This is a genomic window from Gynuella sp. (genome assembly GCF_050297175.1).
Classification (GTDB): Bacteria; Pseudomonadota; Gammaproteobacteria; order Pseudomonadales; family Natronospirillaceae; genus Gynuella.
In genome coordinates, this window is record NZ_JBNKSF010000043.1 from 1 (window position 1) to 115,343 (window position 115,343).

A 115,343-nucleotide genomic window follows, 5' to 3' on the forward strand; every position below is an offset into this window, starting at 1 on the left:
TATGTACTCCGCCATCAATATTTATCATAGAGATGGATTTGATGTTTGGGATAAGCCACTCGCCAAAGAAAAGATCCTGAAACTCCCACAAATCCAATCACAGTCAAACTTAAAATGGGAAGAAGGTTAACGAAGAAATCATCTTTTGAACCATGCCATCGCTTCCCCCATCCCTGTAGCCCTTGGCACAGAAGTCGCGAAGGGTTAAAAACGCAGGACGCGTTTTTAAGTCCGGATGAGACAGGACGTCGAACCCGGACGACCCTTGATCAGCGACATCTGTGCCAAGGGTGTTCGCGCAAGCGAACAGGCGAAGCCCAACTGGGTTGGGGTGCCCTTTTTATTTCACTTTTTGGGCACACAAAAAGGGAAGGCCCGCCCGGCCTGAGGGCACATAGAACGAAGGGAAACAACATGACCAACTGGCAATACACCAAAACAGAGTTTTACCATTACCCCGAAAAAACAACCCTCCCTGGTGGTGTATATCAGCCCAGCCTGATACACAACGCTTTCCATGCGTTGCTATCTGTCCGGCTACGGCATCCATGCCTTCGCGCGCAGCGGAGCAAAACAATGTTTTGCCCATCTCCGCATCGCCCATGGCCGGTCATTCAACGGCATAAAGCTTCTCAAGCTTTGTCGGCAACCTGCTTCAACTGACGACCGTTCACATACATAAACATGAAACCAACCTCTTACACAGCCCCGAAACCGTTAGCCAGACAACGTTATCTGTCAAATCAGAGAACTCTCCTCGCTACCAATGCAAATCATAACAACCGAAATCCCCCCCATCACTGCAGCAATCCACAAACAGCAGCATCTCCTATCCATAACCCTTTCAGGTAGCAAAGCAACCTTTTATGACTTCCCCACGTCACATAGTTTATGTCTGCCATCCAGGACCATCACAGGCAACGGGCTTTATTCAGTCTTTATGCTTGAATGACGGTTATGATGTTTATTGAATGGTTGAGGTGTACTACTATTCGTCCGGCTTTACTTATAACCGTATCCGGGCAGGAGCAGTCATCCGGCCTGGCTGGTGGTGCAAATTCATACAACAAGGAGTTAATTATATGACCTGGGATCTGACCGGTATCGAAAGTCTGATATCCAAGCATGAAGGCTGGAGTGTCCAGAACGAAGACAGCTGTTTGCGAGTCGCTAATGAAGATGGGCTTGATGCATATATTGCTGTCAGCGGTGCACAGATTATTGTTGAATCCATCTTGTTTGCCAAAAAACAGGTAAAAAATACTGCCGCCCTGAATGAGGAAATCCTCAAAACCCACCAGATTTTTCCGTTGACGACAATCGGTATCTCCACCATCGACGGTGAAGAGTACTACACTTGTTTCGGGTCACTATCGTCACAATCTAAAGAGGAAAGTATTGTGATCGAAGTTGAAACCCTGTTCGACAATATCACTGGCTTTCTCAATGCCTATGATGACTATTTAACTGAATAAAGGGAGATTAAACATGAGTGTTTGGAAAAAGTTAGTCACTGCTGTTAAAGGTGGCGTGAACGAAGCTGCGGAGGCAGTGGTTGATAGTCAGGCGCTGCGTATTCTGGATCAGGAGATTCGTGAAGCCAAAGAGGAACTGCGTCGTTCTGATACTTCGCTGGCACAGATTATGGCCAAACGAAAACTGGCAGAACAAAAAGTCAGCAGCCTGTCAAAGTCCTCCAGTGAATACGAAGCCCATGCCAAAGCGGCTAACGAAAAGGGTGATCGCCAGCTGGCACTGGATTGCGCTCAAAAAGTGATGGAACTCCGTGCTCAGATAGACACAGAACAACAGTTTGTTGATCAATTCACCCGCTCTGAACAGGATCTGCGTAAGAACATTACTCAGGCTAAAAACAATATCCGCCGGATGGAACAACAGGTTGATATTGTCAAAGCCACTGAGTCCGTTCAAAAAGCCCAGACTGCGGTATCCAGCCGACACATGGGTGCCAACAGCAAGATGAAAACGGCAGCAGAATCCCTGACCCGGATCCAACAGCGTCAGAACGAACGTCAGGCACAACTGGAAGCGGCAGAAGAGCTGGCAGAAGCTGAGTCCGGTGATGAACTGGACAAGCGTTTGAAAGATGCGGGTATTGCCGGCTCAACAGGTTCAGCTGACGACGAACTGGCCAGAATTCTCGGGAATTAATCCCGAATGCTGGTAATTTCAACACTCAAAAAGTTGTTGATGCGGCACTTCATGGAGCTGCGCTGGCACAGTATTTTACTGGCCATCGTGGCTTACATGTTATTGAGCTGGGCAATTCTGTGGGTTTGTGGCGAAGTAGCCTTGACCCGCAGTCATGACTTTATCTACTGGCTCATTGTCACTGCCTCAACCGTTGGTTACGGTGACCTGTCCCCGGAAACCGTTGCAGGGAAGTACGCTGTCGCCTTTCTGGTGATCCCTATGGGGCTGGGGCTGTTCGGCCTTACCATCGGTCGCGTGGCGGCCTTCGTATCCTACCAATGGCGTAAGGGAATCAAAGGTATGAAAGCATTGAACTACGACAATCACATTCTGGTCATTGGCTGGAATGAGAACCGAACGCTGCAGTTGATCCGCTTACTGCAACAGGAAATGGAACAACAAACAGAGCGTCAACATATTGCTCTGTGTGTCAGGGTGGAAGTTGAGAACCCAATGCCAGACAGCATTGGCTTCACTCGAGTAAACAGCTTCAGCAATGATGCGGATATGGAACGCACCTCGCTGGAAAAAGCCAGCACAATCATCATCGATACCCGTGATGATGATGTCACCATGACCACCGCCCTGTACTGTAGCAGCAAAAACCCTCAAGCCCATATTATCGCTTATTTCAATGACGACACACTCGGAGCACTGTTAAAACAGCACTGCCCTAATGTTGAATGCATGCCCTCGGTGGCCGTAGAGATGATCGCCAAGTCTGCTGTCGACCCGGGCTCCAGTGCCCTGCACTATCAACTACTGGCCGTCGATGAGGGCATGACCCAATACTCCATGAAATATCATGGCCAACAGCCAGTCACTATCCGTGACCTGTTCAATACCTTCAAAGAACGGTATGAGGCAACCCTGATCGGTCTCGCCAGAGCCGGCACCAAGACCCTGCAGCTGAACCCGGCACTGAATGATCATATTCAGCCAGGGGATACGCTGTACTACATTGCTGAAGGGCGTATCAATCATATTGATTGGGAGAATTTCCGTGTTTAGTAAATGGTTTGGCAAAAAGGATGATTCTGCGACCGAAGTGAAAGCCCCGGAGATCATGGGATTGCGCATCGGTGGTGCATTTGAACTGGATGATCTCAAGCTTCGTTTGATCGAACCGGATCTGATTGTCGAAGGTGTGGCCCGAACGCAGCTGATACAGGCTGTCGGCATGGTCAAGCTTGATGAGAGCAGTACGGTGCTGCGTTACTACACCGATGATGATGGTTTTCTGCAGGTACTGCTGACCGGCGGCATGACAGAGCAACACATCTCCGATGTCAAACTCTGGTACTTTTATCAGACCGAAGGTGTCAACTCGGATCATCAGTGGAATGAACTACTCAACAGCGGCATCAGCACTCCGGAAACTGAGTTGGAAGGATATCATTTCAGCCGCGTATGGGGGGGTGTTGGCGGCGACTCGCCACCAGTAGCCATGACGGAAACAACCTGGCAGCAAGATGGCAGCGAAAGTGAAACCGATCAATTTATGATGCTTTACGAACGCGAAATCAAAGATGGCCATTTCGAGTACCTGATCAAATCAGGCGAAGAAAAAATCATTCACAATCAGGCCGACCGATGCCTGGTCATCAGTACCGGTCTTGATATCCACCACGCGGATATTTCCATCATCGGCTGAGACCCGGTTGTACAGACGTCAGCCGTTCATATACGGTTTACAGGAAAAACAACGTCATGTTGTTTTTGGACCAACAATTTATAAGAGGGAATACATACACATGAACACCATCGCACACTCATTGACAGGACTGGCAAACTTTGCGCTGTATTTTGCGATTGCCCTGGCTTTACTGCTGATTTTTAAGGTGATTTACACGGCTATCACGCCGCATGATGAATGGAAACTGGTCAAAGAAGAAAAGAATACCGCTGCGGCCACCGGCCTGGCTGGTGCCATTATTGGCTTTGCCCTGGCTCTGGGCAGTGCAGCGTCGAACTCGGTTTCACTGATTGATTTTGTCATCTGGGGAGTCGTGGCTCTCATCGCCCAGCTGATCGCCTTTGCCATAGTACGCTTTATTTTCATGCCGAAAATTGTTGAGCGGATCAACCATAACGAAGTGTCTGCCGGAATCATGCTGGCGGGTATGTCGGTTGCTGTCGGCCTATTGAATGCGGCCTGTATGACTTACTGAAAGGAAGCTGATCATGAAAAGAACCCGTGCCATTAATCTGGACCGGATGCGTAAAACCCGCTCCGGCCATGCCGTAAAACCTCTGGCTCTGGCCATCGCAACGACAACCCTGGTGGCCTGTAGCAGTAAAGAAGAAGCGGTTATCTACCGCGATGTCAACCAGTGTATCGAACAGAACCCAAGCAAAGAAGCTGCGTGTCAGGCTGCCTATCAGGAGGCCCTGAAAAAAGCTCAGGATACCGGGCCGAAATACAATTCCCGCAGCGACTGCGAGGTGGATTTTGGCGTCAATAACTGCTCCCCTTATAACAACAGTGGTCACAGCTGGTTCATGCCGGCCATGGCTGGTTTCATGCTGGCGAACCTGATTGATCGTAATAACTATCGCTCAGCACCGCTGTATACCTCCTACTCTTATGGCTCTCCAGCCTATGGCCATTGGACCACCGTGGATGGCAATGTCTATGGTAGCAGCCGTTCCTATGGCTCTGTCCGGGTCGACAACGATGCGTTCAAATCCAAGCCGAAAGTGACTCGCACCATTTCCCGTGGCGGCTTTGGTTCAACTGTTTCGGCCAAATCCAGTTGGGGAGGTTCATCAAGAAGCAGCTCCCGCAGTAGTTGGGGAGGATAGTCCAAATTGTTGCGTCACATGATCAAGGAACGGGAAAACTGGCGCACCAAAGCCGATGAATTCGGCTTTAAATTCCATACCATGTACGGCGAAGCCTATTGGGATGAGAGTGCCTACTACCAGCTTTCCCTACGCCAGATAGAAGAGGATCTGGAAGACCCAACCCGGGAACTGCACCAGATGTGCCTGGCAGCCGTGGAAAAAGTCGTTGCCGACGAATACTGGCTGCAGAAGTTTCGCATCCCTCAACCATTCTGGGATTGGATTCTGAACTCCTGGCGACAGCAGGAAAAGAGTCTTTATTCCCGTTTGGATCTGGCTTATGGCGGGATTGGCCCAGCCAAACTGTATGAAAACAATGCCGACACCCCCACCAGCCTGTACGAATCTGGATTCTGGCAATGGTTATGGCTCGAAGACAAAGTCAACAGCGGTGAAATTCCACGCCAGGCAGACCAGTTCAATTCCTTACAGGAGAAACTGGTCGATCGTTTCCGGTTAATGAAACTTGAGCATCCAGGCGAAACCCTGCATTTTGCCTGCTGCAAGGACACCGAAGAGGACCGCGGTACGGTTCAATACCTGGAAGACTGCGCCAATGAAGCCGGTATAGAGACCCGCTTTGTTTACATCGAGGATGTCGGCGAGGGCGAAGGCCAGGTCTACAGTGATCTTCAGGATCAGGTCATTACCTGGATGTTTAAACTCTATCCGTGGGAATTCATGCTGCGGGAAGAATACGGCTCGATACTGCCCCATGCCGGAGTTTCCTGGATGGAACCACCCTGGAAAGCAATTCTCTCCAATAAAGCACTGATGCCACTGTTATGGAAGATGTTTCCAGGTCACCCCAATCTGTTGCCGGCCTTTTTTGAAGAGGATCTGGCCAACAGCGGCATGACCAGCTATGTGAAGAAACCGATCTTCGCACGGGAAGGTTCCAACGTCAGCATTCATATTGACGGTGAGGTCATGGATTCATCGGAGGGGCCTTATGGCGATGAGGGCTTTATCTACCAGGAATACTGGCCACTGCCCGAATTTGGCCACAACTTTACCTTGATCGGATCATGGCTGGTGGACGATCAACCGGCTGGGATCTCCATTCGTGAAGACGCCCAGCGCATCACCCAGGATCTGTCGCGTTACATTCCGCATATCATTCTGGGCTGATCACAATTCCGGCTTTGGAGCCATCTGCAAACCTGACGATGACTCCAGGTCCGGAATTACCTGTCCTTTCAGCTTTAACAATTGCTGCGCCAGCTCCGGCTTGCGCAGATACTCCTCGGCAATCTCTGCAAACAGCTCCAACAGTCGGTTACGGGTTTTCGCGTTACGAACAATTTTGTACTGTCGCTTGATCATCCTGACTGCCAGCTCAATTTCCTGTTGGTCGCGCAGATAAGTACCCAGTTCCAGCGCCTGTTCGCCACTAAATTCAAATTCCGGTTGTTGCTGCCAAACCTGGCGCAAAATTCTGGTCAGCATAGCGGGCTGGTTGGACTCGGCCAGCTGTGCCAGCAAACCACCACCACCGCGATTCAAACGTTCATACTCACCGGTAAACGCCAGAACCTTAAAATAACGTTCCAGCATGGACAACTGTCCGCGCGAATCCCGGCATGACTTTTCCATCACCTCCAGTGCACTGTTGTACTGGCCATTGTGTAGATGAATATGAATGTTGGGATCCACCTGATTAGCCATTCTCCGCAACCGCAGATCCTGTTTGGTGGCACCAAGATTCAACTCAAACCGATACTGATGAACCAGATAGCCCAGCAGCGAAAACATGACCAACATAAAATAGAAACCACTGACCGCACCCGCAGTTTGACCGATCGTAGGACCAAGCAGATCCATCAGCAGTTGGCTGACCGACGCCGAACACAATGACATCAAGACCATATAGAAATATACCAACCCATAGGCCCAGCCGATGCGGATGATCATGCCCGCCAGGTTCAGGGGATTCAACGCCATGGCCAGGTCACCTTCCATAGCCAGCATGATCATACTGACCGGCAGGCTGGCGATAAAAAACAACACCAGTAGTACCGCCAGTAATGGATGCAGAAAATGCCCGACCAGCATGACCAGTATCACCATCGCGATGATGGCCAGAAACTGCTTGAACACCAGTCCGAAACGTTCACCACTGAAGATTTCCGCCACTGGTGGTGCCACCATTTTGCCGTGTGCCACGGTATCAATAACCCGGTAGCCATATTGCAGCTGCAGCAGAAACAGTAGCAACCCAATGATCAAACCGATCCAGCTTTCCGGCAGCAACGCACTGATCAGCGACACACTCAACATAATCAAAGCCTGCCCTTGAAAGGGGTAGCGGAAAAAATCAGACAGCCGGTTCCAGAACGGAATCACATCGGTTTTATTGGGTTGGTAAGTCAGCTCCTGCTGGCACCCGTAACACAGCGGATAACCCTCTTCAGTCGTCGGCGCACGCACGCATTGATCGCAAAAATCTTTCCGGCAATGTTCACAATACCAGCGTGCCGGCGACACAGGGTGATGGTAACAAAACGACATGGGTTCGCTGTTCCAAAGTCAATCAGTCAATGTGCATTTATAGAAGTTCCATCTTCAAAGCGCAATTGCGGTCCTTATTAACAGGCTAACCAAAATTTGCCGATCACTGCTTGCGAGCAGCAGTCAGCGATAGATATCCACTTGAGGTGGCTGTCCGGCATGACCATAACCACGATACATACCACCGGTATTAAACGGGAGAGCAATATTGCCCAGATAGTCCACCGCAATCAGACCACCATCACCGCCCAGTTCCGCCAGACGGGTGACTGCATTATTGCAGGCCTCTGCCAGGGTCATGCCGGCATATTCCATGCGGGCAGAAATATCATAAGCCGTTACAGCCCGCATAAACATTTCCCCGGTACCCGTACAGGATACCGCCACCGTGCGGTTATTGGCATAACAACCGGCACCGATCAGCGGGGTATCGCCAACCCGCCCTACCTGCTTGTTGGTCAAACCGCCAGTTGAAGTCGCTGCCGCCAGGTCACCTTGTGCGTCCAGCGCTACTGCACCCACAGTGCCATACTTATTGTCCGGATCAATTGGATCCCCTGAAGCTGCCGCTGCACCATCATGGTCCAGCATCATACCGCCTCGCTGCCGGGCACGGTGCAGCTGCTGCAACCGATCTTCGGTGGAAAAGAAATCCGGCGCCACCATCTCCAGACCATGCGCCAGGGCAAACGCCTCAGCCCCGTCACCAGTGAATAACACATGCTCGCTATGCTCCATCACCGCCCGCGCCAATAACACTGGATTTCTGACCCGGTTGACACAACTGATCGCACCAGCCTGCAGGGTTTGACCATCCATGACACTGGCGTCCAGTTCATGGGTCTGCTCATGGGTAAATACTGCCCCATGACCGGCATTAAACAACGGACACTCTTCCAGCAAGCGCACCGCTTCGGTGACTGCATCCAGGGCACTGCCACCAGTGGCCAGGATCTGCTGCCCGGCAGCGACGATCTCTGTCAGGGCCTGCCGAAATGAGTGTTCTTTACTCGGCGTCATGGCACTGCGGGCAATCGCCCCGGCACCACCATGAATCACAATTACGGGCATAGACATACAAGTTTCCTGAATCAAACAACGGTCAGACGGTACAGGTTAAACCATCAAAAATCCCCGGCAATCTCCATGATCAGATTTTTTTGTAGGCCACACATTGCAGAGGCTACAAAATGTGTGTTAACAGCCTGTGTGAAACTCCGTATAATTCGCGCCCTTTTATTTTCGTTCCTGACCAGGAGAGGTAACTATCGTGGATTTTCCCACCCGTTTCGATGTCATTGTCATCGGTGGCGGCCATGCCGGAACTGAGGCCGCTCTGGCAGCAGCCCGTATGGGAGTCAAAACCCTGCTGCTGACCCACAATACCGAAACCATTGGGGTGATGAGCTGTAATCCGGCCATTGGCGGTATTGGCAAAAGTCATCTGGTCAAGGAAATCGATGCCCTTGGCGGTGCCATGGCATGCGCCACAGATAAAGCAGGGATACAGTTTCGTACTCTCAACAGCCGCAAAGGCCCAGCCGTTCGTGCTACCCGTGCCCAGGCTGACCGCGCACTGTATCGTGCCGCCATTCGTGAAATCGTTGAACATCAGCCGGGTTTAAGTATTTTTCAGCAGGCTGCTGACGACCTGATCATCCAGGGCGACAAGGTTACCGGGGTGGTGACTCAGACCGGCATCCGGATTTATGCCACAACCGTGGTATTGACCGCCGGTACATTCCTCGGCGGCAAAATTCATGTCGGCATGGAAAACTACTCCGGCGGGCGGGCGGGCGATCCACCGGCCATTGCCTTATCCCATCGCCTGCGTGAGTTACCGTTTCGGGTCGACCGTTTGAAAACCGGTACCCCGGCGCGCATTGACGGCCGCACCGTGGACTATTCCGTGATGCAGGCCCAGCCCGGCGATACACCATTACCGGTCATGTCCTTTATGGGCTCGGTGGCAGAGCACCCACAGCAGGTGAACTGCTATATCACCCATACCAGCGAACAGACCCACGACATCATCCGCGCCAACCTTGATCGCTCACCGATGTACGCCGGCGTCATTGAGGGCATCGGTCCGCGTTACTGCCCGTCCATCGAAGACAAAATCGTGCGCTTTGCCGACAAAACCAGTCATCAGGTCTTTGTTGAGCCAGAAGGTCTGAGTACCTTTGAGCTGTATCCCAACGGCATCTCCACCAGCCTGCCGTTTGACGTCCAGGTAGCTTTCATCCGCACCCTGAAAGGCTTTGAAAACTGTCATATCACCCGTCCGGGTTATGCCATTGAGTACGATTTCTTCAACCCACAGGATTTGCGTCACAGCCTCGAAACCAAGTTTATTCAAAACCTGTTCTTCGCCGGCCAGATTAATGGCACCACCGGTTATGAAGAGGCCGGTGCACAAGGACTGTTGGCGGGTGTCAACGCAGCGTTGCGGGTACAGGAAAAAGACCCCTGGTCACCACGCCGCGACGAAGCCTATCTTGGGGTGCTGGTCGACGACCTGATCACCATGGGCACCAAAGAACCCTATCGCATGTTTACCAGCCGGGCGGAATATCGCCTGCTGTTGCGCGAGGATAATGCCGATGCCCGCCTGACAGAAAAAGGCCGCGAACTCGGGCTGGTCGACGACGTCCGTTGGGCCGCTTTCTGCGCCAAAATGGAAGCCATCGAACGGGAAAAATCCCGTCTTACCTCTACCTGGGTACAGCCAGGCACAGAAGCCGGCGATCTGGCTGCCAAAGTACTCGATCAACCATTGACGCATGAATACAGCCTGATGGACCTGCTCAAGCGCCCCAATGCCAACTATGCCATGATCGCAGGCCTGAAAGGTGAAGCCCCCGGGCTGCCCGAACAAGTGACCGAACAAGTGGAAATCGCCGCCAAATATGATGGCTATATCAAGCGTCAGGAACAGGAAATCGCGGCACTGCGGCGCCAGGAAAATACTCGCCTGCCGGATAACTTCGATTACGACACCATCAGCGGTCTGTCCAATGAAGTACGCCAGAAACTGAAAGAGGTACGTCCGGAAACCATTGCCCAGGCCGGTCGCATTCAGGGAGTTACCCCGGCAGCGGTCAGTCTGTTGTTGATTCAATTGAAAAAAATGGCTGCTGCCAGGAAAACAGCGTGAGCACTCACTATCAGGAAAAGCTTTTAACCGCTGCCCACCAACTGGGCATTGACATCCGTGACAACCAGATAGAACAACTACTGCACTATCACCGGCTGCTGGCGAAGTGGAACAAGGCCTACAACCTCACGGCCGTGCGTGACGCCGATGACATGATCGACCGCCACCTGATCGACAGCCTGGCGATTCTGCCATTTATTCAATACGACGATATTCTCGATGTTGGCAGCGGTGGAGGTCTACCGGGACTGGTCATTGCCATTATGAATCCCGACATTCATGTCACCGTGCTCGACAGCAATGGCAAAAAGACCCGCTTTTGCACTCAGGTGAAACTGGAATTACAGTTGTCGAATGTTACGGTCGTGCACACCCGACTGGAAAACTATTGCCCCACACAGCCCCATACCTGTATAACCAGCAGGGCTTTTGCCAGCCTGCGGGATATGGTGGAATTATCGGCAGACTGCGGCGAGTCCGGTACTGTCTACCTGGCTATGAAAGGGCAATATCCGGAAGCGGAGCTGGCAGAGCTGCCGGCCACGGTTGAATTGCTCAACGTGAAAGAACTGCTCGTGCCGGGAGCGGATGGCGAACGGCATCTGGTAACACTGGCCAGGATTTAGCTGACCGGCACGCCATGATTTCGTTTGAACACCTGTGCCAGCTTCCCGGTCACGGTTATCTCACCTGTCGGAGACAATCCGATCAGGCGGACGCCATCATATAATATCCGGCGTCTCTATTTCGTCAGTCCATAAAAGGGAAGTTACGCCCGGACCGGGAATCGTTCAGGCGTTACAATGACACTCGCAATGACCGGCGCACACACAACCGTCTAACCAGCAGGAAGCGTCGGTAAACGGGCACAACAGAATAAAACACAGAACCAACAAAGGGTTGCATCTTGGCTAAAGTATTTGCAATTACCAATCAGAAGGGCGGGGTCGGGAAAACCACGACTGCGATCAATTTATCTGCGTCTTTAGCGGCAACCAAACGTAAGGTATTGGTTGTTGATCTTGATCCTCAGGGCAATGCCACCATGGGTTCCGGCATCGATAAAAACGAACTGGAACGTTCGGTTTATGAGGTCATCACCAATCGATGCCACACTAACGAAGCCGTTCAACAGAGTGAATCCTGTCATTATGATCTGCTGCCAGCCAACGGAGACCTGACTGCAGCGGAAGTGGAACTGATGAACATTAAAATGAAGGAACACCGGTTACGCTATGCCCTGGCGGAAGTCAAAAACAACTACGATTACATCTTTATTGACTGTCCACCGTCGCTGAACATGCTGACGGTCAATGCCCTGTCGGCTTCCGATGGCGTCATCATTCCAATGCAGTGCGAATATTATGCACTGGAAGGACTTGCAGCACTGCTGAACACCGTGGACAACGTCAGTAAGATTCTGAATCCGAAGTTGATTGTCGAAGGGGTACTGCGGACCATGTATGATCCTCGCAACAGCCTGACCAAGGATGTGAGCCAGGAATTGATCACTCACTTTGGCGATACCGTGTACCACACGGTGATTCCGCGTAACGTGCGATTGGCGGAAGCGCCCAGTTTTGGTGTGCCGGTACTGACTCACGACAAACAGAGTGCTGGTGCCATGGCCTATCTGGCGCTGGCCGGAGAGATCATTAACAGGCACAATAACGGCCCTTCGGCGGTGCCAACCGCCTAGCAGACTATTGATTTTTGTTGCTGAGGCAGTGAAGACAAAGAATTTTTCAGGAACCCCCATGTCAGTCAAAAAGAATCGCGGTTTGGGTAAAGGTCTGGGTGCTTTGATTTCCCAAACCCAGAAACCGGAACCGGTAGATACCGAAGAAGCCCTTAAAAACGGCGACCTGAAACATGTGCCCGTCGAATTGATCCAACGGGGTCAATATCAACCGCGCCGGGATATGCAGCCGGAGGCGCTGGAAGAACTGGCAGCCTCCATTAGAGCCCAGGGAGTCATGCAACCGATCGTCGTTCGTCCGATTGGTCCAGAGCGTTACGAAATCATTGCCGGTGAACGCCGCTGGCGTGCAACCCAGATGGCCGGTCTGGCAGAGATACCCGCTGTCATTCGCGATGTCAGCGATGAAGACGCCATTGCCATGGCATTGATTGAGAACATCCAGCGTGAAAACCTCAATCCCATCGAAGAAGCCCTGGCACTGCAACGACTACAAAAGGAATTCGAACTGACTCAGCAGGAAGTCGCTGATGCCGTCGGCAAAAATCGCGTCACCGTAGCGAATCTGCTGCGTTTGATCAGCCTGTCTGCTGAAGTCAAAAAAATGGTTGAACATGGTGACCTGGAAATGGGCCATGCCCGTGCTCTGCTGTCGCTGACCGAAGCCAAGCAAATCGATGCCGCCCGGCAGGTGGTACAGAAGGGTTTGACCGTACGCCAGACCGAAGCGCTGGTGCGTCAGCTACAGGAAGGCAAAAAAACCAAAGTCGCTCCGAATACGCGGCTCGATGCCAATATTCGCAACCTCGAAGATACACTCGGCAAACGTCTTGGTGCGCCGGTGGATATTCAGCATGGTAACAATGGCAAAGGAAAACTGGTCATCAAATATAGCTCCCTTGATGAGCTGGATGGAATCCTCGGCCACATCAAATGAGACATCGTATCCGTGCGGCCGGCATCGCCATCCAGAATGACTGTGTGTTGCTGGTCAAACACATCCAGCATGGCGAAACCTGGTGGGTACCACCAGGCGGCGGCTATGAAAGCCAGGATCAATGCACTCAAAACACCGTTAAACGTGAATTTTTTGAAGAAGCCGGGCTCACTGACGTAACCGTCGGCCCTCTTATGTTTGTTCGGGAATTTATCGAGGACCGTGCCGATGTATTTCACCTGGAACTGTTTTATTCAGTCACTGGCTGGCGCGGCGATATACATCTGAATAATCTGGCCGGTCTCGGCGGGGACGAACTGCTGATTCAGGAAACCACCTGGGTACCACGCGACCAACTCGACGACATGGTGCTCTATCCGACCGAAATACGTTCCGATATCTGGCAACAACCTTCCCCAACTCTTGCCCGTCACCTGGGAACTTTTCACGAACTCGATGGCTACGAACGATAAAAGTCTGCAAAACACCTCTCTCATACGGTGCACACATCGTGAATCAGTGAAGACCGTGAATACCTTGGGTATGGGTGGCAATTTGAAGGCTTCATGTCTCTAGGGTATCGATCATGGCCGACTGCGTTTCCCGGCCCAAATTGTAGACTTTTATAACCACTGGCCTGTTATACTTAGCCACTTACTAACGGGACATGTTCCCTTCATCTGATATTGGATCGAAATATGAGTAGTGACCCGTCAACCAACCTCCTTAGCCTCGACTGCGAAGAAAGATATGATTATTTCTTAACAAAAGTAGCAGAAGAGCGGGACGTCTGGATTCTGGTGAATCAAGAAGAACTGTTTCTAAAAAACTACACTGAAGACAATTTGGAATACGTACTGGTCTGGCCGGATGAAGGTCTTGCACAGGCTTATTCGAAAGACCTGGATGGTTTTTCACCAAGAAGCATTCCCCTACCCCAGTTCTTTAATAAATGGATTCCCGGATTAACCCAAGACGGTATTGATATTGGTGTATTTCCTGGTCTCGATGATGACCTCTGGGTGTCTTCTCCGGCAGAGCTGGAAACCGAATTGAAAGCAGAACTCGCCAATCAGTTCTGATCATATCAACCTGAAATGCCGCATCATGCATGTCCAGGGTATTAACCCACATGCATTTAAAACTGGGAAAGAACAAAAAATCCCTCGTTTCAGCCCCACCATCAATAGACCTCCACAGGCCCGAATGCCGCATTCGGGCTGAAGCAAGCTGTACTCACTTCAGACATATCATGAGTCTACCGGGTTAATAGATACGCTTTTTGAATGATCACGCGAATCGGTTTGGAGAGTACGCTCAACCATCGTGTTCCCGTAGTTAAAACAGAATATTTCCGCCTTTAATAACCCGGCGATTAATTATATTGGGTTAATCGTGTGATGCAGGAACCCCTAGAGGCGTCGAACCACAACATTGGCGTGGTCAATACTGGCCCGGAGAAATCAAAATGTTCATGCGACATCCTCAGATTTCTCAGGGCGATCATCACAGAAATCAGGATGATCGATTTGATTACCAAGATAACAGTAAGCGCTATGACACTGAATCACGAACTGCAATAAATGCATCGACTGCGCGTTGCAAATCCTCACGGCTGTGGGCAGCGGATATCTGTGTACGGATACGTGCCTGCCCCTGAGGCACAACCGGGTACGAAAAGGCAATCACGTAAATGCCCCGTGCCAGCATGGCATCGGCAAAACGCGCAGCTTTGCCAGCATCGTACAACATCACTGGAATAATTGGATGTTCGCCCGGTAACAGATCAAACCCGGCCGCACTCATCTGTTCGCGAAAAAACGTCATATTATCGTGCAGAGTCTGACGCAGTTCACGACCCTGCTTGGCCAGTTCCAGCGCTTTAATTGCACCGGCCACCACAGGTGGTGCCACCGTATTGGAAAACAGATAAGGCCGAGATCGCTGGCGCAGTAATTCCACGATCTCTGGACGGCCACTGGTGAAACCACCACTGGCACCACCCAATGCTTTACCCAGCGTACCGGTGATGATATCCACCCGACCCATGACGTTACGATATTCGTGAGTTCCCCGCCCGTGGGTGCCAATAAACCCGGTCGCGTGGCACTCATCGATATGTACCAGTGCATTATACTGATCCGCCAGTTCACAGATTTTATCCACCTGGGCAATGGTGCCATCCATCGAAAACACCCCATCACTGCTGATCAGTTTAAAGCGCGCACCGTCTTTATCCGCTTGCTGCAACTGTGCTTCCAGGTCAGCCATGTCATTGTTTTGATAACGATAGCGTTTGGCCTTACACAAACGAATACCGTCAATAATACTCGCGTGATTCAGTTGATCAGAAATCACGGCATCGGCATTCGTCAGCAGGGTTTCAAACAGTCCACCATTGGCATCAAAACAGGAAGGATACAAAATCGTGTCTTCGGTTCCGAGATACGCCGTCAGCTTTTTTTCCAGCAGCTTATGAATACTCTGTGTACCACAGATAAACCGGACGGATGCCATGCCATAGCCCCACTCTTTCAGACCGGACATAGCTGCCTCCGAGACTTGCGGATGCTGCGCCAGCCCCAGGTAGTTATTGGCACACAGATTAACCACTTCACCTCCAGGCACACTAATATGGCTGCCTTGAGCCGTGGTGATTTCACGCTCGTGTTTGTACAATCCGGCATCACGGATGGATTGCAACTCAGCGACCAGATGTTGTTGAAAGTTCTGATACATATCGGAAACCTCTGTTATTAACCTGCATTGCGTTCTAATCGATGATAAACACTACTGGCATCACATGGTTAATCAAGCCAGTTCAAAATGACTTTTCCAGCTTTACCGCTCTTCATTTCCGCAAAGCCCTGTTCAAATTCGGTGTAGTGCAGACGATGGGTAATGATTGGAGTCAGGTCCAAACCTGATTCCACCATGACAGACATCTTGTACCAGCTTTCATACATCTCCCGACCATAAATACCTTTAATGGTCAGCATATTGAAGATGACGGTATTCCAGTCGATAGCAACCTCTTCCGGCGGAATCCCCAGCATGGCAATTTTCCCACCATGACACATGACCTTGAGCAGATCTTTAAACGCCGATGGATTTCCGGACATTTCCAGCCCCACATCAAAGCCTTCCTTCATTCCCAATTGCGCCTGAACCTCGCTGATAGATTCAGTTCGGACATCAATACCGCGAGTGGCACCCATGTTTTCCGCCAGCTTGAGACGATCAGGATTTATGTCGGTAATCACAACATGACGGGCACCGGCATGACGACAGACGGCCACGGCCATGATGCCAATCGGCCCGGCACCGGTGATCAGCACATCTTCACCTAACAGCGGAAAACTCAAAGCCGTATGCACGGCGTTTCCAAACGGATCGAAGATGGCCGCAACATCACGATCAATATCTGGTCGATGCTCCCAAACATTGGCCATGGGTAACACCACATACTCGGCAAATGCGCCTGGCCGGTTCACACCGATACCACTGGTATCAGCACACAAATGCCGGCGCCCGGCCATGCAGTTACGGCAACGGCCACACACTACATGTCCTTCCCCCGATACCAACTGGCCAGGACGAAAGTCATTCACGTTAGAGCCGACTTCGACAATCTCGCCGACAAATTCATGACCGACAATCATAGGCACCGGAATCGTTTTTTGGGCCCAGGCATCCCAGTTCCAGATATGCATATCAGTACCGCAGATAGCTGTGCGGTCGACCTTGATCAAGACATCATTGATGCCTGGCTTCGGCTCCGGCACATTCTCCAGCCATAAACCTTCAGCCGCTTCTTTTTTGACGAGTGCTTTCATGTTCTTCCCCTGGTTGACGACAGGAAACAAAACGCCAATCTAACACGTTGATCCACATGGAGGTATATCACTATTGACGGGCTCTGAAAGTGCGCCTGTCATGAATACGTAACACCCTTTTTGTCATAACCTGTGAAAAGATGTCCGTCACAATATTCTGTCACCAGATTCCAATAGCGGGTTATTGCCTACTCGCGATATAACACGTCTTTGCCATGCCGTAGCTCCAGGCCCTGACGTTCGGTTTTTTTTAGACTTTTTACCACCAGCGAATAAGAATGATCAATCATCCGCTCAATTTCACCATCGGGTAACGAACCGTCGACCAACACCGTATTCCAATGTTTTTTATTCATGTGATAACCCGGCAGAACGGCGCTAAACACATCACGCAACTGCACCGCCTGCAAGGGATCACATTTGAGATTGACACTCAACATTCCGTCACCGCGCACAGCAGACAAAGCAAACATTTTATTGTGTACCTTAAATACTGATGCTTCCGGACCAAATGGATAATCCTCAACACTTTCCGGCTTACTGAGCAGGTATTGTTTTAATTCATTTTCAGTCATGTCAGATCCAAAAAAAATACAGGCATATCAAGAATTGTATCAATCATTACCAGCTTAATCGTAAATAACGATACCAAACTCAATGACTCATTGTTATGGTAACCAGATGGAGGCTGCCATGAAAACAACAACTCAATGCCTTATGATGATACTTCTCACTATCAGTGCCTGGAGCTTCGCCGAAGAGACTTCCCCTACCGCACAGGAACTGGTTGCGCGCATAGATAAACTCTATCGCCTCGATTCCAGTCACGCCACCATGACCATGGATATCCAAACGCCAGAATGGCAACGCAGCATGACCATGGAAGTCTGGTCGCGCGATATGGACTACACCCTGGTGCGGATTTTGACGCCCAAAAAAGATGCCGGCATCGCCACCCTGAAACGACAAAATGAAATGTGGAACTACTTTCCCAAGATCCGCAAAGTCATCAAGGTACCACCGTCCATGATGATGGGCTCGTGGATGGGTTCGGATTTCACCAACGACGATCTGGTGCGCGAAGTCTCACTGGCGGAAGAGTACGATGTTGTGCTCGACCGCACAGAGTCGCAGTATCTTCTGACGCTCACCCCTAAAGAACAGACCGTCACCGTCTGGGGCCGTATTGACATTCTGATCGACAAAACCAGCTTGTTGCCAGTACAGGAAAATTACTTTGACGAGGACGGCACCGCCATGCGGGAAATGTATTTTTCTGATGTGCGGGAATTTGATGGCAGGCAGTTACCGGCCGTGATGGAACTGAAACCGTTAAACAAAGAAGGACACCTGACCCGTGTCACTTATGATTCCCTGAGCTTCAACACCGAAGTCGATGAATCGCTGTTTACCTTACGCAATCTGAAAACGCTGAAATAATCCGGAGCCACCATGTCATTGCCATTGACTGTCAAGCTGGCGATGCGCAATTTAAGACGTAACCGCCGCAGAACCATTCTGACCGGCCTGAGTATGTTCGGAGGCTACATTCTGCTGGTATTGTCACTGTCATTGCAGGATGGTTCCTACGACTCAGTGCTGCGTACCTACACCCGCGATCACAGCGGTCACATCCAACTGACACAAGCGCAATATCTGGATCAACCCACGCTGTACAGAACCGTACATGATTATCAGACTTGGATCGAACGCATTGAACAACTTCCATTTGTTCGACAGGTCACGCCGCGTATTCAGGCCGCCGCCCTGGCCTACGGAACGGACAAAGCCGCACCCGCCATTGTGTATGGCATTGACCCGCTGCGGGAACAACAAACCTCATACCTCGGTCAAAAGATCAGCCAGGGACATTTTTTCAGCAGTGACATCAATGCCGATGGTTACTCTCAGGCTATGATCGGTTACAGCCTGGCCAGACAACTGCAACTGGCGGTTAATGATGAGTTGGTGCTGATATCCCAGGGGGCAGATGGCTCCATGGCCAACGATGTGTATATTGTCAGTGCTATCATCGGTGACCACGATGCTCCCGAGCGTCTGAATATTTATCTGCCACTGCACGCCGCTCAACAATTTTTTGTGCTGCCCGATCAAGTACACCGACTGGTGATTCTGACCCACGACTATCGACAGGCCGAACCACAAAGCCGGACACTGAATACGCAACTGGCCACCGGGCTACAATCGCAGCAGTTGCGGTTCAGCCCTTGGCAGGACATCGAACACGAGTTTTACCGCACCATGCAGGCTGATAAACAGGGCAATGTGATCTCCATGTATATTGTGGTCTTTCTGGTCTGTCTGGGGGTGTTGAATACCATCCTCATGAACATACTTGAACGCACCGGCGAATTTGGCGTGCTCAAGGCCATTGGCACCTCACCGTGGCGTATTTATCTGCAAATCCTGCTCGAAACCCTGTTACTGGCACTGCTCAGCTGTATTGCCGGACTGATCATTGCACTACCGCTGAACTATTACTTTACTCATGTCGGTATCGCACTGGCAGAACCCATGGAAGTCTCCGGCCTGGTGTTTGAAAAAATGACCGGCATCATGACCCTCGGCATCTTTGCCGACCCGGTTATCATCATCTGTCTGGCCTCTGTCGCGGTGGCCATGATCCCAGCCATCCGTGCCGCCCGGCTGGTTCCGCTAGATGCCATGAGGAGGCTCTGATATGCAGCTGATCTGGAAATTGTCACTGCGCAATATTCTGCGTAATCCCAAGCGTTCACTGCTGACAGCACTGCTGATCTCCTGCTCCCTGGCCGCACTGATCTTCACCGATGGCTACATCATTGGCCTGTCTCAGGACATGATTAAATCCGCGACCCGGTTGTTTCCCGGTGACGGCCAGATCCATCACCCCGAGTATTTGTCTGGATATGAAGCCGACTACCGCTTGACCGACCCCAGCCTGATCCAACGATTGCGCCAGCAGCCACAGGTGGAAGCCGCAACCCAACGGGCCATCTCAGCCGCCATGATAGCCTCCACCGCCAACGTACAGTCGGTACAAATGCTCGGCATAGATGCAACCACAGAAGCACAGGTGAGCAAGATTACCCAATCCATCATCAAAGGCGCTTATTTGACCGGCACCAACCCTCAGGAAATTCTGCTTGGCTATCGACTGGCCAACAAAATGGAAGTTTCTCTTGGAGATAAGATCGTGCTATCGGTTCCACAGGTGGATGGCGGCGACATCAGCCAGAACTTATTCCGGGTATCTGGCATCTTCCGCTTTAACAGCAAACTCATGGACGAAAACATGGTATTCATCAACTTGGCCGATGCTCAGCGCATGCTCAACCAAGGCACAGACGTTCAGGAGATCGCCTTTAACTTCTACGACCCCGCGCTTGCCAGCCGGGATAACCTGCCGTTATGGCAGGCATTTTCAGGGGATCAAATCCAAGCACTGGGATGGCCACACATACTGCCCCAACTCAGCAGCATGCTCGGCATGATGGACTACTCCCTCGCCCTCATGGGCACAATTCTGTTCATCATTGCCGCACTGGGTGTCATCAATGCCATGTTCATGTCCATCTATGAACGCATGTGGGAATTCGGCGTCATCAAAGCCATCGGCACCACACCGCAAAGCATTTTTCTGCTGATTCTGACCGAAGGCCTGTTACTGGCGTTACTCAGCGTGATCATCGGCCTGATGCTCGGACTGGGTATCAACAGCTGGTTCGGTATGGTCGGCATCGACTACAGCCAGATGGAATTTTCCGGGGTGGCCCTGGTGGAACCCACCAAAACCATTATTCGGCCGCTGCAATACACCCAACTGCCTGTTTGGGTAATTGCATTGACACTGCTGGCCTGCATTTACCCAGCCTTATTTGCGGCCAGAATCATGCCGACCCAGGCACTGCACAAATCCCTTTAAAGGACACCCACTTTAACTTTTAACGGACACCCACTTATGACCCTGAAAAGTTTAAAGGACACCCATGTATGACTCAGAAGATCATCGAAACCATTGCCCTGAGCCGGCATTTCGGTAATGGCGACACCCTGGTCAAAGCCCTCGATCAAACCAATTTGACCATACACTCCGGCGAGTTCAGTGCCATTGTCGGTCCTTCCGGATCCGGCAAGTCTACGCTGCTGCATCTCATTGGCGGGCTCGACCAGCCCAGCAGCGGCGAAGTCCGCCTGAGTGGCAAGGCGATTTCAGACATGTCTGGTTCAACTCTGAGCCATTTTCGTCGTGACCATATCGGTTTTATCTTCCAGGCCTACAACCTGATTCCTGTGTTAAGTGCCGAAGAGAACGTCGAATACATCATGATGCTACAAGGCGTCAGCGACACAGAGCGGCGCGAACGCACCCACGCAATACTGAAACGGGTCGGACTGTCCGGTAAGGAAAAACGCCGGCCGGCACAACTCTCGGGCGGCCAGCAACAGCGTGTGGCCGTGGCCCGGGCCATGGTCAGCCAACCGGACATCATTCTGGCCGACGAACCCACCGCCAACCTCGATTCGCAGACTGGCATCGAACTGTTGGAGCTGATGAAAGAACTCAACGAACAGCACGGTATGACCTTCGTCTTCTCCACCCACGACGCCAAAATCATGGACCGCGCCAGCCGTTTGATCCACTTGCAGGACGGCCGTATTACAACCGACAGCGAGGTCCGTTAATGCGCCTGTTATGGCTGTTCATACTGCTGCCACTGTGGTGTCAGGCGGAAAGCGCTTTTGAGCTGTATAACGAAAGTACACTGTCACGCAATCCGGATATCAATGGCCTGCCAGACAGCGCCGAACCGCCGGATCTGCTACTGACAGACTCTCTGTACTTCCGCTATCTGTACCAACGCGATGTAACGGCTAACGGCCAGTTGCAACTGCACTACCAGGGCGGATTGAATGCCATGCTTTGGCATCAACACGGCGATACCGATTTTGATACTTCACTGTTGGACAGCAAACAACGCTATCGCATCCGTGACCTCGACCACACCCCGCAACAGAACCTGCTGGGCATCGATCATCTCGACTACCGGCAGAATCTCGACCGGTTGCAATGGTATCAACGCTTTCCCCACGCCGATCTCTACCTCGGTCGCCAGCCGATCACCCTTGGCACTGCACGTTTTGCCAGCGGCACCGATGTGATTTATCCGACCGAACTGGCAGCACTGCCTTCCGATTATCGCACCGGTGTCGATGCTATCCGGCTGGAAATTCCGGTGGGCGAACTATCCGTACTCGACAGTGGTTTTGTCGGCAGTCGGAACAGCGACGACAATGTTGCCTTTGGTCGTTATAAAACCAATGTACAGGCCATCGACTGGACGCTGACGGCCATCGCCTGGCACGATGCACACATTTATTCCCTGGGCACCGAAGGCGCGCTTTCATCGTTTGGACTCTGGCAGGAACTGGCATGGCTGCAACCGTCCTCCGGTCGTACCCTGCTGCGCTGGAGTCTCGGATTTGACCAGAGCATCGGTGACTTTCTGGTACAGCTGGAGTACCACTACAACCAGCCTGGTAGCCAGAATGCCGGACACTACCTCACCAATACGAGTAGCGACCCTTTCTATCAGCGCGGCGCAATCAACCTCTACGGAGAACACTACCTCTTTGCCTCTCTGAGCTGGCTCAACGGCGTGCGCAGTTCATTCGAATCCAGTCTCAGCGCCAACTTGGATGACGGCAGCCTGATGCTGACTCCTTACCTGACCCGCAGCCTGAGCGAAAACAGCGAACTGACCCTACAGGTCAATCTCCCACTGGGCGACCAGCCACTGTTTACTCAGAGGCAATTTAGCATGGGCAGCGAGTTCGGCAGTTATCCCACCAGCATCACGTTACAATTGAAGGGCTATTTTTAATGACTAAGGTACTGACTACTCCACCTGTATAGGCAAACTCAGCAGACTGCGACAGAGGCTTAAAATAACACTGAGGCCCAGTGATGCATCTTCATTCAGATCATGCAGACCCGCATGATCATGGGCAGCCAGCTGACTTTGCACAAACGACAACATGGCACTCACCTGCACCGATGCCTCATTCTGACTACAGGCAATACCGAACGCATGAGGATCGGGCAATGCCAGATGACGGCCGGTGGTATCTTTAACGGCCAGAAAATTACCTTGATATAACGCGCGCGTTTGCGCTTCGGAAAGGGAAATAACAGACATAAACAGAGTTCCTTGAGATGGACCGATCTAATCCTGCTGCCAATTGGTTCGAAGCAATTGGGGGCAGGCCGAAGCGGGTTCGAACCACCGCTCTCAAGGAAAACGGCCCAACCGAAGCTGGCCCGCCCGGCCTGCCAAAACAGGCAGACGTGCGAATGCACCGGCATAAACAGTCGTTTATGTCGCCTTGAGAAAACGGGGGTTCGAAGCCCGACGCCGGATGAGCCGGCGCGCCCGTACAGTAACCGAAAGCCTGAAAGGGGTAAAGCCGGCGGCTAATACTTCGAGGTGGGTGTCCATTCAGAACGGCACATGATATTGAGTGGGTGTCCTGGTAATTTCTGGTAATTTCATTAACGTTACAGGAGAGTTATACAGACGATGGAAACCGTTACCTGTTACCGGCCATTGGGCCAAAAAGAACTGGAGCTGGTCAAACAAAGTGATTTTAAGAAATGGCCACCCAGACTACCGGAGCAGCCCATTTTCTATCCGGTCACCAGTGAAGCGTATGCCATTGAGCTGACACAATGGAACGTTACCGATTTCGGTAAAGGCTATGTCGCACGTTTTGAGGTCAACAAAATTTTTATGGATCGCTTTCCTATCAAAACCGTCGGTGCCAGACGCCATACTGAATGGTGGGTTCCTGCGGAAGAATTGGAAGCACTGAACGATCATATTGTCGGGACCATAGACATCATTGGCGAGTACCCCCAGTGACGGACTCACGACCCACACAGAGCAAGAACAAGCAAATCAGCATTCCTACGGCTATCGTCTGACAACAATAGCCGTCAGGCTGGAGTCGACCAATTGCAGTGGGTCAACAATCCCGATGCCCGGAATATGAAGAAGGAGCACTACGACATTATTCCGGATACCAATGACGCTCTCTGCAATGAAAAACATGGCAGACTGAATGAAATGGTGTATAAATCGTATAACAGAACGCTACAGGAAAGCATACGGCAGAACACTTCCGGGCAACCCTGACAGCGCTGAAAACTATACTGAAACCAATAGTGTGAGATCACAATAAGCCATGAAAAACACCACAGACATAATTGACATAAACACCGCCCTCCCCGATCAGGCCGAACTCCTCAGCGATATTGCCATTGAGGCCAAAGGTCACTGGGGCTATTCCAGAGAAAAACTGAACAGCTGGCGAAATACGCTAAAAGTGGAACCAGAATATATCCGTACCAATATCGTCAAAACCCTCTCACTGAATGAAAAAGTAATCGGCTTTTTCGCCATCAAACACAGCGAAGAGACCATACTGGACCACCTCTGGCTGCTACCGGAAGCCATTGGTAAAGGTATTGGTAAAATCGCATTTTATGAAGCGCTGAAGATATTCCGTGAGCTGCAGGAGAAAGCATTTACCATCATTTCGGATCCCGATGCCAAAGGCTTCTACCTGCATATGGGAGCACGACAAATCGGCGAAGTGGAAAGCACTGCACAACAACGCATGTTACCGAAATTGATATTCGAGCTGAGCGACACCAATCCGGCGTAAATTGAAATAGCACCGCCCCCTACTTACCTATATCCGCATGAAATCAGAACACAACAATGACGACCAACATTCATTTAATAGACACCCACATTTAAATTTAATAGACACTCATATAAAAGAAAAATACCTTTCTCTCATCTACTGAGTCATCAAAGCCAGTTAGTACATGGTAATTATGGAAAAGTGGCGTACTTTATTGTGTAAAGCAGTTTTTCTGAGTTGAAAAATACAGAGCACGAAAGAAAGGGCGCAACGAAGCGCTTGAAAGATCAACCATTCAATACACCGATATTCGTTTGATTGACTAACCTACCAATAAGTTAGGCGGCATTCGATTCAGTTTGAAACAGTCTCTAACATTCTCAAACGATGACCTCTGGCCAGCAAAACATTTGAACTGTTTTTCGAATTTTCGGGTTAAGCGATGCCATTGCGCACTCGAAAGATTGAGTCGTTCGAGTATCGGTGGTTGCTGGGCAGAAATAAGCCCCAATTTGTCTTCCCGCATAGCCCGTCCGGTCCAATCAACCAGCTCCAGATAATCCGTTAACGAAAAAGGCAATCCTTCCGGCTTATCTTGTGTGTAATGACCAACAAGTGGCGATAATTCATGAGGTTGTGGGCTATTGTTCTGAATGGATTTAATACGTTTTTGAATCGAAGTGTGATCTGAGGTTTCAGGTGTGGAGGCAATTTTCGCGCGGATGGGGTTGAGATCGACATAGGCCATGCAGGTAATCAGAGCCTTTTCATCCAATAACGCCTGGGATTTAAACCGGCCTTCCCAGAAACGGCCGGTACACTGATCCTCCTGATTGGCACGTCGGGCAATGCCCTCGTTCAGTACCGCCATAAAACGACTAATGGAGGTCAGAGTTTCACGCCATTGTTCCGCTAATATCATCAGTGTTTTTTCTTCAGCGGGAGAAAAATGGTCGCCATCAAGGTAGCGATGACTGAGCGGATTACCTTTATAGAGGCGGTGCCAACGGGTAATCACCTCCTCCACTGACCACTGCTCGCTTTGCCCGGGATTCACATGGAGCACCACATGTACATGATTGGTCATGACCGCATATGCACAGATATCCATGGCGAATATTTCACCCAGCCATAACAGCCGGTCTTCAACCCACTGGCGACGATGTTCGTAGCTGATTTGAGTGAGGGGATCGATACCGCAGAGAAAAGCCCGACGAACACAGCGGGAGATACAATGATAATATGAGGTGGCATCGAGTGATATTTGCGACTTCCTTGATCGGGCCATGATTACATCCTGATAAATATACAGTACCAGATAATGCCCTCTGTTTGCCCTAAAATCAAGAGGTGGGATGGGTGTCTACTAAAAGCGCAACAGGTTCCCCATAAAATATGCGCTACTTCATCAAAAAATAACAAGGACACCCACTTTAAAATAATTTTATTCATATGGATGTCCCGTAAAAACGTGGGTGTCCTTTTAAAATTCTTTTAAAATTTAAAAACATGAGTGTCCGCTTAAAAACATCAATTTTCCCAGTCTCTGTTTGATTTTTTATTCACTATGCAATCCGAAAAAATTGGAATAATATTTTCAATAAAGACCTCTTATTTGGCCTGTGATAAAACTCTTATTTTTACTCATCAGAAGGAAATGCAATGAGATTAGTAACAGCTCTCCTGATCAGTTCGCTGATTATTCTTGTATCCGGGTGTGTCTCGCGCATTACCTCCCCAGATTCTGGTCCCATCGCTAAACTAAACGTTGAAGTGGTTAATTTTGTACCGGGTAGTTTGGTAAATGTAGAAAGTGTCTATCTTACTCTCAATAATGCAGATGAAAGTTGGGGAGGTCAGCAAATCCTTAAACGGAAAAATCCTGCATTTGAAACCGATATTCCAGCAAACGAGCAGGTCTCATATGTCATTAATCTTTTGCAGGGTGGCGGTGGTTTTTCCAGTACTTGCGGTATTCGTTTTGATTTGACGGCACAGGAAAATGAAACCATTACGACAAAGTATGAACTTATCCGTGCCAACAGTCCGGTTGTCATAGGTTGTAAAGCAGATTTGTATATCAATGACAAACTGTTGGGTACATATCAGGGCGGCTCAAAAGTCACTCGATATGTCGTCGAAACAACTTACTGATCTCTTTCAGAATCATCCCGGTTGCGGCAGGTATTGCATCATCTGTCGCAACCGGGACATAGGAAAAATGCTTCCGTTCACTCTGTCTAACAAAACAAACGAATACCCGCCGTCACATGATTCCGAAACAAGGTATGTCTTCATTTCAAACCACTCCTGATCAACATTATCTTTAAGCCGATAACAATTCAGGCATGCACGCTTAACAAGCCAACAAAAATTCGAAAATCCGTTTTCTATTTGTAGCGGTATTGTCTAATACATGAACATCAATACACCTGCGAGCAGACGCCAACGAATTCGCTATTTACCCGGACTATTTTGCTGAATTTTCGTGTCACGCTATTTTAAAATGGATTAGTGGCTATCGTAGCCACAGAACAACAACAAAAAGATGCGAATATAGCCGATGGAAAATTTTAATACTGCATTACAAAAACAATAAGCAGGAGTCTATAAATGCGACATTCAAACCCCAAGAATACGAATAAATATGTTGCCGCACTCGCCGCTGCACTTGTGCTGGGCATAGGCGTAGCACACGCCAAAAGCATTCAGTCTTATAATGATGGTGGCTATATTGTCCATGCGGGTGAATCACCGGCCATGCTGGTGACCGAAGGCTTTCAGCAATCGAATGGACAATGGAAAAAAGTGGCAGGACTTGCCAGTGCGGACTGTGTTTCTTTCGAGTCAGTTTATTCAGCCGGCTACTATCTGCGTCATTATAACTTTGAACTGATATTGACAAAAAACGACAACTCTCAGGTCTTCAGGGAGGACGCAACCTTTTGTGAGCGTCCTGGTCTGGGCGAGGCGAATCATACGTCGTTTGAAGCCTATAACTATCCTGGGTATTACATTAAGCATTCAGGAATCCGTCTTGGGTTGGTCGAGCTGGATTCTTCCAGCAGTACGCAGGCGAGAAGTGATGCCACCTTTTCTTTGATTGACGATGTTGTCGATGGTCAAACTTACTATATTCAAAACCGTAATAGCGGCAAATGTCTGCGCACCCTGGATAGCTCAACCGCTGATGCCGCAAGCATTGTTCAATACAGCTGTGGCAGTAATGATGTTGAGCAATGGACGTTAAAATCAGTTGGTAACCATCAATACAATATTATCCAGGTTAGCAGTGGCAAATTTGCCGATATCAGTGGTGCCTCAACCAGCTCTGGCGGCAATAATATTATCTGGAGGGAAACTGGCAGCGACAATCAAAAATGGGAAATGGTTGATCAGGGTGATGGCTTTTTTCATATTGTTAACGTTCACAGCGGTTTGCTGTTGGATATCAGTTCAGGTTCAACCGCTGACAATGCGAACAGCATCCAATGGCCCGACAATCAGGGTGCCAATCAGGACTGGCGTTTTATTCATTCCAGTATTGATCATTTTTCCACTAATCCAATCTTATCGAAAGTGGGTGTGGATCTGGCCGATCCGGATGTGATCTATGCAAATGATCGATTCTACCTGTATCCCACGACGGTACCGACACGCGATTGGTTATCGACCAATATGCATGTTTATTCATCCGATGATTTTATTGATTGGCAGGACGATGGTGAAATTGTATCCAACCAAAATTTCACCTGGGAAGACACTAAGTTCTGGGCCCCAGCCATTGAAAAACGCAACGGAAAATTTTATTTCTATTTCTCACTCAACCACAATGTTGCAGTTGCCGTGGCGGACAGCCCGACAGGTCCATTCACAGATCCACTCGGAGGTCCGTTGGTCGAAGGTCATATTGATCCGGATGTGTTTATTGATGATGATGGCCAGGGTTATCTCTATTATGGTCAGGGCTATCCGCGGGTACAGTTGTTAAATGATGATATGATTTCAACCCGCGGCCAAGAGATTGCGCTTGAAGCACCCAACATGCGCGAAGGCATTTACATGTTCAAGCGAAACGGGGTGTATTATTTGTCCTGGTCTGTAGATGATGCTCGATCAGATAATTATCATGTTGAATATTCCATAGGCCAAAGTCCTCTGGGTCCGTTTGAATATCAGGGTGTGCTGTTGGAAAAAGCAGGCGAGTTGGTTGGTACCGGCCACCACTCAATTATTCAAATGCCTGACAGCGACGATTGGTACATTGTTTACCATCGTCACTTTGTGCCCGATGGTGGCGGCCAATATCGTGAGATTGCAACGCAAAAACTCACGTTTAACAACGATGGCACGATCCAACAGGTTGTACCGCAGCATACCTTCAGAAAACCGGTTCAATAACCGCAGAAACTGAAGCAGATGAATATTCTGCTTCAGTTTTAATAGTCAATCGTTCTGACATCTGAGCATAAGTGGCTCCATATCAGAACACTCTTTGTCGATACGTCATGAGTGTTCTGAGTCCTGCTAAATAAAATCATCATCATGATAAATAAGGCGATTGCCAGCTTTAACACTTTCTGCATCGCTCGTTTTATCTGGCACAGGATCGCTATTCGTGAGTGGTGATTCCTGCGTATCGGGCTCCATCATCGGCTCCGGCTCATGATGATTGGTTTCCTCATGCAGGTCCTCAGGGGTATGGTCAGAAGGTTCATCGTTTATATCCGAATCTGTATGCTGTGAAAGACAGTCTATCAATGGCTGAATTTGCGCCAGTCGTTTCCACATGGTTTCGTAGCAATCATTGATATATTGCCTGATCATTTCGACGGCCTGTTCTCTAGCCAGAATAGAGGATTTTTTTCTACCGGCATCCCATATGTGGGAGGCAGTGTCCGGATGTGGAATATTCATAAATATGGTTGATAGAGTGACGCGAATTGAATCAGCCATGTCAATCAATTCAATTATTCTGCGTTTTAATTTTTGTAAGGTTTGGTCGTATTGAGATACTCGAAACTCATTCCAGGCATCTTGAAAGGCCTCTTCTGTGATCTTCCATTGTGTTAACAGAGTCAGGCTTTTTTCATCGACAAAAGGGACAATGACTTTCAGGGCTCTCTCATATTCAAAGCCTTTTTCATGATCATAGTATGCATCTGACATTGACGTGACCTCCACCATGCCGACAAATGCAGATTCAATGCCATGGGCACTTACATCAGACCATACCGATAAGGAGTTCCCCAAAACATCTAACCAACCTGGAACAATACAACCGGACATTTTTGCTCAATGGTTGTTTTCGGCCAAAACACCGCAACACAACGTCAGGTTTATATTTCACCTGTCTGCTATATCGATAATCAAACACGTATCCATGGCCGCATTACCAACACAGATCACAGCGATAAACATTACGCTACTGTATGTTTCATCATGCTAAGTTCCAGACAGAAAACATTTATTGGCAAGTAATTTGCGACAACCATTTCTGGCAACATTACAGATAATGGGAGTGAACATGTCTATTACTTACAAGAGTCTGATAGATCGCAATGAAGCAGCCTCCTTTGAAGTCGTACAACGGCAGGCCGACCTGATCATTACCAGTGTGATACTTGGGTTTTCCGGAACCCGTTACTACCTTAATCAACCGTGCTCATTCGAAGTGGAGCTGGAGCCGCTGCCCGAGGACAAGCAAAAGGATCAGACACGGGATAAGAATGGCCTGACGGCTATGGACAGATGGGAAATTGCAAACGCTTTGGAACAGCAGAATTTCATTACCACTGTTGCCTGCCTCGCGGATGTGCTGGATCGTTATCAGGGGGGGATGGGTGATTGGTTGGTTGACCGGCAATCCCAAAAGGGCGGCAAAGGCGAATTAATCACCGGACGTGAAGGCGGTGCAGGCATCGAATCTGCCGATCGAGATAAAGTACCCAAGTCCTGGAAAACCCGACAACTGATTAAAAAACTGACCGATGACCCACACAATCAATGGGCCATACAAAACAAAATTTATATCGGCCGGGGTGCCTATACCGGTATTTACGATGACGATGTTGAATATTTCGGCGATATTTCTTACGAGAACGGCACCTCCACCAGACCCACGCTTCGGGTATTTAGGGAAGACAAAGCATGGTTGCCCACACGATCCCCCAATGATGAATATAAAAATGTTCCCTGGGGAGTGATCGGCGTTCCAACCGATCCAAAATATTATAAAAAAGACGCTAAAGTTTCGAATTACGACAGCATTAAAGATGAAGGGATGGGGCCGCTGCCCGGTAATCCTGAAGTCAACAAGAGCAAAAAAATAGGCTATATTCATGGCCTCTGCAGCGCTGTGCATGTCTGTGCGTTTCATGGGCCATGGACGACACCTTATGAAGTGGCCACTGGTAACCTGACCACCAAGATTGCCTCCTGTTTTCCGTGTACCACTTTTTTATATGCGTCCGGCTATCCGCCTTCCTCAGCACATCTTGGTCGCGGGGAGTCCTGGGTACCTCCCATCAAAGACGATCAGGTTGCAGTGGAAAAAGACAGTTACCCTATCGACATTGAACCGGAGAAATCATTGATCGCCAAGGGTAATCCTTATTACGAGGAAGATTGCGACAGTTTCAAAACCCGCTGGGACGATGATATCGCCGATTATTTACGGCTCGGGATAGAAATTATTACCATGGGTGAACAACGAGAAGCTCAGCGGCTAGAGAAAGTATTGGTAGGTGGCCTCGAGAACAAGCTTGAAGCGTTGGTGGTCATGAGCTCGGAATACAAAGAAACACTGGGAGCATTACAGACTTTTGTGGCAGCAAAGCACACCAATGATGAGTTATCCAGCCGCTTTCTCGATGCTCTAACCATTCATGATTCCGAATGGAAGCGAGTTAAACGGACCTTTGAACCTTTATATAATCGCAAGCGCACAAAAGAGTTGCTACTGTCTGGTAATGTTCAACTCAAACCGTAATCATGGTTTGATAAACCCGACGGACATACTGCCGGGTTTATGCCTATAACAACCCGTTTGTGAGTGTAGTCTGAGCACTGTCGACTTTCAAAAAAAGGGCGCCGAAGCGCCCAAACAAGCACAGAGTCTAAACTTAGAAAAATCCAAGTGGGCTGGTGCTATAACTGACCAACAGGTTTTTGGTCTGCTGATAATGTTCCAGCGCTTTTTTATGGGTCTCACGACCAATACCGGATTTTTTATAACCGCCAAACGCTGCATGCGCAGGATAAGCATGGTAGCAGTTCATCCATACCCGGCCGGCCTGGATGGAACGTCCCATCCGGTAGGCACGGTTCATATCCCGGGTCCAGACACCGGCACCCAGGCCATACTCAGTATCATTGGCAATCGCCAGGGCTTCAGCCTCATCTTTAAAAGTGGTCACGCTGATGACCGGTCCAAAAATCTCTTCCTGGAAAATTTTCATATTGTTTTTGCCTAACAACATAGTCGGCTGAATGTAGAAACCTTTCGACAGGTCATCGCTGACTTTGGCAACGTCTCCGCCCATCAGCACCTGAGCACCCTCTTCACGACCGATGCTGATATAGTTCATGATGCGGTCGAATTGTTCCTGGGAAGCCTGGGCACCCACCTGGGTTTCGGTATCAAGGGGATTGCCGCGGCGAATTCTCTGGGCCCGTTCCATCACCAAACCGATCAGGTCATCGTAGATATCTTCCTGAATCAGCGCCCGCGATGGACAGGTACAAACTTCACCCTGGTTGAAAAACGCCAGTACCATGCCTTCTACGCACTTGCTCAGATATTCATCTTCATGACGCATGACATCGGAGAAATATAGATTGGGCGACTTGCCTCCCAGCTCCACGGTGCTCGGTATCAGCAGATCAGCAGCGCATTTCAGGATGTGACTACCCACTTGAGTGGAACCGGTAAACGCAATCTTGGCAATACGGTCGCTGGTGGCCAGTGCCTGACCGGCTTCTTCACCGAGTCCATTGACAATGTTGATCACCCCCGGTGGCAGCAGATCACCAATCACTTCCATCAAGAACAATATCGAAGCCGGAGTCTGTTCAGCCGGTTTCATAACCACGCAGTTACCCGCAGCCAATGCAGGCCCTAACTTCCAGGCAGCCATCAGAATCGGGAAATTCCATGGAATGATCTGGCCAACCACTCCTAAAGGCTCATGAACGTGATAGGCCACGGTGGTTTCATCAATTTCTGCCATGGAGCCTTCCTGAGCCCTCAGGCAGCCTGCAAAATAGCGGAAATGATCGACGGTTAATGGGATGTCTGCAGCCAGCGTTTCCCGGACGGCCTTGCCGTTGTCCCAGGTTTCGGCCACCGCCAGCATTTCCAGATTTTGCTCTATGCGGTCAGCGATTCTAAGCAGTACGTTAGCACGCTCGGCAGGCGATGCCTTACCCCATGCAGGCGCAGCAGCATGGGCAGCATCGAGGGCTTTTTCAATATCAGCCGCATCAGAACGCGGTACCTGACAGAACACCTCGCCGTTGACCGGACTGATGTTGTCCATGTAAGCACCGTTAACAGGTGGTACCCACTCTCCACCAATGTAGTTTTCATAACGGCTCTTGTACTGCACGAGAGAATCTGGCTGGCCTGGATTGGCATAAATCATGGTCGTTCTCCTGAATTTTTGTTGTTTTACGGAACTCCGGCAAATAGCTTGTTTATATCGAACAATGTCCGTATTAAACGACTTCCCGCTAGCCAGAGATCCCTTAGAACTCTGTTTATTTAAATCACTTAATACTTAGATTTTTTTATTATGAATTGCATGAAAGAGCTTTATATTTCTGCAATAGGCTTACACTAGCGGGAGGCTATTTTAAAAACTTGTCTGATAGTCTTAATGACTTTGCTGATAATCCAGACTATAAAAACAACAAAATCTGCGATTGTCGTTGGCAGCACGCAGCGTGGCTCAGTCGAACCCCATGCGCAAATAACAACAATAAAATAATATTTTCGAGGTATATCTATGGAGGCTCAGTCAGGATTAGCGGCCCGGGCTGTTCAAAACCGTTATCACCGGCCTATGAAATCATTAGTAGAGAACCGTACCGTTTATGAAAGTCACGAGGCGGAGTTGTCTATATACGACACCTACGAACCGGCCCGACAAGTCCTTCTGGATGCGGATGAAATTCTCTACTGTGGCATGATTACCGGCAAGAAAACCCTACACGGAAAAAATCACTATCAGGCAAACTTTCTGCCTCATGAATCATTTGTCATGGCACCCGGTGAAACCATTGCCATCGACTTTCCCGAAGCCCGCATCAACCAGCCGACCAGTTGCCTGACCCTGGGCATCAGCCGAGACAAGTTACGTCAGGTCTGTGACCGCCTTAATAAGAGTAACCCAATCCCACAGGAACTGGGCGAGTGGCACTATGATAGCCATCAGGTGCTGCATACTTTTCATACGGAAGCCACTCAGCACTTGCTGATTCGCATGGTCGACAGTTTCCTAAAACATGATAATGACCGCGATCTGGTACTCAATCTGGGAGTGACCGAACTGCTCACCCGAATGATGCGACAACAGGGACGCGACTTCCTGCTGTCCTGCGCCAAGCATGACCCCACGTACTCCAGCATCACTGCCGTCGCCCGTTATATTGATGATCATCTGGCAGAAGCGATTGAAGTGGAACAATTGTGCAAACTGGCCTGTATGAGTCGCAGCAAACTGTATCAACAATTTAAAAACATGCTTGGCTGTGGCCCGATGGAATATGTCCATCAGCGCCGGTTGGAGCACGCCCGTGACATGATCATGACCGGGAAATCGATTACCGAAGCCTGCTTCAGCGTCGGCTATGTGAGTGCCAGTCACTTTTCCCGCCGATTTCAACAGCAATATGGTGTATCACCCCGACACTTCAGTAAAAATGGAGAGAACATCACACAGACAGACGAATAAAGCCTGTGTCAAAATAGTCCCAGCCCAAAAACAAGAGTTAACCGAGTGTCTCGCGCCGAACGCCTACTGGAACTGATACAGATATTACGCCGCCATCGCCGACCAGTCACTGCTGCTACGCTGGCCCAGAAACTCAACATTAGTGTACGAACAGTTTATCGTGATATCGCTTCGTTGCAGGCTCAGGGAGCCGATATCGAGGGAGAGGCAGGGATAGGCTTTATCCTGAAACCGGGTCTGACCCTACCACCACTGAACCTTGGTTCCAATGAAATCGAAGCATTGATGCTTGGTGCCCACTGGGTGGTCAACAATGCCGACCCGGAGTTACAAGGCGCTGCCCGTAACGTGATTGCCAAGGTCAGTGCAGTACTGCCTGCAGAGCTTCGACAGGAGCTGGAATCATCCTCGCTGTTAACCGGCCCGAGCCGGGTGACTGATCAGCATCATCGTTATCTGGCAGACATCCGCGCCGCTATCCGTATTGAACAGAAAGTACAACTGCAATACCGCGACATCCACGACCAGTCATCAGAACGTATTATCTGGCCATTTGCCATTGGTTTTTTTGAGCAGAGCCGGGTGATTATCGGCTGGTGCGAGCTGCGTCAGGATATCCGCCATTTTCGTACTGATCGAATCTCTTCTCTGATCCGACTGAACAGTCGTTATCCAAAATCCCGCATGTCACTCTTTAAAGAATGGCGGCACACCTATCAGGTACCTGAACGCTTATTTGACCAATAAGCACATTCCCTGCAGTCTGCTGACAACAACTGACACAAGGTCTCTTCAGAATAATCCATACCGAAAGGTTACATTATTGAGGAACACAATGTCAGAACCCAATTTTTTTCTTTTTTATGTGCGAGATCTCAACACCAGCTGTGAATTTTATGAGCAGATCTTTGAACGCCCGCTACAACGTTCATCCGATCATTTTGCCATGCTTAAATTCAGCAACATCAACTTTGGCTTATGGACGGCCCAGCAGGTGGATCCAACACTGGATGCACCTGGTGGCAGTGCTGAAATGGTGATCACGTTAACATCCATAGCAGAGGTGGATCAGCTCTATCAACAGTGGGTGGAAAAAGGTATCACAATTGCTCAACAGCCTGCCAAATTAAGTTTTGGGTATAGTTTTGTCGTCACAGATCCAGACGGTCACTTCCTTCGAATAATGGCTTGATATTGCTGTTAAAATTCCGCTGTCATATAACACGCGGAATTTCCTGGCATTTTAGGACACCTCTTAAGAATAGAAATAGTGTTGATACAGGCGAGGAAGCAACCCCCGCAAAACCGTAACTTACTGTTGTCAACACGGTTGGAGAGAGATGGAGAAAAGTGGAGCTGATAACGCCCTATTCGAACAGAATCCATGTCTCTGAGTTTCCTAAAAAATAATCAGCCATATTCGATACACCATTATTAGCCTTTCTGTGATTAACGGCTTATTCCTGTTTTCCAAAATGCATTTTTGAGCCCATCATTTATTCCGGAACAATACTGAGTAATCGCCATAGCCGGATATTTTAGTGATATCTATCACACCCCTAACGTGACTTTGAGTCAGCATTTATTTTCTATATCTTTGAAAAACCGGTTTTCAAATACACATCACAGAAATACGAGCATTGCGTATATATATTGATATTGATTTTCTTACTAACAAATAACGAAGACAATCAGAAAAACAAGTATAGACAGCGACATATGGCCTATATTCGTTGTCTGATCAAAGCGTTTCAAAAGGCAATTTCGATACATTTTTTATTTAATATTAAAAGTTAATGTGATTACTCGGCAGGATTCGGACATTGTTTATTAAAAACCCCATACATCTGATCTTGCTTTGTTTTTTTTATTTAGCAGTTAACGAATCCGTTTATTGCCAGCAAATATTACAAGGAAAACGAAACAAAAAAATGAAAGGACTTTTAACCCAAATACTCTGGCCAGAAGAACGATGATGACAATTTTTGCAGGACGTCTTCCTGCCAGCGTTACTCCAGCTCATGCACTCTCTGGCATAACAACCAACAGTCGTATAGAACGGGCTGCTTTATTATTCAGCAAAAATGAATCCAAAATTATCAACAAGGGATCCAAATCACCCTCTGCCAACACCAACTGCCAGAGTATCGCAGTTAACAGTGAAGATCTTTTGACGCTTGCTCAGAGGAATATTACCGGCAGTGATGCAGCATTTTTTGCACCAACTGATGAAACCGGTTCCAGCATCAAAGACAGCAAAGCGCTGACCACCGGTCTCCATATTTTTCTGGCACACAGCTGTTCAGCCGTAACCGAAGCGACTGACGTAATAGAGAACCATATATCAATACCCTCGAGTCTGTCGGATGACCACTCACGGTCGCCTGGGCTTTGTACTTTTAAGATAACGGGCCTGAAGGCTTTATTTTTTAACCAACTAGCGGGAATTCAATCATGACTAACCGAAGACGTGATCTTGCTGTCGCCTTTATGATGATGGTGGGAGTAGGTTGTTCGCAGGGCAGCGGAAGCAGTTCTGATGATAATAACTCATCATCCGGTGGAACCGATAACCCTTCACCAGCGGTAAACCACGCTCCGGAAGCAGCGATCTCTGCCTCTTCCAATAACAGTCTCGTCAACTTTTCAGCAGCAGGCTCAACGGATGTCGACGGTGATCAATTGACATATAACTGGGATTTTGGTGATGGCTCGTTTGGGTCCGGCATCAATGTTTCACATAGTTATAGCAGCAGTGGTCAATATGCTGCGAAACTGACCGTAAGCGACGGTAATCTGAGCCATTCGACAACCATGATGATTGTGATTACCGAAAACAATTCGGGTGGCGGGGATAACGGTTCCGCAGGCGGATCCGATAATGGTTCCGGTGATGGATCAGACAATGGTTCTGATAACGGATCTGACAATGGTTCCAATAACGGGTCAGACAATGGTTCCGATAACGGGTCAGACAATGGTTCTGATAACGGATCAGACAATGGTTCCGATAACGGATCTGACAATGGTTCCGATAACGGATCTGACAATGGTTCTGATAACGGATCAGACAATGGTTCCGATAACGGATCTGACAATGGTTCTGATAACGGGTCAGACAATGGCTCTGATAATGGATCAGACAATGGTTCCGATAACGGATCAGACAATGGTTCCGATAACGGATCAGACAATGGTTCCGATAACGGATCTGACAATGGTTCTGATAACGGGTCAGACAATGGTTCCGATAACGGATCTGACAATGGCTCCGATAACGGATCTGACAATGGTTCGGGCACAGATGACTCTAATCCACCCACAGAAGACAACGCAGCAGTAGATATTGTCGACCCCGGTACTTATGAAGGCACCATTCCTCTTGATCAGGTGGCTAAAGGAACTGCTGGCACGTCCTTGCAGACTGACGGCAACCCGTTCTCAGATGCGTATTTTTATCTGAACCCAGACATCAAAGTCATGATGGATTCCTCCCTCGCCATTGTGGAAAACAGCGGCGATACAGCGTTGGCCAATAAGATCAAATATGTTCAACGTCAACCAAGCGCTGTGTGGATGGATTCCACTTTGGCGATTACCGGCAATCCCGATGCTGGTAGACGTTCTCTGGAAGAACATTTAAATGCCGCACGCGTTCAGCAGCAGTTTTTTGCCGAGCAGAATGGTGGTGTTAAAGCGCCGATGACTGTAGTGATCATCATTTATAACCTGCCGGATCGAGACTGTGCAGCCTTCGCTTCTGCCGGCCAGCTAACCCAGGTTGGTAAACCCGCTGATTATCCTTACGGCGCCAACGGCATGGGCTTCGACCAATACCGCGATGAGTATATCGCTAAAATCACCGAAATTTTCAAGAAGCCTGAGTACTCGGACCTGCGAATTGTGGCCATGCTGGAACCAGACTCATTTCCAAATATGATTACCAACACCAATGAAGGTGCAAATGGTGAGCCTGCCAACTCAAGCTTGAATCCAGAAAGAGCCTCATTACCAAACGGCGGCTATTGTGACCGCATTCTCAGCGACAGCTCTCACGGTGAGATGGTTCAGGGTGAAGGCACCAATGACAAGCCTGAACTGGGTTTATATGCGGCCGGCCTGCGTCTGGCTATCCGCGAACTTGCTAAAATTCCAAACGTCTATACCTATATGGATATTGGTCACGCCGGCTGGCTGGGCTGGGACAACAACGAAAGTTCAACCACCAATATGAAACGCGGAGTGAAGTATTTCAAACAACTCATCGATGGTGCTGATGGTGCACTCGATGGCAAAGGTCTGGAAATGGTCCGTGGTTTTACCTCAAATACATCAGGCTACACCCCTCTGGAAGAACCATTAATCTCCAGCGCTTTTGAAGATAGACAAGCCTTACAGGATTTCTATCAGTGGAATCCTTCGGTTGACGAGATCTCTTATATCGATCGTCTCAGAGGTTACTTCACCAGCACCGGCGATGCGATTGGCAACGCGGCATTTGATCCAAACAAACTGGGCTTCATCATCGATACCGCCCGCAACGGCTGGGGAGCACCGGGTCGTCCAACGCCAGGATCTGGCCCTAAAGGCACTGATTCCAGCCAACGAGTTGAAGGACGTGCCCATCGCGGCCACTGGTGTAACGTTAACCATGCCGGTATCGGTGAAGCACCTAAAGCTGATCCGGATAGCTCCCGTCCTTATCTGGATGCATTTTTCTGGATGAAACCTGGCGGCGAGTCTGACGGTATTTCATTTGACTATACCAAGATGTCTGCCTCAGAAGTGGCTGCCCTGGATGATATCGATCGTGCCGTTTATGAATCTGCGAGCGATCCGGTATACGCCGGCAAATCAATGGATACCATGTGTGTCCCCGGTCAACTGCGTGAGAACACCCCGGTTGATGTCGTGCCTGCCCTGGCTCCACATGCCGGTGCCTGGTTCCACAAACAGTTCATCATGTTGATCAATAACGCGTATCCCCCACTGGGAGAAAGCGACTACGATTAAGAGCGTGTCAGAAGGTGATGCCCCGGTAATACTTTGTTACCGGGTTAACATCACAACCGTTCCGTGCGTGCTTGTCTGCCGGAACACCATATTGAGCGGCTCTGCCGCTCCTTTTTTTTTGGAAGACTGCCCCACCCCATCGACACCGGGCAACAGTTGTTATGCTAGAATGCCGGCTCAATTATCCAGACAGGAAAACGAATGAGCACCTTACCTAATTGCCCTCAGTGCAACTCAGAATACACTTATGAAGATGGCAATATGTTCGTCTGCCCAGAGTGCGCACACGAATGGTCAAAAGAAGATACTGGCAGCACAGCCGATGATGAAAAAGTCGTTCGTGATGCTAACGGCAATGAACTGCATGATGGCGACACCATTACGGTCATCAAGGATCTGAAAGTCAAAGGCTCTTCTCTGGTGGTCAAAGTGGGCACTAAAGTCAAAAACATCCGCTTGGTGGATGGCGATCATGATATCGACTGCAGGATTGATGGTATTGGTGCCATGAAACTTAAGTCTGAATTTGTCAAAAAGGCCTGATGCCCTGACAACTTGAATGATCCCAGCACATGTCAAAGCCCGAACTCTTTCGGGCCTCATTAATTTGGCCTGTGTAACGTTAAAAACATCTATAGACCATTTACCCAAAGCCATTTATCAGGCATCTTGACACTTGCAAAACTCAATCAAAATAAAGACAACAATTCAAATTTGAGAGCAACTGGTCATGAAAAAACACACCCTTTTATCTCAATACGCCCCACGAGCCGGGTTAACAATAGCTCTGTTGACCGCGTCATCTGCATATGCACAGATGTCCTGTGACACAGTCACCACAGACACTCTGGGTATTACAGGTGTACGGGTACTCGCCAGCGAAGAGGTTGCCGCTGATGCTGGTAGTCCGATTGCCCACTGTCGTCTTGAAGCACTGACCGAAGAACGCACCGGTTTGGATGGTCATGATTACGCCATTCATTTCGAAATACGCCTGCCGGATAACTGGAATGGTCGCTTTGTGCATCAGTTTAACGGTGCCACCGATGGCTCAGTGGTGCCAGCGTTTGGTTCGCTATTGGGCGGCAACTCGCAACGTACAGCCCTGGGTGAAGGTTATGCCGTGCTGTCGTCGGATGCCGGTCACGATGGTGACTCATATCCAGATGCCCAGCTGGCAGCCGGTTCACGCTTTGGACTTGACCCTGAAGCACGACTGAATTATGGCTATAAAGCCGTTGAAACCCTGACTCCGATCGGCAAACAGATTCTGACCAATTATTACGGCGCAGCACCGGTCAGATCTTACGGTATCGGCTGTTCCAACGGTGGCCGTCATGGCATGGTGGCCGCCTCGCGCTTTGGCGACCAGTATGACGGTATACTGGTTGGAGCACCTGGACTTAATCTGCCCAAAGCGGCGATCCAACATGCACTCGATGTGCAAACCCTGCATGCGCTGAACGGTGATTTGCGTACATCATTCTCGCCTGCTGACCTGGCTGCTGTCGGTGCGGCCATTAATCAGAGTTGCGATGCGCTGGATGGACTGGAAGATGGCATGGTCTCCGACATTGCTGCCTGCCAGGACAATTTTGACATCCAATCTGCGGTTTGCCAGGACAACGATAATGACCAATGCATCTCCGCCGCACAGGCTCAGGCGCTGAAAACCATCTTCGCCGGCCCGAGAAACTCATGGGGCAGGCAACTGTACAGTGAATGGGCCTGGGATCCTGGTATCAGTGGCAACAACTGGCAGTTTTGGAAAGTCCAGAGCCCCATTCCACCATGGGACAATCTGCCACTGATTGCTGTCATGGGTGCCGGCTCTCTGGCTCAGATTTTCACCACACCACCGACCAAAGTCGACGGGGATCCCGAATCTCTGCTGAATTTCCTGCTGAACTACGATTTTGATCGCGACGGCTGGAAAATCTATGCACATAACCGGACATATCGGAAATCTGCCATGTCGTTCATGGCACCTCCTGATGTCAGACATCCGAAGCTCAGAAAACTAAAAAGATCCGGAGGCAAGATCATCCTGTTTCATGGCGTATCCGATCCGGTGTTCTCATATCTGGATACCGAAAACTGGTATCGCAGACTGGATCGCCGTTATCACGGTCATGCAGACAGTTTTGCCAAACTGTACCCTGTTCCCGGTATGAACCATTGTGCCGGTGGACCCACTACAGATGACTTCAACCTGTTCGAGCAACTGGTGAACTGGGTCGAAAACGATCAGGAGCCTCAGGCAGTTACCGCCAGCGTCAGAGCCGACAACCCGGAAATACCTGCCAACTGGTCTTCGACGCGGACACGGAAGTTATGCCCTTATCCGGAAACTGCCACGTATATTGGTGGAAACCCGGAAAGCGCCGACAGCTTCGTTTGCCAGTAACGGCTTCATTGGGTCGATGTCACCGCTGACATCGACCTGTTTCTCCTCACTTCAGCGTAGAAGTAATCATAGCAACACTCCTGGCCACCACTCTGCACTAATCGCCCCATCCAACATCCATCCCGACTCAGACCAATGACCCTCTTGTCGTCCTGACCCAGTCATGAAACAGTCATCATGGTAATAAAAACAAAATAGCGGGCACCCGGATGATTAAAACTCATTTTCGAAACTGCAATCTCTGCGAGGCCATGTGCGGCATTCGTATCGACACCGAAAACGACACCGTATTATCGGTCAAAGGAGACACCGATGATCCATTCAGTAAAGGTTTTATCTGCCCTAAGGCGGTCGCCTTACAGGACATTCAGAATGACCCAGATCGTCTGCGAAAACCGATGCGGCGCAGTAAAGATGGCTGGCAGGAGATCAGTTGGCAGGAAGCTCTGGATTTTACTGCTCAACGGCTGACGGATATTAAAAAACGCTTTGGTCGACACAGCACCGGCATCTATCTCGGTAATCCCAATGTACACAACCATGGCAACATACTTCATATGCGGAGCCTGCTACAGGCACTGGGAAGTCGTAAACGGTTTTCGGCCACCTCTCTGGATCAGTTACCCCATATGCTGGCCAACCTGCAAATGTTTGGACACCAGAATCTGTTTCCAGTGGTGGACATTAATAACACCGATCTGTTTATCTGTATCGGTGCTAATCCAGTGGCCTCCAATGGCAGTCTGATGACGGCGGCAGGCATCGATAAGCGGTTGAAAAATATCCGCACCCGTGGCGGACAAATAATTGTCATCGATCCCCGTAAAACCGAAACGAGCCGGGTGGCCGATGAACACTTGTTTATCCGGCCAGGCACCGATGTGTTATTACTGCTGGCCATGCTGCATACCGTGTTCGAAGAACAGCTGACCGACAGTGGCCACCTTGGTGCAATCCTGAAGGGGGTCGAGACTCTGCGTCATCATTGTCAGGATTACCCGCCCGAGACAGTGGCTGAGGCAACGGGTATTCCAGCGCAACGCATAAGACTCCTGAGCCGACAGCTGGCCGGTACCAAACGCGCTGCGCTCTATGGTCGCATGGGCATCAGCACCCAGGCTTACGGAGCCTTGTGCAGCTGGCTGATCTACTGTCTGAATACTCTGACCGGTCACCTCGACAGCTATGGCGGTTTAATGTTCACTTTGCCAGCCATCGATATCATCAGTATGGGTGGACACGGCAGCTTTGGCCGCTACCACAGTAGTGTGCGTCAGCTGCCGGAGTTCGGGGGCGAACTGCCCAGTGCCACTCTGGCCGAAGAAATACTCACCGACAGCAAGGAAAAAATCCGGGCCATGGTCGTGGTGGCCGGAAATCCGGTGCTATCCACGCCGCATGGATCACAACTGGATCAGGCGCTGGAGCAACTCGATTTTATGGTCAGCATAGACAGTTATATCACCGAGACTTCCCGCCATGCTGATATCATTCTGCCACCCACCGGACCCCTCGAACGCAGTCACATGGATATTATTTTCCCCATCCTAGCCGTGCGTAACGTCGCCAAATATTCACCGCCAGTCTTTACACCTGAACCGGACAGCCTTCATGACTGGGAAATATTTCTGCAATTAGCAGCGCGCATGAACAGCCACGGGATGTTGACCCGCTTGCGGCATCGAAAAAACCAACGAATGGGGGCTGACGGTCTGGCTGACCGGCTATTACAACTAGGACCTTATGGTCGCACCCTTCCGGGGAGCAAGATCTGGGGACCATGGCTGGAACCCTGGCTGAGTCGCCTTCCATCTCGCAACCCTCTGCGCCGGTTATGGTTTAACGGTGCCATGAATACGCAATATCGTGACTCATTCAAAGGGCTTAGCCTGAAGTATTTGAAACAACATCCTCATGGTGTGGATCTTGGACCACTGCAACCTATTCTGCGACAACGACTGTGTACCCGCGACGGTTATATTCAATTGGCTCCGCAGCTTTATCTTGATGACCTGACGCGCGTTAAGGCGCTGCTGCAAACCGAACCGGAGTCGGGTCTCAACCTGATTGGTCGCCGCCATATTCGCAGCAACAATTCCTGGCTCCACAACAGCCACCGGCTGGTCAAAGGAAAACCTCGCTGTACGCTGATGATTCACCCCCAGGATGCCCGCCATCATCACATCGAAAACAATACTCTGGTGGAAGTGGTTTCAACTGCTGGTACGGTTCGTATTCCGGCTGAAATCACGGAAAACATCATGCCCGGAGTAGTCAGCATTCCACATGGGTGGGGCCATCATCGATCCGGCGTGGGTTGGCAAACCGCCTCCGCGCATGCCGGGGTCAGTCTGAACGATCTCACCGACAGTCAGCAGGTAGACCTTTTGTCCGGTAATGCAGTACTGAACGGTGTCACTGTAAAAGTTCGTGCTGTCCCCGCGGCCACCATCAAACGATCAGAACCGGTGGACACCACTTGCCCGGATTGATGGATATCATTTTATTCAGCGATGGCATTGCTATGCTAAGGCCCATCAACGCAACATTTTGATGGCCTGCTGAGAGCCAATGTTTGTTCATGCCAGGCCCAAGCGATAAATTCAGTGAATCTAAACCAAGGGCGAATCATCACGGCCTGAACCAAAGCCGGTTTCAGGCCAAAGGGTTCAGCTCAGTAATTTGAATATCAACGGTTCCTGGCAGATAGGTATTTGCAGTTTTCTGTTATCGTCCCCCTATCTGAGCGGGAATCATTGACAGTATCCTTTATATGATTGTTTACTCCCCTGAATCCACACTGCCAGCATTTTAAGGTACAGAAGATGTCCACCTCGATTAGTGAAGAGTATCAGCGCGAAATGTCGCGCCTTGTCATCAAGACCGGTCAGATGTTGCTGCAACATGGTGCGGAAAGTCAGATGGTTGGTAGCCTGTGCTGTCGTTTGGGAGAAGCTCTCGGTCTCGATAGTGTGGAGGTATCTCTTTCGGCCAGTTCAATGGTTGTTACCACTCTGGCAAATGACTATTGCATTACGACTGCACGCCGTTGCCCGGACAGAGGCATCAATATGCATATTGTCAGTGAAGTACAAAAGGTGGTTATCGATACCGAAAACAGTACGATCGATGCAGCTGAGGTCAGAAAGCGACTTCATTCCATCGAGCCTTACAAACACAACCGCTGGCTGGTCGTACTCATGATCGGCCTGTCCTGTGCGTCATTCTGCCGCCTTGCCGGCGGCGACTGGTTATTGTTCGGCTGGACCTTTCTGGCTTCCGGTGTGGGCATGTTTGTACGCCAGGAAATCGCTCAACGTCATTTCAATCCACTCATGAACTTTGGTGTGACGTCATTTGTTACCACACTCATTGCCGCTCAGGCAGAAATCTACGAAATTGGCAATCATCCGTTTCTGGCCATGGCGAGTTCGGTGTTGATGCTGGTGCCGGGTTTTCCATTGATTAACTCGGTATCGGATATGGTCAAAGGTTATGTCAACATGGGCATCGCACGTTGGGTATTTGCCAGCCTTCTGAGTCTGGCAACTTGTATCGGTATTATTGCTGCCACAACATTACTGGGAGTCTGGGGATGGGTTTGATGAATATCCTGATTGCACTGGCAAACGATATGTTTTTTGCTTCGATTCCAGCCGTTGGCTTTGCTATGGTGTTTAATGTGCCTCCCAAGTATCTGGCATATTGCGCCCTCGGGGGGGCACTTGGACACGGGCTGCGCATGCTGTTGCTAACCCAGGGTGGCATGCAGGTTGAGTGGGCGACCTTTACGGCTGCATCCAGCGTCGGCCTGATCGGGGTTTACTGGTCGCAGCGATTGAATGTATCACCCAAGGTATTTACCGTGGCAGCAATGATTCCAATGGTGCCGGGCGTTTACGTATACAAAGCCATGATTGCCATTGTAGAAATCAACCATCGCGGTTTTTCTCTGGAAATCTGGAAAATTTTTGCCGAGAACTTTATCAAAGGCATATCTATCATCGCCGCGCTGGCCATCGGTCTGGCTATGCCAAGCCTGCTGTTTTACCGGCGCAAACCGTTGATTTGAGTTCGAGTACAACGATGTGAAGGACAGACCAGGGATAGGCCTGTCTTGAGAAGTGCTTTGAAGAAAATGACTGACGCCGGTAGTGATTCATCAGAAACATTGGCCATACCCCATAACTCCCACCATCATTGTTTTCAGCGCTTCGCATCGGACAAAAATTTTTGCACCGCAAACTCCTGACTCTGACATTTCAGTAAACATCATAACTATAACAACAAAGTCATTCGCTCTGAGGGCAAGATGCAAACTTGCTGACATTGTTTTTTAGACATCGCTCACATAATGTCATTTTACTGACCCACGACGTGACTTAGCCAACCATCGACAAGGTCTTCAAGTCCCATTGTGATAAGCGCAGTGATAGTAACGACGCAGCATTTCAGACAATGATGTCTAAACTGTAAGTTATTCACCCGTTACAAATCCCTATTGGGTCGTATGTCATCGGACAATCATCAGAGACTGGTGTTTCTGTTATGAGCGCGTTCAGACTATATCGGGCAACCTTATCCACCCTTTTTTGAGCTTTTAAAGGATTTAATACCAAGAATCATGAACAGAATTATTGAGGCAAGTGTTCATTTTATCGATGTCGTGGCAAGCAGAGGAATTCCCGCCACTATTACTCTGATCCTGGCACTCGCGCTATTCCGCTGGGTTCTGCACCGGCAGATCAAGCACCAGGAAAAATTGTCTGATGAGTTAAAACTGCGTTGGACCAACATCGTCAAAAACACCTCCTATCTTGTACTGGTTATCAGTCTGGTACTGATCTGGGCACCTCAGATTCAAACCTTTGCACTGTCACTGACGGCATTTGCCGTGGCCATCGTCATTGCCACCAAAGAACTGATTTTATGTTTCAGTGGCACGATTCTGCGCATGAGCAGCCGACCATTTTCCATCGGCGATATTATTGAGTCAGGGGATTATCTTGGATATGTCGTGGACCAGAATTTTCTAACCACCACATTGAAGGAACTGGAACCGGATTTTTATTCAGCAACCGGTAAAACGCTGATCATTCCCAACAGTCTGTTTTTAAGCGCCGGAATTACCAATCATTCGTTTATCCGGCCATATATGATTCATAGCTTTAATGTTTATCTGGAGCCAAACGCCCGGCAGGTAAATATTTACCACAACCTCCTGAGCACAATTCTGGAAGAATACTGGAGTTCTTTTCAGCAGGAGAACCCCAAATTTCTGGCTCAGATTCGTGGTAAACGTCTGATTCAGCAGGATGCTCTGCCAAAAGTCAGGTTTACCACCAACGACGGTGCCAAGCATAAATTTGTGGTCACGTTTCCGTGTCGGGCTGAAGCCCGTCTGGAGCAGGAACAGGCGATATTAAAACGCCTGTTTGCCACTGAAATACAATGAGAGTGATTATTCACCCACCGCACTAAGATGACTGGAAGACTCTGCCTTTTTTTCCTCTGAAGAGTCTTCCTCCTGTGCCAGCGGTTCGAACAGGACGCTGGTCTTTCCTTTCATCGCAGCGGCCAGAAGTTCAGCATGGCGTGCGAGCAGAATACCGATATCCTCAGATTGTCGTTCACTCAATCCGTCGATTTCACGCCCCACAAAATGACTGATGCCTTCGGCAAGTTCCAACATCTTGTCATAGGCATCTGCTTCTTTCTTACTGGTAAATGTTCTGCTTTCATCACGATCAGACATAAATAAAGTCACCACTGCCATAAATCTTCACTCCTGGTTAAACCGTTCAGACCGAACAACTGTATATTTATACAGATATCCGGTCAAGCATCAATTGGAACGATATCAGGAACCTTTACGACTGCAGATTACCAACGACCATGGCAGCAGCATGACTAAAAGCGAGGCACAACAACCCGAGCACCGTTGGAGTTGGTAACGGTGCCGTCCTGCTCGGTCATTTTAATCCAGTAATAATAGGTTCTACCCCGCTCAGCAGTCGTATCCGTGAAGTTTCGGGTGCTGGCAGATACGATACCGATCCGGGTTCTGCCGGACGGGTTCGAATCGGTATCACGATAGACCTCAAGACCGCGGATATTGGCATTATGAATGTTCCAGCTCAAACTGACAGCACCGTTGTAGACACTGCTGAACAGTTCCACCGATGGTGCCTGAACCGATACCGGATTTAACGCCAGCATTGGGGGTTGCACCATGTCATAACCGAGAAAGAATCCTGGGTGCGGAGGTTGATTATAACCCACGTTCTGCCAGGCCACTGCTGCACGATACTGAGGATCATGCATCAGTGTTCGTAGCCGATAAGGCGACTCATGAGTACTGGTAAACAACAACAAGGCATCGCCACTGTTCGCCCGCCAGATGACTTCTTCACGCCAGTCCCCAAGAATGTCTGCAGAGAGTACCGGTGTGGCTTTGGTAGAATTGTTGGAAGACACTGACCAGTTTCCGGCGGCCAGCAACGTCGACATAGACGAGTTGTAGTAATTCCATTTGCTGATCGTGGTGCCATCCAGCAACTCCCGTCCCAGATCACCATCCCAATAGACACCAAAGTTCATGGCAGAAGGGCGCGAGTTGGTAATCAGGTTGCCACTGGAAGAACGCAGACCACCACGACTGGCCCAGGCTTCGTAACCGGGATAACGGGGGTCGATGTCCATGGCCACTCCACGACCGACATCAGCACGTTCACCCGAGACTCCCCAGATGATTTCACCGGTGGCGGCGTTATGCATTTCTGAACCGTGATTGCCATACATCGAGGGCGTTTCATGCACCATGTAAACTTCCAGCCCCGGATAATCCGGCCGCAAATCAGAAACATGCAGGGCATCACCATGGCCCAGCCGGGTGGAATACATCAGACTGCCATTATCATCCAGCGTGGCTGCACCATAAATAATTTCCTGACGACCATCATTATCGACATCCGCAACGCTAAGACTGTGAGCGCCTTGTCCAGCCAGCCCTCCCATACCTTGGTTTGAATCGGCCACCCAGCGCTGTCGCAACTGACCATTGCGCCAGTCCCACGCTGCCACCACAGCACGGGTATAGTAGCCTCTTGCCATGATCAAACTGGGCTTCTCGCCATCCAGCCAGGCTAGGCCGGCAAGGAACCGATCCACCCGGTTACCGTAACTGTCACCCCATGAGGAAACATTGCCCCGCGCCGGCACATAGTTGGTTTTGGCAAGCATACGCCCGGTAGATCCGTCAAAAATGGTGAGGTACTCGGGACCGCTAAGCACATAACCATTGGAGTTCCGATAATCAGCATAGCGATTACCAATCACTGCCCCGGTCCCATCAACACTGCCATCGCTGGTTCGCATGGCAACCTCGGCTTTTCCATCACTATCCAGATCATAAGCAATAAACTGGGTATAGTGTGCTCCAGCGCGAATATTTCGACCAAGATCGATCCGCCAGAGTCGGGTACCATCCAGTTCATAGGCATCAATATAAACGTTACCGGTATAGCCTTTCTGGGAATTGTCTTTGCTGTTGGAAGGGTCCCATTTGAGGATGATCTCGTACTGGCCATCGCCATCGAGATCCGCAACGGATGCATCGTTGGGTGTATAAGTGTAGTAACGACCATCTGGGGTGGTACCACCGCTGGGACGCTGCAATGGAATGCGAAGGGCGATATCGTTCCATGGTGTGGTAGCCGGTGATGGCTGTTGCTCCATACCATTGACCACAGCCGTTATGGTGTAACGATTCCAGACGTTACCACTATAATCAACATAATTGGTTTTATTCGTTATCGGCGAACTGTTGATCCGAACGCCATCACGATAAATGTTATAACCGGTGTTGTCGATTTCATCACCAAGCCATCGCCAACTCAAAAAGACAGAACCGTTCTGTGCAACCGCCACGACACCACGGTCCAGTTTTTCCACATCATATGCCGCCAGTGCATGCGATCCAACCGCTAGCATACCCGCGCAGGTAATGCCGCGAATGACATTGTTAATATTTATATGAAGCATGATTAAAAATTCCTAATGTTGTTATTGTACGAATACAACCAACGCTGAAACACAGAACCATACATGGCAATAGGACAAAGGCGATTCAGCAGAGCTGTCACCAGGATACTATTAACCGCAGTGCCATTCCCACCCGCAATATCCAGAACAGTAAAGGTTTTATAAGAGAAAGGGGCTATCCGTCTTAAAACCAAAAATAAGATAACCTGAAACATCTGTAACAGAGCGACGATGACAGCGACAAACTCGGTTTTTTGGGATTGGTCACCACTGGTATAAAAGATAGACAGGGAGCACGACTGTTATCAGCGACAACAATACAGCGCGCGAGGCAAGACTACGTTCTACAGTTAATTTACCGGCCAGCAAAGCCATACCAAAAGCCCATATACCCAAGACAATGGCAGACACAATCAGTGTCATAATAATACGCTGCTCATAAACCAAAGGAGATATGGCCGCCAACATCTCAGCTTCACCAGAAGGGCTACGGGTAGATCTAAAAAAAAACGTCCATCTGGACATCCGATCATATAATGGTGTGTCACCAAGGGAATAATGCCGTACCCCATATTCAGCCACCAAATAACACAACAACCCCGCCGCCGAGCTAAAAAAACTGACGATAAGAGCACGCATACTAAGATCCCGGTACGAAAGAGTGAGAAGGGCGGGGAGTATACAAGAACATCAGACGGAGATCATGCCACCGGTCGTCACGACAGCCGTTCTCAATTAACGGCTAAGACCAATATCTTCCGCACTCCAGGATAACAACTCTTTCCAAACCTCATCGGGATTCCATTGCTCAAAAATAGGTGACCGTGCGACCTGCTCAGTACTGTGTTCAACTTTGGTTAAATAGTGAAACATAAATGCCGACACCCGATAATTCATCATACAGTGGACAAACACTTTTTCGTGCCGTATGAGCTGTAATACCTGGCAAAACATCCGGACCTGATCTTTTCGGGGTTGATCAAATGCCACGGGAATATGGATATAATTCATTCCCAATCGGGTGACCAGAGCTCCTTCATCTGCAAGCGCCTGAGGATGATCCGGCATGGCCAGATTGACTACATGACGAAAACCCTCGGCAGCAATCGCCGTGAATTCATCGGCAGTGGGTTGACCACTGGTGGCAAATTCTGGCGTTAACTGAATGAAATTTTTAATTGAGTCCAGCATAAAGCTCCTGTCACTGGTGCTGTTTTTAAAAAAAAGAAACGGATAAAACAGAGTGATCAGGAGAAATCGTACAATGAAAACGAACAGATTTCTAAGCCGTATTTCTAGCCCAAAAAAGTCGCTTTTTTATATTGTTAGAAAAGGAAATCAGCGGTAGATTCTACCAGTTTTGAAAAGTGGTTTTACCACCACTTTTCTCACGGCAAAGTTTATTCAGGCTGCCATTGGGCTAATATTTTTCGCTCTTCTTCTGTCATATGAGTTCGGTTATTAAATGGCATATCTTTACTAACTGTTGCCCTGGCAACAATTCTATCCCAATGTCGTTCAATGTCTTTTTTATCATTAAACATCATTCCCAACGGAGCCACAGGAAACAGTTCATCGGTTGGTTTGCGGCTATGACATGCAGTACAACGATCATTTATAATCTGCTGAACCTGACTAAAGCTGACATTTTCCGTACCAGTGGATGCCGTCGCCGGCTTATAAGACACCAGGAATGCAAGTACCACAAATGCCAGCGCAGCTGTCACCAGAATCACCGGTTTACTCCGTCCCTGATGTTTTAAATTAAAATAGTGTCTGGTCCAGATGGTAATTACCACGATGGCCATCAATACCAACCAGTTGTATTCGTGTTGATACGTCATCGGATAATGATTGCTGATCATCATGAAGATGAGTGGCAGGGTAAAATAATTATTGTGTACAGAACGCTGTTTGCCGATCAGGCCTGGTTGCGGATCAACCGCTTCACCTGCAGCCACCTGAGCAACCATTTTCTTTTGACCGGGGATAATTCTGATCATGACATTGACGGCCATAATCATACCGATCATAGCACCCATCTGAATGTATGCCGCACGACCTGAAAAGAAGTGCGTAAACAACCATGCGTAGACCGTACCGATCACCAGTAGTACTGACAAAAACAACAAACCGTTGCGAACCAGCGGTGTACAACACAAAACTTCGTATATGGCCCAGCCGCTAAAGATCAATAACAGGGATAACCCAACCGCTGTACCACCGGTTAACTCCATCACCTGAGGATCAACCATATAAGCACTGGCCTGAAAGTAATATAACCAGATCAACAACAGGGATCCGGTGATAAATGTGGTGTAAGCCTCCCATTTAAACCAGTGCAGATTTTCAGGCATTTTCTCCGGACCGACCTGGTATTTGGCGATTTCATAAAAACCGCCACCATGGATAGACCACAGGTCACCTTTAATACCCTTTTGTTTCTTCCACTCTGGTGGCTCTTCCAAACTGTTATCGAGCCAGACAAAATAAAATGAGGATCCAATCCAGGCAATACCGGCAATGACATGAAACCAGCGTAAAAATAAAGCGATCCAATCAGAAAATTCAGCCATAGTTTATTGATATCCTATTTCTCAAATACCGGAGCCCCGGCAACCCAGGTACTGTCTACACAACCTTCCCCGGCCAGAAACGTTAACGCAAACCAGATGTCAGCCGCGTGACCTTTACCGTTTTGCAATCGGGTTCTCAGCAACTCATTACTGTCCAGATCAAAACAGACAAAGTCAGCATAGGTGTCCGGGTTCAGGTTACCAATCTGGTGCTCAAGTCGATAACTGGAAGCCGGCCCCTGGGTCATCAGATACAGACCACGCATTGCCTGCAAAGAATAATGATTCAACGCGCAGACCTTATACCCATCGGCCTGAGTGGTTAGCATACTGATACTGGTACCACCACCGATATCAGATGCCAGCGCAGTACTCACGCGATAACTGATCGCGGCAGACATATCGTACAAACCCGATCCAAGAAACAGGTTGGAACTTGGACAGAACGCAATCACAGACCCGCTTTTTGCCAGGGTTTTCCATTCCCGTTTTTTCAGGTGAATACCATGGCCGTACACGGCCCGTTCACGCACTAAACCAAAGCGCTCGTAGACGCCCAGATAATCTTTATCTTTTGGATAAAGGCTTTTAATCCAGGCAATCTCATCGGTATTTTCCGATACGTGACTCTGGATAAAAGTATCGGGGAATTCTGCAGCCAACTGCCCTAGCAGCGTCATCTGCTCTTCTGTGCTGGTGGGTGCAAACCGAGGTGTAATGGCATACAGATTACGTCCCTGCTTATGCCACTTTTCGATCAGGTCACGGCTATCCTGATACGCAGACTTAGCATCATCCTTTAAGTAATCCGGACAATTTCGATCCATACAGACTTTGCCTGCCACTATTTGCATATTATGCTCACTGGCAGCGTCAAACAATGCATCTGCAGACTGTGGATGAACCGTACAATATGCCAGTGCAGTTGTAGTTCCATGCTGAAACAACTGTTGTAGATAAATATCTGCTATTTTCCGTGCATATTCATAACTGGCAAACTTCTGCTCGGTTGGAAAAGTAAAGTTCTCCAGCCACTGCAACAACTGCTCACCAAACGAGGCTATGATTTCCGTCTGTGGAAAATGATTATGGGAATCAATGAGTCCGGGGACCAACAGGCAATGACGCTTATCTATCACCTGAGCTTCAGGAAACTGTCGACTCAACACTTCTTCCGGACCAACAGCTTTGATTTTTTGTCCGTCGACCACGAGTGCTCCTGTCGCAAAATACTCGAACTCCTGCTCAGGATTACCAGTTGATCTGGGAAAGTGTAATACACGTGCTTTAATCAGTTGCAACTCAACTACCTCGATACGTACTGTAGCCATACGGACTGATCAATAACGGCACATGATAATGACGTTCTTCATCAATGCAAAAGTGGATATCCACGTGGGGAAAGAAACTCCGGCCATACTTTGTGGTCAGATAGTCTGCAACATCAAACCGAAGACAATAATCCCCGGGTGGCAAAGCATCCAGATGCCAGTCAGAAAATCTGCCATCCTCATTGGTAGCGCCTTTGGCCAAAACAGTATTTCCTTCTGACCGTAACAATGTTAATTCGACACCGGCTGCCGGTATACCGGCAGTCGTATCCAGAATATGAGTCGAAAGACTGCTCACTTGTACCTCATAATAATTTTTCAATTCTTAACAGAGTAATTTTAAGCTGCTCATCGGCAGCATTCTTCAATTCAACATCCCGGTTGTTATGAATCCGTTTTAACAGCAGATCCAGCATCTGTTCGGCCGTTTTATTACTGGCAAACACAATAAATATAAAACCAAACTTATCCAGATACTTTTTATTGTAAGTCGCCAGTTGTTTCAAAACGTGATCAGCAGCGCCATGGGTAGAGGACTGCTCGTTGGTCGCCAGTGACAATGTATCGGCATATTTTTCCCGCAGTGACTGTACATCCCCAATCATGGGATGAGCGGTAAATGCTTCCATCCAGTCATCTTCGTTCATTTGCTGCCAGTAACTGACAGCCCGGTTTTTTATATCATCCGCATCCTGATAGGGTACACCTTCCACCATCAGATCAACCCAGCGCTGAGCGGCACAGCACTGGGTGAATAGTTTGCTTAATGCTTCGTTACCGAGTGAATTAATCTCACTGATTGTCATGACCTGTCATCCAGATTTTATCTTCCTTCCACTGCTTGGAATGGGTTGTCTTGGCAGATCTGGAAACCGCAGTTTCGGATCTGGCGTATTCAGATTCCATTGGAATCTCTCCATTCAACAGTTGCAGTAATTGAGCCACAATGGAGATCGCAACCTCATAGGGCTTCTTACCTGGAATCTGTTGCACGCCAACAGGGCAAATCATGCGTTTGATGTCCTGTTGTGAATAGCCACGGTGCTCAAGTCGCTGACGAAAACGTCGGGCCTTGGTCTGCGAACCGATAACCCCCAGGTATTCGACGTTGCCTTGTTTCAATGCCTGTTCAACCAATTGGTAATCCAGTTGATGATTATGTGTCAGTACCAGGACCCAATGACGAGTCGCAGTGAGAATCAATTCGTTCACGGGATCATCCGTCAGTACCAGTTCCGCCCGGGTACTGGTGTTCTGATACAGTTGATCAGTGCGACCGTCCAGCCAGCGAATGGCAAGCGGCAATGGCTCCAATAGTGGCATTAATGCCTGAGCAACATGACCGGCACCAAACACTGACAATAGCGGCACATCCACCCGCAAGGGTTCAAACAAAACCCGCACTGCCCCACCACAACATTGTCCCAGATCGGCAGCGAGATTGTACTCGACAATCTGCTGCTCCGATGTTTTTGCCAGCAGCATCTGCCGTGCCTGTTCAACCACCTGCCATTCCAAATGACCTCCACCGATGGTATCAAACGCTTCGCAATCGGTGATTACCATCTTGGTACCACCATCCCGAGGGCTGGAACCAACCACCTGCAGGATAGTCACCAATACCGCAGGCATGCCTTTACGCTCAGTTTCAGTCAAGGCAGTTATCCAATTACCTTTATTCATTCACCACCGCCTGCTTCATCGCCTGAATGGCCATAAACACCCGCTCAGTAGTGGCCGGGGTATCGAGATGCGGACTATGTTGATATTGGCTAAGACTACTGATGGCATCACGAATAGCAGACCAAACACACATGGGTAGCATAAACGGCGGTTCGCCAACGGCCTTTGAATGATATATGGTGGCTTCATTATTCGGTCGCTGAAACAAATCGATATTAAAAATTTCCGGAGTGTCACTGATAGCCGGTATTTTGTAGTTCATCGGCGAATTGCTGAGTAAGGCACCCTGGTCATTCCACACCAGTTCCTCGGTGGTCAGCCAGCCCATCCCCTGAATAAAACCACCACTGATCTGGCCCCGATCAATATCGGGATTCAGAGACTCTCCAACGTCATGAAGGATATCCACACGATGTACTTTGTATTCACCGGTCAAGGTATCCACCCAGACCTCAGCACACGCAGCACCCTGGGAAAAATAGAAAAACGGCCGGCCCTGACCTTTTTCATGGTCATAACCTATTTTCGGAGTCTGATAGAAACCATTGGCAGATAAATTCACTCTGGCGAAATAAGCTTCCTGAATCAGCGCATCAAATGCGAGACTGAAACCAGGCCCTGAGACTTGATTATCGGCAAACACAATATGATCTGCCGACACCTGATACTTTTCTGCCAGATGTTGCTGCAACCGCTCTTTAATCTGCACTGCCGCGTGTTTAGCTGCCATACCGTTCAGATCTGTACCACTGGAGGCGGCCGTTGGAGAGGTATTTGGAACTTTGTCCGTGCGCGTCGGGGTAACCAGTATCCGGTCAATATCGACACCAAATTCACGCGCAACGATAGTACCGATTTTAGTATGAAGGCCCTGGCCCATTTCAGTACCACCATGATTGACCTGAATACTGCCGTCGGTATAGATGTGAATCAGTGCGCCGGCCTGGTTCAAATGTTTGGCGGTGAACGAAATACCAAACTTAACAGGTGTTAACGCCAGGCCTTTTTTAATGATCGGACTGCTCTGGTTGAAGGCTCGGAATTCAGCTTTGCGGTTACGATACTCACAATTCTGTGCCAGTCGGTCTATAATTTCCGCCAACCAGAAACCTTCGATCTGCATGCCATAATGCGTTTTCAGATTGTCCTGACGGCCTTCGGCGCCATATAGATTTAACAGTCTGATATCCAGTGGATCTTTGCCCAGGCGACAGGCAATACTATCCAATGCATGTTCGATGGCCAGCATTCCCTGAGGTCCACCAAAACCGCGAAACGCCGTGTGACTGACGGTATCGGTTTTCAACCGGTGACCGATGACATGCGCCGCTCCAAGGTAATATGCATTATCTGCATGAAACATAGCTCGATCGACGATGGCATCGGACAAGTCAGGGGTATAGCCGCATAAGCCGTTAATTTCGAATTGACTGGCCAGGATTCGGCCGTCAGCATCAAAGCCGATTTTATAATGGTTCACAAACGCATGACGTTTGCCGGTTAACTGCATGTCATCACTGCGGGCCAACCGTATCTTAATGGCTCTTTTTAGAAAATAGGCTGCCAGCGCCGCGAGACAGGCATAAGGTGCCGCCTGAGATTCTTTACCACCAAAACCACCACCCATTCGCCGCGTTTCTACGGTGATACGATGCAGCGGCAAATTCAACACCTCAGAAACCACTTTCTGAACTTCGGACGGATGTTGCGTGGAACTGTGTACCAACAGACAATCGTTTTCCATCGGTTCGACCAGGGCAGCCTGGCTTTCCAGATAGAAGTGCTCCTGACCACCGATCGTCAGTGTTCCTTCCAGAGTGTGCGAAACCTGAGCATATTGAGCACTGACATTACCATGGCTCTGCTCATGCTTAGGACGCACAAAATAGTCTTGCGCATGGGCCTGTTCCGCCGTCAGAACCGGTTTGCGGGCTTGCACCTCACAACGCACCAAAGCCGCCGCTCGGCGCGCCTGCTCATGAGTTTCCGCAACCACCACGGCAACCGGCTGTAACGGATATTCAATGACGGTTTCAGCCAGCAAAATATCACCCGGAAAAATAGCGCCTATGTCCTTATGGCCCGGAATGTCCGCACTGGTAAACACCCGAACGACTCCTGGTGCAGTACTCACGCCGGCTAAATCCAATTGAGTCAACGTCCCTACAGTGGCCGGACCTTTTACCACATAAGCATGCAAACAATCTGCACGGGTTCGCACATCATCGATGTAGGCGGCCTGCCCGCTGACATGCTGACGTGCACTTTCATGACGGTGGGGGGTTGTAACCGTTTGGGCGGTTCCCGGGGCTTTTAAATCGATCAGTTTACGCATGATTGATCACCCTCGTGACCACCGCCGTCGTGGTTTCCAGCCAGAACCGTTCAGTCAGCGCCGGCAGTAGCGCCAACCGATAATCCGCACTGGCACGAACATCAGACATGGGACTCACATTCGCCGACAATGCCTGCTTGATCTGCTCAAGCGTGTCCCGCTGTTGCCATTCGTATCCTGCCAGCTGCTGCGACAAATCCATCAATACCGGTGTCGCAGCCACGCCACCAAGGCCGCAACGGGCAGTGACAATCCTGCCATCATCCAGCTCGACCAGCCAACTGACGCAAACCGTTGAAATATCATCATCAAAACGTTTGGAGATTTTATAAGTACGGAACAACTGACCGGGTCGGCGTCGCGGAATCACAACATGATCAATCCACTGTCCGGCTTCAAGTCGGGTCTGACGATAACCCGTAAAAAAATCATTAACTGAGTAACCGAATGTTCGATCACCATTACTGACCACAACCGATGCTCCAAGGGCCATCAACCAAGGTGCACAGTCGCCAATCGGGCTGGCAGTTCCGAGGTTACCGCCAATGGTTCCCTGATGACGGATCGGTGTCGAACCCAGACGCTCAAACAACTCTGCCAGCTCGGGCCATTCCGGTAACATCAAATTGTGCAGCTGACTCAAGCGAACGGCCGCTCCGACTGTCAGTGCATGTTCATCCTGATGCCACTGGCCCAACTCTTTAACCTCGGTCAAATCAATCAGTGCCGGAACTGGCAGCAATCGCTGGGTGATTTCCACCCCCAAATCCGTTGCTCCGGCAACAAAACGCGCCTCCGGATAGGCCTGGCTTATTGCCCTCAACTGATCACGACTTTCAGGCTGCCAATAGCCATCCACCTGGGACTTGCGCTGATTCGAGGCAGGAGTCTCAAACACCTGAGCTTCTATATCATGCCCAGGCGCATCACAAGCATGCATGGCTGCCTGGATAATCGGCTCATAACCCGTACAGCGGCAAAGATTACCAGCCAGTGCCTGCTCAACATCTGCTCTGGTAATCGGATCGGAATGTGCCTCCCGGCGCTGCTGGTACAGTGCAAACAACGACATAACAAACCCTGGGGTACAAAAACCGCACTGACTGCCGTGATGCTCGACCATCGCCTGCTGAACCGGGTGCAGAGTGCCGTCGGCTGCCTGTAGCCCCTCGACAGTGATCAAATGTCGTCCCTGAAGTTGTGCAGCCAGGGAAATACAACTGTTAATCGTGCGAAATCCACTCTCAGATGCCAGTACGACGGTGCATGCACCACAATCGCCCGAACCACACCCTTCCTTGGCTCCGGTTTGCCCAAGTTTGGTGCGCAAAAGTTCCAGAATGGTGGTATCCGGTTTAACACCATCAATCTCCACCAATTTATTATTGAGGGTAAAACTTAGCATGTTCTCTCTCTCAGAAACCCGGATAACGCCTCAACTGCCCGCTACAGACGGTGATAATTATAGTGTTATATCCGGTCAATAATTCTTATCAAGCTTATTTATGTGTCGGAACAAAGCATGCAAAATCATTTCCTTTTTTGACCAATTGGTCAAATTTTTTATGTATCAGACTGCAGCAACCCAGAAGTCACTGACTTATTGGTCAGCAACTTGCTGAGAAATTGAAATGATCCGTTCACTTAAAGGACTCTTATTATGTTAGACAACTATCCACGCGACCTGATTGGCTATGGCGCCACTCCACCCAATGCCAACTGGCCCGGTGGTGCCAGAATCGCCATACAGTTTGTGATCAACTACGAAGAAGGCGGGGAAAACTGTCAATTGCATGGAGACGAATATTCCGAACGCTTCCTCAGTGAAATCGTTGGCGCGGAAGCCTACAAAACCCGGCACTTAAGCATGGAAAGCATTTACGAATATGGCAGCCGAGCCGGCTTCTGGCGCTTGCACAGGCTGTTTACCGAGAAACAGATTCCAGTGACTGTCTTCGCTGTCAGTATGGCCATGCAACGAAACCCTCAGGCCGTCGAGGCCATGCTCAAAGCCGACTGGGAAATCGCCAGCCACGGCTATCGCTGGATCCACTATCAACATTTCAGTGAAGCCGATGAAATCGAACACATGGAAAAAGCCATTGACATTCATCAGCAACTGACCGGCAAAAAACCCGCTGGCTGGTACACCGGCCGAACCAGTCCCTATACCCTGAAAATTGCGGCAGAACGCAACGAATTTTTATACTGTGCAGACTCATATGCCGACGATTTACCGTATTGGGATAGGAACTACCGCAATCCTCTGCTGATGGTGCCGTATACTTTGGATACCAACGATATGCGTTTCGCCACACCTCAGGGCTTCAACAGTGGTGAACAGTTCTTCAACTACCTCAAGGATGCTTTTGATGTACTGTATGAAGAAGGCAAAACTACACCCAGAATGCTGAGCATTGGGCTGCACAACCGCATTGTCGGTCGCCCGGCACGGTTCGCCGCACTGAAGCAATTTGTGGAATATGTTCAAGGTTACAGCCAGGTCTGGTTTGCCACGCGGGAGCAGATTGCCCGCCACTGGGTGGATGAATTCGGCAGGCCGGAAGAGTAATCAGTCCAGCGGGTTTGTACCTCCACTGGTATCAGAATAGGTAAATGAGACATCGGCCTTTTTCAGGCTAGGCCGATGTTGCCTGTCTCTAAGCTAACCATTAGCATAGTTACGTCACCTGTTCGGGAACCACCTGCCCTCATGCTGGAAACCATCCGCAAGTTCATCCGCTATCTATTAAAAAAACGCACAGAATTTAAAGATCTGAATAAGAAGGATGCGCTGCTGGCTAAGGCCGTGCTCGACATCCACCGTAAGCGGACTCACTCGTCGTTTGTACAGATACCATTATTTTCAATCCAGCAAATCCACGTCATCGATCGGGAAAACGCCATTGCAGAAACCCAAAAGCGTATCCAGATCTTACAGGCAGCCAGACACGAACTGATGCAGGACAAAATCTTCACCCGGGAGCGACTGGCGAGTTACTTACCATCCGTCTCCGGCATCAAAGTCGTCAAGCAGCCAGACAACCAATACATTGCCTATGAAGGTAATGGCCGGTTGGTAGCTTTGCAGAGTGTTTTTTCAGCAACGGATCAGATCTATGTGGAAGTCGAGGAATATCACTTTAAGAATCCTCAAAAAATATTGCGCAGAATGAACCGGGTCAGGCGATTAAATGGGTTAACATGACCGGCCAATACCAGTTAGGGAAATATCCGTATATAACCTACAGGTTGAGTATCAACACGGCTCTTTTAAATATCATCTAACACCTAAAAGTTAACAAGGCTTTCGTATCCAGTTCTGCAAACTGAACACCATGAAAGCCTTCAGAGAATAAAACCTATATTAAAAGATGTTCAGAGCGAGGCGCAGCTCACAGGCAATGGTCATTCCTCTGTCAAGCGCTGGAACGAAGCGGTGGGCATCTTGAGGACTTCTCGAAGAGTGGGACGCCGTTTGCTGAACTTAACGTAGAGTTGCGAAGTGAATTCGGCGGCCCATTACAATATGCGTTTTATTTGAGACACGACACTAGCGTCAGAACTTCCGGCGATCCATTTTAAACGTTACCGTTGCTCGACCTGTATCAAGGTTAAAACCGTCAACAGTACCGGAACACACTGCACGATCCCGATAAGAACCACCTTCATTTTCAGCAATAATGGGCTGAGGCAGAAATGCACCCGTCCGGGCATCTTTCAATACCACAAATCTGAAATGGCAGTCTGGAGCGGAGTAGCTGTCTGTGAACGTGTATTCCAGGTCAACAATTGTGGCCACCGTAGGAAATAGACTATAGGTCTGAAAAAGGTCTCTCTGACCAGCATCAATCGTCAATGCAGGATCAGGGGCATAAGTGGATACTTCAACTTCCTTACTGGTCAGTTCGATATCGTATCTTGAGGTATTGTGAACAGTGACATTGACTTCAGCCAATACATTGGTCGCCAGCAGTAACGCTCCCAATCCTATTAACGTTTTTTTGAACATACATACTCCTTAAGTATTTTTAGAAAAATAGTTACCAGGTTGGTAACCATCGAAAAATCCGAGCTTTCCCTCGCTGTCTTGCTGCAAACCCAACGACAGGCCTTTCAAATCATCGACAGAAATTGTATGACCAATCAGATCGGTTGAGAGCCCCAGTTGTGACCCCAGCTGACCAAGATCTTTTTCCAGCATTGGCAGAATCTCTGTTTTCAACTTACTGACCGCATTTGAATAACGCTCACGCTGCTCAGGAGTGTCTGCAGAATCAGCAAGTTGCTGAAATTGAGTAATACCTTCTTTTGCTCCCTGGACATCCCCTACACGCATGTTGTAGCCAAAGAAAATATCCATCATGCCGTTTGAAATATTCATTTGAGATCTCTCCTGTGCTTGAGACATCACATCAAAGGCAGTTTTTATGCCGTCAGTGTTTTACAGGTTTTCAATCAGTCGATTCGTATATATTCGTGTTAAAAAACAAAGAGATAAGAGGCAATGATGATAGGTGAGATATGGGGGGACATGAACTCATACATTTTGATGAGAGCGGCAAATATGTGCCCCCTAAAGCAGATACTTACCGCTGATACACTAACCCGACCGGCTATTCAACAGCCATGGGTTGTGAGATGAGGGTTATCTCTTTTTTACCTTGTATTTTTTTGATTTCCTGGCGAACACGCTTAACAGATGAGCTGCTGGTCAACACATGATACTCCAGGTCGAAACTTTGCATTGCTCCACCAGCCAACGTTTTCACCCGTCCCTGTTCACGTTCGATCTGCCGTGGATATGCATAACTGGTACCGGGTTCAATACCGGTTACATAGCCCTGTTTCACCGTATCCGTGTTTTTCCATAAGGTTAGCACTGGTAATTGTCGGGTATCGTATTTTACCGCTACCCCCTGATCACCTTTACGGTTGTGCAACAGTACTGTGGTCATCCCCTGATCATCAGCATACGGCACCAGATTGAAAACCATTTCATCAAAATTTTTGGTGGGTCCCAGATAGGTTTGCCAATCCTGCAGACCATTGACGGCATAGTCATTGAAAGGTGAAATTTCTTTTACCGCAACTTCCACTTTGGCGCCCTGCTCCAAAATCGGAGCTCCGAAATTGCTGTGATAAATGATCTGATAATCACGATCATAGTCACTGAGGTTGGTTAGCTCGTCATGTACTTTGACAGTTGTTTCACCAGGTACAACGGTTAAGGTTGTCCAGGTTTCCAGATTGCTGAATTTAAATGTGTTTTCCTTAATCAGCCCTTTGACGTGGATGGCATAAGGTGCCGTTTCATCAATGCTCACCATGACTTTAGAGGCTGGGGTATTACCTGCCCGGCCATGCAGGCTCATTAACCGGCCATTCTCTTCTCCGGGATGACCGGTCCACTCGAACCCACAACGTACCATCATTTCATTAAAACCGTCGAGCCAACCAAGGCCGCCTCGCATATCCAGATTCATGTAAGCCGGATGAACAATCTCATCAACCGGGGAATTCCAGCCCAGACGAACATCGCCGCTGACAATTTCATAAATATCCATCCCCCGGGTTGGAATCAACGTCACTTTCAGATTGTCGGTCTGCACAGTAACGAGCGTACTGCCCTCTTGTTTGCCACCATGGAGAGTCTTTTTGCTGACCATAAATTCCGGCGCTCCGGACATCCCCAGACTACGGTTTTCGACACTCCAGTCAGAGATCTCGATGTTGTTTTCGGTATCGGTTAACACAATGTTTTTCGCCGCAGTGGCAGTCACAGGTAATGCTGCTGTGACCATCATTGTCAGCAATGCGGTGGTCATATTCATATATTTGTCTCAGGTTATTGGTTTTGTTGGTGAAACGTTTCAGCAAAAATTTTATATAGAGTCAGCCGCTAAAAAACAAGAACCGAATCAAATAATTAGAAGGAGGGAATACGTTTGCCATCATGCAATGATCTGTGCAGGTGCTATACGCAGTTCAGCAGAACATCCAGAGAAAATAACGGAAAAAAGGATACAAATTGGTCAAAGTTCAGAGACAACCACTCTGAAACCTGGCTTTGCCGGCCTTTTTGGCCACAAACAAAAGTCGGTCTGCCTGTTCAAAATAGTCCCAAAAATTCTGTTCAGGTAACGGGCACCCTTGATATAAACCAATGCTGATAGAGCACTGGCCCAATTTTTCGCCGGGTAAGGTGATGGTCTTCACTATGTCGATCATACACCGTGCCATCTGACGTGATTGATCAAGAGAGGATCGTGGCAATACCACTACAAATTCATCGCCTCCATACCGGGCCAGGACATCGTCCGGCCCCAGGCATTCCCGTAATACATCCACAACTTGGTGCAACACCATATCTCCACCTTTATGGGTCAACTCGGTGTTGATATCTTTAAAATTATCGACATCCAGAACCAGCACGGCCAGCGGTGTCTGGCCATCGTTGTGAAAAAACAACGTTTGCTGGCTATCGAGATAACGGCGGTTGGGGATATTCAGAAAACTATCATAAATCAGCATATGTGCGAGTCGGGCACGCTCTTCTTCAAGCAGCTGCTGCAACCGGCGTTCTTCAGTGATATCACGATCAACACCAATGTAGAATCCGGGCTGGTCATTGTCTGATCGGTATACCATGGTACCCAGATTGGATATCCACCGATAGCACTGACCTTTCACCTGAAAACGATAGGTCGCTTCAAATACATCGCACTTTCCGGTCATAACATCCTGCCACTGCCGCCGTATTACTTCACGATCTTCCGGGTGGATATATTCCAGCCAACCGTAGAGGTCATGCTCAGATTCAGCACCGGCCTGATCCGGAAGCAGCGATGCAGTAATACGTTTACTGTCCGGACGATGATCAACCACGAACACATTTACCCTGGCCATTGCTTCCGCAACTTTCGGATTATCGAATAGAACTTCAGCGATTCTGGCCTTAATGATCTCCATTTCTTCGGCCTTATCTGTCATCTTATTCATGGGCAAAATTAGTACAACGCGATCTTATAAGCATAGATAACAATATCTCTGACCGCTATACCCAACTGACAAATTTCGTAAACATGGAAACTTTTTTTATTTTGTCAAACAAACTAATGATTTGTCACATGACAGATTTATATGACGCTTAAATTGACGAACAAGCGTGAAGACTGGAAAACTACAACGTACCACTGATAACTTTGGCTTTACCCTGTTTTTTGGCTTCGAAAAGCAGCTTGTCGGCCTCACCAAAATAATCCCAGAAACCGACATCCAGATCAGGATTTCCTTCGCATAACCCAATACTGATGGAGAGTTTATAGTCATCTATCGACAATGGAGCACTGGCTACAGCATCCAACATGTTAGCGGCAATGTCATGCACCCTTCCGGAATTTGAACCTGGAACGACCACAACAAATTCATCACCACCATAGCGAGCCAGAATATCGCTTGAACCCAGACACTTTTGCACTCGCTCAACCACCATCTGCAGCACTTCATCCCCACCTTTATGGGTCAGAATGGTATTCAGCTGTTTGAAGTCATCGATATCAAACACCATCACTGCATTGTGGGTTTCACCATCGTTGATAAAAAAACGGAACTGCTCCGAATCCAGATAACGACGATTGGGAATATTCAGAAAATCATCCAACACAATCTGCTGTGCCAGTTTGGCTCTTTCCTCTTCCAGCAACTGCTGCAACAGGCGCTCTTCGGTGACATCACGGTCTGCACCGATATAAAGACTGGGGCGGCCATCATAGTAGCGATACACCATGGTGCCAATATGAGAAATCCAGCGATACTCACCATTCACCTGGAAACGAAAGACTTCGTCAAAAACATCCTCATTACCATAAACCACTTTCTGCCACTTGTACCTGACCCGGTCCAGATCCTCTGGATGAACCAGCTCAAGCCATTTCTGCGCATCTTTTCTGGACCGCTCCCATTGTTGAGGAACCAACGACGGAGACACATGAACAATCTCCTCGCCATGATCAACCACAAATACATGCACGCGAGACATTGCAGCAGCAATTCCAGGATCATCGAACAATACTTGCAATGCTTTGGCTTTACTTTCCGCAAGATCTTTTACACTTTTTTCCTCATTCATGAGTACTCTAACCCATCTCACATGCATTAATGGAAACTGAGAATGCCATTCGCCCGTTTATCATGATATACACAATATAGCTGTTCAGAAGAACTCTACAGCCAGAATGGCAGCCTGTTCGAACCTTACATTCATACAAAAGTACCACCCCATTAACCAAAGAATCATTTATGTCCGGTTAACAGCATGATGCAGAAATCATCACAAGCTCAGGAAAATCCAAGGGTTTCACACAATATTGCCAGATTTTTCGGAGCGATAATCACAGAAATTTATTTGCTTGCCGGGTTAATGGCCACCACGTTCCTAATTTTTTAAAACGCTGCCGATGGTCAACAAAATTTATGATGACCACCTCAACGATCCGATCAATATCATCCAGATCTACGATTGCTGCTGAAATTTCGCGAGCTGTTCTGGTGTTGCTTCCTGTTGATATTTGTCCTTCCATTCATTGTAAGGCATGCCGTAAACAATTTCCCGGGCCTCATCATAATTCATTGATACCCCTTCCTGTTCGGCTGCAGCAACATACCATTTGGCCAGACAGTTACGACAAAATCCTGCCAGGTTCATCAGTTCGATATTCTGTACATCTTTACGACTGTCCAAATGTTCCAACAACCGTCGAAATACAGCAGCTTCTATCTCTTTATTCTGTGTCACTGACATAACTTAATCCAATAAATGCTCAAGACCATACAGCAGTTGTTCACGACTGCCGACTTTTTTGCACGCCAGGCATACACCCGGCATAAACGACTCCCGGTGCTGGGAGTTATGCTCAATTTTCAATGTTTCGCTGAGACCACCAAAAAACACGGTTTGCTGAGCGACCACTCCAGGCAGGCGAACAGCATGAACAGGCACCTCATGCAGGCTGGCACCCCGAGCACCCGTGAGCAGCTCTTTATGACTGGTCGGAGTTGTTGCACTCACCCGGGCCTGGGCGATCAGCTCCGCGGTACGAATAGCAGTACCGGATGGACTTTCCTCTTTTTGCGGACTGTGGGCTTCAATCACTTCCACATCTGGCAAATACTTTGCCGCCAGTGCCGAAAACTTCATCATCAATACCGCGCCTAACGAAAAATTCGGAGCGATCAGACCACCCAGTTTTTGTTCCGCCGCCAGTGCCTGCAATTCTTCCACCTGATGCTGTTGAAAGCCGGAAGTGCCTATGACCGGCGAGACACCCGCAGCAATAATGGTCTTGGCATTTTCAAACCCGATAGAGGCGATAGTGAAATCGACGACCACATCGGGTTTAATTTCAGCAATTCTCGCGGCCAGATCATCCTCCCGGTCCGTTCCACCCACAAACTCCAGGTCGGCATCCTGGCTGACCGCCTTGACCACTTCTGACCCCATGCGACCCTGGGCGCCATTCACCATCACTCTGATCATGTTCTGTTACTCCTCAGTCGCCAAAGCCTGCTGCTGTAATTCATTCAGGGTCTGAATCCCCTGGCGGGCGAGTCCCAACATGCCATTCAAATGTGCTTCCGTGAATGGTTCTGCTTCTGCGGTTCCCTGGATTTCCACAAAACCACCCGCAGATGTCATGATGACATTCATGTCGGTATCGGCAGCTGAATCCTCGGGATAATCCAGATCCAACACCGGCGTGCCCTGATAAACCCCAACGGAGACCGCTGCTACCAAGTGCAACAATGGATCAGCCTTGATCATCTTTTCACGCTGCATGTACCGCAAAGCATCTACCAGCGCCACGCAGCCACCGGTAATGGCCGCAGTACGAGTACCTCCATCGGCCTGAATGACATCACAATCGATAGTGATGGAATTTTCGCCAAGCTTTTGCAGATCCACCGCCGCTCTTAACGCGCGGCCAATCAAACGACCAATTTCAATGGTTCTGCCCTGCTGTTTGCCACGCGCAGCTTCACGGTCATTACGGCTGCCGGTGGCTCTGGGCAACATACCGTATTCCGCAGTCACCCAACCCCGACCTTCACCTTTGAGGAACCTTGGCACACCCTCAGACACCGATGCCGTGCAAATCACTTTGGTATTGCCAAACTCAACCAATACCGACCCTTCAGCATGCATGGTGTAATGACGGGTAATGTTGACTGTTCTGAGTTGATCCGGTTGACGACCACTAGGGCGCATTGACTTCTCCTATCGGAATGTATGAGGGGCGGGAATTGTAGCTTAGTGACGCTATGGGTGTTAAGGAATAACCGGTATACTGCCGCGCTGATCCGTCTTTGGGAAAGCATTATGATACTGAGTATGACGGGCTTTGCCCGCAAAGAAACATCCGATACATGGGGGACTCTGTCACTCGAAATCAAAGCCGTGAATCATCGCTACCTGGAAACCTGGTTCCGCCTTCCCGACAGCCTGCGCATGGCGGAAATCCCATTGCGCGAGCGTATCAAGAAAAAACTCAGCCGTGGCAAAGTGGAAGTACAGGTTCGTTTCAGCCCCCAGACCCAAACCAGCAACCAGCTCAACGTCAACACCCAGCTCGTCCATGATCTGAACCAGGCCATCGAGCAGATCAAAACCATCATTCCCCAGTCGTCCAACGTCAATCCACTAAACATTCTGCAATGGCCCGGCGTTGTCGCAGAACAGGCCCTGGACCCCGAACAACTTCAGGCCGAACTGTTCAAACTGCTCGACAACGCCCTTGACGACCTGCTCGCACACCGGGCCCGCGAAGGAACCGAACTGGCCCAGGCCATCGAAGAACGCCTGCAACTGATCAGCGCCATTGTTTCCGAAGTAAGAGCTCGCTTACCGGAAATCATTGAAGAACAAAGGGCCAACCTGAAAACCAAAGTGGGCGAACTGATCGAACAAGTAGATCCACAGCGACTGGAACAGGAAATCGTAATGCTGGCCCAAAAGATCGACGTAGCCGAAGAACTCGACCGCCTCGATGCCCACGTCCAGGAAACCCGCCACGTCCTCACCCAAAAAGGCTCCGTCGGCCGCCGCCTCGACTTCCTCATGCAGGAATTCAACCGCGAAGCCAACACCCTGTCATCCAAATCCATCCTGGCCGAAACCACCAAAAAAGCCGTGGATCTGAAGGTGTATATTGAACAGATGCGGGAGCAGATTCAGAATATTGAATAATTTTCTCTTGTTTTCCAAAGCTTTCCAATACTTATCAACGCCCTGATTTATCAGGGCTTTTTATTTCCAACCTGTTCTTGTACGTTTCAATCTGTTTCATCCAAGCGGTGAGTTAACTGGTGAGTAATGCCTCGCTATACTTGCATCAAATGGTGAGTATTTGGAGGTCATGTGGCATCTATGACAGCAAAGCAGGTGGCCGCACTTGCAAAATCAGGTGAACCAATTAGAAAGTCCGACGGAAAAGGACTCTACTTTGTCGTTCCAGATTCAGGAGCGCCCTATTGGGCCCTTCGATATAGTGGCAACGGCAAACGTAAACAAATGACTCTGGGGCAGTACCCTGGTATGTCGTTGGCCGATGCAAGATCAGAAGCCGAAGTGTTTAAACGTGACTTAAGGCAAGGCGTAGATCCCCTCATTGCAAAACAGCGTCAAAAGTGGACTGGTATCATATCGGTCGATGATTTATTTGAGGATTGGTATAAAAACGATTTAGAGCCAAGGCTAAAGCATCCCAACATTCCAGCGCGAATATATCGGAAGGAGATTAAGCCAGTCATCGGCGAGTTTAAAATCCAGGAAGTAACGGCTCTGGATGTTCGAGAGATAATTCAAAGAGTTAGGGATAGTGGCCGTTTGACCATTGCCAATGACACTCTGGGTTACATGAAGCAACTTTTCAAGCACGCATTAAAGCTTGAGCTAACCGCTAATAATCCCGCTGCACCTTTCACAATAAACGATGCTGGAGGGCTCGAAAAAACTCGTAAGCGAGCATTAGAGCTAAATGAAATAGAGAAAATATTTAAAGTATTTCGTAGTCATCTCAACAGTTTTGGTAGAGAGAACTATTTGTTGTGCTGCCTCTTCTTGGTACTAGGTAATAGGAAGAGTGAACTGTGTGAGGCTCCCTGGGCAGAGTTCGACCTAGAGGAATCTGTCTGGCATATCCCAGAATGGCGGGTAAAGACAGGCATCGCTATATCTATTCCCCTGCCAAGCCAGGCAATAACATGGCTCACCGAGCTAAAAGTAAGATCGATGGGTTCTGAATACGTTTTTCCAGCCCGACGCCGAAGCAGTCTATTACATATGGGGCCTGACACCCTGAATAGCGCAATCTCAAAGTTGTTTGGACGAGAAGCTGGGAGGAAGGTCCAGCCACCCAACGTAATGGGTGATATCGAGCATTTTACAGTACATGACTTACGGCGAACATTCAGGAGTCTCGCTGCATCAGTAGGAACACCAAACCACGTCGCTCGGCTATGCATCAATCACCGGCAGGGAGGTGTAGACGGTATATATGATCGGTATGAGTACTTTGAAGAACGGAAAGTTGCACACCAGAAAGTCGCCGATATGTTAGCTAAGTACTTAGAGTGATGACTAAAAGCCCATGGACAAAACCAACTACATGTTGATAGACTTGACATAGACGGAGGATATATGTATAGAGCGATAGATATAGCAAATTGGTTTATAAATCAATTTGATAAAGAGTCTGGCGATGTCGTGACTCACTTGAAAATCCAAAAGCTGCTTTACTATGCAGAGGCGTGGACTCAACTGTTATTAGATAAAAACCTTTTTAAAGAAGACATTGAGGCGTGGGCTCATGGGCCAGTGGTTCGTGAAGTGTTCAATGAGTTTAGAGATTGTGGATGGGAACCTTTAACAATGACAGACGCATTAATCGAGATTGATGCGGAAGTTGAAGATGTTCTTTTGCAAGTGATGAGTGCATATGGTGAGGCATCGGCTAAAACACTTGAGAATATGACTCACAAAGACAGACCTTGGATAGATGCTCGTGGCAGTCTGGCTCCAGAGGCCCGCTGTAATAACGTCATCCCAAAGCCTAGCATCAAAGCTTACTTTTCTGAAAAATACGGTGACCAGCTAAATGGGTAAAAAGCTACCGAAGGAAACGGTAAAGAAAGAACAAGCAGGTGAAGCGATTGTCAGAGCCAAGCCTAAAGAGATAGAAATCCTAGGGCTCGTATCTAAAGAAATAGATACAAACTCAAGCGCATTAAGATTGAAACCCTATATAGCCTTAAAGTATTTCAATAGCGACTGGCAATGCTTCTCTGATTGGGAAAATCAGGAATTAAAACAATTTTCAAAATTTATAACGACACTAAGTAATTTCACTTGGGAACAAGTGTATAAATCTGGTAACAAAATCCCAAAACACGGCTTGGCTTATACAAAGTATGAGCTTAAAGATGTGAAGTCAGAGGCTTTGAAAGCAAGACTAGAATCAGTAAAAAATCAAATATCAGAGGATATAAATTTCTTTGAACTGAGAGTTGACCAAAATAAATTGCGCGTTCATGGTTTCCAGTCACACTCAGCATTTTTTCTAATTGCTCTTGATAGAAACCATGAGGCATTTCCCATGTAGCTCCTGCTAGCCAGCAGAGTAATCGTGCAACGTTCCCATATATCTTCTAGTTAACCGTGCAACAGCCCCACATACGCTCCCAGGCCAACAAAACAGTCCGTATACATGTGATTTGGCCTTAATTTTGTTCAGTAAACGCCAAAAACTGGGCTTTGTGCAGCCCCTATCGTGCAACGATCCAATAGGTTTAAACGATAATCGTGCAGCCAACCAATATACCCAAGGCTTAAACGTGCAATGTTCCCACATATGCCCTTGCAGTGGCGTTACATGTCACATTTTACATTCGTGACATGTAACGAAACTTAAATATCTTTTTAAATTCATTTATATACGTTCAACCAGTAACACCAACCTAGGTCAAAATCTGGAAATTTCCTTCTGACTCTACAGACAAGACATTTGTCCAAATTGGGCAGTTTGGCGTGCCAATCTCGGCAATTGTCAGCGGGATAATGACTCCGTTCACTAAGCACGGAGTTATTTTTATGAAGTTAAATGGTATTGAACTACTCAACCTAGCTGTAGCACATGAGCTAAGAGAAGTTTGGGTCGTCAGGTTAGATCCGCCCGATCAGCCCGGCAATCGGGGGCCAGATGGTGAACTGCTCTGGCCGGAGGTTTTGCTGTGCAAAAGTTCTGACGATGCTACTCATTTGGCTGAGTACTTAAGCAAAGCAGCCTTTGATGATTTTTCTGATTTTATGGCCGCAGAAGAAGATGGGGAAATCCATTCAGAACCTCAGGACGCAGATCAGTACATAGTTGCGCTCTGTAAAAGCATTCAAAGGTACAGATACGCTTGGCTGGTAGAGCCGAGCATCAATAGCATCTCACAAATCACCTTGCTCAAGGAGGCTTTTCAACATGATTAAAAAGTCATTGAGTTTGCTGGCCTTTACATTAATTGCATACTCAAACATTACACTTGCTCAAGAAAGCGCCACTGTGGGCCAAAAATCCTCACAGGAAAAGCGCACCCAAAAAGAAACCACGTTGAACGATGAGACAAGCATGGAGTTACAACGCCAAAAGGGAGAGGAAGCAAGAAAAGGTGAGGAAAAAAGAGACACGACTTCCACGTCAGTTCGAAATGCAAGCGAAGCTTCATCTAGGCAGCAATATCAAAATGCTAACCGTCTTTCAGTAAAAACAGCACCACTTTCTATTCTCTTAGAGCTATTTGCCTATGTCGAAAAAGGCAAATCTATAAGAGGGAAAACAGCAAACCTCATCAGAAATTGTTCGCTCATTACGAACCCACAAGCGCCACAATTTCCAGAGCTAGAACCCAAACCCCTAGTTACAAGCGTGCAGGCCTGCATGGCCTGGAACAAAGAAAAAACACTGGGACAATGCCAAGTTGAGTTGCAGCAGGCAGCTTTCAACTGGGCGACCACTGGCATGCCTTCATCTATAAGAGTTCCTTCTGAGCGCCTGAAAAGAGAGGGCGTCTGCTGGGTGACATACGGGCTTGTAGCAGAAGCAACGCTAGATGAAATATCAAGCGGGATCTCAGTCAACGGAAGTGGCAAGTCAGCGATAAAAATGGCGCTTGCCAAGGCAATGAGTAAACAGCTCATACGTAATGACTTACCAGAAAAGGCCTTGAAAATAATAGATAGACAATTTGGAAGGAACTGCGTAGTGCCATCTACACGAGGGTATCAGTATGAAGGAAAATACGAATGGTCTTGTGGCTCTTTTTCTGCTGATCCAAAAAATCTGTCAGCTTCAATCGGCGAGTTCACTGTCTTTGGCCGAGGAAACTCACTCTTTGGAGAGTCATGGGAGCTGGAGACATCATTAAATCACGACACTCTCTTTTCATTATCGACTACCAGAACTAACTCAAAAGAAGCATCAACGTCTAATGCTTATTATGCAAGCACCGACAACCGCTCATCCAAGTCCCGTAATCTTTCAATGAGAACTTCCGAGCGCTTACAAACTGAGGAAGCATCCAATCTCAGCAACTCCACGGAGGCAAGCTTCACAGTGTCTCAGCCAGGCATAAAAGGGGGTAATTAAAAATGAAATCTGTACTGTATGGCATCATCATTGCCTGCCCAATAACAGCCATCGTGATTTACTTTGCCTTAACTGGTAGGCAGGAAGTTCTTATTCAACAAAAAACACATGAAGTTCAACAACAAATTCGCTCGGAAGAGTTTCATCGTGACTTCTCTAAGGCTTGGTCTGAGTTTGATTTACCCAACCAGCATGATAAGGCCCTCCTCTCGTCGGAAAACGCTGAAAGGAACGAGCGAATAAAGCAGCTCAAAAAACTTCGCTCTCAGTTGGAAGCGGCTAACGGTGAGTCAATGGATGACCTCGAAGGAGACTTAGCGGAGATGAGAAAAGCGTTAAAAGAAGCTGATAAAAATTAAATTAAAAGCCACATTCTCACCTTCTACCTATATGTTGTAGTAGTAAACGGAATGTGGCCTTCCAATTTTATCTATGCCTCATTCTTTTCAGTAAATGAATGGTATGCGGCACAGTATGCATCCCGATCTAATATTGCGTCTCTTATAAACGCAGGATATAGCTTCAGTGCAGCACAGTAAGACTCCCAGTATATGCCTTCTGTTCCTCTTGGATTCTCTGGCACACCACTCTTTACTATATCGAGAGCTTGTTCTGCGGTGAAAGTTATTCTATGACCTTCTAACTCTTCAACATTGGCAACGATCACGCGGCCATTTTCTACTAATTTTATAAATGGCTGTAAGGTTAAGCATATTGGCTCAAACTGGTCCCAACGCAACATTTCAATTCGCCCATCACTATTCTTAATAAAGCGACTGACATCCGTTTCAAACATGCAGCGCTCTGCTGATGAATAAGGCGCTGGAGGCTTATAGCCTAAAACTTGCTCCCTCCATTTTATGTAGTCGTTTTTACAATCACTGTAACTGAATTGCTGGCTGCGCCTTATTTTTAAGCACACATCTATATCACCAAATTTTTCACCACCTCTAGCCAAACTGCCGACTAATGCAGCCTCTTCTATTTCATAGTAGGAAGAGTAAAGCTCATTCCAATCATTTAGCCTTTCTAAAACACCTTGCAGTTTTTTGTAAGCAACTGCTTTGCTTACCTTAGATCTATAGTTCTTTGACACGGCAATCCTCATATTATGGTCATTAGAAGCACCTTTACTCGAACATACACCAAAGCCGGATAAGTTTTAAGCCACCATAAATGACAAAAAAGGCAGGTTAATCTGCCTTTTTAAAGTGGGATAGGAATGATTATTATTTTGTCTTATCCGGTTTTAGCGCTACAAGTTCCTCTAATGGACTAGGCCCTGTCAGGCTAAAATTAATCACCGCCGGATTATTGTAACGAACATCAGAGAGGTCCAGATGTAATCCCTCTTGACTCTCTCCTGTTACATTCTCTAGGCAATGTCGAGATTCCAAGTCAAGAGCAGTCATATATTTCTGTTCATTACTTTGAGGACCGAGCGCCATGGTAATGAGACAGTCTTTTCCATGCTCAATCTTGTAAGTCACATCAACAGTGTCACCACTTGCAGGGAACTTAAAAACCATAAGTGAAGCGTCGCTAATTCCATGCTTTGTCGCACACCCTGCCAAAGAGAGCATAGATGCGGTTGCCACTGCTAAGATTGCTTTTTTCATTTCAGTTTCCTCAATTGCTTAAAAATAATAATTAACGAGAAATAGACTTGTTTTTGTCTCGATCTATTTTGGGCTCGTTGCTTAGTTGATTTTGGTTTTCTATCGCAGAGTGACGCACTTTCTCTCTCGCTTGAGCTTGAGCTATAGCTTTATAATGTTCTGGTTGAGGTTGATATTGGCTATAGTCTTTTCGAGCAGACTGGGATAGCTTGTTATAGGTACTAACTATCAGCTTATCAGCCTCCTTCTGTTGGCCGCTTTGCTCCAACCGTTTGGCATTGCTTATCGCATCTGACATCAGTCCATGCCGCTGTTCTGTTTTGACCTCTAGTTGAAGGCGGGATAACTCAACACCTAGGGCCTTTGTCATTTTCCCAATATCTTTTTTTAGCTCCTGGGCAGCTTGTTGCTGCTTGGCGTTATCTGGCTCAAAAAAGATTTTCTGGATAGCCTTTGCAGCCATCCACACCATGGCACCTGCTGCTTCAGTGAAAATATCGTTCTCAAGATAACCTCTTTGATAGTTAGAAAGCGTTTTAGAGAGCCAGTTATCTTGGGTTGGTTTATCGAGCCCCATGCTTTCAACTTGCTTTATTAGCAACTGGACAGAATCAACAATTTTCATCTGCTGCTCAGATAGCTGTCGATACTGCTCATTCATGTGAGCATGATCAAAAACGCTAGTTTGAATCTGCTCATCTTTAATAGGATGACTATTCATACTTTGCACAATTGACTTAGCCGCCGATTCAAGCTGCCCAACCAACTTGTTAGGGTCAGAGACATCAGCTTTGCTAAGTTCTTGATAGAGCGCCGCAACTTTCGCTTTTTCGTTCAATTCCATTCCAATTACCTCTTAATGACGATGTTTTACATGTAGATTTCCATTAACCCACTCTGCGCTAATGAAATTATTGGGCTCGGTAATGTGTTCAAAGTGGCTAGCTGACGCCTCTATATCTGAATGAAAGCGCTCGATCTCAGCCTGATAAGTCCGCATTTCAGCCACAAGGTTGGATAGTTGAGAGTACAGATCAGGCTTGGGCTCTCTTCTGAAGATTTTTCTGAAAATATTGGTAATCATTGGATGCCTCTTCATGGTTCTAACGCCTCATTTTTTCAGATGACGAGAAAATAGACGGCACGCCAAAGTGCCCAATTTGGACAAAACCTATCAATATACATGCACTAGAAATGGGGCTATTCTCTACGCTTAGATAATCAATCGAGTGAATAGGGCTGCTTTTGCTATAGGAAACATTTGTAGTCGTGCCTTGCCGCCACCAAGGGTTGAAATATATATAAATCAAACGGTTAACAAACCCTCTTCTATCAAAAAACAAAGGAGAACAAGGATGTCTGAACTAGTTCAGGAAGCTTTAGAGCTTAGTGACTTTGAAAAATGGCTGAATGATCGAACCTTTTGGCTTCAAACTGCCGCCAAAAAGCTTATCGATAACAAGCGCTTCCCCAATAACGACGAGATTGTTGAGCTAGTTCGCCTCTGCAAGCTCGAAGCTGCCAAGCAAAATGCCCCAGAATTTCAGAAGGTGGCTCCGGGATCATTTTCAGCAGGGGCTATACAGAGGCTTGTTCGAATCGAAGAGTTGTCTGAAGTCTTCGGTGTTAACGCGATTAAACCTGGAGCTTCTCTACCTTTTGGGAAAGGCAACTTGACTGTTATATACGGCCAAAATGGATCGGGGAAAAGTGGCTTTGCTCGCCTAATAAAACAGCTATGTGGATCCCGTTCAAAAGACGAAATACGCCCAAACGTATTCAATAATGAAGAGCACGTCTGTCAAGCTCAATGCCAAATCACAATTGATGGCAACTCTCGAGACATCCATTGGCAGCTTGGTGCTGAACCTCACTCAATGCTCAAGTACGCTCAAGTATTTGATTCAAAGACCGCAAGCCAATACATGGGGCGTACCGAGTCAACCTACGAGCCGAGCAGCATGAAGTTCATATCAATGCTCATTCAGATTTCAGACATAATTTCTGGAGAATTGAACCGTGAAAAGTCTAGTCTTATTAGCGCTCTCCCACAGTTTCCTGGAGAGTTATCAGAAACTGTTGAGAAAGCCTGGTTCTCCTCGCTAAAAGCATCAGTTTCATCCGAAAAAATCGAGGCGTATTGTCAATATGGAAAGGATCTCGATGATGAAAGAGTAAAAGCAGAAAATCTTCTCGCTGAAAAAAACATCTCGGAAAGATTAGTGGCTATTGGAAAAGAAATAGTAGCCAATGAGAGCATTAAACAAGCCATGAAAACTCTTAAAGAAGGCCTCTCCGATGAAAAAGCGGAAGAGTTGCATAAGGCGAAGAATTTAGCCGATTCCGCAAGAAAGACAGCTAATGAAATTGCCCAGCAAGCATTTGCAAATGCCCCTCTACAAGGGGTAGGTGAGACGGCTTGGAAACTAATGTGGGAGCAAGCCCGTAATTACTCTGCCAGTCACGCATATCACGATCGTGAGTTTCCCGTTACCACAGAAGGTTCACGCTGTGTGCTTTGCCAACAAGAGTTAACAGATGAAAGTGTAGCTAGGCTAAAAAGCTTCGAAGCCTTTGTAACAGCAGGGCTTGAAACATCCGCAAAAACTGCAGAAATTAAAAGTACAGAATTAATTGCGAAGGTTGTCCACTTGCCCTCAATCGAAGACTGGATTGCGAGACTGACTCAATTACAATTCGACGAGGAGACTATTCGAACTTGGTATGATTCATTAAATACGAGAAGAGCGCAATTGTTGGCATGCACATCAGTGAAAGACATTGCCGGATTCGATTGGTCTCAAATTGATGAAGCAATAGCTAAACAAGTCGGGAAATTATCTGCTGAAAAAACCAGCCTCACACAGCTCCAGCAAGATGGCCAACGCCAGCAATTAGAAAAACGAGTAAAGCAACTCAAAGCAATCCAATGGCTATCACAAAATAAACCAGCCATTCTTGCTGAACGAGAGCGGCTCGTTACAGTCGCACTACTTGATAAAGCGATTAAATTAACAGCCACCAACGCACTGACAGCGAAACGCACAGAGCTTGGTCGAACTGAGCTTGATGCTGGATACCAAGCTCGCTTTGATAAGGAACTGAAAGCGCTTGGTGGTAGACGATTGCCTGTAATACCCAAAAGCAAGCCTCAAGGAAAAGGAGTAATCACATTTGGACTTGATCTTGTTGACGCAAAGCCTGGTTACACTCCTGAGGCCATACTCAGCGAAGGTGAAACTCGTATCGTTGCATTGGCAGCTTTCCTAGCTGACACAACTGGTTCAAATCAGCTAGCTCCATTTATCTTTGATGATCCCATTTCATCACTCGACCAAGATTTTGAAGAGAGAGTTGTGGCTCGCCTTATTGAATTATCGAATACACGGCAGGTGATCATTTTCACTCACCGACTTTCGTTAATCGCTCTAGTTGAAGCTGCGATTAAAAAGCATAGTGAAAATCCAGCAAACCAAAAAATAGAACATATTGTGCATTCACTACGGAGGTTAGATAAAGTTGCAGGAATACTAGCGCAGCAAAGCTTGAGAGATGGTCGACCAGATAAGGCTATAAATGTAGTGCGAGATCAAGTTATCCCTCAGCTTAGAAAACTCCAGATTCAAGCGGACGCAGATACGTATGACTTACACGCTAAAAGTGCGTGCAGCGATTTTCGCATTATTCTAGAACGAACTATTGAATTCATCCTACTGAATGATGTTGTTATTCGTTTTAGAAGAGATGTTATGACCAAAGGAAAACTAAGGGGTGTGGCTAAGGTAAACCCTGATGATTGTGATTTTCTGGATGACTTAATGACAAAATATTCAGTCTATGAACACTCACAAGCTGATGAACTCCCCCAGATTCCTGTTGAGCTTCAAGAATTCGAACAAGATGTGCTTGAACTCATTGAATGGATGGGGGCGTTTAAAAAACGGGCCGCCTAAAAGAATGTGATAAAGCGGCAGTCAATGATGCTGCCGCAACTAATCTTACGATAAATGACCTTCATTTGATGAACATGGTGATTAAAGCATTTTAATTTCTATGTTCGCCTAATTCTATTTGCTCTCGGGTGAAGACGGTTGGACAGCGAGATAGATCAGGTTGTCCATCCCCATTTACTGTATCTGACCGGCTGCATATGTAGGCATCAAACCGACCTGCCGCTTGCATCATTTTTTCTTTGGCCTTCATTGACTCGCTTGCCTTTTCTAGGTAATCACAGGCAGGATAAGACCAAGTTGCGAGTCCTGAATGGCCTGCCGCATATGTAGAGCAGGTTTCCCGCTCCGTGACTTTCTCTGTGTAACTTGCAATACCACTTCCTTTTTTCTGGAGTTGAGTCTGAATAGTTGAGTTGTGCTGGTACGGACCGGGATAGCTCCAATAAGGCACCTGATAGTTGTTGAATGCAGGAGAGTACACCGACATAAACCCACGAAGACCCTCGCTTTCGACAGCAATATAATCAGCAACACGTTTCCAGTTACCGTCTGTCCATTTCAAACAATGGTAACCTCCATCCGCTTGACGAGGTTTAGCTCCCAGCGCGATAGCGAGCTCATCAATTTCGATGTCACTATCCTGGCTGCTATTATCTGTACCAAACGCTGCACACATACCCCCCACGTGCATTACGGATATGACGCTGGAGCGGCCTATGGCGTACGGTTTGATATCAAACGCATCAAAGTATCCAGTTCGTTGATAATTATAGAAGTTGGCAGCAATCATATTCATTGCTCCAGATCTGGATTGCATGTTTAACACATCACGAGACATTTTAAGCGCACTATCCCAACCAACTCGCGACGCCGCTGCCGCAATAAGGCTGCCCATCACATCATTATCATGAGACGCGATAGTGTATTGAACAGATGAAACTGGAGTCCGCACTGCACAGTATTCGTAATATTCATTAAAGGCTAGCTCCTTACGCGCTTGTGGAGCGGCTGCATTGTGGTTCACCAAGAATTTATCCAAGCTCAGTTCCTGACCGTTCTCTGTACACTCATTACCTCCGTTGATTAGACAACGTTCATAAAGCTCAACCGTGCTTTTGAAAGAGGCAACGTTGGTAAGCGCATAATGGTCGATAAAATCGTCTACTGAGAACATTTGACCAGAATCATTGAAGCAATCATGGAATCCATACTTCATAGCCTTATCTGCGTCGTCGGAATAGCGATCTATTTTTGAAAAATTCACCTTCCTTTCTTTTTGGCGTCGCTCATCGTTGGCTGTACGAATGCGCTCTAGGGCTGCTGATTGATAACCCGGATCTAGCAACGCCTCGGTCCAAGAATTGAAGGTTAGCCACTCGGCACCTAAATTTGCCACCATCTTAGCTGCCGAGTTGAATGCCTCCTCACTGCCGAAGTCTTCCTGTCTGAATCCAACGAGTTTCATGTCGGCTAGTGCCGCTTGTATGTCCGGATCTGATTTTTCAATTTTTTGGACCGACGTATCTGTCTTAGTCTTTCCGGCGATGTTAGGCATGGTCGCGGAGCAACCTGCCAGTGAAGTCATTACAACGATTGACGTAAAAAGAATTTTCACTTTTAGATCTCCCTTTAGGTTCTGTATCCATTCCATTTTTAAATAAAAGGGCAGTCTAGCCAGTACGCCAAACTGCCCTTTTTGGACAATAGACTGCAATTATCTTGTTAGACTGCGTTCACTGTCGCCTCTTGATATACCTTTAGCCTGAGATTTACCAGTTGTCTGCGTTGACGAGCGTCCTGACTCTGGTTGTTGCCATAGCTTATCAATCAAGTGATCCAGCGGTTCCAGAGACTGGTAATGGCTTTCCTTAGCCGTCTGTTTTTGACCTGAACGCTGCTCTACAGCTCGAACCAGCCCTTCTTTTGAATCGGTATAGAGATACACGCGGTCCTTAGCTCTTGATATCTGCACGTAGAACTGTTCCGTGTTCAATAAAGCTTCCCGGTTGGTTTCCGCGTGCACAAACACGTTCTGGGCTGTCTTACCTTGGGCAGCGTGAACAGTCATGGCGTAACCGTGATCCCAATGGGAATTAGCCAGTTTGGACATGTCAAACTCACCAGTTTTACCATTTGAAAGTCTGAAGGTTACGTTCGTACCTTCTATCTTCTCAACCGTGGCCGTGTCATTGTTCAATCGTCCAGTTGGCTTATCATTATCACGCCACACGATCTTCTCACCAACGGCCAAACCACTTTCAGTTAGGTTGAACATCTGGATGTTCTTGGCCGAATAGCGTTCAGGGGAGAAGCGAATCAGCTCAGCCTGCTCATTGGCCCCGAACTTCTTAAGCAAGATATCGTGGTTATCTCGACCAACAACCTGATAATACAGGCCCTTCTTGATGCTCTCACGCTTGAAGCTACGCGCAAACCGGACGATTTGCCCATTTTGATACGATGTCACCACACGCCGTTCAGCTTCGGTTGCATCGACTGGTGATAGCTGGTTAGTATGCAGCTCTTCGCCCAGAGCACCTTCTTTTTTAAGGGCATCACGAACTAATTCATTCGTGCGACGACGGCCCTCTCGGCTTGGTTCGAGGATAATACTTTTGGCTCGTTCCTGCGGCGCAAGAGCCATGTAGTCCGTCACAAGCTCTTGTCTGCGGACTTCACCGCTTTTCTCATGGTCGATCTTTCCGCTTTTTTTACGAGAGACCATTTCCTTTATCGTGCTACCGCTCTCCTCTAATCGACTGAGAGCGTGAGAGGCATTCTTCATAAGGGAGAGATACACCGCATCCCGAGTACCTCGGTTCGTCTGCCGAACGATTTCTTCCAGATGGTAGGTTTCCATCCCATGGTTCTGTAGCTGCCGAAACGCTGCGCCAGCCTCAACTGAGGCGAGCTGCCGGACATCACCCGTCAGAATGACGCGAGCGCCCACTTGACCAGCCCGCTGTAGCAGGTCACGCATCAGCTTAGTTCCCACCATACTGGCCTCATCGACCACCCATAGCTGCGGATTTTTTTGCAGGCCCTTGGTAAGCTCCTCCCACTCTCCCTGCAACTCTGTTCGTTCGTAACGGAGTTCGTCGAGCCGTTTTTGATAGAGCGGTGAATTTTCGGGAATACGAACCCCATTTTTTTCATCCACATACGGATTGGCGAGGGCTTTTTCGATTTGCTCTAACCGCTTATTAATTTTGTCGATCTGGGCACGAGTTTTCCGTTCTTGAACCCACTCGTTGCGGTTTTGTGCTAGAAAAGACTGAATCGTTCCAGACTGAATTCCAGCACCCTCTATCAGACTCTGACCAGCAGAATTCGTAGGTGTGAGCCCCCTCACGTCATACCCCATCTCCCTCGCTGTATCAGCTACGGTTCGTAAGACGGAGGTAGTTTTAGCCGTACCAGCGAACCCTTGCGCTCCGACGATCCGGTTCTCGGTAAGCAGAATGCCCTCCGTGGCTTTCCTTTGGTCAGCATTCCACTCATATCCAAGTTCATTCGCCTTCTCCTCGGCATTGGAAATGGCTACAGTCGCCTGCTCCCGGCTGCAAAATGCCTGAACTCGGTCGCGGCCAAGGTATTCCTCCTTGATCACCTCATCCTCAATGGCGATGGCCGCTTTCGACGTATATCCCCGAACATCAATCTCTTGCTTGCTGACCTTATCAAAGGTTCTAACCGACTTCTCTATGAGCTGACCACTGCGAATTGCAGCATCAATTGCATTCTTTACATCAGAAAGTAGTACTCGCGATCCGGCATAACGGCTAGCCACTTTGACTAGATCGTGGTGTGCCCAAGACGTATCACGTTCTCCAAGGTGCTCAGTCGCCCACATGACGGCTTCGTTGGCTAATTGAACCCGCAATAAAATTGCCTCGGATTGCTGCTCTAGGCTTGGAATGTTTTTCCGTGACAGAACTATTACTTCTTTCAACTCAGTCAGCTTCTCAGAGCTGATTTCAGCATGCCAGCGTTCAAGAAGTTCACCCCGTTCTGCCTGAACCTTTCTATCCCGAGTGTCTAGAGTAACAGCCTCTTTCTCGGCGGCTGTAGCCGTGTCTCTGGTTTTTCCACGGGCTTCCAAGGCATCCCCAATAGCCTCTGAACGCTTCGAAAATTCATGGACAACATCTTTATCAAGGCCTGTAATTTCCCAAGTTCCATCTTTTGCATGATCCAGGCTATACCCCAAAGAGCACACTTCTTCAGCGAGATATTGCCGATAAACGAGGCCTAAGTGCTTCTGATCAACAAAGAGGGGCTTGTTCTCAGTGGAACGCCACTGCCCATCACCGCGCTGTGTTATGTTCATCAGGACGCAATGAGTATGGAGCTGTGGGTCGAGGGCGCGACTGGTTGTGTGCTTGAAGGTGGCGGCCACCATCGAGCCGGTTTTTTCGTACTCGACTCTATTCTCGGACCGGTTACGGTTCCTAGTAACAATATATTCCTGTTCTATATAGCGCAGAGCGGCGTGCACGGCCTTATCGTGGGCGCTCAGTAACCTTTGATCACCAGCAATTTCAGCCAGAATAGAAACACTCTTGGGCGCTGAGAAGGTTACATCCGTTCCTGGTTGATGCTTCCACTCACCATCTCTGATAGTTCCAACTCTCTGCCCATCGGGAAGCTGGCCTTCCAAAAGAGATTTGAAAGTTTCTCGCTGCACGTCTCCTGATAAACCTAACGCTTCTGCTCCCGAACCAACCCACTCAGACGGAGACAGGCCATCGACATAATAATCGTCTTTTTCAAAGTAATGACCTGCCTGCGAGGCACTTTTTATTGCTTTGGGTGACATCATGATTTTTTGCCTCCTTTCCCAAGCAGACCAAATACCAAATCATCATCCATTCCGACCGTTCCCAATACTGAATGTACTTCCTGCTCAATGTCACTTGGGCTTGGCACTTGCTCTTTAGGCTCATCAGTAGCCTGCGCGTTAGAAAGTTCTTTCGGAACAAAGTCAGTATCAAATTCCATTTTCATTGTTCTTGCGGCATTGAGCAGACGCATACCAACAGTCTCATTCTCATCACCTTGAATAAAACCGTCAGCGATCTTTGGAAGTCTCAAGAAAGGAATATCAATACGGGCTTTACTCTCCACGCCCCAAATTTTGGCAAAACAAGACAAATCAGGCAGGTCCATGATTTCACTGGGAAGAACAATTTTTCGGTTTTGGCGTTTAGAACTGACCCGAACACCGTCTCGAATGTCATCGGCGGAGTAGTTTAAGTCTTCATCAACTTCCTCACGCTCAGCTTCACCAAGCACCTTGGAGACCCATTCCGCAGTGTCGGCATTATTCAAACGGAAATGAAGCTGCGTGGAGCATAAGCCTAGTATGGTTTTAGAGGTGTTTTTCCCGAACTCTTCCTCTAATTGGTTTATTTCCTGAATACCCAAAATAACAGCGGCACCGAAGCCCCGCCCTTCAGCCATCAACATTGAAAGAGCAGGAATTTTTTTGAGGCTTGGTAGCTCATCGACAACAATCCAAAGAGTCCGCTCGTTATTAACCCCGCGTGCCATCAACCCTTTGGCCGCAGCTTGTATCCAGGTCGAGATAAGCGGTTTCTGTATTTCTATTTCAGATTCTCGTACTGGTAAGAATAACCAACTATCATCGGCATTAGGTTCATCGCCTTCTGCTATCCAATCTCTTATTGAGAAAAACCCCTTTGTATTTTCTTCTTTCAGTAACCGCAGTGGTAAGACTCCATTAACTAAGGTTGACCGAATACTTGCTAACGTCTTCTCATTGCCTTCGGAAAAATGAGTTTCAGCCGGTGTCCCTGCTACTAATTCTGTTAATAGCTCTAAATCACTCCAAGCAGTAGCCCGCAAAAGGGTGGTTAAAGATCGGAAGCCATCCATATAGAGTTTTTGTAACACAGCGGAAAACACATGGCGCGGCGAGTCCCTAAAAAATGGATCACCTCCTTTAGATTTGTCCTCCGGAATGAGTGTCTCCGCTATCCAGTCTGCATCAAATGGTGAGGCCATTTCTTCCCATGGAGTCCATTGGTGTGAACGGCTATCTGCCGGATTGAGTATGTGATCAATCCCGTCCCGATAGAACATCTCTACGAACTCGCCTTTCTTGTCATATACCACGGCTCGGTCTCCACGAGCGCGAATGGCTTTAAGCAAATGAGTTAGTGCTGTAGATTTACCGGCTCCGGTGGTGCCACTAATCAAGGTATGCTTTTTTGAAAATCCTGTGGGTAAAGGGAAATCGCCGAGGGTTAAATTAGAAATACCATGCTTTTCTACGATTTCTCCTTTCAACTTTTCGGCTGAAACGAGTTTTGCCCCTCGAATATATTTGTCTTCTTTGATTTCCTTACCTCTTTTAACGGCCTTAACAACAAGATAAACACCAATAGGCAAGTACAATACAAAGAGCGAACTGAAAGCCCATCCAAAGGATTTGAGAAGCTTAACAGCAGCGCCCTGGAATAGTGGTTCATTTATCACCACAGAGGATGGCAGAGATTCTCGCCCATCTAGGGCAACACAGGTTCCTACAGTTACGCTTGAAAATGGTTGTACTAGTCCCTTCAGTTGTGCCCAAAGATATGTACTAGCGTTTTGCAAGACACATTTATCGGCGTCTACCCATAGGTATAACAGGCCCACGACAATCGCCAACAAAACACCAGGCAGAAATATCCAAATCCCGCTGAATAACAACATCTGCTGGCTATGAAGCCATGTGTCAGCACCACGAACAAAGTCACCGACTCGACCTTTTCTAATTGTTGCCATTTTCAGCACCTCCAATGAAGTACTCTCGCAAAGCATTTGTGCGGGCTGAAATGACCTGTTTAGCCTCAGCCATTTCATCCTCAGAGCAGGTCTTTTTAAGCAGAAAATCGGTGGTTGCTACGTTGATCGACAGCAGGTTAATTAACTGCTGATAAATCTCCTTCTGATCCACTTGTACGTTTCTGATTTCGTGCAGTGTTGAGTCATTATTTAACGCCTGCTCGATCAAAGACACCGCCGTTTTACTAACCGTTTGTCCCGATTCTTTAGCTAATTCCTTCAACAAAATATGAACTTGTCTCGGTGGATATATTTGTACGCGGTACGCCTTAGAAACTCCCATTGCAGTCCCCCTTATCCCTGATTCTCTTGTGTGTAACTCCCTTGCAACTCTGCATGTGCAGAGGCGCTGGGAGTCCCCTCAGAAGGCGCTACTGCGCCGGATGAGACAGACCACTCGCGGTGAGTGGGGTGTGGAGAAAAATCCGGGCAAAGCACGGTTTTTTCTTGCTGTGAGATGGGGTCCCCGCTCGATGGAGCGGGGTGAATTGTTTCAGCCATTCGCAGGAAGGAAATTGCCAATTTACGTGTCTCATACTCATGGTATTTCCTTGCCCTTAACATCAGGCTATTGGCGATCGATGTGATAGCTTGCTCTACAGATTTTGAATTTGATGCAGTCTCAAGAATTGCGAGAATTGAAGCGCCAGAACAATGCTGGCACTGCCGAGGATGAAGTTTCATTCGTTATCTCCTGATTGATGAATTTCAGGAGGGATTTTGGCCTTTACGTGTGCAAACCCCGGCACGTCAAACTGCCCAATTTGGACAAATCGGTCACTTGGAAAAATGACTGACACTCAAAAGCCACCTGTTGATCGCTTTCTGATGTAGCGCAGCCATAACTTTCCTTGGTCGTCATCGAAAAGCAACCTATTGGTGGTGTTTCGGTTGAATTCTGAAAGGTTGGGCTGCCTCCTAGCCCTCAAAGTCATCAAAAAACACCCATTGGTGGTGTTTCAGTGATTTCTTGAGGTAAGTAACTGATGCCGGCTCACTTTGATCCATCGAAAAGCAACCTATCGGTGATATTTCGGTGGCTTTAGAGGAAATTTAGACAGATCTTGCTTTCCGATATCATCAAAAGGCTATCCGTTGGTTGATTTTCAACGACTTTGAGGTCAACAAAGAACATCCAAAGGACCTTTTATCATCAGAGAGCGTGTATTTATCAAATGGAATGATTGAAAGAATTGCTAATAAATCGGTTGTAATTAGGGACTTTCACATGTGAAAGTCCCTAAATTAAGGTATCGAAAAGTTAATTAATAATCGTACGCCAGCGGGCTCATAAAGATGCTATTAGCATCCTGCGCTTCTTTAACTGCTGCGCGAACATTCTCATTGGTCATATCCAAGACTCGAAGTTTTCCTTTAACCTCGGCCACCGATTCAATTCGGCGGTAAAAACCAGCATGAGCTTGAGCATAGACCGCTAAACCGTGTAACTTTGGCAGAGCATCGGCTAGATGTAACCCGTGGGGATCGACCATATCAACAACAACCCGGCCGTCCTCCTCAGCAAAAAAGAGGAAATCAGGTCGCATAATCTTGTACTGCTCCCCGTCTTGATATGCGATACCAAGTGATGACTGGCCCGGAGTTTGGGGATTGCGATACCAAAAAATGAACCCTGACCGAGAAGTTTCTTTCTCAATTACACGCAGTTCCCAATCATTGAGCTCACACGGGAAATTACCGTGTTCGTCACACAATAAATGCTGTTTCCATGTAGGCAGAATGTATTCTTTCTCACCATACTTAGCCTGAGTCATCTCAAACTTAGCCTCTGGCCTAACTAGCTCAATATCTTGAGGCTCTTCACTCATTTCTATTATTTGACGATAGGACTCCTGTCGGTCGTCAGACAGGCGCTTGATTCTCGCCCAATACTCCTTCAACCAGCCTTGAACTAATGTGTTTGCTTTGTCATCGAAATAATCTTGAATCTCTGTAACCAATCCTAATCCTGCAACGGTTACCCTAGCTTCAACAATAGCCTCAAGAAAGCCTTCAGGGTCCTCCTCAACACTGGTAACTTGCCTTGCAAGGTGCTCGACATAAGTTCGTGAAACGTCTGGTGTAAACACCCTAGCCGCACGTCGATAGGCATCATCAATTACAGCGATATCAGCATCTTCCCAGAACTGATTAAAGGTTTTATTCTTACTTTTCATGTCAGCAACGACCGTGCGACCATCAACAGTCATTACCGAATTACGCTTGAGTTTAATTTTATCCTCATATTTGAGCCTAAATTCGTCGAGTGCATTATGCAGTGCGGCATGAGCTTTACTTCCAGCACCTTCAAGTAAACCATCATCAGCTAATTCTTGTGCCAGCGCAGTAAGTCGTTTAGCTGGCTTAGCACCACGCTGTGGCCGAGTTTGCGAAGGCAAGGACTCAAACTTATCCCAAACATCACCGTCTGCCTCAGGATTTGGAAGCATCGCCACAGGATTAACTAGAATCCGTCCCGGCGCAGCAGAGATAGTGTCATCACCACTCATTAAAGCCTCTACTACACTTTCCACTGTTTTCTTATTGAATCTGGGCAATATGCAGTCAACAGAGTTTAATCTCTCATTACCGGGTATCCTGCGAGCCAACGGAGAACGAACCATGCGTCCAAGCAGCTGAGTGATGTGTGTTTTATCACTTGCTGCTCGGAAGGAAACCATAACTTCAGCACGAGGACAGTCCCAACCTGTACTAATCGCATCTTTCGCAATTAAAATACGAACCCATGTCGAGTCTTGTACTCGCTGGGGTTCGATATATGGAACATCACGATCACTAAATCTTTGCGTAGTATGGTCGCCAAACACATGAGCAACAGAGTTGGTAGGAAGCTCTGGATAGCGGTCAAATATTGTTTCAAGAGCTCGACCAATCTCATTGTGATCCGGGGTATTGGGAACCTGCAACACCATCAGCGGAATAACCGTTTCCGAGTCCATTTGGTGTCGAGCGTACTCCGCCCATAAAACTGAGCATTCTTTAAGTTTATCAGCAGCTCTTCTCACTAAAACAGTATCGAAATCTCCAACTTCATCCGGGATATCAAGCAATATCGTGTCTTTTATCAAGCCCGACTCTTGAACCTTTGATGCATCGACAATTACATCAGGAAGTTTGATTCTTTTGATTGCTTTTTCTATCGACTGGTTAAATCTTTCAACCGTTGCTGAGATACCCCAAACGATGGGAATACCCGGCACACCACCAAATCCATTAATCAAACGTTGAACAATAGTTCCCTTTTCTTTGTTTGTATTTCCCATACCCCTATGTGCTTCGTCCAATACAAGGTATAGGGTCAGATCAGGATCTTCTACAGTATTTTTAATGGTATCCCAGATGGTATATGCTCTAAGGTCTGGTCTTGTTTCAGGAAAAAGATCACCAGCTTTTGCTTCCAACTCTGCTTGGTCGTGCCCCCGAACAAGCAGGCTATTTTTTCCTAGTTTCTGAGTATTTAAGAAATAAATTTTTCCCGGTTCAAATTTTGGTCTATTAAATGTGTTTTCAACAACGACCATGTCGCTATGGTTTATGCGGTCACTGGATTCCATAAGCCTGAAGCGAGTTTGTTCGTTCAAAGAGGGGTCATCACTGAACCATATTACGACAGCTGTAGGATCAGCATCAAAGTCGAATTCATCGTCGCCATGGAATAACGCTTCAAATGTTGCCGCAGCCATGACAGTCTTACCTGCACCAGTGGCCGCAGTGAGGGAAAATGCAGTACAGTCAGCTTCGCCGTGCCAGTATCGGCTAGCTTTCTTCAAATTGGAAAGAGCATCTCTAACAGCATCGGATTGATAGTCTTTTAACGTAAACTTCATTAATTAATCCCCATTCGCAAAACTGAAATTACTCAGGTATGCCTCATATAAACGGACTGGCTCCACTGTTTTTGGCAAGCGACGTGCGATCGCTTGAAAACGTCGCTCGTCATCTGTCACGATGTAAGCTATACAAAGACCTTCTACCTGATTTATACGGTGTATAAATGGAGTTGCTTGGTCTATGTCACTTAAAACTCCATATCTTTCACAAACTTCCCAGCCGTTCTCTGGAAGGGTATCAATCCGAGCCCCCGCAGCTCCAGCTCTTAGCCAAAGCAATGGAGCAATACGCTTGAAAGCTAAATTATGATTTACTGCTTCTTTAGCTTCATATGTTAAAGTGAAAAATTCAGCATTTTCTTCAAATCCCTCACTTATCGGAAATTCATCGATGAATTTATAATTCCCTTTTATTTCTTCATCATCAGGAGTTTTACCAGTGATGGCTGACTTGATCCTAGGCTTAGTAATGTAATCACATATACCTAATTGTTCCCATTTTTCATCGCCAGGTCGATATCCGTCTTTTATAAGCTTCTCTTGCTCATCAGAGGAAACCTCGTTGTTTGTGACACTGATACATTGGCGATTTCCACCAAACTGACGATTTATGCGCATTACAGCATGCGCGGTTGTTCCTGAACCTGAAAAAAAGTCAAGAACTTTAGCATCCGGCTTTTGTGCGATAAAGAATTTCAATGCGTCTTCAACCGCATACAATGACTTGGGAAACGGAAAAGATCTGCCAGGTAATATTTGTCTAAGCAAGGAAGTGCCGTATTCACTAGCGCTGTGAGATGTCTTGTTCCACATTGTTTTGGGATTTTCGATAGATTCTTGTTCTTCTGAGTATGCAAGAACCACGACACCATTTTGGTCACGCTCAATAATCGATATAGCTCCAGTGTTAATCTGCTCGATAATATTGTCCGTTAGATAACTAAATGACACGCGATCGCCACCATTAAATTTTCCTACGGAAGCATATCCTTTATCAAAAAGCTCTCTGAGTCTCGAATGACCTACTTGCCATCTACCCTCTGTTCCGTCTTTTCTGATAGGCCAAATAGCAACAGTGCCATTAGGAGCTATCACCGACTGCCTATCAGCAGTGACAGGCAACAAAGGCTCACCTATGCTATGAAGTTTTCCCGTTTCTTTATTAAGAAAGATGGGATAAAACTGATGCTTACGATCTGATCGCTTTGCGTCTGTTCCACTTCTTAAGAGATTTCCCCACCTTACTTTCCTTGTCGTCTCTTTTGGTTCTTTATCGAAGTTGTCATTTTTCTTCCCTGTGAGGATCATAGGATCATTTAATTTAGTGACAGCACAAGAACCGAAGAAAACAAAGTAGATGTACTCATCTACACGATAAAAATCTTGTCCTCTTGCGACACCTTTTGGATTTATTAATGAGGTTATCATTTGAATTCTAGCCTCAGGGAAAATCTGCTCTAAAAGCATTCCCAAGCGTAAATATTCTTTCTCATCAATAGTCACGATTAAAACTGATTCTTCAGGCTTCAAAAGCTCTTTCGTGATCAGCAATCTTCGCTCCATCATTGCTAACCATTTGCTATGACGATACTGATCATCTCTTTCAACATAATTATTGTTGTATTTCCAGTCCCTAGCACCTGTGTTGTATGGAGGGTCAATATAGATGACATCAATTTTTCCGCGATGCGTGAAAGTCAATGCTTTAAGAGCATGGTAATTTTCACCATTTATAACAATATGAGACGGTCTTACATCACTTCGCCGCACACTTCCAGTACTCACTAATCCCGGATAAATCTTATCTCGAAACTCAGCTACTACTACTAAATCATCCAGAGCTACATTTCTTTGTTCAGTGTCACCTGCTCCGATAAGCTTTAAAGATGCTTCCTTTTTTAGCTTATTGATAGATATCACATGCCAAAGACCTTGATCACCGTTCTGACTAGATTTTCGTGGAGGGAGTATTCTAACTTTGTCCCCCCTTCTTATTGGACGAAGAGGTAACTCAACAGCTTCTGGCCGATGTCGTTCAAAATTTAGACCAAAGGGAAGCCGACTAGAAAGCACCTTAAACTCACGGTCAAGATCAGCGCCTAAGCTAGGATCTTTTGTTTTTACATTAGCAATTAAGTCAGTCAATCGTGACACATCTGGCTCCTAATTCGTTCTTTGTTTCATATCTGACTAGATTCTTGATCATTGCTTGGGAGCCGGTATTGCTGTTCCAATGCTCGCACGACCAGCTCTCGCACTGTAGTCTCCTGCTCAATGGATAACCGCTTGAGGTGCTTGTGCAAAGCGCTCGGTATATCTACCGAAAGGCGCTTACTATCTGAATAATCGTCTACTTTTTGTTCACCCATCATGATTTCCTGCTTTTTTGAGCTACCGCCGTACAGTACCACATCCCCACATTTGTACAAATGTACGTTTTCATTAAAACTTTCACATGTGAAAGTTTTTGCTGGCTACTAACGTTGTCTCAGCATCCGCTTAATGCGGTCGATGTGCTGCTGAGCTACCTTTGGATCGACCGGACGCGGTTCCGTTTTTTGTGGTAGGGCCTTCGGAATTTCTCCGCTGAGATCCTCCCCCTCCAAGACTCGGCGGACAGTGATAGCGTACGCTCTCTGAAAAAGTGGCCAGCTTTTATCGCGAGGAAGATTGGCAAGCTCGAAATTTCCTACCTCCCGCGCGGCGACGTACACAGCCGGATGCGTCCACTTGCAGTCAGCCGACGCCGGATGGGAGTTTCTAGACGCTTCTTTGAACGCTACTTCCGGTGTGGGCAAACCGAAATCTTCTGGATCTGGCTGGCACCAATTGATGAACTGACCAAGACTCGGCCAAAAAGGGGATTCTGATCGTCTGGCTTTTGCTAGGCCCCATTGCAACTGCTTCTCTGATGTAATCTTTGCTTCAACAAATCCACGAACCCAGGATCGTTTGGCAGCATCAACGTCAGCCTTAGAGGTGAACGTTTGCCGCCAAGCTGGAAAGCATGTTTGCAGTTCGCTGAAAAGCTTATTGATAAATATCGCCGCAGCCTGTAATTGACAATCATCATTCCGACACTCTATGGAATCTGATGGTGATTTGGCCCTTGGCTGCCCGTATTTAACGCTGCGGCTATGGTCATCCAAAGAGATAATTTCGGCGATTTTTCGCGCAGTCATTACCAACCTCCTTGCGCCCAACTTGTATCATTTAGGTCATCTGTCAAAGAGTGGTGGTGACTCTTTTCGGTTTGGATTTGACGTTCAGCATACTTTTGGCCGCGCATCATCCAGGTACGCCATGCGCCTACCAGAGCCTCCTTGGAATAAAACAGCTGGGACTGACCACTGGGATGGTCAACAAAAATTTGGCTTTCCCACTCAAGATTTACTAGCGGTGTCACTGATACTGCCCAATTTCTCATTTCATTGGTTATAACCAAATCACGACGAGTAAATTGTGGTGCGGGAGAGCTCTCTCTTGTATCTGTTTTTTGTGATTCTGTATTTTTTAAATCTTTCTTTTTTAGATCGCCGGGTTTACCGTCGACGGGTGAACTACTGACGGCTGAACCATCGACGGGAAACACGTCTATGGTTGAGCCATGCACTGAAAATCCGTCTGTGGTGTTATCTGTCTGATTTCTCTCTTGTGGCTCTTGATAGACTTCAGAGATCCAGTCCCATGTACCATCTGAACTTCGACACTTTCTTCGGACAAGGTATCCAGACTGCTCCAGCTCAGAGAGAATTCTACGAAGGCGATCTCGACCAATGCCGCATTCCTTTTGAAGTTGGTAGGGCCTAATTTCCCAGTCAGATGGTCTGGATATTAACTTTACAAGAAGGCCAAGCGCGTCCAGCGGCAAACGGGGGTCTCGGATAGTTTTATTAGGTAGAACAGTAAATTCTTGTCCTTGAGCCTTACGAATGACACTCATGCTACACCTCCAAGGTGTGCACATTCATCTTGCTTACGACGTTTGAGCTCTGCTTTGACAATTTTTCTGGCGTGCGAACGGTCAATTCTGGCCTTTTTAGCCAGTGTTAAAGTGCAATAGGATTCGTGGCCGGGGCTGCCTGACTTGGCAGAAACATTAAGCATCAAGGAGAATAACTCAGATGTGAAAAATTCTCTAACTTGCTGTGAAAAAAGGGATTTTTGATTTTTCATGGTAAACCTCAACAGATAATTAAGTTGAGGCACTGCGCTCGCGGCTTAAATTACAGCACTTAGCTCCACCCGTGCCAGTTTGATGGAGGTTGATGGCGAGACGCAAAAACTCAGGCAGGCTATCAACCTGCAAGGCCGCCCATGCCGGAGGCGTGGACTAGCAGTGGAACTTTCACATGTGAAAGTTTTCTGCTTACCAAAGGATTAATATGCTGTTTGTTTATAGAGGCCAGCTACCTCCGTTTGTTAAAAGCTTGCCACCAATATTGAAGTAAAAATCTTGCTAGCGATTCTGATTATGTCCACTCCAAACAAACTTGCGATTACTAAGCCAGCAATTACCATTTCAATTTTTGTAATTTGTGTGTACATAACAAATCTCCATAACATATTCAAAATAAAGCATGTTGCTGACTACGATTGGGAGTTGAAGCAATATGCCCTATACGATGCTCACTTTTTGGATGCTCCCAATTATTTTTTCCACACGCAGGGCAACATTTACTGACAACTTTATCTCTCAGCCCAGGCCCGCTGAATACTTCACTTTTACAATGCACACATTCAACAAAAAAAGCCTCACCACTTTTTATTTCTTTACATGCTTTGTAAAAGCCAGATATATCAAAGTCTTTTTCACTTCTTAACCACTCAGATGCTTTTATAACAGCTTCTACGTGAGGCATTTTTTCACTCAGCTCACAGTAAACATGAATTGCTGCCGAATATTTTATCCAGGCTGACTTTGAAAGAATATCTTGCCCATAAGTTGCCCGACTACATTCCTTAATAGATAAGTCCTCCCTTATTTTTCTGATTTGTTTGTAAGTAAAAGATGTTTCTTCCATGACAATACAAGTAGAAAACCCTTTTTTTACAAGGTAATAGCCAAACGCCCAACGGTTAAGATGATGTCGAGCTGGTAAAAATGGCAATGGTTTGAAGATGTTGGATTGCATAACGCCCCCGCTCAAAGTGTTAAACGATGAACAGGTAGAGACCCCATGCCTTCCTGATGTCCTAATCACAAATTGTGAATAGGCTATTTGAATGGGCTGAGTTGAACTCAGCTAAAATAATATGCTGTTTAAAGGCCAGCTACCTATCTAAATAATAGCAAGGAGAAGGGAGTTGTCAACAACTCCAAGCCCAAAATTATTCAGTCATTTCATTCAGTTAAGTTTGTTTCGTCAGAACAAATTTCCATTACTGTAATTATCATAATTACGATAATACCGTAATTTTCGTAACCCTAATCTTTTTTCCATTTTGTCCAAAAAGGGCAGTTTGGCGTGCCTAAATATCTGCCGCCCACCCGCAAAATTCTCCATGCGAAAACGCATTTTCTATTCAATCAAGTGGAGATACAAGCAATGCAAACATTTAAATACGCCGCCCTCGCAGCAGTTATTTCCCTATCGTCCGCCGCTGCTTATGCAGGTACAGGGACGGGAACTTCTCAAATTTCAGCAACCCCGCCAGCTTTATCTGTGGTCGAAGTTCAGCCGTACACGATGACGTTGGAACGCTTGCCGGGAGCCGCCCCAACTGGCGGGTTCTCTTTAAAAAGTTGGGCGACCTATTTGGCGCAAAATCCGGAGGACACAGTACAGCCCGGTTGCTTAAAAGTGACAGGTGATATGGATAAATCGATTGGGATTACCATAACCAACCTATCTAACCCAACAGCGCCGGGTGGAGCAACCTTAAGCTTCTCTGGAACACCAAAAATCAACCTAACTACTTCAACTGTTGACTGCGCAGATGCGATTTCCAAAACAAGTACAGGCGTCGGTATAAACGTGGCACCAGTTGCAGCAACTACTTCTGCCACCGGTGAGCTCTATATCGCCTGGTCATACCGCCAGCCAGCAACTGCAAGCAGCGGATTCATGCAGCTCAGTGCATGGGAAGAAGGGATCTTTTCCGGAACGGTCGATATCACCCTCGATTACCAATAATTCCAAAGTGTCAGGGCCAGCAAAGCGTTGGCCCTGACCATTGCTATTCAATGAGGTCCTTATGAAGTCCTTTACTACTTCAATCATGATGTTAACACTATCATCTCTTCTATCTTCACCCGCGACTGCATTTCAACTTAAAGCCCATGACGTAGAGATCAGTCGTAAGTCAACGACTGAAATCCCAGTATCAAATACCCTAAATTCGCCAATAATAGTGAAAATCACCCCACCAGATGGGGTACAAGTATTTCCCCGACGCTTCCAACTGCTGCCAGGAGAGCGGCAAGTAGTAAAAGCACGAGAGAGAGATGGGAAAGTCTTATCTCAAAATGCAAAGATGGCATTTTCCTATGCCGTACAAAGCGAAGAAAAACAAGGCGTTCACTCAAGAATCACGCTGACACTCCCGGTTAGGGAGGTGTCCCGATGAAGAAAAAACTTTCACATGTGAAAGTTTTTGTGCCCACGGTCTTGTTAGCCGCAGCTTTCACACTCACAGCTTCACCAACACGTGCGGATGACTACTTGATGAAGTTTGTCGTGAACGGACAAAACAAGGGGGAGTACCTTGTTTCTCGTGAAGTAGATAGCGCCATTGCTGAGCCAGGGCTATGGCATGCTGCTGGTGTAAACACAAAAGAGCAACTTCCCTTGGAAAGGCTAAACAACCTTGGTCATGCCAAAATTGTTTGGTCAGAACAAACCATCTACTTTTACCCACGCAAAAACGCAGCCAAAGCCAGAAAGGTCAAACCAGAGGTTACAATTGAGCCAAATGTATCCAATCTGGATGTAAAATCCTTTGACTACTTTCTCACCTATCAAAGCAAAGGTGATATTTCGGGTAGCATCACGGGAACAGGCCGCGTCGCAGATCTCGATGTTGATGTTAGAGCAGGGTTAGGAGGGCAAGAATCATATTTCTCCAGCCAGTGGCACGACGAGGAGAACAGCAACGTCAAAGACATTGAAGTAGGTCGTGTTCAGCGCTACGGGCTGGATGGTTTCTCACTTACGAATGAAAGTAGCCTTGCCACTGGATCATTTTCTAATGACCAAATTGAGCTTTATTGGCCTGTTGGAACACGGGTAGATGTTTACCGTGACGGAACCTATTTACAATCTTTGGTTCTGGATAGTGAGCCGTTCTCTTACAAAATCGAACTGGATTACAGCAATAATCAATATAAATTTGACGCTGTATTGCCCGATGGCACAACGGACACCAAAACAGTAGAAAGAGCCATTTCGGGACGACTTGCACCCGTAGGAGGGCTCAACTATCAAGTGGCTCTAGGCAAGTCTCCAACCACGGATGAAAGCAAGTTAATTGGACGCTTGAGCTACGGAGTGTCAAATGAATTGTCACTTTTCGCTGGGCAGGATGAGCAGGAAAGACAGTATTTTTCCGCTTTATATTCAAGAGATGACTTTTCATTTGAGCCTGCTTGGTATGGCAGTAGTGGATACGCTCTGAACGGCTCTTGGCAGGATGACAATCTTGCGATCTTTGGACAATTAAGTGATTTAGACAACTATCAATTACGCTCTGTTAGTGTTTCATCACGCTCTCTTTTTCAACCAACTATTCAGTACTCTTCCCGCACGCACGACGGCTATGAAACTCAGGAAACGACGCTACGCACGTATTACAGTACGCGCATTGAGGCACTGAATACATTAATTTCTTTATCTCCATACTATTCCAATCGTTTAACCGGTGGCGTCAGATCCAATATGTTGGGAGGGCGAATGCTTGCTAACATGCCGGAAGGTTGGCAGGTTTTGGCGTCATATGAGCATGAAAGTAAAGAGCTTGATGGTATTAAAAATATAGAACGTTTCAATGGAGAGGTGTCAAAACGATTTAACCTAGGACGGCTAACTTATCGCTACACGGCTAACAATTTTGGTCATGGGTGGGAAGGCCAGCAACAAAGCTTGCGTGCAGATCTTTGGAACTGGAAATTTGCAACCGTGTCAGCTTCGTTCAATCATTCGTCTGGTGGGGGTAATAACATTACTTTATCAGTCAGTGGTAGCTTTGGTCGCTCGGGATTCTCAAGAACTCCTCAGAGAAATCAAGCTCAGTTGGAGCTATCAACCTGTGAAGATTTAAACCTTAACGGCATTTGTGAACCATCTGAGCCAGAAGTTGAAGGCATTAAAGCAACAGTCGCTGGGCGGGAAGTAATAACACCAGCCATCATTGGTTCACTCACACCCTATCAAAGTTACACCATTCAGGTAGGTAGCGGCTTCAACTTGTCCCCCCGTTACAAAGCTGTTGAATCAACAAGATTGATTAGAGGCGGAGTAAATAGGTTGCGTTTACCGTTAACTGAAATTAGAGAAGTTGAAGGCCAGCTTGAGCGAGATGGAATTAGAGTTGCTCTTGTTGACACAGAAACGGGGAATGTTCTGGCAGAACAAACCACGGAATTTGGGGGATGGTATCTGTTTTATGCTCCATCTGGGCGCAAGGTCAAGGTTGTGGAAGAACCTGAGTTAAAACCGGCTAAAAACTTTCACATGTGAAAGTTTTCTAGTACCAAAAGTGACCGATTTGTCCAAAATGGGCACTTTGGCGTGCCAACTATGACTAGGTTTTGAGTAAAAATAGCTCTGTGTTCAGCAACTTGGAGATTGGTCATGGCATATCATTTACATCTTAATTTTGAAAACAAAGAGTATTTTTTATCAGATGGCGCGTGGTCAACCAAAGAAACGATTCAGGGCCTTCTTCTGCCAATAGGTGCGTATCAACACGCCGATGAAAAAAGTGCGTGGAATGCCGTCGATGAACTTAAATCTTTGGTAGATGAGATTCTTGATAAGGTTGAGATTGAGCGGAACGACTGGATGACTCAAAAACCAACGATCATCTACAAGGAAGATGTTAAGTTATTGATAAGCAGGCTTAAAGAGGAATTTTATGTTAACTCATTCCACTCTTACTTAAACAATGGAAAATTTAGTGAACAACATAAGGAAAGGGCTAGTGAAGAGTTTTACGGGAATTTACCTCATCTCGAAGATGAAGGTTGGTTCAACTTCAGTTGAATCATGCTAAGGCAGAAAAACTTTCACATGTGAAAGTTTTTCGTGCCAACTCCATCGTCAGCCGTCTGATTTATCGCCAGCGGCTGACGGATCATCCTTTTCATCAATATCTTTTACAATTTCCTTTGCTTTTTCATTAGCTTGCTGAACAACATCTGGTTTCTCCTGCTCTAGAATCTGCTCTAACGTTCTTGCCATAATGACCTCCTTTTAAGACCAAGCTATTATAAACGATAGATGTTAGATAACGAGAGGGATGACGGATGACGCCGTTGATGTGGGGAATCCTGGGATTATTTGCCTTCTTTACAGTAGTCACTATAGGTAGTCTGTACCTTTACAGTAAGCGGGATAAGCACTGAGCCAAATAACGCTCAAATTGTCCAAAAAAGGCAATTCCAGAGGTCAGCCTCGAAAGGTGATCAAGAGAAAATAACAACAACTCCTGACCACCCAAGAGAAAGATTATGACCGAGAATCAACTGGTATCCATGCTGGAAAAAATCCAATCACTGGCCATTCCTGCGAAAGAAATCATGACCATTAATGACTGTGCCATCTACACAGGCCTGTCCACCTCGTACCTTTACAAGTTGACATCCAAGAAAGAGATCCCGTTTTTCAAGCCGATGGGCAAAAGGGTCTACTTCAAGCGCACAGAAATAGACCAGTGGTTGCTGCGTAACAAGCAAGGGGGTATCTATGAAGCAAGCTAATAGATACGCTCCCCCGCAAGCAGACGAGCGTGGAGCACTTCTCTGCGCCTACCGTGAGTCCGAACGTTTTATAAAAGAGATCGAACGAGAGCGCATAACATCGATCAGCAGAACAACCTGGTGGAGACTAGAAAAAGCTGGTCAAGTCCCCAAAAGGAAAAGAGTTGGTGGCAGCACAGTCTGGTTGCTGTCAGACATTCTAGCTTGGATGCAAAAGTAGTTACTGTTATATATAACGCATAGCTTTCATCATGTAACAATCCGGATGACATATGGTTCATAGTTTAAGAACAAATCTCCAAGAACTAAATGAGAAAAACCCGGCCCCATTTACCAATGATGTCATCCTTAACTACTCAGATTATTTAAGAAGTAAGGAGATCACACTGTTCCCTAACTACCAAAAGATTATTGAGGATGTACCCTTAGGAAAAATCATCGGTATTGACCAAATGTATGGAGATATGAAATGGGGAGATTGTCTTGATGGCCGCTACTTAAAAAGGATCAATCGAAATCTTCAAGAACTTGAAAGAAATCCTGATTACTATCTTTCCGATATTGAAAAATCAGGCCTGTCTCTAAAAAAAATCGGGGATGAGTACTTCATTAATGCTGGAAAGCATCGGGTAGTGATAGCTCGATTTCTTGAACATTTTAATCCTCATGCTTTCCAAAACCTTTCTCCCCTTCGTAATGTAGAAATATATGAGTATTTCTTGGATTACGAATTCATGGGCATACAATCGTCAGTTAAAGAGATAGAAAAAGATTTTCCGGAGCTGCACTTTAGCCTGACGTATACCGATAAGGCCGATGAAGTCTGCTTGACGATAGTTAGAACTGACTCTTATAACGGCTCGGAGAGGTATACACGCTCAGAGGTTCCCTGCTGTCTGGAAAAGCTCAAAAACCCTAGCATTGTGCAGAAATTTAGAACCGAAAAAACTCACAATCTGCTAAGTTTTAAACAATGTTTGGCTGTTCTTAAGAATAATTTTGTCTCATGGTATAATTCGTAGTAACTAATATAAGGCAGCTCTAGGGTGCGAGTAAAAAATCATGTTTCAGCCAAGTGGTGAGTAAACTGGTAAGTGGAAGCATATTGCTCAACCGAAAAAACAGCATAAAACATTGATTTTTATATGAATACAAATATCACTCCACGAGCAGATTCAGAATATCGAATAGGTTCTTAGGTAGAAAGTTACCTGGCCAAGAATGTCTAAGCAGCCCTGTCTTTCCTGGTGAATAGCCTTGTAAATACAGGGCTTTTTTATTTTTCCGTCCAAATCGGTTTTGCAGATGTCCGTTACCAGTTGCTGTTTAAGTGGTGGGCAAAATGGTGGGCAAACCCTGTTTTTTTGACTCAATAAGCAAAAAGCCAAGGTATCTGGTGAGCAGATTTTTGCATCTATCTCACCACCGCCTTATGCCATCTCCACTTATCGTGCTACTTGCTGATTGTTCAATCACTCAACTATCGAACTATTCGATAAACAAACCGTGGTGGGCAATGGTGAGCAAATTTTTACGATTTCTTAGGAATATAGAGTAACAAACGATGGCAAAACTAACCGCAACTCAGGTGCAGTCTCATGCTCGCACCGCTACAGCAAACAAAAAATACAGTGATGGGTAATGGCCTATATTTTTGCGTAATAAAATCTGGCATGCCGTATTGGATGCTAAGATATACCAGCCTAAACGGACGACGAGAAGCCACGCTCGGTCAATATCCAAGCATGACCTTAGCAGAGGCTCGACTTGAATCGTCTAAAATGCAGCTGCAACTTCAGCAAGGTGAAGACCCATTAGCAATTCGCGTTATTGAAACCATCCCTGAAATCCAAAATGTCAGTCAGCTGTTTCAAGACTGGTATGCCAAAGACTTAAGTCGCCGATTAAAGCACCCCAATATACCCAAACGTGTTTTTACCAAAGAGATTGCACCAGTGATTGGTCAACTCCCTATCCAAGCAGTGCGGCCAACACATGTACGTGAAGTATTAGAGCACATTCGAGAAAGTAACCGCCCTACCATTGCCAACGACACATTAATGTACATGAAGCAGTTGTTTCGACATGCGATAAAGCTCGACTTAACGCTGAACAACCCAGCCGCAGCCTTTAGCGTGGACGATGCCGGTGGCGTGGAGTCCAGTAAAGACAGGATGCTCAGCAAAGAGGAAATTCACTACGCCTTCAGCGTGTTTCATACCCATATCAATAGCTTTGGCCGCGACAACTACCTCGCTTGCTGCCTGTTTTTGGTGTTGGGCGTACGCAAAAGCGAACTGTGCGAAGCCATGTGGCGTGAAATGGATTTAACCACGGGCATATGGGATCTGCCCAAAGAACGCAGTAAAACTGGCGTGCCAATCAGCATTCCCTTACCGCGCCAAGCCATTACCTGGTTTAACGAGCTGCAAATCCGCGCTTGTGGCTCGCCTTATGTTTTCCCAGCCAGACGAGCAAGCCATCGTCCGCATATGGGGCCAGATACGCTGAACCTTGCCATTTCTAAACTCTTTGGTCGAGAACCGGGTCGCAAAAAACAGCCACCCAATAAAATGGGCAAACTTGAACACTTCACCGTACACGATTTGCGCCGCACCTTTCGCAGCCTTGCCGCCCCTTTGGGCATCGCAGGCAACGTGGCCGAACGCTGTCTTAACCACAAAATCGTCTGGAATGTTTTTGGACGTCGGCAGGACGGGCTGAAAGCCGAGTCTCAGGGATGAGACGAGCATAAGCTAAAAGGCGTTGAGGGCATTTACGACCGACACGATTACTTTGAAGAGCGCCGTATTGCCCATCAAACCGTGGCTGATGTGGTCGAACCGCTGGTGAACTTTGAACCCCCTTCACAACACCACACAGGAGGGCGCTATAGCCAAACTACTGGGAGTTGCAGCTAGGCGGCAAGTGAAGAGCATAGACATACTATGTGATTGGGGTGAACAAACGCAGCCAACACCGCTGCTGCTTCAAGTAGGAAGGATATAACATGCAATTTATGATACGACTGGCCCCCATTACCTTTCCAATAGCCATGCTGGCTGATCACCACTGAAATAAACCAATACCAATCTATGCAATAAATGGGATTTAGTGGGAACGAACGGGAAAAAATGGGAAGCGTTTTTGCAAAAGAGTTGCACACTATGAAAATAAAAAGTGTTGCCTAATGATGTCTAAAATATCCCCTTGATCCTCATCTGATAACCCTAAAAATTCACGTGATGGAATATCACCCCATGGTACTCCATTCCCATACTGTCCTTTCTTAGCACCGTTGTGGAAGGTCGATGAGTAGATCATCGGAGAGCCAACCTCCAGACCATCTTTGGTGACGTTTGAAAAAATCTGCTCTTGTAACTTCCGTGTCTCACCCGTACCTGGTTTTTTACCAGTAATACGATCAATGCCTGCTTTGGTAATTTTTCCTGTCTTCTTTGAATACGAGCTGCTTTTGAAGCGATTGGCATAGTTGATCAGTGTCGATGCTTTATTGGCCTCCCATGGTGTTCCATCGGGTGCAGTGGTGGTCTGGAATCGTTGTTTTGTGCTGTCTATTAGAACATCACCCATGGCTTTGAGCGCTGGTTTAACATTGCCTATGGCATCCGTGAGTGCTTGAAGTGCTGAAGTAACTTCCTGGTCATGAATACTGACTTTAATGCTCACAATCAATCTCCTACAAATCTACTCATTGCCTGAATAAAGGCATCTGCCAGGATTTTATCCAACTGAACAGATTTCGTCTGAACGATATTGCGAAGCTCTGCCGCAATGTCAGCACCAGGTGCATGTTTCCAACCTGCGTCAACATCACCTGGTTGATCTTCCTGTGGTTCTTCAAACCGGCCGCCTTTTCGTCTTGCTGTTGCTTCAGAGACTGCTATCACGTAGCAAGTACAGCCCCAGCCGTTTGGTGTGTAATGAGTGTGCCACCATGGATGATCCGCCGGTAATGTCAGCTTGTCCCATTTCAAATGCTCTGGCCGTGGCTCGACACTGCCGCCGTGCCGGTACATCCAGTACGGGGCGACTTTCTGTAAATCTGGATCAGTCAACTGTGCATAGCGTCCGGCTGCATAAGTTGAACTCATGTTTGTTGAATATATTACCCGCGTCCGCCAGTTTCTTTCGCCGTTATACTGCCAGCCTGTGCGGGCGACGATTTCATCAAAGTTCTTTCGGAACGATTCGATAGTGCCGCCATTCTGAATGACCTTGGTCACCGCAGTGGCCAGTTCTTGCAGCAGATCTGCTTTCATCGCCCCAGCAACGACAAACGCCCGGTCATGGGCATTGCCCATCAGATCTGTCCAGCGCTGTGTCGGCACCAGATTGCCCATGCGCAGCTGTAACGCTGCGAGCTGTTCAGTAAATGAACCTGGTTCAGCAAATGAGTGTGCAACGGGCTGGCCGGCTTCAGTTGCTACATCCAGGATGCCTTGTGCTTGCGAGACGCCAAATGCAGTTGCCAACACTTCACGCATATCGCTGCCGATTAACTCACCATAACCATTATTCAACAGCCAGGCATGCAGATCGTCCAATGTTTCAGCCGTATTGACTTGTTCCTGGATTGTATTAATCCACTGTTGCAATGGTGCAGATGCTTCCAGCCCCAGTTGATCAGCCAGATCCTGCTGACGTTTGGCTATCGCCCCGATATCGTCATCACCTTCGGCAAAGTTCGCTGCTGTATCTGCTGCTGTTTGCTGTTCAGTGTCAGGTGATGCGTCATCTTCCAGATCGTCTTCATTGAGATCATAAGTGCGCATCCAGTACGCCTTTTTGAATTTCACACCAGACTCAGTCAACGTCTTATCGCGCTTGGCTTGCGTATCGTCGACTGTCTCTTGTTCCCACATTTCAAACTTAGGTGCAGGTCCAGAGATACTGTTGGCAAACATGATCCACTTGATCAACGTGTTAACTGTGCTTTCACACAAGGATGCATCGTCATCCCGTAGATCGTCCGTGACTTCCAAACCCGATTTGGCGCTAGCATTGGTTGCGCTCGCTTCCGTAGTCTGGTTCTGTCCCAGCAGTGCGATGTTGATTTCAGAGCGGCAATACATCAGAAGCTTTTCAAACGCTTCAGCGGCACCTGCTTTGGCTCCGGCTTCCTTGATCTCCACACTGGAGTCGTCTGGTACAACAGCAACGGCATCTTGAATCATTGCCTCCAGGTCATCCGCCAATGCATCCTGATCAGACTTGCTGGTGTTGCGTGGTACCTTACCAATCAACCAGGGTATGCCGTATTTTTCCGCAAACTGAACCCAGAACCTTAGGCCGCCACGCATAAACGTGTCCGCCCAGAACACCATGGACATTTCTGGGAAACCCCACGGGTTTTGGTAAGTTGCCTCATTTCGAGGTAGCAAAAACTTGCGCTCTGGCAGGCTTTCTCCTTCAATTGGTGCCTGACGGCTGCGAAACCGCAATTCATTTTCAGTGCTGAACACAAACCACTCCGGTGGCTTGGCAATCATTTCATTGGGAACCGTCCAGCGTGGCATGTCTTTCCACAACGTCTCTATCGGCTGGTAACCATAGAGCTTAGCTTCGAGAATATCCTTAAACAGCTGCGCCATATCCAGATCGTCGAGAATGGCTTTGATGTTTTTCTCGACCCGTGCGGATGTTACACGTTCCTTGAATCCCCACTCCAAAGATGTAACCGCTGACTTGCGCCGTCGAATCGCGCCTCCCACCGCCGCATTACTGCGGATATTGCGATAGATGGATACATCCTTACCCTTGGCTTTCAAAATAGGATCAGGGTTCGGCAGATAACTGCCCAGGTTGCTGAAGTCCGGCGACCGATCACGGGTAACGATATGGCTCGACAATCGCTTAGACGGCTCACTGAAACGGATAAATTCCGTTGGAGAGACCCAGATACCGTTTTTCATTGATAACCCTCGAACATGGTAGATGCCTGTCGGCGACTGCGGGACGATACGGTGACTGGACCTTTAGTGATGGTCTGTGCCGCGTAATGCGCCATGACCAGCGATATCGCACTATCACCGTGACGCTTACCAGCATCGGCTCCAGTAGTACGTTTGTTGATGAGCCGTGGCACTCCGTTGACAACTTCAATGGCTCGCAGATCATTCATCACGTCATCATCGTCTGGCAGTTCATCCATCGTGCCGTCTTCCATCGATGCTTTGAACGGTGGCATGTTCTCCCGGTACCAGCTTTCACTCAACATCACCAACGCCACGCGACTCTGTCCATATTTCTGCATGGTTTTTTCAGCCAGAGATTGGCCATTACCACGCGCATCAAACGCCGCTCCCATAAAGCGTATGAAAAAGTCCAGAACAAAGAACACAATCTGTTCCTGCTGATCAAAAGGCATGTCCCTTAGCTCGATCATTAAACCCACTTTCAGCGTGATACCTGCCAGTTTAAATGCAATCGTGAGCACCGTAAGGTCGCCGGAACGTCCAAAATCCTCGCCCACATACACTTCGGCTTCTTTGGGAATGCGTGCCAGAGTTGGCTCCACAACCTGTTCCAGCCAGTCTTGAATAAACTGACGTCGATACTTTTCAGGTTCTACGACAAAGCCATCCGGAGCAGTGATTCTCAGAACCGGTGTGGTAGCCTTCATGCGCTCTTTAATCAAGGCTCTGGGCAACCAGGCACCACTTGACTTGGCAGGAATACAGAATAATTCCTCATCCTCGTTAGGCTTGTAACGATTAATCAGAGAGGCTCGCCATTCCTGCTGTTTTTCCAGCGTCCATGCTTGTTTGGTAATCTGACAGATACGCTTGAACAGACCGTCGTGAATGGCATCGTCCAATGTCACCCGGTGAACACTATGGTCATACAACCCAGCCCGGCAATCCTCAATGAGCAGATTAAACGGGTTATCCGCGCCATTATGAGTACTGATGATATGAATCTTTCCGCCCCACATGGTCATAGCCATGGCAGATTTTAATAGCTCATCCTGATCATCCACAAACGCGGATTCGTCGATGATCAGAATCTCACCAGGTCGACCTTTGGAGCGCAGGTTTCGAGGGTTGGAGCTAAATGCCTGAATCATATTGCCAGAGTCAAATTTCAACTCGAATTTGAGAACCTGTTTGTCATCATCATCCATGATCGATTCATTGATTTTCCCGGCGGCAGCGTTCAGTTTTTTCGCCCATTCAGCACAGTCGCTGATGAAACCCTGAGTCATATCTTTATTGAACGATATGTAATAAACATTAGCGCCACTCGCGGCGGACGCATGCAACACCGCCGCCGCAGCCTCAGCGTAACTCAAACCGATCCTGCGCGACTTTTCGATGATTTTTACCGGGGATTCATCTTCAATCCATCGAACCTGGTATGGCAATAAAATAGCTTCAGACATTTACACCGCCTCAGTGATCGCTTTCACCAGCATTGCAATGCCGGCATCAGAAACACCAGCGCCTTTCGCCGCCCCTTCAGCCACTTTTGCCGCTTCTTCCAGCGCTTCCTTACGCGCCTGTTCACGCAGTTTTTCTTCCCTGCGGGTGGTTTCGCTGACCGCTTTTTCGATCTTCTCATGACTGATCGCCAGGTCGCGAATCATCTTAACTGCGCCTGCTACCACCTCCGGGTCATCTTCACCCACTGTGATTTTTTGAATGGCCAGCGATAAATCAATCAATGAATTGCGGATAATTTCAGACGTTAAATTGGCTACCTGGCTTTGCGGCGCAGCACCCAATTTACCAATCCAGATTTCGGCCATTTCCCGCGATTCTCGGATCGCTTTACCCACCTGATCAATGCTGAGTTTGTAGCGATTGACCGCTGATTTTGTGACCGGCTCCTCGCCGCGCTCCTCCAGTATTTCATTGATTCTGGCGGTCGCGTCTAATTGCGTAATACGCGGGTCACGCAACAGTTCATGTAACTGTTCAAGAATGTCTGGCGCTAATTGCTTGATGCTGCTCTGCCGTCCCATGCTTCAGCCTCCCGGCAACGGTCTTGCAACACCACTAACCACGGTATTTCCTTGCGCAACATCCAGGCCACGATTAGTGACCTTGGCAATCATGCCAACCGCATCCGATTGCGTGACTGTCACCAGTCCCGCATCGCGAAGGAGTTCAATATGCGCCCTGACAGCATCCATTGACACAGCATGTCCCAATGCATTCAAACCCCGGTGCAAAATGTTTTCGTTATGCGAGTAACCAGCGTCCTGCTCTAACAGTTGCAGCATCAACAAGCGCTGTTCCTGTTTCACCATGTCGTTAAAGTTCATGACGGATTACCTTTTGAGGTGTTCAGCAGATGCTGGTAAATCAGTGATAATTGATTGGAGGATGCCTGGGTTTTCCCTTTAATTTCCGAGAGCGATTCACTGACATTGTCCAGCCGGCTATGAATGTCTTTCAGATCATCATGGTTAGGCACATGCCGCAATTCTGACTCAAACCTCGTAAGACGTTTCTCATGCTCATCGAGTCGCGAGTTTTGTGCATTGATCTGTTTACGGACATCCGTATCAAGCGTATTGATCGCGCCGTGAATAGAGTCCGAAAATGATTTGAACTCTTCAGGGCTGACTGTAGATTTTCGAAAGCTCCACGCCATCCAGGTTATTAATAAGTTGAATACCGTCAATACTGCCGGCCAGTATGTTTTTATCAGCTCTATCACGTCACAGCACTCTCAATAAATAATTGATGCAAGTGTACTCACCGCATCCAGATAATTATTTTAAAGCCGTTTAAAAGAACCGGATTTCAAATAAGCGCAGACTGATATCACTGAATATTGAAACAACTACTGATTTGGAGAGTGTCATGTAATGAGTGCAGTCATCGTTCGCAGACCATCCACTGACCAAGGCACTTTTGGTCAGTTTTTTTTAAACGGCATGCATTTTTCCTATACCGGCGAATTGCCATGGCTGAATAACGAGCGGAATGTGTCATGCATTCCACCCGGTGAATACACCTTAAAGCCACACACCAGTCCGCATTTCGGCAAGTGTTTTATCATCGTGGACGTACAAGGAAGATCATTCATTCTGATACACAAAGGAAACTGGTGTGGTAACCGTGCTAAAGGTTTTCGCTCTGATGTGCTCGGCTGCATCATCGTCGGCCAGCGGCTGGGAACACTTGCTGGCCAGGCAGCAGTTCTTGCCAGCGGAACGGCATTTAACCGGCTATTGCGCACCATCACAATGCCCATTCCATTAACCATATTGGAGTCATCATCATGGAACTCTTGAATCTTGCCAGCGGCGGCCTGATCGGACTGCTTGGAAGCCTGGCCACGAATGGCTTGAAGCTGTTCAAGGCCCATCAAGAACATAAACAGCATATCGAACAGATGAAGCTTGAAGCGGCTATTACCCGAGAAGAAATGAAACTCGAAGGACAAATCCGTATCACCCAAGCAAACCTGGCAGCCGAGCAGGCAGCGCTGTCTGGCAGCTATAAAGAAGCTGCAACGGACATGGATACCCACGGCAGCCGGCTGTTGACGTTCGCTGAGTTTTCCCGCCGCATGACCCGCCCGGCGATCACTCACGAACTCATCATATTAACCGGTGTTGTTTACTGGTTCGGTGAACCACTTTCTCGGCAGAGTATTGCTGATGGTGTCGTCGTTGCGGCCGGAACAGCTATTGGCTGGTGGTTCGGCAGTCGTGAATTTAATAAATCAGTCAAATAAGGTGCAGCATGGACAACGCAGATTACGCCGCGGATCTTGAGCAATTACATATTGCTCATGCGCTTTCAGCACAAAAACAGTCTTCACAAGACGCAGTGCAACGAGTCAGCAATACCGGCAATGTGCACTGTTTAGATTGTGGTTTCAAGCTCGATACTGAGCGTTTAAAAGTGAAGCCGGGCGCGTCTCGTTGTGTAGACTGTCAAACTGATTTTGAGCGACTGCATCGACATCGGCATCGATAACGAATAACCCGAGAGAGGCGAGCGGCCGCCGGCACTGCGGCAGAGCAACGGTCATTAGACCGGGAGGCAATGAAAATTGTTCCAGCCATTGCTTTATAAGGGTGGCAAGTGTCCGTTTTTTTTAGGAGCTCAACTAAAAAATGGCTAAGAAATAATGGCAAAGCGATCCGAATTTCTGACTGATCTCACCACCCATTCAACAGAGTTGCTTAAACGCCTGGGCTGTGGCGACGAAATTGCCCGGAAGAATGCTGAGGCCCTGGCATCTACAATGGCAGAACGCTGGAGCGGCATGCAGCTCAATATTCAAAAAACGGACAGCGCTATTCATCGCGCAATCAAAGCTGAGTTTACTGGTGAAAATGCAGCAGAGCTGGCACAGAAATACGGCTTCAGTGAACGCACAATTTTAAAAATATCAGATCAGAAAAAGCAGATTCAATACGATGCTACCGAGTTGAAGTTTGCACGCTGGGCAATGAGTCTTGCCATTGCTGAATTTCCATCATTGAAGAAGGTGAAGCCCGAAGCCTGGGCGGCTGATTTTAGAAAACTGATCAATGACGGTCACACGCTACGTGAGATCGAAGACTTATGGATATGGTGCCGGCAGCATCCATTTTGGCATTCACAAATTCAGTCCCTGGCAAAGTTCCGCAAAAAGAACGAAGCCGGCGTGACGTACTGGGATTATCTCACCAGTCAACGCAATAGCCCACCGCCAAATCAGCAGCAACAAAACAGAGAAGAAGTACGCCGAAAAATAATGGATATTTACGACACTAACTGGTGAACTCAATGAATCAGTCAGACCCAATGCAGCGCATGCGACACGCAATCAAAACGAGCTACAGACTCACATTATTACTGAGCTTACTGTTCGTCTGTGTTCAATGCATCGCACTGACGATATTCAAACCATCGTTATTTGCCGTTGTTTTGATATCCCTTCTGCTACTCAGTATCGCAATAGCAATCATAGTGTCAGTGACAAAGATGTTTAAGCTATATGAACAAACCGATGAACTCAGACAACAGATTAAGATCGAAAAGAAAAAGGGAGAAATGCTGCGTGATTTACAAAAAACGTCGTAAGTACAAATACATATTACAAGGCCCAGTCGCGATTCAAGTAGCTGTACATGTCCCGAAACCGGTCGCCATCGGTCCGCTGACGATATCACCCACGGGCGGACTGCAAATAGATGCTGGCTACGCTTGGGATGGCGCAACCCTCTGCCCGGATGTGCAAAGCATCATTTTCCCGTCACTCGTGCATGATGCCATGTATCAGCTCATCCGCGAGGGCGTGCTGAATATCCACACTGATCGCAAGATCGCAGACAAACTGCTGAAGGAATTATGTATCCAATCCGGCATGTGGAAACCGGCCGCCTGGTTGGTCTATCACGCGGTCAGGCTGTTTGGTCGCAAGGCTGCGGAAAATGATCTGCTATCGGTTCCAGGATAATCAACAGGTGGCAAACATGTTCTGGTCGTTAGGCATATTCGCTTTCGGCATATTCATTGGTTGGGTATGGGCACACAACACCGTGGCTGACGAATGTGAAAAGCTGGGTGCATTTTATGTCGGCAACAAAACCTATCATTGCTCTCAAATTAAAGAGTCAGATCGCAACCATGTACGGCTACGCATTAAGAGGAAAGATGGCTCGATTAAATGGCAAACAATAGACATCGGGCAAGATAAAGATGTTCAGCGGATATTGAAAAAAGCAAAGAGAAAAAGCGATGAGGTGAAAGATGTTTCTACTTAGTCCGTATTCGGGTTGATCGTATTATCAGAAGGGCGATGAATTCTATCTGTCAAATAATGCAGCCCCAATAGAGTCGTGATTAATAGATTGAACGCCCAAAAAAAATAAACAGAAAGCCCGGTCAAAATCCATATTCGATGATATTTTTGGCTTACAATGTTGCTCAATGGTTCATGAACAAAACTGGCGATTAATCCAGCAATAAATAAAACAATGCTTAAAAAAGACAGATAGCCAAAGAGGTAACTTAAAAAGCGTCTACGATTGAGAGGAATTTCTATTTTCTTACCACGGCGTTCTGCCTTTAGTAACACCGGCTCCCCACTGATAGGATCATTTAAAACCGCTGATGGAAATGTTGAAACAGCAGCCAAAGCTGCAATATAAAACCCTATCAGCATCTTCAGCAGCTCGGTTACTTGAGTAACAATCCCATCATTGTTGAAAACACTAGGATGCCAACCACATATCCCCATGATTAATATCAAAAAAATAGCCATAAAAGCAGGCATCCACCAGTTATACCAACGCAAAATATGGTTGCCATAAATCCTCAAATAATTGAGAGGTGTGAATAACTGCTTTAAGCCGGGAATCATGATAAACGTGCTACCATTTTTGCCATGAAGTCTCTATTAATCGAATCGACACATTGTTCAAGAATATCATCAGATGTCACCAACTCATTTTTAGTAATGATTTGTTCAGCAACATCGGTCACCGTGGTACCCATACCAATTGTACGCTGTTTGCCCTCAGGTTTCTTATATCTGATTTTAATTTTTTCATAACCATTGCGTCTCGCTCTGCGCGCTAACTCAGTAATTCTGTCCAGCAAACTATCATCTTTTTTGGTCACTACCCCCAGTTTTATAACCCTGGCTTGTTCGCGAAAAAAATTGGGTTCATCAAAGTCAACGCCACCTGCTTGTGTCCGGCTGATGAGTTCAATCCCTTCCACAGTTCCTTCATCTAAATCGTCTTTGAATTTTGATGACACATCACTTTCTAACTTTGCAACAGGCCTATATTTTTTTCGTCTATTGTTGTCAGTCTCATCTTCAAACGTCAGGTCGGTCGAAAGACTCTTAAAGAGTGACCTGATAAACGGTTCTACATTGGAACGGCCCAAGCCTGTCACTTGTTCCATAAGCAACTGATAAGAACCATCGTCAGCCTTAGCCCGCTTTATCACGGCATGGCCGGAAACGGCGATTCCCTCACCATCTAACCGATGGATCGGCCTGAGCTGGTTTGTATTCATATTCATGAAGACAGGATCAGTTGTATTTTTATCAGCATACTGGAACAACAACTCAACATGAGACTCTGTAACGTTGATGTCAGCAATTCGAATGGAGGCAGTATCATTACGAATGAGTTTGATAGCTTCGTCATCTTGTACAGAAGCTACAAGCTGCGGGAGAATATCGTTCAGCTCAAACTCAGGGGCGTGTTCTGGTTCCGTTTCAATTCTCAACCCCTGAAATAATACCCAACGTTCATATAAACCCAGCATCGCTTATCCTTCTAATGTTATTTGACGAAATTGAAACAGCAAACGTGGGTACAAACAGTTGTTCTACTATCGCTCTTCCTGTTTGTTTAGGGGAGTAATAGCTTGGCTTTCCTGATCAACCTTAATTTTGTTGCGCCGTTTCTTATCCTTTTTGGCTTTTTTAATCGCGGCTTGCAATTCAATAATTTCTTCCAAGCCGTTATTGCCTAAGGCAGTACCACTAATATAAATATTTGTTTTACCAAAAATTATCATCGGACAGCTCTCTCGATTCTCATCTATTAGTAGGATTGAATATAGTAAATACTCCGTTATTTGCCAGAACCATTGCAGAAATTTACCTGACTGATCTGATCGGTTAAAAAATATATGTTTGTAGGTATGTCATAAAACTTGCTCTTCCGATTTCTTAGCCTTCTTCTGTTTCTTCCTGGCTTTCTTCAGCTGCTTTTTTACTGACTCGTCGGAGTGTGTATGAATGTGATGAATGGTAACTGAGGTTTTACCTGCGAAATGAAAATACATGCGCTATCCCTGATTACTGCAACCGTTTTCATAATACCGATCAGCTGAAAACGGTCATTCGTCCATTCGTATGAGCAGTCATGACATATGTCAGGCTATTTTTTGATATTTCCCATGATGAACGGGTACTACTCGATTATACGAAAGAGTATTCTCAAGAACTTAACAAGCGTGTCTTTGGTAGGGTCATACATCAAGTCATACGTGGCTAATATCAATTCTGCCACCTCGTTCGGTGGTGGTTTCTTGTTGATTTCCGCCAGTCCTTCTATGATCTCTTCAATCGCCTGAGTTAATCGTTCACGATCAAGAACAGCGCAACTGTCCGTAGCCTCTTTATCTGTGTGGCTTTCACCAATGTTCTCGGAATCCATGATTATTCTTCTCAGCTACTACTCTATTTTTTGTTGCCCATAACAAAGTCGCCTTTGACCTTATTTTTTGCACCAGATTTGATGACCTGCCCAACTTGAACGTCAGTCTCACCGGTGAAGTTAAAGCCAGGTAGTATTTTTGAGAGCTTGTCTTTCTGTTTTTTGGCAGGTTTTCCGGCAATCACTATTTCTAAAACGGAGCGACGTTTGGCTGACCCCATCTTGCGATAGCCTTCCAGTAACAATTCTTCGTCGGGAGCTAATACAGGTAGTTCTGTAGCTTTGGTGGCAGTCCCTGTTAGAACATAAAGTAAATCAACTCCGGCATCTTCAAGGCATGCTAATTGATCACCTGTTGGCGTTGAAACACCCTTTTCCCAGTCAATAACAGTTCGATTTTTTGCATTAGCCATTTCACCAAAAATTGCTTGGTTTAAGCCCAATCTCTTCCTTTCCTGTTTTATCCGCGCACCAATAGCTTCACGGAGTTCCTTGATCTCTTCTAAATTCACGAAAATACCTGCACAAAAATTAGTTTGACATATGCAGAAATCTGCACAAAAATAATCACTGTTGAGAATCGAAACATTAAGTCATCAAGTAGACTATACGGAGAATTGTACATGCATCCGGCCCACATTAAAGCCCTGTTAGAGATAGAGGGATTTACAGCCTCATCTATTGCCGATGAACTCGACGTTCATCGCACTGCTGTATCCAAGGTGATTTACGGCAACTCAGTATCAAAGCGGATTCAGAACCGTATTGCTGAAATTACTGGTAAAACCGTAAGTGAACTCTGGCCAGAGAAACGTCGCCGCATTCGCCGCACTGCTGATGAGATCAGGAGTGCTGTATGAGCACTCATCAATCTGCCGAACGCATCCTGACCGTGCTTGATCTGTTGCTACAGCGCACCGTCCACGGTCTGACCCCCAGCGAGATCGCCAAGGCCACTGGCTACTCCGCCCCCAATGTCAGCCGCTACGTGGCCGTTTTGGAAAGCACCGGCTGGGCCGAGCGAATCCCCGAAACCAATCGTATTCGTGC

115 protein-coding genes (1 of these 115 running past the window's edge) are annotated in these 115,343 nt (G+C 47.5%); 60 read left to right on the forward strand and 55 right to left on the reverse strand.

Annotated features, from left to right (window positions below):
• Nucleotides 1-1,082 precede the first annotated feature (1,082 nt).
• From ACQY6I_RS17920 to ACQY6I_RS17950, 7 genes are all read left to right on the forward strand, one after another.
• Complete coding sequence (locus tag ACQY6I_RS17920) at nucleotides 1,083-1,475, forward strand: DUF2170 family protein (protein ID WP_428242877.1); 393 nt, start codon at nucleotides 1,083-1,085, stop codon at nucleotides 1,473-1,475.
• A gap of 13 nt (nucleotides 1,476-1,488) precedes the next feature.
• Nucleotides 1,489-2,172, forward strand: coding sequence for a PspA/IM30 family protein (locus tag ACQY6I_RS17925; RefSeq protein WP_428242878.1), 684 nt, complete (start codon nucleotides 1,489-1,491; stop codon nucleotides 2,170-2,172).
• A 6-nt stretch (nucleotides 2,173-2,178) separates the two neighbouring features.
• On the forward strand, nucleotides 2,179-3,225 hold the full coding sequence (locus ACQY6I_RS17930; RefSeq protein WP_428242879.1) for an ion channel: 1,047 nt from the start codon (nucleotides 2,179-2,181) through the stop codon (nucleotides 3,223-3,225).
• Nucleotides 3,218-3,868 (forward strand): YjfK family protein, encoded by a 651-nt coding sequence (locus ACQY6I_RS17935; protein WP_428242880.1) that lies wholly within the window; start codon nucleotides 3,218-3,220, stop codon nucleotides 3,866-3,868. The genes ACQY6I_RS17930 and ACQY6I_RS17935 overlap by 8 nt, the downstream gene beginning before the upstream one ends.
• A 100-nt stretch (nucleotides 3,869-3,968) precedes the next feature.
• Nucleotides 3,969-4,385 (forward strand): DUF350 domain-containing protein, encoded by a 417-nt coding sequence (locus tag ACQY6I_RS17940; RefSeq protein ID WP_428242881.1) that lies wholly within the window; start codon nucleotides 3,969-3,971, stop codon nucleotides 4,383-4,385.
• Between the two features lie 13 nt (nucleotides 4,386-4,398).
• Nucleotides 4,399-5,019, forward strand: coding sequence for a DUF1190 domain-containing protein (locus ACQY6I_RS17945; protein ID WP_428242882.1), 621 nt, complete (start codon nucleotides 4,399-4,401; stop codon nucleotides 5,017-5,019).
• 6 nt (nucleotides 5,020-5,025) lie between these two features.
• Nucleotides 5,026-6,192, forward strand: a complete 1,167-nt coding sequence (locus ACQY6I_RS17950; RefSeq protein WP_428242883.1) for a glutathionylspermidine synthase family protein — start codon at nucleotides 5,026-5,028, stop codon at nucleotides 6,190-6,192.
• Here the strand turns inward: ACQY6I_RS17950 and ACQY6I_RS17955 are convergent, their stop codons facing one another.
• Entirely contained in the window at nucleotides 6,193-7,572 is a 1,380-nt protein-coding gene (locus ACQY6I_RS17955; RefSeq protein WP_428242884.1) for a hypothetical protein, read from the reverse strand. It lies immediately after the preceding gene.
• Nucleotides 7,573-7,695: 123 nt separating this feature from the next.
• Nucleotides 7,696-8,649, reverse strand: a complete 954-nt coding sequence (locus ACQY6I_RS17960) for an isoaspartyl peptidase/L-asparaginase family protein (RefSeq protein WP_428242885.1) — start codon at nucleotides 8,647-8,649, stop codon at nucleotides 7,696-7,698.
• 193 nt (nucleotides 8,650-8,842) lie between these two features.
• Between ACQY6I_RS17960 and mnmG the strand changes: the two genes are divergently transcribed.
• The 6 genes from mnmG (at nucleotide 8,843) to ACQY6I_RS17990 (ending at nucleotide 14,447) form a co-directional block, all read left to right on the forward strand.
• A complete protein-coding gene (gene mnmG / locus ACQY6I_RS17965) occupies nucleotides 8,843-10,729 on the forward strand; it encodes a tRNA uridine-5-carboxymethylaminomethyl(34) synthesis enzyme MnmG (RefSeq protein ID WP_428242886.1) in 1,887 nt (628 codons plus the stop codon).
• Nucleotides 10,726-11,355, forward strand: a complete 630-nt coding sequence (gene rsmG / locus ACQY6I_RS17970; protein ID WP_428242887.1) for a 16S rRNA (guanine(527)-N(7))-methyltransferase RsmG — start codon at nucleotides 10,726-10,728, stop codon at nucleotides 11,353-11,355. Before mnmG ends, rsmG begins: the two co-directional genes overlap by 4 nt.
• A 281-nt stretch (nucleotides 11,356-11,636) precedes the next feature.
• Nucleotides 11,637-12,428, forward strand: a complete 792-nt coding sequence (locus ACQY6I_RS17975) for a ParA family protein (protein WP_428242888.1) — start codon at nucleotides 11,637-11,639, stop codon at nucleotides 12,426-12,428.
• A 58-nt stretch (nucleotides 12,429-12,486) separates the two neighbouring features.
• Nucleotides 12,487-13,365 (forward strand): ParB/RepB/Spo0J family partition protein, encoded by an 879-nt coding sequence (locus tag ACQY6I_RS17980; RefSeq protein WP_428242889.1) that lies wholly within the window; start codon nucleotides 12,487-12,489, stop codon nucleotides 13,363-13,365.
• On the forward strand, nucleotides 13,362-13,838 hold the full coding sequence (locus ACQY6I_RS17985; RefSeq protein ID WP_428242890.1) for an NUDIX domain-containing protein: 477 nt from the start codon (nucleotides 13,362-13,364) through the stop codon (nucleotides 13,836-13,838). The genes ACQY6I_RS17980 and ACQY6I_RS17985 overlap by 4 nt, the downstream gene beginning before the upstream one ends.
• Before the next feature lie 225 nt (nucleotides 13,839-14,063).
• Nucleotides 14,064-14,447: a DUF2750 domain-containing protein gene (locus ACQY6I_RS17990; protein WP_428242891.1), complete on the forward strand. Its 384-nt coding sequence runs from the start codon at nucleotides 14,064-14,066 to the stop codon at nucleotides 14,445-14,447.
• Nucleotides 14,448-14,919: 472 nt separating this feature from the next.
• On the opposite strand, the gene kbl is transcribed toward ACQY6I_RS17990, so the two are convergent.
• The 3 genes from kbl to ACQY6I_RS18005 form a co-directional block, all read right to left on the reverse strand.
• On the reverse strand, nucleotides 14,920-16,104 hold the full coding sequence (kbl, locus tag ACQY6I_RS17995) for a glycine C-acetyltransferase (protein WP_428242892.1): 1,185 nt from the start codon (nucleotides 16,102-16,104) through the stop codon (nucleotides 14,920-14,922).
• A 68-nt stretch (nucleotides 16,105-16,172) separates the two neighbouring features.
• Nucleotides 16,173-17,201 (reverse strand): L-threonine 3-dehydrogenase, encoded by a 1,029-nt coding sequence (gene tdh / locus ACQY6I_RS18000; RefSeq protein ID WP_428242893.1) that lies wholly within the window; start codon nucleotides 17,199-17,201, stop codon nucleotides 16,173-16,175.
• A 188-nt stretch (nucleotides 17,202-17,389) separates the two neighbouring features.
• Complete coding sequence (locus tag ACQY6I_RS18005) at nucleotides 17,390-17,776, reverse strand: MmcQ/YjbR family DNA-binding protein (protein WP_428242894.1); 387 nt, start codon at nucleotides 17,774-17,776, stop codon at nucleotides 17,390-17,392.
• A gap of 118 nt (nucleotides 17,777-17,894) precedes the next feature.
• On the opposite strand from ACQY6I_RS18005, the gene ACQY6I_RS18010 reads away from it, so the two are divergent.
• The 5 genes from ACQY6I_RS18010 to ACQY6I_RS18030 all read left to right on the forward strand — a co-directional run bounded on the left by ACQY6I_RS18010 (nucleotide 17,895) and on the right by ACQY6I_RS18030 (nucleotide 23,086).
• Nucleotides 17,895-18,641, forward strand: coding sequence for an outer membrane lipoprotein-sorting protein (locus ACQY6I_RS18010; protein WP_428242895.1), 747 nt, complete (start codon nucleotides 17,895-17,897; stop codon nucleotides 18,639-18,641).
• Between the two features lie 12 nt (nucleotides 18,642-18,653).
• The gene (locus ACQY6I_RS18015; protein ID WP_428242896.1) at nucleotides 18,654-19,901 is read left to right on the forward strand and encodes an ABC transporter permease; all 1,248 of its coding nucleotides are present in this window, start codon (nucleotides 18,654-18,656) and stop codon (nucleotides 19,899-19,901) included.
• 1 nt (nucleotide 19,902) lies between these two features.
• Complete coding sequence (locus ACQY6I_RS18020; protein ID WP_428242897.1) at nucleotides 19,903-21,126, forward strand: ABC transporter permease; 1,224 nt, start codon at nucleotides 19,903-19,905, stop codon at nucleotides 21,124-21,126.
• A gap of 68 nt (nucleotides 21,127-21,194) precedes the next feature.
• Nucleotides 21,195-21,887, forward strand: coding sequence for an ABC transporter ATP-binding protein (locus ACQY6I_RS18025; protein WP_428242898.1), 693 nt, complete (start codon nucleotides 21,195-21,197; stop codon nucleotides 21,885-21,887).
• Nucleotides 21,887-23,086: a hypothetical protein gene (locus ACQY6I_RS18030; protein ID WP_428242899.1), complete on the forward strand. Its 1,200-nt coding sequence runs from the start codon at nucleotides 21,887-21,889 to the stop codon at nucleotides 23,084-23,086. Before ACQY6I_RS18025 ends, ACQY6I_RS18030 begins: the two co-directional genes overlap by 1 nt.
• 15 nt (nucleotides 23,087-23,101) lie before the next feature.
• Here ACQY6I_RS18030 and ACQY6I_RS18035 read toward each other — a convergent pair whose 3' ends face one another.
• The gene (locus tag ACQY6I_RS18035) at nucleotides 23,102-23,401 is read right to left on the reverse strand and encodes a hypothetical protein (protein ID WP_428242900.1); all 300 of its coding nucleotides are present in this window, start codon (nucleotides 23,399-23,401) and stop codon (nucleotides 23,102-23,104) included.
• 381 nt (nucleotides 23,402-23,782) lie between these two features.
• Between ACQY6I_RS18035 and ACQY6I_RS18040 the strand changes: the two genes are divergently transcribed.
• The 3 genes from ACQY6I_RS18040 (at nucleotide 23,783) to ACQY6I_RS18050 (ending at nucleotide 24,929) form a co-directional block, all read left to right on the forward strand.
• A complete protein-coding gene (locus ACQY6I_RS18040) occupies nucleotides 23,783-24,124 on the forward strand; it encodes a hypothetical protein (RefSeq protein WP_428242901.1) in 342 nt (113 codons plus the stop codon).
• Nucleotides 24,125-24,217: 93 nt separating this feature from the next.
• Complete coding sequence (locus ACQY6I_RS18045) at nucleotides 24,218-24,397, forward strand: hypothetical protein (RefSeq protein WP_428242902.1); 180 nt, start codon at nucleotides 24,218-24,220, stop codon at nucleotides 24,395-24,397.
• Nucleotides 24,398-24,446: 49 nt separating this feature from the next.
• Complete coding sequence (locus ACQY6I_RS18050; protein ID WP_428242903.1) at nucleotides 24,447-24,929, forward strand: GNAT family N-acetyltransferase; 483 nt, start codon at nucleotides 24,447-24,449, stop codon at nucleotides 24,927-24,929.
• Nucleotides 24,930-25,233: 304 nt separating this feature from the next.
• On the opposite strand, the gene ACQY6I_RS18055 is transcribed toward ACQY6I_RS18050, so the two are convergent.
• Nucleotides 25,234-26,199 (reverse strand): transposase, encoded by a 966-nt coding sequence (locus ACQY6I_RS18055; protein ID WP_428242904.1) that lies wholly within the window; start codon nucleotides 26,197-26,199, stop codon nucleotides 25,234-25,236.
• A gap of 374 nt (nucleotides 26,200-26,573) precedes the next feature.
• On the opposite strand from ACQY6I_RS18055, the gene ACQY6I_RS18060 reads away from it, so the two are divergent.
• Entirely contained in the window at nucleotides 26,574-27,065 is a 492-nt protein-coding gene (locus ACQY6I_RS18060) for a hypothetical protein (protein ID WP_428242905.1), read from the forward strand.
• A 459-nt stretch (nucleotides 27,066-27,524) separates the two neighbouring features.
• On the forward strand, nucleotides 27,525-29,312 hold the full coding sequence (locus ACQY6I_RS18065) for a family 43 glycosylhydrolase (RefSeq protein WP_428242906.1): 1,788 nt from the start codon (nucleotides 27,525-27,527) through the stop codon (nucleotides 29,310-29,312).
• Nucleotides 29,313-29,438: 126 nt separating this feature from the next.
• Here ACQY6I_RS18065 and ACQY6I_RS18070 read toward each other — a convergent pair whose 3' ends face one another.
• On the reverse strand, nucleotides 29,439-30,200 hold the full coding sequence (locus ACQY6I_RS18070) for a hypothetical protein (protein WP_428242907.1): 762 nt from the start codon (nucleotides 30,198-30,200) through the stop codon (nucleotides 29,439-29,441).
• Nucleotides 30,201-30,438: 238 nt separating this feature from the next.
• Here ACQY6I_RS18070 and ACQY6I_RS18075 point away from each other — a divergent pair, with 238 nt between their 5' ends.
• Nucleotides 30,439-31,902 carry a hypothetical protein gene (locus tag ACQY6I_RS18075; protein ID WP_428242908.1) on the forward strand — a complete coding sequence of 488 codons (1,464 nt, stop codon included), beginning with the start codon at nucleotides 30,439-30,441 and terminating at the stop codon, nucleotides 31,900-31,902.
• Nucleotides 31,903-32,035: 133 nt separating this feature from the next.
• Here ACQY6I_RS18075 and exaC read toward each other — a convergent pair whose 3' ends face one another.
• Nucleotides 32,036-33,556: an acetaldehyde dehydrogenase ExaC gene (exaC, locus tag ACQY6I_RS18080; RefSeq protein ID WP_428242909.1), complete on the reverse strand. Its 1,521-nt coding sequence runs from the start codon at nucleotides 33,554-33,556 to the stop codon at nucleotides 32,036-32,038.
• Nucleotides 33,557-33,919: 363 nt separating this feature from the next.
• On the opposite strand from exaC, the gene ACQY6I_RS18085 reads away from it, so the two are divergent.
• The 11 genes from ACQY6I_RS18085 to ACQY6I_RS18135 all read left to right on the forward strand — a co-directional run bounded on the left by ACQY6I_RS18085 (nucleotide 33,920) and on the right by ACQY6I_RS18135 (nucleotide 47,742).
• Entirely contained in the window at nucleotides 33,920-34,867 is a 948-nt protein-coding gene (locus ACQY6I_RS18085; protein WP_428242910.1) for a helix-turn-helix domain-containing protein, read from the forward strand.
• Nucleotides 34,868-34,912: 45 nt separating this feature from the next.
• Nucleotides 34,913-35,614 carry a helix-turn-helix transcriptional regulator gene (locus tag ACQY6I_RS18090; RefSeq protein ID WP_428242911.1) on the forward strand — a complete coding sequence of 234 codons (702 nt, stop codon included), beginning with the start codon at nucleotides 34,913-34,915 and terminating at the stop codon, nucleotides 35,612-35,614.
• Nucleotides 35,615-35,702: 88 nt separating this feature from the next.
• A complete protein-coding gene (locus ACQY6I_RS18095) occupies nucleotides 35,703-36,059 on the forward strand; it encodes a VOC family protein (protein ID WP_428242912.1) in 357 nt (118 codons plus the stop codon).
• Between the two features lie 702 nt (nucleotides 36,060-36,761).
• On the forward strand, nucleotides 36,762-37,325 hold the full coding sequence (locus ACQY6I_RS18100; RefSeq protein ID WP_428242913.1) for a hypothetical protein: 564 nt from the start codon (nucleotides 36,762-36,764) through the stop codon (nucleotides 37,323-37,325).
• Nucleotides 37,322-39,880 carry a glycoside hydrolase family 6 protein gene (locus ACQY6I_RS18105; RefSeq protein WP_428242914.1) on the forward strand — a complete coding sequence of 853 codons (2,559 nt, stop codon included), beginning with the start codon at nucleotides 37,322-37,324 and terminating at the stop codon, nucleotides 39,878-39,880. The genes ACQY6I_RS18100 and ACQY6I_RS18105 overlap by 4 nt, the downstream gene beginning before the upstream one ends.
• Before the next feature lie 201 nt (nucleotides 39,881-40,081).
• A complete protein-coding gene (locus ACQY6I_RS18110) occupies nucleotides 40,082-40,423 on the forward strand; it encodes a zinc ribbon domain-containing protein YjdM (protein ID WP_428242915.1) in 342 nt (113 codons plus the stop codon).
• A gap of 187 nt (nucleotides 40,424-40,610) precedes the next feature.
• Entirely contained in the window at nucleotides 40,611-42,287 is a 1,677-nt protein-coding gene (locus ACQY6I_RS18115) for a tannase/feruloyl esterase family alpha/beta hydrolase (RefSeq protein WP_428242916.1), read from the forward strand.
• Nucleotides 42,288-42,496: 209 nt separating this feature from the next.
• Nucleotides 42,497-44,779 carry a molybdopterin oxidoreductase family protein gene (locus tag ACQY6I_RS18120; protein WP_428242917.1) on the forward strand — a complete coding sequence of 761 codons (2,283 nt, stop codon included), beginning with the start codon at nucleotides 42,497-42,499 and terminating at the stop codon, nucleotides 44,777-44,779.
• Between the two features lie 333 nt (nucleotides 44,780-45,112).
• A complete protein-coding gene (locus ACQY6I_RS18125; protein ID WP_428242918.1) occupies nucleotides 45,113-45,892 on the forward strand; it encodes a threonine/serine ThrE exporter family protein in 780 nt (259 codons plus the stop codon).
• Nucleotides 45,892-46,359 carry a threonine/serine exporter family protein gene (locus ACQY6I_RS18130; RefSeq protein ID WP_428242919.1) on the forward strand — a complete coding sequence of 156 codons (468 nt, stop codon included), beginning with the start codon at nucleotides 45,892-45,894 and terminating at the stop codon, nucleotides 46,357-46,359. The genes ACQY6I_RS18125 and ACQY6I_RS18130 overlap by 1 nt, the downstream gene beginning before the upstream one ends.
• 552 nt (nucleotides 46,360-46,911) lie before the next feature.
• Nucleotides 46,912-47,742 carry a mechanosensitive ion channel family protein gene (locus tag ACQY6I_RS18135; RefSeq protein ID WP_428242920.1) on the forward strand — a complete coding sequence of 277 codons (831 nt, stop codon included), beginning with the start codon at nucleotides 46,912-46,914 and terminating at the stop codon, nucleotides 47,740-47,742.
• A gap of 6 nt (nucleotides 47,743-47,748) precedes the next feature.
• Here the strand turns inward: ACQY6I_RS18135 and ACQY6I_RS18140 are convergent, their stop codons facing one another.
• The 11 genes from ACQY6I_RS18140 to xdhA form a co-directional block, all read right to left on the reverse strand.
• Entirely contained in the window at nucleotides 47,749-48,063 is a 315-nt protein-coding gene (locus ACQY6I_RS18140) for a YebG family protein (protein ID WP_428242921.1), read from the reverse strand.
• Between the two features lie 134 nt (nucleotides 48,064-48,197).
• Nucleotides 48,198-50,330 (reverse strand): rhamnogalacturonan lyase, encoded by a 2,133-nt coding sequence (locus ACQY6I_RS18145; RefSeq protein WP_428242922.1) that lies wholly within the window; start codon nucleotides 50,328-50,330, stop codon nucleotides 48,198-48,200.
• 264 nt (nucleotides 50,331-50,594) lie between these two features.
• Nucleotides 50,595-50,969 carry a hypothetical protein gene (locus ACQY6I_RS18150; RefSeq protein ID WP_428242923.1) on the reverse strand — a complete coding sequence of 125 codons (375 nt, stop codon included), beginning with the start codon at nucleotides 50,967-50,969 and terminating at the stop codon, nucleotides 50,595-50,597.
• Between the two features lie 96 nt (nucleotides 50,970-51,065).
• Entirely contained in the window at nucleotides 51,066-51,521 is a 456-nt protein-coding gene (locus ACQY6I_RS18155; protein ID WP_428242924.1) for a protein tyrosine phosphatase family protein, read from the reverse strand.
• Between the two features lie 209 nt (nucleotides 51,522-51,730).
• A complete protein-coding gene (locus ACQY6I_RS18160) occupies nucleotides 51,731-52,906 on the reverse strand; it encodes a urate hydroxylase PuuD (protein ID WP_428242925.1) in 1,176 nt (391 codons plus the stop codon).
• A gap of 14 nt (nucleotides 52,907-52,920) precedes the next feature.
• Nucleotides 52,921-54,237, reverse strand: coding sequence for a guanine deaminase (guaD, locus tag ACQY6I_RS18165; RefSeq protein WP_428242926.1), 1,317 nt, complete (start codon nucleotides 54,235-54,237; stop codon nucleotides 52,921-52,923).
• Nucleotides 54,209-54,535, reverse strand: coding sequence for a hydroxyisourate hydrolase (gene uraH / locus ACQY6I_RS18170; RefSeq protein ID WP_428242927.1), 327 nt, complete (start codon nucleotides 54,533-54,535; stop codon nucleotides 54,209-54,211). The genes guaD and uraH overlap by 29 nt, the downstream gene beginning before the upstream one ends.
• A 7-nt stretch (nucleotides 54,536-54,542) precedes the next feature.
• Nucleotides 54,543-55,043, reverse strand: a complete 501-nt coding sequence (gene uraD / locus ACQY6I_RS18175; protein WP_428242928.1) for a 2-oxo-4-hydroxy-4-carboxy-5-ureidoimidazoline decarboxylase — start codon at nucleotides 55,041-55,043, stop codon at nucleotides 54,543-54,545.
• On the reverse strand, nucleotides 55,030-55,920 hold the full coding sequence (gene xdhC, locus ACQY6I_RS18180; protein WP_428242929.1) for a xanthine dehydrogenase accessory protein XdhC: 891 nt from the start codon (nucleotides 55,918-55,920) through the stop codon (nucleotides 55,030-55,032). The genes uraD and xdhC overlap by 14 nt, the downstream gene beginning before the upstream one ends.
• A complete protein-coding gene (xdhB, locus tag ACQY6I_RS18185) occupies nucleotides 55,913-58,255 on the reverse strand; it encodes a xanthine dehydrogenase molybdopterin binding subunit (RefSeq protein ID WP_428242930.1) in 2,343 nt (780 codons plus the stop codon). Before xdhB ends, xdhC begins: the two co-directional genes overlap by 8 nt.
• Nucleotides 58,248-59,660: a xanthine dehydrogenase small subunit gene (xdhA, locus tag ACQY6I_RS18190; RefSeq protein ID WP_428242931.1), complete on the reverse strand. Its 1,413-nt coding sequence runs from the start codon at nucleotides 59,658-59,660 to the stop codon at nucleotides 58,248-58,250. The genes xdhB and xdhA overlap by 8 nt, the downstream gene beginning before the upstream one ends.
• Nucleotides 59,661-59,915: 255 nt before the next feature.
• On the opposite strand from xdhA, the gene puuE reads away from it, so the two are divergent.
• Together puuE and ACQY6I_RS18200 are read left to right on the forward strand one after the other, a co-directional pair.
• On the forward strand, nucleotides 59,916-60,827 hold the full coding sequence (gene puuE / locus ACQY6I_RS18195) for an allantoinase PuuE (RefSeq protein ID WP_428242932.1): 912 nt from the start codon (nucleotides 59,916-59,918) through the stop codon (nucleotides 60,825-60,827).
• Between the two features lie 141 nt (nucleotides 60,828-60,968).
• On the forward strand, nucleotides 60,969-61,463 hold the full coding sequence (locus ACQY6I_RS18200; RefSeq protein WP_428242933.1) for a hypothetical protein: 495 nt from the start codon (nucleotides 60,969-60,971) through the stop codon (nucleotides 61,461-61,463).
• Between the two features lie 351 nt (nucleotides 61,464-61,814).
• Here the strand turns inward: ACQY6I_RS18200 and ACQY6I_RS18205 are convergent, their stop codons facing one another.
• The 8 genes from ACQY6I_RS18205 to rph form a co-directional block, all read right to left on the reverse strand.
• Nucleotides 61,815-62,267 (reverse strand): hypothetical protein, encoded by a 453-nt coding sequence (locus ACQY6I_RS18205; protein WP_428242934.1) that lies wholly within the window; start codon nucleotides 62,265-62,267, stop codon nucleotides 61,815-61,817.
• A 9-nt stretch (nucleotides 62,268-62,276) separates the two neighbouring features.
• The gene (locus tag ACQY6I_RS18210; protein WP_428242935.1) at nucleotides 62,277-62,639 is read right to left on the reverse strand and encodes a hypothetical protein; all 363 of its coding nucleotides are present in this window, start codon (nucleotides 62,637-62,639) and stop codon (nucleotides 62,277-62,279) included.
• 232 nt (nucleotides 62,640-62,871) lie between these two features.
• Complete coding sequence (locus tag ACQY6I_RS18215; RefSeq protein WP_428242936.1) at nucleotides 62,872-64,089, reverse strand: aldose 1-epimerase family protein; 1,218 nt, start codon at nucleotides 64,087-64,089, stop codon at nucleotides 62,872-62,874.
• Nucleotides 64,090-64,297: 208 nt separating this feature from the next.
• The gene (locus ACQY6I_RS18220; protein ID WP_428242937.1) at nucleotides 64,298-65,248 is read right to left on the reverse strand and encodes a sensor domain-containing diguanylate cyclase; all 951 of its coding nucleotides are present in this window, start codon (nucleotides 65,246-65,248) and stop codon (nucleotides 64,298-64,300) included.
• A 190-nt stretch (nucleotides 65,249-65,438) separates the two neighbouring features.
• Complete coding sequence (locus tag ACQY6I_RS18225; protein WP_428242938.1) at nucleotides 65,439-66,386, reverse strand: sensor domain-containing diguanylate cyclase; 948 nt, start codon at nucleotides 66,384-66,386, stop codon at nucleotides 65,439-65,441.
• A 384-nt stretch (nucleotides 66,387-66,770) separates the two neighbouring features.
• Complete coding sequence (locus tag ACQY6I_RS18230) at nucleotides 66,771-67,058, reverse strand: DUF1244 domain-containing protein (protein WP_428242939.1); 288 nt, start codon at nucleotides 67,056-67,058, stop codon at nucleotides 66,771-66,773.
• Nucleotides 67,059-67,061: 3 nt separating this feature from the next.
• Nucleotides 67,062-67,793: a 4-hydroxy-tetrahydrodipicolinate reductase gene (dapB, locus tag ACQY6I_RS18235; RefSeq protein WP_428242940.1), complete on the reverse strand. Its 732-nt coding sequence runs from the start codon at nucleotides 67,791-67,793 to the stop codon at nucleotides 67,062-67,064.
• Nucleotides 67,794-67,799: 6 nt separating this feature from the next.
• Entirely contained in the window at nucleotides 67,800-68,522 is a 723-nt protein-coding gene (gene rph, locus ACQY6I_RS18240; protein ID WP_428242941.1) for a ribonuclease PH, read from the reverse strand.
• A 111-nt stretch (nucleotides 68,523-68,633) separates the two neighbouring features.
• Here rph and ACQY6I_RS18245 point away from each other — a divergent pair, with 111 nt between their 5' ends.
• The 7 genes from ACQY6I_RS18245 (at nucleotide 68,634) to ACQY6I_RS18275 (ending at nucleotide 74,303) form a co-directional block, all read left to right on the forward strand.
• Nucleotides 68,634-69,500, forward strand: a complete 867-nt coding sequence (locus ACQY6I_RS18245) for a YicC/YloC family endoribonuclease (protein WP_428242942.1) — start codon at nucleotides 68,634-68,636, stop codon at nucleotides 69,498-69,500.
• Between the two features lie 180 nt (nucleotides 69,501-69,680).
• A complete protein-coding gene (locus tag ACQY6I_RS18250) occupies nucleotides 69,681-70,889 on the forward strand; it encodes a tyrosine-type recombinase/integrase (RefSeq protein ID WP_428242943.1) in 1,209 nt (402 codons plus the stop codon).
• Nucleotides 70,890-70,952: 63 nt separating this feature from the next.
• Complete coding sequence (locus tag ACQY6I_RS18255) at nucleotides 70,953-71,417, forward strand: type II toxin-antitoxin system antitoxin SocA domain-containing protein (RefSeq protein ID WP_318584300.1); 465 nt, start codon at nucleotides 70,953-70,955, stop codon at nucleotides 71,415-71,417.
• Nucleotides 71,410-71,913, forward strand: a complete 504-nt coding sequence (locus ACQY6I_RS18260) for a hypothetical protein (RefSeq protein WP_428242944.1) — start codon at nucleotides 71,410-71,412, stop codon at nucleotides 71,911-71,913. Before ACQY6I_RS18255 ends, ACQY6I_RS18260 begins: the two co-directional genes overlap by 8 nt.
• Nucleotides 71,914-72,401: 488 nt before the next feature.
• Nucleotides 72,402-72,788: a hypothetical protein gene (locus ACQY6I_RS18265; RefSeq protein WP_072670310.1), complete on the forward strand. Its 387-nt coding sequence runs from the start codon at nucleotides 72,402-72,404 to the stop codon at nucleotides 72,786-72,788.
• The gene (locus ACQY6I_RS18270; RefSeq protein WP_428242945.1) at nucleotides 72,781-73,944 is read left to right on the forward strand and encodes a hypothetical protein; all 1,164 of its coding nucleotides are present in this window, start codon (nucleotides 72,781-72,783) and stop codon (nucleotides 73,942-73,944) included. The genes ACQY6I_RS18265 and ACQY6I_RS18270 overlap by 8 nt, the downstream gene beginning before the upstream one ends.
• Before the next feature lie 2 nt (nucleotides 73,945-73,946).
• Nucleotides 73,947-74,303: a hypothetical protein gene (locus ACQY6I_RS18275; protein WP_350893311.1), complete on the forward strand. Its 357-nt coding sequence runs from the start codon at nucleotides 73,947-73,949 to the stop codon at nucleotides 74,301-74,303.
• A gap of 71 nt (nucleotides 74,304-74,374) precedes the next feature.
• Here ACQY6I_RS18275 and ACQY6I_RS18280 read toward each other — a convergent pair whose 3' ends face one another.
• The 3 genes from ACQY6I_RS18280 to ACQY6I_RS18290 form a co-directional block, all read right to left on the reverse strand.
• The gene (locus ACQY6I_RS18280) at nucleotides 74,375-75,040 is read right to left on the reverse strand and encodes a hypothetical protein (RefSeq protein ID WP_428242946.1); all 666 of its coding nucleotides are present in this window, start codon (nucleotides 75,038-75,040) and stop codon (nucleotides 74,375-74,377) included.
• A gap of 133 nt (nucleotides 75,041-75,173) precedes the next feature.
• On the reverse strand, nucleotides 75,174-75,563 hold the full coding sequence (locus ACQY6I_RS18285; RefSeq protein WP_428242947.1) for a hypothetical protein: 390 nt from the start codon (nucleotides 75,561-75,563) through the stop codon (nucleotides 75,174-75,176).
• Nucleotides 75,564-75,594: 31 nt separating this feature from the next.
• Nucleotides 75,595-76,407: a hypothetical protein gene (locus tag ACQY6I_RS18290; RefSeq protein WP_428242948.1), complete on the reverse strand. Its 813-nt coding sequence runs from the start codon at nucleotides 76,405-76,407 to the stop codon at nucleotides 75,595-75,597.
• Between the two features lie 511 nt (nucleotides 76,408-76,918).
• Here ACQY6I_RS18290 and ACQY6I_RS18295 point away from each other — a divergent pair.
• The gene (locus tag ACQY6I_RS18295) at nucleotides 76,919-79,516 is read left to right on the forward strand and encodes an AAA family ATPase (RefSeq protein ID WP_428242949.1); all 2,598 of its coding nucleotides are present in this window, start codon (nucleotides 76,919-76,921) and stop codon (nucleotides 79,514-79,516) included.
• A 91-nt stretch (nucleotides 79,517-79,607) separates the two neighbouring features.
• Here the strand turns inward: ACQY6I_RS18295 and ACQY6I_RS18300 are convergent, their stop codons facing one another.
• From ACQY6I_RS18300 to ACQY6I_RS18355, 12 genes are all read right to left on the reverse strand, one after another.
• The gene (locus tag ACQY6I_RS18300) at nucleotides 79,608-81,131 is read right to left on the reverse strand and encodes a hypothetical protein (protein ID WP_428242950.1); all 1,524 of its coding nucleotides are present in this window, start codon (nucleotides 81,129-81,131) and stop codon (nucleotides 79,608-79,610) included.
• A 99-nt stretch (nucleotides 81,132-81,230) separates the two neighbouring features.
• On the reverse strand, nucleotides 81,231-84,338 hold the full coding sequence (gene mobF, locus ACQY6I_RS18305; RefSeq protein WP_428242951.1) for a MobF family relaxase: 3,108 nt from the start codon (nucleotides 84,336-84,338) through the stop codon (nucleotides 81,231-81,233).
• Nucleotides 84,335-86,308: a type IV secretion system DNA-binding domain-containing protein gene (locus ACQY6I_RS18310; protein ID WP_428242952.1), complete on the reverse strand. Its 1,974-nt coding sequence runs from the start codon at nucleotides 86,306-86,308 to the stop codon at nucleotides 84,335-84,337. Before ACQY6I_RS18310 ends, mobF begins: the two co-directional genes overlap by 4 nt.
• On the reverse strand, nucleotides 86,295-86,651 hold the full coding sequence (locus ACQY6I_RS18315) for a hypothetical protein (protein WP_094392716.1): 357 nt from the start codon (nucleotides 86,649-86,651) through the stop codon (nucleotides 86,295-86,297). The genes ACQY6I_RS18310 and ACQY6I_RS18315 overlap by 14 nt, the downstream gene beginning before the upstream one ends.
• A gap of 11 nt (nucleotides 86,652-86,662) precedes the next feature.
• A complete protein-coding gene (locus tag ACQY6I_RS18320; RefSeq protein WP_428242953.1) occupies nucleotides 86,663-87,052 on the reverse strand; it encodes a hypothetical protein in 390 nt (129 codons plus the stop codon).
• 581 nt (nucleotides 87,053-87,633) lie between these two features.
• On the reverse strand, nucleotides 87,634-90,216 hold the full coding sequence (locus ACQY6I_RS18325; RefSeq protein ID WP_428242954.1) for a DEAD/DEAH box helicase: 2,583 nt from the start codon (nucleotides 90,214-90,216) through the stop codon (nucleotides 87,634-87,636).
• A 3-nt stretch (nucleotides 90,217-90,219) separates the two neighbouring features.
• Entirely contained in the window at nucleotides 90,220-92,373 is a 2,154-nt protein-coding gene (locus ACQY6I_RS18330; RefSeq protein WP_428242955.1) for a site-specific DNA-methyltransferase, read from the reverse strand.
• 26 nt (nucleotides 92,374-92,399) lie between these two features.
• The gene (locus ACQY6I_RS18335) at nucleotides 92,400-92,648 is read right to left on the reverse strand and encodes a hypothetical protein (RefSeq protein ID WP_428242956.1); all 249 of its coding nucleotides are present in this window, start codon (nucleotides 92,646-92,648) and stop codon (nucleotides 92,400-92,402) included.
• Between the two features lie 48 nt (nucleotides 92,649-92,696).
• Nucleotides 92,697-93,401, reverse strand: coding sequence for a replication protein P (locus ACQY6I_RS18340; protein ID WP_428242957.1), 705 nt, complete (start codon nucleotides 93,399-93,401; stop codon nucleotides 92,697-92,699).
• Nucleotides 93,401-94,162, reverse strand: coding sequence for a hypothetical protein (locus ACQY6I_RS18345; RefSeq protein ID WP_428242958.1), 762 nt, complete (start codon nucleotides 94,160-94,162; stop codon nucleotides 93,401-93,403). Before ACQY6I_RS18345 ends, ACQY6I_RS18340 begins: the two co-directional genes overlap by 1 nt.
• On the reverse strand, nucleotides 94,159-94,395 hold the full coding sequence (locus ACQY6I_RS18350; protein WP_144221647.1) for a hypothetical protein: 237 nt from the start codon (nucleotides 94,393-94,395) through the stop codon (nucleotides 94,159-94,161). The genes ACQY6I_RS18345 and ACQY6I_RS18350 overlap by 4 nt, the downstream gene beginning before the upstream one ends.
• Nucleotides 94,396-94,787: 392 nt before the next feature.
• Nucleotides 94,788-95,354 carry a hypothetical protein gene (locus ACQY6I_RS18355; protein WP_428242959.1) on the reverse strand — a complete coding sequence of 189 codons (567 nt, stop codon included), beginning with the start codon at nucleotides 95,352-95,354 and terminating at the stop codon, nucleotides 94,788-94,790.
• Between the two features lie 333 nt (nucleotides 95,355-95,687).
• On the opposite strand from ACQY6I_RS18355, the gene ACQY6I_RS18360 reads away from it, so the two are divergent.
• From ACQY6I_RS18360 to ACQY6I_RS18370, 3 genes are all read left to right on the forward strand, one after another.
• Complete coding sequence (locus tag ACQY6I_RS18360) at nucleotides 95,688-96,356, forward strand: hypothetical protein (protein WP_428242960.1); 669 nt, start codon at nucleotides 95,688-95,690, stop codon at nucleotides 96,354-96,356.
• A gap of 429 nt (nucleotides 96,357-96,785) precedes the next feature.
• Nucleotides 96,786-98,897, forward strand: a complete 2,112-nt coding sequence (locus ACQY6I_RS18365) for a hypothetical protein (protein WP_428242961.1) — start codon at nucleotides 96,786-96,788, stop codon at nucleotides 98,895-98,897.
• A gap of 114 nt (nucleotides 98,898-99,011) precedes the next feature.
• Complete coding sequence (locus tag ACQY6I_RS18370; protein WP_428242962.1) at nucleotides 99,012-99,422, forward strand: hypothetical protein; 411 nt, start codon at nucleotides 99,012-99,014, stop codon at nucleotides 99,420-99,422.
• A gap of 57 nt (nucleotides 99,423-99,479) precedes the next feature.
• On the opposite strand, the gene ACQY6I_RS18375 is transcribed toward ACQY6I_RS18370, so the two are convergent.
• Nucleotides 99,480-99,620 carry a hypothetical protein gene (locus tag ACQY6I_RS18375; protein WP_428242963.1) on the reverse strand — a complete coding sequence of 47 codons (141 nt, stop codon included), beginning with the start codon at nucleotides 99,618-99,620 and terminating at the stop codon, nucleotides 99,480-99,482.
• 269 nt (nucleotides 99,621-99,889) lie between these two features.
• On the opposite strand from ACQY6I_RS18375, the gene ACQY6I_RS18380 reads away from it, so the two are divergent.
• The 4 genes from ACQY6I_RS18380 to ACQY6I_RS18395 all read left to right on the forward strand — a co-directional run bounded on the left by ACQY6I_RS18380 (nucleotide 99,890) and on the right by ACQY6I_RS18395 (nucleotide 102,882).
• Nucleotides 99,890-100,138: a helix-turn-helix transcriptional regulator gene (locus tag ACQY6I_RS18380; protein WP_428242964.1), complete on the forward strand. Its 249-nt coding sequence runs from the start codon at nucleotides 99,890-99,892 to the stop codon at nucleotides 100,136-100,138.
• Complete coding sequence (locus ACQY6I_RS18385; protein ID WP_428242965.1) at nucleotides 100,125-100,358, forward strand: helix-turn-helix transcriptional regulator; 234 nt, start codon at nucleotides 100,125-100,127, stop codon at nucleotides 100,356-100,358. The genes ACQY6I_RS18380 and ACQY6I_RS18385 overlap by 14 nt, the downstream gene beginning before the upstream one ends.
• A gap of 52 nt (nucleotides 100,359-100,410) precedes the next feature.
• Nucleotides 100,411-101,160, forward strand: a complete 750-nt coding sequence (locus ACQY6I_RS18390) for a hypothetical protein (RefSeq protein WP_428242966.1) — start codon at nucleotides 100,411-100,413, stop codon at nucleotides 101,158-101,160.
• 576 nt (nucleotides 101,161-101,736) lie between these two features.
• Entirely contained in the window at nucleotides 101,737-102,882 is a 1,146-nt protein-coding gene (locus tag ACQY6I_RS18395; RefSeq protein WP_428242967.1) for a tyrosine-type recombinase/integrase, read from the forward strand.
• A 421-nt stretch (nucleotides 102,883-103,303) separates the two neighbouring features.
• Here ACQY6I_RS18395 and ACQY6I_RS18400 read toward each other — a convergent pair whose 3' ends face one another.
• The 6 genes from ACQY6I_RS18400 to ACQY6I_RS18425 are packed head-to-tail and all read right to left on the reverse strand — an operon-like array spanning nucleotide 103,304 to nucleotide 108,826.
• Entirely contained in the window at nucleotides 103,304-103,828 is a 525-nt protein-coding gene (locus ACQY6I_RS18400; protein WP_428242968.1) for a phage virion morphogenesis protein, read from the reverse strand.
• Between the two features lie 2 nt (nucleotides 103,829-103,830).
• Nucleotides 103,831-106,074 carry a phage portal protein family protein gene (locus ACQY6I_RS18405; protein WP_428242969.1) on the reverse strand — a complete coding sequence of 748 codons (2,244 nt, stop codon included), beginning with the start codon at nucleotides 106,072-106,074 and terminating at the stop codon, nucleotides 103,831-103,833.
• Complete coding sequence (locus ACQY6I_RS18410; protein ID WP_428242970.1) at nucleotides 106,071-107,543, reverse strand: terminase large subunit domain-containing protein; 1,473 nt, start codon at nucleotides 107,541-107,543, stop codon at nucleotides 106,071-106,073. Before ACQY6I_RS18410 ends, ACQY6I_RS18405 begins: the two co-directional genes overlap by 4 nt.
• On the reverse strand, nucleotides 107,544-108,125 hold the full coding sequence (locus tag ACQY6I_RS18415) for a phage protein Gp27 family protein (RefSeq protein WP_428242971.1): 582 nt from the start codon (nucleotides 108,123-108,125) through the stop codon (nucleotides 107,544-107,546).
• A 3-nt stretch (nucleotides 108,126-108,128) separates the two neighbouring features.
• A complete protein-coding gene (locus ACQY6I_RS18420) occupies nucleotides 108,129-108,428 on the reverse strand; it encodes a hypothetical protein (protein ID WP_428242972.1) in 300 nt (99 codons plus the stop codon).
• Complete coding sequence (locus ACQY6I_RS18425) at nucleotides 108,425-108,826, reverse strand: hypothetical protein (protein WP_428242973.1); 402 nt, start codon at nucleotides 108,824-108,826, stop codon at nucleotides 108,425-108,427. Before ACQY6I_RS18425 ends, ACQY6I_RS18420 begins: the two co-directional genes overlap by 4 nt.
• 151 nt (nucleotides 108,827-108,977) lie before the next feature.
• Here ACQY6I_RS18425 and ACQY6I_RS18430 point away from each other — a divergent pair, with 151 nt between their 5' ends.
• The 6 genes from ACQY6I_RS18430 to ACQY6I_RS18455 all read left to right on the forward strand — a co-directional run bounded on the left by ACQY6I_RS18430 (nucleotide 108,978) and on the right by ACQY6I_RS18455 (nucleotide 111,875).
• On the forward strand, nucleotides 108,978-109,406 hold the full coding sequence (locus tag ACQY6I_RS18430) for a DUF5675 family protein (RefSeq protein ID WP_428242974.1): 429 nt from the start codon (nucleotides 108,978-108,980) through the stop codon (nucleotides 109,404-109,406).
• Nucleotides 109,394-109,852, forward strand: a complete 459-nt coding sequence (locus ACQY6I_RS18435; RefSeq protein ID WP_428242975.1) for a hypothetical protein — start codon at nucleotides 109,394-109,396, stop codon at nucleotides 109,850-109,852. The genes ACQY6I_RS18430 and ACQY6I_RS18435 overlap by 13 nt, the downstream gene beginning before the upstream one ends.
• Before the next feature lie 8 nt (nucleotides 109,853-109,860).
• Nucleotides 109,861-110,097: a TraR/DksA C4-type zinc finger protein gene (locus tag ACQY6I_RS18440; RefSeq protein ID WP_428242976.1), complete on the forward strand. Its 237-nt coding sequence runs from the start codon at nucleotides 109,861-109,863 to the stop codon at nucleotides 110,095-110,097.
• Between the two features lie 154 nt (nucleotides 110,098-110,251).
• Nucleotides 110,252-110,890 carry a Mor transcription activator family protein gene (locus tag ACQY6I_RS18445; protein ID WP_428242977.1) on the forward strand — a complete coding sequence of 213 codons (639 nt, stop codon included), beginning with the start codon at nucleotides 110,252-110,254 and terminating at the stop codon, nucleotides 110,888-110,890.
• A 279-nt stretch (nucleotides 110,891-111,169) separates the two neighbouring features.
• On the forward strand, nucleotides 111,170-111,568 hold the full coding sequence (locus ACQY6I_RS18450) for a hypothetical protein (protein ID WP_428242978.1): 399 nt from the start codon (nucleotides 111,170-111,172) through the stop codon (nucleotides 111,566-111,568).
• Nucleotides 111,569-111,584: 16 nt separating this feature from the next.
• The gene (locus ACQY6I_RS18455) at nucleotides 111,585-111,875 is read left to right on the forward strand and encodes a hypothetical protein (RefSeq protein ID WP_428242979.1); all 291 of its coding nucleotides are present in this window, start codon (nucleotides 111,585-111,587) and stop codon (nucleotides 111,873-111,875) included.
• Here the strand turns inward: ACQY6I_RS18455 and ACQY6I_RS18460 are convergent.
• The 5 genes from ACQY6I_RS18460 to ACQY6I_RS18480 all read right to left on the reverse strand — a co-directional run bounded on the left by ACQY6I_RS18460 (nucleotide 111,872) and on the right by ACQY6I_RS18480 (nucleotide 114,805).
• Complete coding sequence (locus ACQY6I_RS18460) at nucleotides 111,872-112,474, reverse strand: hypothetical protein (protein WP_428242980.1); 603 nt, start codon at nucleotides 112,472-112,474, stop codon at nucleotides 111,872-111,874. The two genes, ACQY6I_RS18455 and ACQY6I_RS18460, sit on opposite strands and share 4 nt — an antisense overlap.
• Nucleotides 112,471-113,394, reverse strand: coding sequence for a hypothetical protein (locus tag ACQY6I_RS18465; protein WP_428242981.1), 924 nt, complete (start codon nucleotides 113,392-113,394; stop codon nucleotides 112,471-112,473). Before ACQY6I_RS18465 ends, ACQY6I_RS18460 begins: the two co-directional genes overlap by 4 nt.
• A 66-nt stretch (nucleotides 113,395-113,460) precedes the next feature.
• The gene (locus ACQY6I_RS18470; RefSeq protein WP_428242982.1) at nucleotides 113,461-113,649 is read right to left on the reverse strand and encodes a hypothetical protein; all 189 of its coding nucleotides are present in this window, start codon (nucleotides 113,647-113,649) and stop codon (nucleotides 113,461-113,463) included.
• 398 nt (nucleotides 113,650-114,047) lie between these two features.
• Nucleotides 114,048-114,293 (reverse strand): hypothetical protein, encoded by a 246-nt coding sequence (locus ACQY6I_RS18475; protein WP_428242983.1) that lies wholly within the window; start codon nucleotides 114,291-114,293, stop codon nucleotides 114,048-114,050.
• A 23-nt stretch (nucleotides 114,294-114,316) separates the two neighbouring features.
• On the reverse strand, nucleotides 114,317-114,805 hold the full coding sequence (locus ACQY6I_RS18480) for a helix-turn-helix domain-containing protein (protein ID WP_428242984.1): 489 nt from the start codon (nucleotides 114,803-114,805) through the stop codon (nucleotides 114,317-114,319).
• A 111-nt stretch (nucleotides 114,806-114,916) separates the two neighbouring features.
• Here ACQY6I_RS18480 and ACQY6I_RS18485 point away from each other — a divergent pair, with 111 nt between their 5' ends.
• Together ACQY6I_RS18485 and ACQY6I_RS18490 are read left to right on the forward strand one after the other, a co-directional pair.
• The gene (locus tag ACQY6I_RS18485; RefSeq protein WP_428242985.1) at nucleotides 114,917-115,153 is read left to right on the forward strand and encodes a helix-turn-helix domain-containing protein; all 237 of its coding nucleotides are present in this window, start codon (nucleotides 114,917-114,919) and stop codon (nucleotides 115,151-115,153) included.
• Nucleotides 115,150-115,343, forward strand: the 5' portion of a protein-coding gene (locus tag ACQY6I_RS18490) for a helix-turn-helix domain-containing protein (protein WP_428242986.1). It continues 106 nt past the right edge of the window; 194 of the gene's 300 nt are visible here — the first part of the coding sequence; the start codon lies at nucleotides 115,150-115,152; the stop codon falls past the right edge of the window. The genes ACQY6I_RS18485 and ACQY6I_RS18490 overlap by 4 nt, the downstream gene beginning before the upstream one ends.

Bases quoted from the DNA above. Each gene is read 5' to 3' on its own strand.
- ACQY6I_RS17920 (WP_428242877.1), top strand. From the start codon at position 1,083: ATGACCTGGGATCTGACCGGTATCGAAAGTCTGATATCCAAGCATGAA.
- ACQY6I_RS17925 (WP_428242878.1), top strand. From the start codon at position 1,489: ATGAGTGTTTGGAAAAAGTTAGTCACTGCTGTTAAAGGTGGCGTGAAC.
- ACQY6I_RS17930 (WP_428242879.1), top strand. From the start codon at position 2,179: ATGCTGGTAATTTCAACACTCAAAAAGTTGTTGATGCGGCACTTCATG.
- ACQY6I_RS17940 (WP_428242881.1), top strand. From the start codon at position 3,969: ATGAACACCATCGCACACTCATTGACAGGACTGGCAAACTTTGCGCTG.
- ACQY6I_RS17945 (WP_428242882.1), top strand. From the start codon at position 4,399: ATGAAAAGAACCCGTGCCATTAATCTGGACCGGATGCGTAAAACCCGC.
- ACQY6I_RS17955 (WP_428242884.1), bottom strand. From the start codon at position 7,572: ATGTCGTTTTGTTACCATCACCCTGTGTCGCCGGCACGCTGGTATTGT.
- ACQY6I_RS17960 (WP_428242885.1), bottom strand. From the start codon at position 8,649: ATGTCTATGCCCGTAATTGTGATTCATGGTGGTGCCGGGGCGATTGCC.
- ACQY6I_RS17980 (WP_428242889.1), top strand. From the start codon at position 12,487: ATGTCAGTCAAAAAGAATCGCGGTTTGGGTAAAGGTCTGGGTGCTTTG.
- ACQY6I_RS17985 (WP_428242890.1), top strand. From the start codon at position 13,362: ATGAGACATCGTATCCGTGCGGCCGGCATCGCCATCCAGAATGACTGT.
- ACQY6I_RS17990 (WP_428242891.1), top strand. From the start codon at position 14,064: ATGAGTAGTGACCCGTCAACCAACCTCCTTAGCCTCGACTGCGAAGAA.
- kbl (WP_428242892.1), bottom strand. From the start codon at position 16,104: ATGTATCAGAACTTTCAACAACATCTGGTCGCTGAGTTGCAATCCATC.
- tdh (WP_428242893.1), bottom strand. From the start codon at position 17,201: ATGAAAGCACTCGTCAAAAAAGAAGCGGCTGAAGGTTTATGGCTGGAG.
- ACQY6I_RS18005 (WP_428242894.1), bottom strand. From the start codon at position 17,776: ATGACTGAAAATGAATTAAAACAATACCTGCTCAGTAAGCCGGAAAGT.
- ACQY6I_RS18010 (WP_428242895.1), top strand. From the start codon at position 17,895: ATGAAAACAACAACTCAATGCCTTATGATGATACTTCTCACTATCAGT.
- ACQY6I_RS18015 (WP_428242896.1), top strand. From the start codon at position 18,654: ATGTCATTGCCATTGACTGTCAAGCTGGCGATGCGCAATTTAAGACGT.
- ACQY6I_RS18020 (WP_428242897.1), top strand. From the start codon at position 19,903: ATGCAGCTGATCTGGAAATTGTCACTGCGCAATATTCTGCGTAATCCC.
- ACQY6I_RS18025 (WP_428242898.1), top strand. From the start codon at position 21,195: ATGACTCAGAAGATCATCGAAACCATTGCCCTGAGCCGGCATTTCGGT.
- ACQY6I_RS18030 (WP_428242899.1), top strand. From the start codon at position 21,887: ATGCGCCTGTTATGGCTGTTCATACTGCTGCCACTGTGGTGTCAGGCG.
- ACQY6I_RS18035 (WP_428242900.1), bottom strand. From the start codon at position 23,401: ATGTCTGTTATTTCCCTTTCCGAAGCGCAAACGCGCGCGTTATATCAA.
- ACQY6I_RS18040 (WP_428242901.1), top strand. From the start codon at position 23,783: ATGGAAACCGTTACCTGTTACCGGCCATTGGGCCAAAAAGAACTGGAG.
- ACQY6I_RS18050 (WP_428242903.1), top strand. From the start codon at position 24,447: ATGAAAAACACCACAGACATAATTGACATAAACACCGCCCTCCCCGAT.
- ACQY6I_RS18055 (WP_428242904.1), bottom strand. From the start codon at position 26,199: ATGGCCCGATCAAGGAAGTCGCAAATATCACTCGATGCCACCTCATAT.
- ACQY6I_RS18060 (WP_428242905.1), top strand. From the start codon at position 26,574: ATGAGATTAGTAACAGCTCTCCTGATCAGTTCGCTGATTATTCTTGTA.
- ACQY6I_RS18065 (WP_428242906.1), top strand. From the start codon at position 27,525: ATGCGACATTCAAACCCCAAGAATACGAATAAATATGTTGCCGCACTC.
- ACQY6I_RS18070 (WP_428242907.1), bottom strand. From the start codon at position 30,200: ATGTCCGGTTGTATTGTTCCAGGTTGGTTAGATGTTTTGGGGAACTCC.
- ACQY6I_RS18075 (WP_428242908.1), top strand. From the start codon at position 30,439: ATGTCTATTACTTACAAGAGTCTGATAGATCGCAATGAAGCAGCCTCC.
- exaC (WP_428242909.1), bottom strand. From the start codon at position 33,556: ATGATTTATGCCAATCCAGGCCAGCCAGATTCTCTCGTGCAGTACAAG.
- ACQY6I_RS18085 (WP_428242910.1), top strand. From the start codon at position 33,920: ATGGAGGCTCAGTCAGGATTAGCGGCCCGGGCTGTTCAAAACCGTTAT.
- ACQY6I_RS18095 (WP_428242912.1), top strand. From the start codon at position 35,703: ATGTCAGAACCCAATTTTTTTCTTTTTTATGTGCGAGATCTCAACACC.
- ACQY6I_RS18105 (WP_428242914.1), top strand. From the start codon at position 37,322: ATGACTAACCGAAGACGTGATCTTGCTGTCGCCTTTATGATGATGGTG.
- ACQY6I_RS18110 (WP_428242915.1), top strand. From the start codon at position 40,082: ATGAGCACCTTACCTAATTGCCCTCAGTGCAACTCAGAATACACTTAT.
- ACQY6I_RS18115 (WP_428242916.1), top strand. From the start codon at position 40,611: ATGAAAAAACACACCCTTTTATCTCAATACGCCCCACGAGCCGGGTTA.
- ACQY6I_RS18120 (WP_428242917.1), top strand. From the start codon at position 42,497: ATGATTAAAACTCATTTTCGAAACTGCAATCTCTGCGAGGCCATGTGC.
- ACQY6I_RS18125 (WP_428242918.1), top strand. From the start codon at position 45,113: ATGTCCACCTCGATTAGTGAAGAGTATCAGCGCGAAATGTCGCGCCTT.
- ACQY6I_RS18130 (WP_428242919.1), top strand. From the start codon at position 45,892: ATGAATATCCTGATTGCACTGGCAAACGATATGTTTTTTGCTTCGATT.
- ACQY6I_RS18135 (WP_428242920.1), top strand. From the start codon at position 46,912: ATGAACAGAATTATTGAGGCAAGTGTTCATTTTATCGATGTCGTGGCA.
- ACQY6I_RS18140 (WP_428242921.1), bottom strand. From the start codon at position 48,063: ATGGCAGTGGTGACTTTATTTATGTCTGATCGTGATGAAAGCAGAACA.
- ACQY6I_RS18145 (WP_428242922.1), bottom strand. From the start codon at position 50,330: ATGCTTCATATAAATATTAACAATGTCATTCGCGGCATTACCTGCGCG.
- ACQY6I_RS18150 (WP_428242923.1), bottom strand. From the start codon at position 50,969: ATGCGTGCTCTTATCGTCAGTTTTTTTAGCTCGGCGGCGGGGTTGTTG.
- ACQY6I_RS18155 (WP_428242924.1), bottom strand. From the start codon at position 51,521: ATGCTGGACTCAATTAAAAATTTCATTCAGTTAACGCCAGAATTTGCC.
- ACQY6I_RS18160 (WP_428242925.1), bottom strand. From the start codon at position 52,906: ATGGCTGAATTTTCTGATTGGATCGCTTTATTTTTACGCTGGTTTCAT.
- guaD (WP_428242926.1), bottom strand. From the start codon at position 54,237: ATGGCTACAGTACGTATCGAGGTAGTTGAGTTGCAACTGATTAAAGCA.
- uraD (WP_428242928.1), bottom strand. From the start codon at position 55,043: ATGACAATCAGTGAGATTAATTCACTCGGTAACGAAGCATTAAGCAAA.
- xdhC (WP_428242929.1), bottom strand. From the start codon at position 55,920: ATGAATAAAGGTAATTGGATAACTGCCTTGACTGAAACTGAGCGTAAA.
- xdhB (WP_428242930.1), bottom strand. From the start codon at position 58,255: ATGCGTAAACTGATCGATTTAAAAGCCCCGGGAACCGCCCAAACGGTT.
- xdhA (WP_428242931.1), bottom strand. From the start codon at position 59,660: ATGCTAAGTTTTACCCTCAATAATAAATTGGTGGAGATTGATGGTGTT.
- puuE (WP_428242932.1), top strand. From the start codon at position 59,916: ATGTTAGACAACTATCCACGCGACCTGATTGGCTATGGCGCCACTCCA.
- ACQY6I_RS18200 (WP_428242933.1), top strand. From the start codon at position 60,969: ATGCTGGAAACCATCCGCAAGTTCATCCGCTATCTATTAAAAAAACGC.
- ACQY6I_RS18205 (WP_428242934.1), bottom strand. From the start codon at position 62,267: ATGTTCAAAAAAACGTTAATAGGATTGGGAGCGTTACTGCTGGCGACC.
- ACQY6I_RS18210 (WP_428242935.1), bottom strand. From the start codon at position 62,639: ATGAATATTTCAAACGGCATGATGGATATTTTCTTTGGCTACAACATG.
- ACQY6I_RS18215 (WP_428242936.1), bottom strand. From the start codon at position 64,089: ATGAATATGACCACCGCATTGCTGACAATGATGGTCACAGCAGCATTA.
- ACQY6I_RS18220 (WP_428242937.1), bottom strand. From the start codon at position 65,248: ATGACAGATAAGGCCGAAGAAATGGAGATCATTAAGGCCAGAATCGCT.
- ACQY6I_RS18225 (WP_428242938.1), bottom strand. From the start codon at position 66,386: ATGAATGAGGAAAAAAGTGTAAAAGATCTTGCGGAAAGTAAAGCCAAA.
- ACQY6I_RS18230 (WP_428242939.1), bottom strand. From the start codon at position 67,058: ATGTCAGTGACACAGAATAAAGAGATAGAAGCTGCTGTATTTCGACGG.
- dapB (WP_428242940.1), bottom strand. From the start codon at position 67,793: ATGATCAGAGTGATGGTGAATGGCGCCCAGGGTCGCATGGGGTCAGAA.
- rph (WP_428242941.1), bottom strand. From the start codon at position 68,522: ATGCGCCCTAGTGGTCGTCAACCGGATCAACTCAGAACAGTCAACATT.
- ACQY6I_RS18245 (WP_428242942.1), top strand. From the start codon at position 68,634: ATGATACTGAGTATGACGGGCTTTGCCCGCAAAGAAACATCCGATACA.
- ACQY6I_RS18250 (WP_428242943.1), top strand. From the start codon at position 69,681: ATGACAGCAAAGCAGGTGGCCGCACTTGCAAAATCAGGTGAACCAATT.
- ACQY6I_RS18255 (WP_318584300.1), top strand. From the start codon at position 70,953: ATGTATAGAGCGATAGATATAGCAAATTGGTTTATAAATCAATTTGAT.
- ACQY6I_RS18260 (WP_428242944.1), top strand. From the start codon at position 71,410: ATGGGTAAAAAGCTACCGAAGGAAACGGTAAAGAAAGAACAAGCAGGT.
- ACQY6I_RS18265 (WP_072670310.1), top strand. From the start codon at position 72,402: ATGAAGTTAAATGGTATTGAACTACTCAACCTAGCTGTAGCACATGAG.
- ACQY6I_RS18270 (WP_428242945.1), top strand. From the start codon at position 72,781: ATGATTAAAAAGTCATTGAGTTTGCTGGCCTTTACATTAATTGCATAC.
- ACQY6I_RS18275 (WP_350893311.1), top strand. From the start codon at position 73,947: ATGAAATCTGTACTGTATGGCATCATCATTGCCTGCCCAATAACAGCC.
- ACQY6I_RS18285 (WP_428242947.1), bottom strand. From the start codon at position 75,563: ATGAAAAAAGCAATCTTAGCAGTGGCAACCGCATCTATGCTCTCTTTG.
- ACQY6I_RS18290 (WP_428242948.1), bottom strand. From the start codon at position 76,407: ATGGAATTGAACGAAAAAGCGAAAGTTGCGGCGCTCTATCAAGAACTT.
- ACQY6I_RS18295 (WP_428242949.1), top strand. From the start codon at position 76,919: ATGTCTGAACTAGTTCAGGAAGCTTTAGAGCTTAGTGACTTTGAAAAA.
- mobF (WP_428242951.1), bottom strand. From the start codon at position 84,338: ATGATGTCACCCAAAGCAATAAAAAGTGCCTCGCAGGCAGGTCATTAC.
- ACQY6I_RS18310 (WP_428242952.1), bottom strand. From the start codon at position 86,308: ATGGCAACAATTAGAAAAGGTCGAGTCGGTGACTTTGTTCGTGGTGCT.
- ACQY6I_RS18315 (WP_094392716.1), bottom strand. From the start codon at position 86,651: ATGGGAGTTTCTAAGGCGTACCGCGTACAAATATATCCACCGAGACAA.
- ACQY6I_RS18320 (WP_428242953.1), bottom strand. From the start codon at position 87,052: ATGAAACTTCATCCTCGGCAGTGCCAGCATTGTTCTGGCGCTTCAATT.
- ACQY6I_RS18325 (WP_428242954.1), bottom strand. From the start codon at position 90,216: ATGAAGTTTACGTTAAAAGACTATCAATCCGATGCTGTTAGAGATGCT.
- ACQY6I_RS18340 (WP_428242957.1), bottom strand. From the start codon at position 93,401: ATGACTGCGCGAAAAATCGCCGAAATTATCTCTTTGGATGACCATAGC.
- ACQY6I_RS18345 (WP_428242958.1), bottom strand. From the start codon at position 94,162: ATGAGTGTCATTCGTAAGGCTCAAGGACAAGAATTTACTGTTCTACCT.
- ACQY6I_RS18350 (WP_144221647.1), bottom strand. From the start codon at position 94,395: ATGAAAAATCAAAAATCCCTTTTTTCACAGCAAGTTAGAGAATTTTTC.
- ACQY6I_RS18355 (WP_428242959.1), bottom strand. From the start codon at position 95,354: ATGCAATCCAACATCTTCAAACCATTGCCATTTTTACCAGCTCGACAT.
- ACQY6I_RS18365 (WP_428242961.1), top strand. From the start codon at position 96,786: ATGAAGAAAAAACTTTCACATGTGAAAGTTTTTGTGCCCACGGTCTTG.
- ACQY6I_RS18370 (WP_428242962.1), top strand. From the start codon at position 99,012: ATGGCATATCATTTACATCTTAATTTTGAAAACAAAGAGTATTTTTTA.
- ACQY6I_RS18375 (WP_428242963.1), bottom strand. From the start codon at position 99,620: ATGGCAAGAACGTTAGAGCAGATTCTAGAGCAGGAGAAACCAGATGTT.
- ACQY6I_RS18380 (WP_428242964.1), top strand. From the start codon at position 99,890: ATGACCGAGAATCAACTGGTATCCATGCTGGAAAAAATCCAATCACTG.
- ACQY6I_RS18385 (WP_428242965.1), top strand. From the start codon at position 100,125: ATGAAGCAAGCTAATAGATACGCTCCCCCGCAAGCAGACGAGCGTGGA.
- ACQY6I_RS18390 (WP_428242966.1), top strand. From the start codon at position 100,411: ATGGTTCATAGTTTAAGAACAAATCTCCAAGAACTAAATGAGAAAAAC.
- ACQY6I_RS18395 (WP_428242967.1), top strand. From the start codon at position 101,737: ATGCTCGCACCGCTACAGCAAACAAAAAATACAGTGATGGGTAATGGC.
- ACQY6I_RS18405 (WP_428242969.1), bottom strand. From the start codon at position 106,074: ATGAAAAACGGTATCTGGGTCTCTCCAACGGAATTTATCCGTTTCAGT.
- ACQY6I_RS18410 (WP_428242970.1), bottom strand. From the start codon at position 107,543: ATGTCTGAAGCTATTTTATTGCCATACCAGGTTCGATGGATTGAAGAT.
- ACQY6I_RS18415 (WP_428242971.1), bottom strand. From the start codon at position 108,125: ATGGGACGGCAGAGCAGCATCAAGCAATTAGCGCCAGACATTCTTGAA.
- ACQY6I_RS18420 (WP_428242972.1), bottom strand. From the start codon at position 108,428: ATGAACTTTAACGACATGGTGAAACAGGAACAGCGCTTGTTGATGCTG.
- ACQY6I_RS18430 (WP_428242974.1), top strand. From the start codon at position 108,978: ATGAGTGCAGTCATCGTTCGCAGACCATCCACTGACCAAGGCACTTTT.
- ACQY6I_RS18435 (WP_428242975.1), top strand. From the start codon at position 109,394: ATGGAACTCTTGAATCTTGCCAGCGGCGGCCTGATCGGACTGCTTGGA.
- ACQY6I_RS18440 (WP_428242976.1), top strand. From the start codon at position 109,861: ATGGACAACGCAGATTACGCCGCGGATCTTGAGCAATTACATATTGCT.
- ACQY6I_RS18445 (WP_428242977.1), top strand. From the start codon at position 110,252: ATGGCAAAGCGATCCGAATTTCTGACTGATCTCACCACCCATTCAACA.
- ACQY6I_RS18455 (WP_428242979.1), top strand. From the start codon at position 111,585: ATGTTCTGGTCGTTAGGCATATTCGCTTTCGGCATATTCATTGGTTGG.
- ACQY6I_RS18460 (WP_428242980.1), bottom strand. From the start codon at position 112,474: ATGATTCCCGGCTTAAAGCAGTTATTCACACCTCTCAATTATTTGAGG.
- ACQY6I_RS18465 (WP_428242981.1), bottom strand. From the start codon at position 113,394: ATGCTGGGTTTATATGAACGTTGGGTATTATTTCAGGGGTTGAGAATT.
- ACQY6I_RS18470 (WP_428242982.1), bottom strand. From the start codon at position 113,649: ATGATAATTTTTGGTAAAACAAATATTTATATTAGTGGTACTGCCTTA.
- ACQY6I_RS18475 (WP_428242983.1), bottom strand. From the start codon at position 114,293: ATGGATTCCGAGAACATTGGTGAAAGCCACACAGATAAAGAGGCTACG.
- ACQY6I_RS18485 (WP_428242985.1), top strand. From the start codon at position 114,917: ATGCATCCGGCCCACATTAAAGCCCTGTTAGAGATAGAGGGATTTACA.